109 protein-coding genes, 4 tRNA genes and 1 pseudogene (2 of these 114 cut by a window edge) are annotated in these 111,654 nt (G+C 67.1%); 70 read left to right on the forward strand and 44 right to left on the reverse strand.

Going from position 1 to position 111,654, the window contains the following annotated elements:
* The 3 genes from FHS98_RS05375 to FHS98_RS05385 form a co-directional block, all read right to left on the reverse strand.
* Positions 1-79: the beginning of an MbnB/TglH/ChrH family RiPP precursor modification enzyme gene (locus FHS98_RS05375; protein WP_167101158.1), read on the reverse strand. It extends 821 nt beyond the left edge of the window; only the first 79 of its 900 coding nucleotides appear in the window; its start codon is at positions 77-79; the stop codon falls past the left edge of the window.
* Between the two features lie 14 nt (positions 80-93).
* A complete protein-coding gene (locus tag FHS98_RS05380; protein WP_167101161.1) occupies positions 94-375 on the reverse strand; it encodes a BufA1 family periplasmic bufferin-type metallophore in 282 nt (93 codons plus the stop codon).
* Positions 376-729: 354 nt separating this feature from the next.
* Complete coding sequence (locus FHS98_RS05385) at positions 730-1,026, reverse strand: carboxymuconolactone decarboxylase family protein (RefSeq protein WP_243847867.1); 297 nt, start codon at positions 1,024-1,026, stop codon at positions 730-732.
* 71 nt (positions 1,027-1,097) lie between these two features.
* Between FHS98_RS05385 and FHS98_RS05390 the strand changes: the two genes are divergently transcribed.
* The 3 genes from FHS98_RS05390 (at position 1,098) to FHS98_RS05400 (ending at position 3,106) form a co-directional block, all read left to right on the forward strand.
* A complete protein-coding gene (locus FHS98_RS05390) occupies positions 1,098-1,631 on the forward strand; it encodes a MarR family winged helix-turn-helix transcriptional regulator (RefSeq protein WP_167101167.1) in 534 nt (177 codons plus the stop codon).
* Positions 1,632-1,847: 216 nt separating this feature from the next.
* Positions 1,848-2,462: a cytochrome P460 family protein gene (locus tag FHS98_RS05395; protein WP_243847868.1), complete on the forward strand. Its 615-nt coding sequence runs from the start codon at positions 1,848-1,850 to the stop codon at positions 2,460-2,462.
* Between the two features lie 38 nt (positions 2,463-2,500).
* Entirely contained in the window at positions 2,501-3,106 is a 606-nt protein-coding gene (locus FHS98_RS05400) for a cytochrome P460 family protein (protein ID WP_167101170.1), read from the forward strand.
* A 175-nt stretch (positions 3,107-3,281) separates the two neighbouring features.
* Here FHS98_RS05400 and FHS98_RS05405 read toward each other — a convergent pair whose 3' ends face one another.
* From FHS98_RS05405 to FHS98_RS05415, 3 genes are all read right to left on the reverse strand, one after another.
* A complete protein-coding gene (locus tag FHS98_RS05405; protein WP_481883002.1) occupies positions 3,282-3,824 on the reverse strand; it encodes a YkgB family protein in 543 nt (180 codons plus the stop codon).
* Positions 3,825-3,953: 129 nt separating this feature from the next.
* On the reverse strand, positions 3,954-6,971 hold the full coding sequence (locus tag FHS98_RS05410) for a TonB-dependent receptor (RefSeq protein ID WP_167101173.1): 3,018 nt from the start codon (positions 6,969-6,971) through the stop codon (positions 3,954-3,956).
* A gap of 288 nt (positions 6,972-7,259) precedes the next feature.
* A complete protein-coding gene (locus FHS98_RS05415; protein WP_167101176.1) occupies positions 7,260-7,613 on the reverse strand; it encodes a hypothetical protein in 354 nt (117 codons plus the stop codon).
* A gap of 159 nt (positions 7,614-7,772) precedes the next feature.
* Between FHS98_RS05415 and FHS98_RS05420 the strand changes: the two genes are divergently transcribed.
* The 4 genes from FHS98_RS05420 to FHS98_RS05435 all read left to right on the forward strand — a co-directional run bounded on the left by FHS98_RS05420 (position 7,773) and on the right by FHS98_RS05435 (position 12,753).
* Positions 7,773-8,393 carry a response regulator gene (locus tag FHS98_RS05420; RefSeq protein ID WP_167101179.1) on the forward strand — a complete coding sequence of 207 codons (621 nt, stop codon included), beginning with the start codon at positions 7,773-7,775 and terminating at the stop codon, positions 8,391-8,393.
* Between the two features lie 97 nt (positions 8,394-8,490).
* A complete protein-coding gene (locus FHS98_RS05425; RefSeq protein ID WP_208402025.1) occupies positions 8,491-11,649 on the forward strand; it encodes a sensor histidine kinase in 3,159 nt (1,052 codons plus the stop codon).
* A gap of 58 nt (positions 11,650-11,707) precedes the next feature.
* A complete protein-coding gene (locus FHS98_RS05430) occupies positions 11,708-12,064 on the forward strand; it encodes a hypothetical protein (RefSeq protein ID WP_167101185.1) in 357 nt (118 codons plus the stop codon).
* Complete coding sequence (locus FHS98_RS05435; protein ID WP_167101188.1) at positions 12,061-12,753, forward strand: sensor histidine kinase; 693 nt, start codon at positions 12,061-12,063, stop codon at positions 12,751-12,753. The genes FHS98_RS05430 and FHS98_RS05435 overlap by 4 nt, the downstream gene beginning before the upstream one ends.
* A gap of 239 nt (positions 12,754-12,992) precedes the next feature.
* Here FHS98_RS05435 and FHS98_RS05440 read toward each other — a convergent pair.
* Both FHS98_RS05440 and FHS98_RS05445 read right to left on the reverse strand, forming a co-directional pair.
* Positions 12,993-13,068, reverse strand: a tRNA-Ala gene (locus FHS98_RS05440).
* 127 nt (positions 13,069-13,195) lie between these two features.
* The gene (locus FHS98_RS05445; protein ID WP_167101191.1) at positions 13,196-13,513 is read right to left on the reverse strand and encodes a TIGR02300 family protein; all 318 of its coding nucleotides are present in this window, start codon (positions 13,511-13,513) and stop codon (positions 13,196-13,198) included.
* A gap of 111 nt (positions 13,514-13,624) precedes the next feature.
* On the opposite strand from FHS98_RS05445, the gene aroA reads away from it, so the two are divergent.
* The 5 genes from aroA (at position 13,625) to FHS98_RS05470 (ending at position 18,295) form a co-directional block, all read left to right on the forward strand.
* On the forward strand, positions 13,625-14,980 hold the full coding sequence (aroA, locus tag FHS98_RS05450; protein WP_167101194.1) for a 3-phosphoshikimate 1-carboxyvinyltransferase: 1,356 nt from the start codon (positions 13,625-13,627) through the stop codon (positions 14,978-14,980).
* Positions 14,977-15,609, forward strand: a complete 633-nt coding sequence (locus FHS98_RS05455; protein ID WP_167101197.1) for a (d)CMP kinase — start codon at positions 14,977-14,979, stop codon at positions 15,607-15,609. The genes aroA and FHS98_RS05455 overlap by 4 nt, the downstream gene beginning before the upstream one ends.
* Before the next feature lie 273 nt (positions 15,610-15,882).
* The gene (rpsA, locus tag FHS98_RS05460) at positions 15,883-17,607 is read left to right on the forward strand and encodes a 30S ribosomal protein S1 (protein WP_167101199.1); all 1,725 of its coding nucleotides are present in this window, start codon (positions 15,883-15,885) and stop codon (positions 17,605-17,607) included.
* Positions 17,608-17,878: 271 nt separating this feature from the next.
* Entirely contained in the window at positions 17,879-18,157 is a 279-nt protein-coding gene (locus tag FHS98_RS05465; RefSeq protein WP_019831825.1) for an integration host factor subunit beta, read from the forward strand.
* Between the two features lie 54 nt (positions 18,158-18,211).
* Positions 18,212-18,295, forward strand: a tRNA-Leu gene (locus FHS98_RS05470).
* A gap of 570 nt (positions 18,296-18,865) precedes the next feature.
* Here FHS98_RS05470 and glpD read toward each other — a convergent pair.
* The 4 genes from glpD to FHS98_RS05490 form a co-directional block, all read right to left on the reverse strand.
* Positions 18,866-20,329, reverse strand: coding sequence for a glycerol-3-phosphate dehydrogenase (gene glpD / locus FHS98_RS05475; protein ID WP_167101202.1), 1,464 nt, complete (start codon positions 20,327-20,329; stop codon positions 18,866-18,868).
* On the reverse strand, positions 20,326-21,816 hold the full coding sequence (gene glpK, locus FHS98_RS05480) for a glycerol kinase GlpK (RefSeq protein ID WP_167101205.1): 1,491 nt from the start codon (positions 21,814-21,816) through the stop codon (positions 20,326-20,328). Before glpK ends, glpD begins: the two co-directional genes overlap by 4 nt.
* The gene (locus FHS98_RS05485; protein WP_167101208.1) at positions 21,813-22,625 is read right to left on the reverse strand and encodes an MIP/aquaporin family protein; all 813 of its coding nucleotides are present in this window, start codon (positions 22,623-22,625) and stop codon (positions 21,813-21,815) included. Before FHS98_RS05485 ends, glpK begins: the two co-directional genes overlap by 4 nt.
* 130 nt (positions 22,626-22,755) lie before the next feature.
* Positions 22,756-23,064: a PilZ domain-containing protein gene (locus FHS98_RS05490; protein WP_167101211.1), complete on the reverse strand. Its 309-nt coding sequence runs from the start codon at positions 23,062-23,064 to the stop codon at positions 22,756-22,758.
* 108 nt (positions 23,065-23,172) lie between these two features.
* Here FHS98_RS05490 and FHS98_RS05495 point away from each other — a divergent pair, with 108 nt between their 5' ends.
* Genes FHS98_RS05495 through FHS98_RS05505 form a run of 3 tightly spaced genes read left to right on the forward strand, consistent with a single transcriptional unit; the run spans position 23,173 to position 26,651 of the window.
* Positions 23,173-24,699 (forward strand): ABC transporter substrate-binding protein, encoded by a 1,527-nt coding sequence (locus FHS98_RS05495; RefSeq protein ID WP_167101214.1) that lies wholly within the window; start codon positions 23,173-23,175, stop codon positions 24,697-24,699.
* A complete protein-coding gene (locus tag FHS98_RS05500; protein WP_167101217.1) occupies positions 24,696-26,174 on the forward strand; it encodes an ABC transporter substrate-binding protein in 1,479 nt (492 codons plus the stop codon). Before FHS98_RS05495 ends, FHS98_RS05500 begins: the two co-directional genes overlap by 4 nt.
* 24 nt (positions 26,175-26,198) lie before the next feature.
* A complete protein-coding gene (locus FHS98_RS05505; protein ID WP_167101221.1) occupies positions 26,199-26,651 on the forward strand; it encodes a DUF4112 domain-containing protein in 453 nt (150 codons plus the stop codon).
* Here the strand turns inward: FHS98_RS05505 and FHS98_RS05510 are convergent.
* From FHS98_RS05510 to FHS98_RS05565, 12 genes are all read right to left on the reverse strand, one after another.
* On the reverse strand, positions 26,629-27,312 hold the full coding sequence (locus FHS98_RS05510) for a ribonuclease T2 family protein (protein WP_167101224.1): 684 nt from the start codon (positions 27,310-27,312) through the stop codon (positions 26,629-26,631). The two genes, FHS98_RS05505 and FHS98_RS05510, sit on opposite strands and share 23 nt — an antisense overlap.
* A 23-nt stretch (positions 27,313-27,335) precedes the next feature.
* Entirely contained in the window at positions 27,336-27,746 is a 411-nt protein-coding gene (locus tag FHS98_RS05515) for a hypothetical protein (protein WP_167101226.1), read from the reverse strand.
* Between the two features lie 69 nt (positions 27,747-27,815).
* Positions 27,816-28,661, reverse strand: a complete 846-nt coding sequence (gene nadC / locus FHS98_RS05520; protein WP_167101229.1) for a carboxylating nicotinate-nucleotide diphosphorylase — start codon at positions 28,659-28,661, stop codon at positions 27,816-27,818.
* Positions 28,661-29,650 carry a quinolinate synthase NadA gene (gene nadA, locus FHS98_RS05525; RefSeq protein ID WP_167101233.1) on the reverse strand — a complete coding sequence of 330 codons (990 nt, stop codon included), beginning with the start codon at positions 29,648-29,650 and terminating at the stop codon, positions 28,661-28,663. Before nadA ends, nadC begins: the two co-directional genes overlap by 1 nt.
* 50 nt (positions 29,651-29,700) lie before the next feature.
* Entirely contained in the window at positions 29,701-30,396 is a 696-nt protein-coding gene (locus FHS98_RS05530) for a DUF4230 domain-containing protein (protein WP_167101237.1), read from the reverse strand.
* A complete protein-coding gene (locus tag FHS98_RS05535; RefSeq protein ID WP_167101240.1) occupies positions 30,396-31,259 on the reverse strand; it encodes an MBL fold metallo-hydrolase in 864 nt (287 codons plus the stop codon). The genes FHS98_RS05530 and FHS98_RS05535 overlap by 1 nt, the downstream gene beginning before the upstream one ends.
* Positions 31,260-31,469: 210 nt before the next feature.
* Positions 31,470-31,805, reverse strand: coding sequence for a Grx4 family monothiol glutaredoxin (gene grxD, locus FHS98_RS05540; RefSeq protein ID WP_167101243.1), 336 nt, complete (start codon positions 31,803-31,805; stop codon positions 31,470-31,472).
* A 5-nt stretch (positions 31,806-31,810) separates the two neighbouring features.
* Positions 31,811-32,050, reverse strand: coding sequence for a BolA/IbaG family iron-sulfur metabolism protein (locus FHS98_RS05545; RefSeq protein ID WP_167101246.1), 240 nt, complete (start codon positions 32,048-32,050; stop codon positions 31,811-31,813).
* Position 32,051: 1 nt separating this feature from the next.
* Positions 32,052-32,375: a DUF1476 domain-containing protein gene (locus FHS98_RS05550; RefSeq protein ID WP_167101250.1), complete on the reverse strand. Its 324-nt coding sequence runs from the start codon at positions 32,373-32,375 to the stop codon at positions 32,052-32,054.
* A 120-nt stretch (positions 32,376-32,495) separates the two neighbouring features.
* Positions 32,496-33,140 carry a CoA transferase subunit B gene (locus FHS98_RS05555; protein WP_167101253.1) on the reverse strand — a complete coding sequence of 215 codons (645 nt, stop codon included), beginning with the start codon at positions 33,138-33,140 and terminating at the stop codon, positions 32,496-32,498.
* Positions 33,140-34,030, reverse strand: coding sequence for an HAD family acid phosphatase (locus FHS98_RS05560; protein WP_341786030.1), 891 nt, complete (start codon positions 34,028-34,030; stop codon positions 33,140-33,142). Before FHS98_RS05560 ends, FHS98_RS05555 begins: the two co-directional genes overlap by 1 nt.
* Positions 34,027-34,737 carry a CoA transferase subunit A gene (locus FHS98_RS05565; RefSeq protein ID WP_167101256.1) on the reverse strand — a complete coding sequence of 237 codons (711 nt, stop codon included), beginning with the start codon at positions 34,735-34,737 and terminating at the stop codon, positions 34,027-34,029. The genes FHS98_RS05560 and FHS98_RS05565 overlap by 4 nt, the downstream gene beginning before the upstream one ends.
* A 95-nt stretch (positions 34,738-34,832) precedes the next feature.
* Between FHS98_RS05565 and FHS98_RS05570 the strand changes: the two genes are divergently transcribed.
* Positions 34,833-36,485, forward strand: coding sequence for a thiamine pyrophosphate-binding protein (locus FHS98_RS05570; RefSeq protein WP_167101259.1), 1,653 nt, complete (start codon positions 34,833-34,835; stop codon positions 36,483-36,485).
* An 84-nt stretch (positions 36,486-36,569) separates the two neighbouring features.
* Positions 36,570-36,908: a hypothetical protein gene (locus FHS98_RS05575; protein ID WP_167101262.1), complete on the forward strand. Its 339-nt coding sequence runs from the start codon at positions 36,570-36,572 to the stop codon at positions 36,906-36,908.
* Positions 36,909-36,986: 78 nt separating this feature from the next.
* Here FHS98_RS05575 and FHS98_RS05580 read toward each other — a convergent pair whose 3' ends face one another.
* Positions 36,987-37,178 carry a CsbD family protein gene (locus tag FHS98_RS05580; protein ID WP_167101265.1) on the reverse strand — a complete coding sequence of 64 codons (192 nt, stop codon included), beginning with the start codon at positions 37,176-37,178 and terminating at the stop codon, positions 36,987-36,989.
* A gap of 74 nt (positions 37,179-37,252) precedes the next feature.
* Positions 37,253-38,257: a sulfur carrier protein ThiS gene (thiS, locus tag FHS98_RS05585; RefSeq protein ID WP_167101268.1), complete on the reverse strand. Its 1,005-nt coding sequence runs from the start codon at positions 38,255-38,257 to the stop codon at positions 37,253-37,255.
* A gap of 86 nt (positions 38,258-38,343) precedes the next feature.
* Here thiS and aroQ point away from each other — a divergent pair, with 86 nt between their 5' ends.
* The 6 genes from aroQ to aat all read left to right on the forward strand — a co-directional run bounded on the left by aroQ (position 38,344) and on the right by aat (position 42,446).
* Positions 38,344-38,778 carry a type II 3-dehydroquinate dehydratase gene (aroQ, locus tag FHS98_RS05590; RefSeq protein WP_167101271.1) on the forward strand — a complete coding sequence of 145 codons (435 nt, stop codon included), beginning with the start codon at positions 38,344-38,346 and terminating at the stop codon, positions 38,776-38,778.
* 70 nt (positions 38,779-38,848) lie between these two features.
* Entirely contained in the window at positions 38,849-39,346 is a 498-nt protein-coding gene (gene accB / locus FHS98_RS05595; RefSeq protein WP_167101274.1) for an acetyl-CoA carboxylase biotin carboxyl carrier protein, read from the forward strand.
* A gap of 6 nt (positions 39,347-39,352) precedes the next feature.
* Positions 39,353-40,702: an acetyl-CoA carboxylase biotin carboxylase subunit gene (gene accC, locus FHS98_RS05600; protein WP_167101277.1), complete on the forward strand. Its 1,350-nt coding sequence runs from the start codon at positions 39,353-39,355 to the stop codon at positions 40,700-40,702.
* Positions 40,703-40,722: 20 nt separating this feature from the next.
* A complete protein-coding gene (locus tag FHS98_RS05605) occupies positions 40,723-41,214 on the forward strand; it encodes a hypothetical protein (RefSeq protein ID WP_167101280.1) in 492 nt (163 codons plus the stop codon).
* A complete protein-coding gene (gene arsC, locus FHS98_RS05610; RefSeq protein WP_167101283.1) occupies positions 41,211-41,549 on the forward strand; it encodes an arsenate reductase (glutaredoxin) in 339 nt (112 codons plus the stop codon). The genes FHS98_RS05605 and arsC overlap by 4 nt, the downstream gene beginning before the upstream one ends.
* A gap of 123 nt (positions 41,550-41,672) precedes the next feature.
* Positions 41,673-42,446: a leucyl/phenylalanyl-tRNA--protein transferase gene (gene aat / locus FHS98_RS05615; protein ID WP_167101286.1), complete on the forward strand. Its 774-nt coding sequence runs from the start codon at positions 41,673-41,675 to the stop codon at positions 42,444-42,446.
* Positions 42,447-42,481: 35 nt separating this feature from the next.
* On the opposite strand, the pseudogene FHS98_RS18760 reads toward aat, so the two are convergent.
* The 5 genes and pseudogenes from FHS98_RS18760 to FHS98_RS05640 all read right to left on the reverse strand — a co-directional run.
* Positions 42,482-42,715 (reverse strand): annotated as a pseudogene (locus tag FHS98_RS18760) (DUF2155 domain-containing protein); the annotation flags it as partial.
* 227 nt (positions 42,716-42,942) lie between these two features.
* The gene (gene mlaD / locus FHS98_RS05625) at positions 42,943-43,461 is read right to left on the reverse strand and encodes an outer membrane lipid asymmetry maintenance protein MlaD (RefSeq protein WP_167101289.1); all 519 of its coding nucleotides are present in this window, start codon (positions 43,459-43,461) and stop codon (positions 42,943-42,945) included.
* A 3-nt stretch (positions 43,462-43,464) separates the two neighbouring features.
* Positions 43,465-43,857, reverse strand: coding sequence for an NADH:ubiquinone oxidoreductase subunit NDUFA12 (locus tag FHS98_RS05630; protein WP_167101292.1), 393 nt, complete (start codon positions 43,855-43,857; stop codon positions 43,465-43,467).
* A gap of 184 nt (positions 43,858-44,041) precedes the next feature.
* Positions 44,042-44,593 carry a cold-shock protein gene (locus FHS98_RS05635; protein ID WP_167101295.1) on the reverse strand — a complete coding sequence of 184 codons (552 nt, stop codon included), beginning with the start codon at positions 44,591-44,593 and terminating at the stop codon, positions 44,042-44,044.
* Positions 44,594-44,795: 202 nt separating this feature from the next.
* Positions 44,796-45,341 carry a RecX family transcriptional regulator gene (locus FHS98_RS05640; RefSeq protein ID WP_167101298.1) on the reverse strand — a complete coding sequence of 182 codons (546 nt, stop codon included), beginning with the start codon at positions 45,339-45,341 and terminating at the stop codon, positions 44,796-44,798.
* Positions 45,342-45,514: 173 nt separating this feature from the next.
* On the opposite strand from FHS98_RS05640, the gene FHS98_RS05645 reads away from it, so the two are divergent.
* The 16 genes from FHS98_RS05645 to FHS98_RS05720 all read left to right on the forward strand — a co-directional run bounded on the left by FHS98_RS05645 (position 45,515) and on the right by FHS98_RS05720 (position 69,132).
* Positions 45,515-47,266 carry a fatty acyl-AMP ligase gene (locus FHS98_RS05645; RefSeq protein ID WP_167101754.1) on the forward strand — a complete coding sequence of 584 codons (1,752 nt, stop codon included), beginning with the start codon at positions 45,515-45,517 and terminating at the stop codon, positions 47,264-47,266.
* Positions 47,267-47,378: 112 nt separating this feature from the next.
* Positions 47,379-49,721: an EAL domain-containing protein gene (locus FHS98_RS05650; protein ID WP_167101301.1), complete on the forward strand. Its 2,343-nt coding sequence runs from the start codon at positions 47,379-47,381 to the stop codon at positions 49,719-49,721.
* Positions 49,722-49,775: 54 nt separating this feature from the next.
* Positions 49,776-49,851 (forward strand) — tRNA-Trp (locus FHS98_RS05655).
* A 154-nt stretch (positions 49,852-50,005) separates the two neighbouring features.
* A complete protein-coding gene (gene secE / locus FHS98_RS05660) occupies positions 50,006-50,239 on the forward strand; it encodes a preprotein translocase subunit SecE (protein ID WP_167101304.1) in 234 nt (77 codons plus the stop codon).
* Between the two features lie 12 nt (positions 50,240-50,251).
* Entirely contained in the window at positions 50,252-50,791 is a 540-nt protein-coding gene (gene nusG / locus FHS98_RS05665; protein WP_167101307.1) for a transcription termination/antitermination protein NusG, read from the forward strand.
* Between the two features lie 174 nt (positions 50,792-50,965).
* Complete coding sequence (gene rplK / locus FHS98_RS05670) at positions 50,966-51,397, forward strand: 50S ribosomal protein L11 (protein WP_167101310.1); 432 nt, start codon at positions 50,966-50,968, stop codon at positions 51,395-51,397.
* A 4-nt stretch (positions 51,398-51,401) separates the two neighbouring features.
* A complete protein-coding gene (rplA, locus tag FHS98_RS05675; RefSeq protein ID WP_167101313.1) occupies positions 51,402-52,097 on the forward strand; it encodes a 50S ribosomal protein L1 in 696 nt (231 codons plus the stop codon).
* 532 nt (positions 52,098-52,629) lie between these two features.
* The gene (gene rplJ / locus FHS98_RS05680; protein ID WP_167101316.1) at positions 52,630-53,145 is read left to right on the forward strand and encodes a 50S ribosomal protein L10; all 516 of its coding nucleotides are present in this window, start codon (positions 52,630-52,632) and stop codon (positions 53,143-53,145) included.
* Between the two features lie 78 nt (positions 53,146-53,223).
* Entirely contained in the window at positions 53,224-53,601 is a 378-nt protein-coding gene (rplL, locus tag FHS98_RS05685) for a 50S ribosomal protein L7/L12 (protein ID WP_167101319.1), read from the forward strand.
* Between the two features lie 282 nt (positions 53,602-53,883).
* Positions 53,884-54,624, forward strand: coding sequence for a sulfotransferase family protein (locus FHS98_RS05690; protein ID WP_208402026.1), 741 nt, complete (start codon positions 53,884-53,886; stop codon positions 54,622-54,624).
* A gap of 45 nt (positions 54,625-54,669) precedes the next feature.
* Positions 54,670-56,097, forward strand: coding sequence for a hypothetical protein (locus tag FHS98_RS05695; RefSeq protein WP_167101321.1), 1,428 nt, complete (start codon positions 54,670-54,672; stop codon positions 56,095-56,097).
* Positions 56,098-56,395: 298 nt separating this feature from the next.
* Positions 56,396-60,586 carry a DNA-directed RNA polymerase subunit beta gene (gene rpoB, locus FHS98_RS05700; RefSeq protein ID WP_167101324.1) on the forward strand — a complete coding sequence of 1,397 codons (4,191 nt, stop codon included), beginning with the start codon at positions 56,396-56,398 and terminating at the stop codon, positions 60,584-60,586.
* A gap of 135 nt (positions 60,587-60,721) precedes the next feature.
* Positions 60,722-64,996 carry a DNA-directed RNA polymerase subunit beta' gene (gene rpoC / locus FHS98_RS05705; protein WP_167101327.1) on the forward strand — a complete coding sequence of 1,425 codons (4,275 nt, stop codon included), beginning with the start codon at positions 60,722-60,724 and terminating at the stop codon, positions 64,994-64,996.
* A gap of 152 nt (positions 64,997-65,148) precedes the next feature.
* Positions 65,149-66,480: a chloride channel protein gene (locus FHS98_RS05710; RefSeq protein WP_167101330.1), complete on the forward strand. Its 1,332-nt coding sequence runs from the start codon at positions 65,149-65,151 to the stop codon at positions 66,478-66,480.
* A 68-nt stretch (positions 66,481-66,548) separates the two neighbouring features.
* On the forward strand, positions 66,549-67,880 hold the full coding sequence (locus FHS98_RS05715; protein WP_167101333.1) for an Nramp family divalent metal transporter: 1,332 nt from the start codon (positions 66,549-66,551) through the stop codon (positions 67,878-67,880).
* 40 nt (positions 67,881-67,920) lie between these two features.
* Positions 67,921-69,132: a glycosyltransferase family 4 protein gene (locus tag FHS98_RS05720; protein ID WP_167101336.1), complete on the forward strand. Its 1,212-nt coding sequence runs from the start codon at positions 67,921-67,923 to the stop codon at positions 69,130-69,132.
* A 9-nt stretch (positions 69,133-69,141) separates the two neighbouring features.
* Here the strand turns inward: FHS98_RS05720 and FHS98_RS05725 are convergent, their stop codons facing one another.
* Positions 69,142-69,423 (reverse strand): DUF2218 domain-containing protein, encoded by a 282-nt coding sequence (locus FHS98_RS05725; RefSeq protein WP_208402063.1) that lies wholly within the window; start codon positions 69,421-69,423, stop codon positions 69,142-69,144.
* A 71-nt stretch (positions 69,424-69,494) separates the two neighbouring features.
* Positions 69,495-70,109: a PadR family transcriptional regulator gene (locus tag FHS98_RS05730; protein WP_425057332.1), complete on the reverse strand. Its 615-nt coding sequence runs from the start codon at positions 70,107-70,109 to the stop codon at positions 69,495-69,497.
* A 97-nt stretch (positions 70,110-70,206) separates the two neighbouring features.
* Here FHS98_RS05730 and FHS98_RS05735 point away from each other — a divergent pair, with 97 nt between their 5' ends.
* The 17 genes from FHS98_RS05735 to FHS98_RS05810 all read left to right on the forward strand — a co-directional run bounded on the left by FHS98_RS05735 (position 70,207) and on the right by FHS98_RS05810 (position 83,478).
* Positions 70,207-71,520, forward strand: coding sequence for a replication-associated recombination protein A (locus tag FHS98_RS05735; protein WP_167101342.1), 1,314 nt, complete (start codon positions 70,207-70,209; stop codon positions 71,518-71,520).
* Positions 71,517-71,855 (forward strand): hypothetical protein, encoded by a 339-nt coding sequence (locus FHS98_RS05740; protein WP_167101345.1) that lies wholly within the window; start codon positions 71,517-71,519, stop codon positions 71,853-71,855. Before FHS98_RS05735 ends, FHS98_RS05740 begins: the two co-directional genes overlap by 4 nt.
* Positions 71,852-72,715: a hypothetical protein gene (locus tag FHS98_RS05745; RefSeq protein ID WP_167101348.1), complete on the forward strand. Its 864-nt coding sequence runs from the start codon at positions 71,852-71,854 to the stop codon at positions 72,713-72,715. The genes FHS98_RS05740 and FHS98_RS05745 overlap by 4 nt, the downstream gene beginning before the upstream one ends.
* Positions 72,716-72,750: 35 nt before the next feature.
* Positions 72,751-72,825 (forward strand) — tRNA-Thr (locus FHS98_RS05750).
* A gap of 187 nt (positions 72,826-73,012) precedes the next feature.
* Positions 73,013-74,257 carry a tyrosine-type recombinase/integrase gene (locus tag FHS98_RS05755; protein ID WP_167101351.1) on the forward strand — a complete coding sequence of 415 codons (1,245 nt, stop codon included), beginning with the start codon at positions 73,013-73,015 and terminating at the stop codon, positions 74,255-74,257.
* A gap of 2 nt (positions 74,258-74,259) precedes the next feature.
* Positions 74,260-75,003, forward strand: coding sequence for a hypothetical protein (locus FHS98_RS05760; protein ID WP_167101354.1), 744 nt, complete (start codon positions 74,260-74,262; stop codon positions 75,001-75,003).
* A gap of 114 nt (positions 75,004-75,117) precedes the next feature.
* A complete protein-coding gene (locus tag FHS98_RS05765; RefSeq protein ID WP_167101357.1) occupies positions 75,118-75,291 on the forward strand; it encodes a helix-turn-helix domain-containing protein in 174 nt (57 codons plus the stop codon).
* 6 nt (positions 75,292-75,297) lie between these two features.
* Positions 75,298-75,516 carry a hypothetical protein gene (locus tag FHS98_RS05770; protein ID WP_167101360.1) on the forward strand — a complete coding sequence of 73 codons (219 nt, stop codon included), beginning with the start codon at positions 75,298-75,300 and terminating at the stop codon, positions 75,514-75,516.
* A complete protein-coding gene (locus FHS98_RS05775; protein ID WP_167101363.1) occupies positions 75,509-75,700 on the forward strand; it encodes a hypothetical protein in 192 nt (63 codons plus the stop codon). The genes FHS98_RS05770 and FHS98_RS05775 overlap by 8 nt, the downstream gene beginning before the upstream one ends.
* The gene (locus tag FHS98_RS05780; RefSeq protein WP_167101366.1) at positions 75,700-76,155 is read left to right on the forward strand and encodes a hypothetical protein; all 456 of its coding nucleotides are present in this window, start codon (positions 75,700-75,702) and stop codon (positions 76,153-76,155) included. The genes FHS98_RS05775 and FHS98_RS05780 overlap by 1 nt, the downstream gene beginning before the upstream one ends.
* A gap of 57 nt (positions 76,156-76,212) precedes the next feature.
* A complete protein-coding gene (locus FHS98_RS05785; RefSeq protein WP_167101370.1) occupies positions 76,213-76,986 on the forward strand; it encodes a helix-turn-helix domain-containing protein in 774 nt (257 codons plus the stop codon).
* 7 nt (positions 76,987-76,993) lie between these two features.
* Positions 76,994-77,503, forward strand: a complete 510-nt coding sequence (locus FHS98_RS05790; protein WP_167101373.1) for a hypothetical protein — start codon at positions 76,994-76,996, stop codon at positions 77,501-77,503.
* Positions 77,497-78,300, forward strand: a complete 804-nt coding sequence (locus tag FHS98_RS05795) for a hypothetical protein (protein WP_167101376.1) — start codon at positions 77,497-77,499, stop codon at positions 78,298-78,300. Before FHS98_RS05790 ends, FHS98_RS05795 begins: the two co-directional genes overlap by 7 nt.
* Positions 78,239-78,385, forward strand: coding sequence for a hypothetical protein (locus tag FHS98_RS19130; RefSeq protein WP_425057334.1), 147 nt, complete (start codon positions 78,239-78,241; stop codon positions 78,383-78,385). Before FHS98_RS05795 ends, FHS98_RS19130 begins: the two co-directional genes overlap by 62 nt.
* Before the next feature lie 85 nt (positions 78,386-78,470).
* The gene (locus FHS98_RS05800) at positions 78,471-79,181 is read left to right on the forward strand and encodes a tail fiber domain-containing protein (protein WP_167101379.1); all 711 of its coding nucleotides are present in this window, start codon (positions 78,471-78,473) and stop codon (positions 79,179-79,181) included.
* Positions 79,181-81,205, forward strand: coding sequence for a hypothetical protein (locus FHS98_RS05805; protein ID WP_167101382.1), 2,025 nt, complete (start codon positions 79,181-79,183; stop codon positions 81,203-81,205). The genes FHS98_RS05800 and FHS98_RS05805 overlap by 1 nt, the downstream gene beginning before the upstream one ends.
* Positions 81,206-81,405: 200 nt before the next feature.
* The gene (locus tag FHS98_RS05810) at positions 81,406-83,478 is read left to right on the forward strand and encodes a hypothetical protein (protein WP_167101385.1); all 2,073 of its coding nucleotides are present in this window, start codon (positions 81,406-81,408) and stop codon (positions 83,476-83,478) included.
* A gap of 90 nt (positions 83,479-83,568) precedes the next feature.
* Here FHS98_RS05810 and FHS98_RS05815 read toward each other — a convergent pair whose 3' ends face one another.
* From FHS98_RS05815 to FHS98_RS05825, 3 genes are all read right to left on the reverse strand, one after another.
* Positions 83,569-84,585 carry a COG3904 family protein gene (locus FHS98_RS05815; protein ID WP_167101388.1) on the reverse strand — a complete coding sequence of 339 codons (1,017 nt, stop codon included), beginning with the start codon at positions 84,583-84,585 and terminating at the stop codon, positions 83,569-83,571.
* Between the two features lie 65 nt (positions 84,586-84,650).
* Positions 84,651-85,127, reverse strand: coding sequence for a hypothetical protein (locus FHS98_RS05820; protein WP_243847869.1), 477 nt, complete (start codon positions 85,125-85,127; stop codon positions 84,651-84,653).
* A gap of 356 nt (positions 85,128-85,483) precedes the next feature.
* The gene (locus tag FHS98_RS05825) at positions 85,484-85,849 is read right to left on the reverse strand and encodes a hypothetical protein (RefSeq protein WP_167101391.1); all 366 of its coding nucleotides are present in this window, start codon (positions 85,847-85,849) and stop codon (positions 85,484-85,486) included.
* Between the two features lie 408 nt (positions 85,850-86,257).
* On the opposite strand from FHS98_RS05825, the gene FHS98_RS05830 reads away from it, so the two are divergent.
* From FHS98_RS05830 to FHS98_RS05845, 4 genes are all read left to right on the forward strand, one after another.
* Positions 86,258-87,520, forward strand: coding sequence for a hypothetical protein (locus FHS98_RS05830; protein WP_167101394.1), 1,263 nt, complete (start codon positions 86,258-86,260; stop codon positions 87,518-87,520).
* Between the two features lie 195 nt (positions 87,521-87,715).
* Positions 87,716-88,360 (forward strand): DUF433 domain-containing protein, encoded by a 645-nt coding sequence (locus FHS98_RS05835; RefSeq protein WP_167101397.1) that lies wholly within the window; start codon positions 87,716-87,718, stop codon positions 88,358-88,360.
* Complete coding sequence (locus tag FHS98_RS05840) at positions 88,357-88,758, forward strand: DUF5615 family PIN-like protein (protein WP_167101400.1); 402 nt, start codon at positions 88,357-88,359, stop codon at positions 88,756-88,758. The genes FHS98_RS05835 and FHS98_RS05840 overlap by 4 nt, the downstream gene beginning before the upstream one ends.
* Positions 88,759-88,779: 21 nt before the next feature.
* Complete coding sequence (locus FHS98_RS05845) at positions 88,780-89,592, forward strand: DUF4238 domain-containing protein (protein ID WP_167101403.1); 813 nt, start codon at positions 88,780-88,782, stop codon at positions 89,590-89,592.
* A 293-nt stretch (positions 89,593-89,885) separates the two neighbouring features.
* Here the strand turns inward: FHS98_RS05845 and FHS98_RS05850 are convergent, their stop codons facing one another.
* Entirely contained in the window at positions 89,886-90,026 is a 141-nt protein-coding gene (locus FHS98_RS05850; RefSeq protein WP_167101406.1) for a hypothetical protein, read from the reverse strand.
* Positions 90,027-90,106: 80 nt separating this feature from the next.
* On the reverse strand, positions 90,107-91,537 hold the full coding sequence (locus tag FHS98_RS05855) for a hypothetical protein (protein WP_167101409.1): 1,431 nt from the start codon (positions 91,535-91,537) through the stop codon (positions 90,107-90,109).
* 100 nt (positions 91,538-91,637) lie between these two features.
* Between FHS98_RS05855 and FHS98_RS05860 the strand changes: the two genes are divergently transcribed.
* A complete protein-coding gene (locus FHS98_RS05860) occupies positions 91,638-93,881 on the forward strand; it encodes an FdhF/YdeP family oxidoreductase (protein ID WP_167101412.1) in 2,244 nt (747 codons plus the stop codon).
* A gap of 1 nt (position 93,882) precedes the next feature.
* Here FHS98_RS05860 and FHS98_RS05865 read toward each other — a convergent pair whose 3' ends face one another.
* Positions 93,883-95,655 (reverse strand): SLC13 family permease, encoded by a 1,773-nt coding sequence (locus FHS98_RS05865; protein WP_167101415.1) that lies wholly within the window; start codon positions 95,653-95,655, stop codon positions 93,883-93,885.
* A gap of 173 nt (positions 95,656-95,828) precedes the next feature.
* Here FHS98_RS05865 and FHS98_RS05870 point away from each other — a divergent pair, with 173 nt between their 5' ends.
* Both FHS98_RS05870 and FHS98_RS05875 read left to right on the forward strand, forming a co-directional pair.
* Positions 95,829-96,653: a cytochrome b/b6 domain-containing protein gene (locus FHS98_RS05870; protein ID WP_167101761.1), complete on the forward strand. Its 825-nt coding sequence runs from the start codon at positions 95,829-95,831 to the stop codon at positions 96,651-96,653.
* The gene (locus tag FHS98_RS05875; protein WP_167101418.1) at positions 96,650-97,414 is read left to right on the forward strand and encodes a molybdopterin-dependent oxidoreductase; all 765 of its coding nucleotides are present in this window, start codon (positions 96,650-96,652) and stop codon (positions 97,412-97,414) included. Before FHS98_RS05870 ends, FHS98_RS05875 begins: the two co-directional genes overlap by 4 nt.
* 97 nt (positions 97,415-97,511) lie before the next feature.
* Here the strand turns inward: FHS98_RS05875 and FHS98_RS05880 are convergent, their stop codons facing one another.
* Positions 97,512-98,444: a Gfo/Idh/MocA family protein gene (locus tag FHS98_RS05880; protein WP_167101421.1), complete on the reverse strand. Its 933-nt coding sequence runs from the start codon at positions 98,442-98,444 to the stop codon at positions 97,512-97,514.
* A gap of 90 nt (positions 98,445-98,534) precedes the next feature.
* On the opposite strand from FHS98_RS05880, the gene FHS98_RS05885 reads away from it, so the two are divergent.
* Positions 98,535-99,926, forward strand: coding sequence for an L-serine ammonia-lyase (locus tag FHS98_RS05885; RefSeq protein WP_167101424.1), 1,392 nt, complete (start codon positions 98,535-98,537; stop codon positions 99,924-99,926).
* A 334-nt stretch (positions 99,927-100,260) separates the two neighbouring features.
* Here the strand turns inward: FHS98_RS05885 and FHS98_RS05890 are convergent, their stop codons facing one another.
* The 4 genes from FHS98_RS05890 to pstS all read right to left on the reverse strand — a co-directional run bounded on the left by FHS98_RS05890 (position 100,261) and on the right by pstS (position 104,074).
* Complete coding sequence (locus FHS98_RS05890) at positions 100,261-101,121, reverse strand: phosphate ABC transporter ATP-binding protein (protein ID WP_208402065.1); 861 nt, start codon at positions 101,119-101,121, stop codon at positions 100,261-100,263.
* A gap of 20 nt (positions 101,122-101,141) precedes the next feature.
* Positions 101,142-101,981: a phosphate ABC transporter permease PstA gene (gene pstA, locus FHS98_RS05895; RefSeq protein WP_167101427.1), complete on the reverse strand. Its 840-nt coding sequence runs from the start codon at positions 101,979-101,981 to the stop codon at positions 101,142-101,144.
* 11 nt (positions 101,982-101,992) lie between these two features.
* A complete protein-coding gene (gene pstC / locus FHS98_RS05900; RefSeq protein ID WP_243847870.1) occupies positions 101,993-102,955 on the reverse strand; it encodes a phosphate ABC transporter permease subunit PstC in 963 nt (320 codons plus the stop codon).
* 81 nt (positions 102,956-103,036) lie between these two features.
* Positions 103,037-104,074: a phosphate ABC transporter substrate-binding protein PstS gene (gene pstS, locus FHS98_RS05905; protein WP_167101430.1), complete on the reverse strand. Its 1,038-nt coding sequence runs from the start codon at positions 104,072-104,074 to the stop codon at positions 103,037-103,039.
* A 386-nt stretch (positions 104,075-104,460) separates the two neighbouring features.
* On the opposite strand from pstS, the gene FHS98_RS05910 reads away from it, so the two are divergent.
* The 6 genes from FHS98_RS05910 to FHS98_RS05935 form a co-directional block, all read left to right on the forward strand.
* Complete coding sequence (locus FHS98_RS05910) at positions 104,461-105,543, forward strand: D-alanyl-D-alanine carboxypeptidase family protein (RefSeq protein WP_341786031.1); 1,083 nt, start codon at positions 104,461-104,463, stop codon at positions 105,541-105,543.
* Positions 105,544-105,601: 58 nt separating this feature from the next.
* The gene (locus FHS98_RS05915) at positions 105,602-106,840 is read left to right on the forward strand and encodes a L,D-transpeptidase family protein (protein WP_167101436.1); all 1,239 of its coding nucleotides are present in this window, start codon (positions 105,602-105,604) and stop codon (positions 106,838-106,840) included.
* Positions 106,841-107,052: 212 nt separating this feature from the next.
* Positions 107,053-107,664, forward strand: coding sequence for a murein L,D-transpeptidase catalytic domain-containing protein (locus FHS98_RS05920; protein WP_167101774.1), 612 nt, complete (start codon positions 107,053-107,055; stop codon positions 107,662-107,664).
* A gap of 64 nt (positions 107,665-107,728) precedes the next feature.
* Positions 107,729-109,261 carry an OpgD/OpgG family glucan biosynthesis protein gene (locus tag FHS98_RS05925; protein WP_243847871.1) on the forward strand — a complete coding sequence of 511 codons (1,533 nt, stop codon included), beginning with the start codon at positions 107,729-107,731 and terminating at the stop codon, positions 109,259-109,261.
* Between the two features lie 136 nt (positions 109,262-109,397).
* On the forward strand, positions 109,398-111,317 hold the full coding sequence (gene mdoH / locus FHS98_RS05930; protein ID WP_167101439.1) for a glucans biosynthesis glucosyltransferase MdoH: 1,920 nt from the start codon (positions 109,398-109,400) through the stop codon (positions 111,315-111,317).
* Positions 111,318-111,398: 81 nt separating this feature from the next.
* Positions 111,399-111,654, forward strand: the 5' end (the start) of a protein-coding gene (locus FHS98_RS05935) for an OPT family oligopeptide transporter (protein WP_167101442.1). The gene runs 1,691 nt beyond the window's last position; 256 of the gene's 1,947 nt are visible here — the first part of the coding sequence; the start codon lies at positions 111,399-111,401; its stop codon lies off the right edge, out of view.

A 111,654-nucleotide genomic window follows, 5' to 3' on the forward strand; every position in this document is an offset into this window, starting at 1 on the left:
AGCGCAGGCCCACTCCGACACCCTGCAACGGCCCGGAGGCTGCGGCCGCATGGCCGTCGGCGAAGACCGATCGCGCCATCCGGCCGCGATCCATTACCTGCCCGCCGTCGTGCTGCCGTTGGCGATCTTGGCGCAGGCGCCCTTCGGCAGATAGACGAACGACGCCTTGTCCATCGGCCGGGTCGCCTGCCCGGCACAGCTATGGATGTCGGCGGCGCAGTCGTTCTTGCCGGCGTTCGCGATCCCGTAGCATTTCTCCGAGCCGGCGGGCTGGGCGACCGGGCCCGCGTGAGCGGCGGTCGAAAGGGCGATCGCGCCGAGCAGCGAGGTGGCGAGAATGCCGGTTCCGGCGGCTATCGAGACGGGCTTGTTCATATGCGTTCCTTCCACGGTGAGCGACCGATCCGGTCGCGGCTGGTGGACGATCGACCGGCCGGGGCTTGGGAGGGGGGCGTTGGGCTGATCGACCGTCCAATGCGAAACACGCCGCAATCGGGATTCGGTTACGAACAGGCTGCACAATGGCCTGTGAAAACGGAAGGAAGCGGGATTCGGCGCCGGTTCTTCACCAGAGTCTCACGTCACGGGACGGAGATGCCCGTCATCGGCTCCGGGCCGCGCTTTGGTTCGACCATGCCCTGTTGGCACGGTGGCGGAAATAAGGGCTTCCCGAGGCAGCCCGGCGCGTGTCGGGCCGCCTCGGGCAAGAGTATCAACCGGCTCGGCCGCTCAATCCTCGAACAGGTGCGCGGCGTGCGTGATCGCCCCGCCCGCCCGGATCGCGCCGGCGACCGTCGCGGCTTCGGCCAACTGCGCATTGGTCGCGCCGGCCTTCTTCGCGGCCGTGGTATGGAGCTCGATGCAATAGAGGCACTGCGTCGTCAGCGCGACGGCCACCGCCATCAGTTGCTTGTTGAGCTCGGAGATCGCTCCGTCCTTGAAGACGGCTTTGTCGAAAGCCCAGAAAGCCTTCATCGCCTCGGGCGCGCCCTGGTCGAGATGCTTGAGGTTCTTCAACTTGCTCATATCGTGCATGGGGTGTACCTCATATATATGCATGATGCATACATTCATACGAACATAGATACGGGTTGGCAATGGCGTTGAACGCATCGGATCGATTGGTGAATCTTCTGGGCGCGCTGGCGCTCGGCGTGTCCGACCAGATACGCTCCGCGATCGCCGAGGGTATGCCGCTTGGCGGAGAGACGGCGGCGGCGCTGACCGTGATCGGTCATGCGCCGGCCCTGTCGATCGATCAGCTAAGCCGTGTCCTGCGGCTGTCACACGCCGGCACGGTCCGCCTCGTCGAGCGTCTCGTCGAGCGCAACCTCGTGGAGAAACGGCCCTCGCCCGCGGATCGCAGGGTGATGAGCCTGACGTTGACGCCGGACGGCAGCGAGCAGCGTGACAGGCTGCTTGCGCTTCGGCGCGCCGCGCTCACGCCCCTGCTCGATCGGATCGCACCCGAGGATTGCTCCGCACTCGAACGGGCGGCCGAAGCGATTGTGGCGGCGTTGCCCGAAGACGCGCTGTCCGCGTTGACGACATGCCGTTTCTGTGACGAGCGTCGCTGCGCCGGTTGCCCGATGGAGGTCTTCGGACTGCTGGCGCCCGCGGGCAATCCCTGATGGACGGCCGCCGCCGGGCGCTTCGATAGCCGGGCGGCCCCGCCCCGCCGTTGCGCTTCGGAGCCTGCCACCGCGCCCGGTTCCTCTTCGAGACCGGCCGCAACGGATAATCATCATGCATTTTCCGTAATCGACCGCAGGTGCGGCCGAGGTTGTAACCTTTGCCGCATCTCGTTCGTGAACCCCCTCAACACCGAAGGCGTGGAGGAGGTTGGGATGCAGAAATCCTGGACGATTTTGATGCTCAGCGCGGCTGCCACGGTGACGGTTGCCGGCTATGCTCAATCGCGCACGGGGGCGATGGCTCCGGCCGAAGTGCGAACCGGCCGGTATCTGCCGGAATATGCGCCCGACGGCTCGCTCCTGCTGCCGAAGAACTGGCGCACCTGGGTGTATCTCGGATCGCCGCTCACGCCCAACGCGCTGAACGACGGGAAGGCCAATTTCCCCGAGTTCCATAATGTCTATATCGAGCCCGGATCCTACGCGATCTACAAGAAGACCGGCCAGTTTCCAGAAGGGACGATCTTCTTCAAGGAACTCCAGCTTACCTTGCCGGCGCAGAATCCCGACGGCTCACGGACCGAGCCTTCGGGTCGCGGCTATTTCCCCGGCCCTTACAACGGCGCGGACGTCACCGTGAAGGACAGCAAGCGCTACGCCGCCACCGGCGGCTGGGGATATTATAATTTCAATCACCACGAACCGAAGGCCGCCATGGCCATGCCGAAGTCGAAGGAGGAATGCGCGTCCTGCCACATGGCGAGCGCCAAGAAAGACGATGTCTGGACGCAGTTCTACCCGCTGCTCGACGATCTTTCGCTGAAATGACCGATCCTGTCCGAGGCCAATCCTTCAGGAGGCTCGACATGAACATGAAACGACCGGCGCTTGCCACGAACCACATTTTCCTGATCGGATTGGCTCTGCTCTTCGCGACCGGATGTACCCGGAACCCGGCGACGGGCGCGGAGAAATCCGTCGCCGGCACCGGGGCGGCGGATACGAATGTGGTCGATGCCGGCGCGAATTTGCGCGTCCCCAACGACTATCGGGCAACCTATCAGACGCTCGGCACCTGGGCGATCGCGGCGGACTCCGGCAAGGGCTCGAAGGAGATGCATATCGTCTATGCATCGCCGGGTGCCGCCGAAGCCTACCGAAAGACCAAGCAATTCCCCGACGGAACGGTGCTGGTGAAAGAGGTCTACCAGACCGAGACCAGCGACATGACGACGGGCACCGTCAGCCATCCCGACACGCTCAAGGGCTGGTTCGTCATGGTCAGGGACAGCAGGAACTCCCATCCGGGCAAGCCGCTCTGGGGCGACGGCTGGGGATGGTCCTGGTTCGACGCCGGCAATCCGACGCATACCACGTCGACCGACTACAAGAACGACTGCCAGAGCTGCCACGTCCCGGCGCAGGCGACCGACTGGATCTATGTGAACGGCTATCCGGTGCTGAAGCAATGACCGCATGGGCGATCCGGGCGGGTTGAGGGAGCGGAGATTCCGCTCGGCGACGAATCTTCCCGGTCGGCGACAGGGTCCTGACGCCGATCTTCGAGGGTGGGCGGCTGCACGCCCAGGCCGATGCGACGGCGGCGCGGCCCGAGGCGGATCGATGCCTCGGGCGAGCGCCTTTTCTTCAGCGCTTGTGCGGTTCCGAGCCGCTCGCGAGCGAGTTCAGCAGCAGATTGAGGGACGCCGCCAGGAGCACGATATCCTTCAACAGGAACTGGCCCGGCAGTGCCGAGATCGCGGGAAACCCGCCCGCGGCCGGCTCGAACACGCCCGGCGTGGTCACGAAGAAAGTCAGCGTGATCGCGAAGGTGCAGCACGACATCGCGGCACCGATCGCGGATGCCACGGGCACGAAAGCGCCGAGGAACAGCATCGCGGCGGTCGCGAGTTCGATGACGCCTATCACGTCGCTCGCCCCCTGGATGCCGAAGGCGGTGTTCATCCAGGACATGAACGGACTGTTGGCGATCAGGCCTGAATTACCGGTGGCTTCATAATGGGTGAATTTCATGCACCCAAACCAGAGGAACACGATGACGAGCGCGATCCGAAGAAGGAGCAGGGTATTTCGCGGGCCAACGGTTTGTTCCGCCACTCTGAAGTTTTGAAGCATCGGAATCCTTTCGCTTGAACTTGCCGCGCGACAAGGCCCGAGCCGATCGATCATCGCCTCCTCGGGCGCGCGATCACCTTAGCTCGGTGGAAGCGGAGCATCCGTTACAAGCGGATCGCCGATGTGGCGACATGAGCGGGTTCGTCCACGTCTCCTTCATAAGCGACATCCGCGCCCGCGCCTTCAGAAGGTCCATTGGACACCCCCGTAGAACCGCCTCCCGGTATATTGGGCCGAATAGAAGCGAGCATCGGTGTCGTTGCCCAGATGCGCCTTCTGGGTTTCCTTGGTCAGGTTGATGACGGAGCCGGTGATCGAGATCCGGGGCGTCAGTTGATATTGGGCGTTCAGATCGACTTGCTGATAGGGATCGTTGTACCAGTTCAGGCCCGACACGAGGCCTTCGACCTGGTTGCCCCGGCGATTATAGGATGCGCGCAGCAGCACGCCGTGCTTCTCGTAGAATAGCGACACGTTCCATTGGGTCTTGGCGCTGCCCACCAGCGGGGAGGTTCCGAGGGTGGCACCGCCAAGCTTCACGGCCGCCGCCGAGGTGTGGTTGAAGGTGAAGTTCACCTGAGCGCCCAGGCCCATGTCGAGCGTATGCTGCGCATAAACTTCGACTCCTTCCGATACCGCGCTCGCGCCATTGGCATTGGTCGAATATTGCTGGACCACAACCTCCTGCCCGCCGACCGTCTGGGCGAAATCGGCGACCACCGGCACAACGAAATTCCTGACGTCCTTGCGGAACAGCGAGACGCCGAACACCGAGCCGCGGTCGAAATACCATTCGGCGCCGAGGTCATAGGCCCAGGCCGAAAACGGCTTGAGGTCGAAATTGCCGCCGCTGCCGAACCAGCCGCCACGCTCGCCGAATTGTTGCCGGTCGAAGGTGTAGGGCGCATCGTTGAAGGTCAGCGAACGGGCCGAGGCGAGGTCGTTGAACGACGGCCGGGCGACGACCTTGGAGACGGCGCCGCGCACGATCAGACGGTGCGTGACGTTCCAGGCGACGTTGAGGCTCGGCAGCACGTCCGTGTAGCTCTTCCTCTCGTTGTTGGCGGTGAAGGTGCGGATCTGCCGCTGAGCGAGCGGGATCACCTCGCAATTGCCGTCGCCGGCGAGCGGGACATTCGGGTCGAACGGGCCGCCCGGCCCGTCCACGCAATAGTCCGTGTTGGTATAGACGGTATCGGTCGACACACCGGATTGCGCGGTGTTGACGATGCGGACGCCGACATTGCCGCGCACCGTGCCGCCCACCTTGAAATTGGCCTGTATATATCCGGCCCAGATCCGTTCATCGATGTCGTACCGGTTCTGCGCCTGCGGAACCCTCGTGGCCGGCCCATAGGTGGTGTTCAGATAATCGATTAACTTGCGCATATCGATGGCGGGAAAGACGTTCGTCCTGAAGCCGCCGTCGATGTTGCCGATGGCGTGGAAGATGCCGGGCGGCGCGTAGGAGCCCGCAGGCCCGTCCTGAAAGAGCGTCTGTGTCGCGGGATCGGCATACCAGTCCAGTTCGCCGGTCGTGCGACGAATCGTGCCGTCACGCCATTTGCCGCCGATCTGGACGGACTCGAGGATGCCGCCGAACCGTCGTGTCACGTCGATCTGCGCATATTTCTGGCTGACGACCGAGTTGGTGTAGCCCGATCCGGTCGAGGGAAGCCCCTGATCGATCTGGGCGATGCCGCTCTGGAGATTGGCAAGAAGGTCCGGCGAGAAGCTTTCGACGAGATTGCCGCCGCTGAAATCCCATTGGCTGAGCCCGTTGCCGTTCTGCGTGACGACACCGGTCGATCTTGGCTTGGCGGCGGCGTGGAATTCCTGCGACGGACCGCCGGTCGCGCGGGTGTAGCCGCCGACAACCGCGACCTGGAGCCGATCCTTCGTCCATTCGAGATGGGCGTCGAAGGTGTTTGAAATATCCTTCTCTTTCGAGATGGAATCCTGAATCTGCGGCGTTTCCATGGTGCAGATCGGCGTGTTGGCAAGACAGCCCGTCCCTCCCGCCGGCAGGGCGAAAGTGGCCGATTGCATGATCGTCCCGCTCTTGTCGAACCTGGCGTCGGTGAAGAGACCGTCGCCATAGCCCCATTCAGGAATCTTGATGGTGTTGCTGGTCGTGTCGTGGTCAAGCTGGAAGCGGAAATAATTGGCCGTGATATGCAGATTGCCCGTGGGCTTCAGTTCGAGCGTCGCCTGGATGCCGAGCCGCTTGCGCCGGTCGATCCTGACCACCTCATCGACCGACTGCGGCGCCCAATAGCCGTTATAGTGCGTGCCGCCGACAATGGTCTCGCCCTTGTTCTCGGACCAATATTTGACGGCACCGTCGTTGGCGAAGGTGTTGCCGTTCACGTCCGTCGCCGGCGTGCCCCCGCCGCGACCGCCGTCGGCCCACCACTGCCAGCTCTCGGTGCCGGCATCCATCTCCCGGTCGGTGCGCTTCTGGTAGGTGGCGCCGACAAGAAAGCCGATCGTATCCGCGTCATTGTGCCAGGAGAGCTGGCCGGAGAAGCTCGGCTCGCCTTTGTGGGTCACGTCGGCATAGGTGCCTTCGGCGGACAGGAAACCCGACCAGGGCTTGAGATCGAGGGGCTGGCGGGTGCGCAGGATGATCGTGCCGCCGATGCCGCCTTCGTCCAGCCGCGCCTCCGGCGATTTGTAGACGTCGGCGCTGGCGATCATGTTGGCGGGCAGCAGCAGATAGTTGAACGAGCGCGACGGATCGGCGCTCCCGCTGAACGTGCCGGCGGACGCGATATAGTTGCCGTTGAGTTCGGTCAGCGTCAGGTCGGACGAGAGGCCGCGGATACTGACCCTCGCCCCCTCGCCGCCGTCGCGATCGATCACGACGCCCGCGACGCGCTGCAACGCGTCGGCGATATTCTTGTCCGGGAATTTGCCGACGTCCTCGGCCGTAATGGCATCGAAGAAGGCGTTCGCGCTGCGCTTGCGGTCGAGGCTGGCTTCGATCGATTTTCGATAGCCGGTGACGACGATGGCCCGGTCCTCCGGTGGTGCCTCGCCGGCCACGGATCGCTGCGCCACCATCGGACTTCGCGTTGGCCGCTCGGAAGCGTCCGGGGCGCCCGCGCTGTCCTGCGCGGATGCGGTCCCGGCGAGGATGGCCGACACGCCGACCCCAAGCAGCAACCGCGCAACGCTCCTGCCACGGCGATATGCCATCGCCGCGAATAGGCAATCGGAATTCATTTCAGAAAGACCCTCCCCAGGTGCGAGGGTCTTTGCAGGCCCCGTATGGTATCGCCCGCGTGCAACCGGGCACCCGCAAATCGGCTGTGGGCGGAATGCACGCGCAGCCCTACTCGCCGCCGCCGGTGGAACGGTTACGGACGCGGGCATTTTTCCGACGGGTCATGGGGTCGTGGGCCGACGGTCGCCTTTTGCGGACCCCGGAGGATCGCCCTGGTCAGGCTCCTCGATCGAACACCAGCCGGGCGCCGGGGGGCTATCTCATGCGCGGTTGCTCCATTCCGAGAGGCGCTTGTGGAAGATCAACTCGTCGAGCGAATAGCGGCCCGCACCGACGAGCATGATCGAAGCGGCCTCGGCCACGATCGGCAGAAGCGCGATCGGGTCTTCGTGGGTGGAGGCGGCTATCAAGGCCAGGCTGGCGGCGGCCGCGCCGCGCGTCAGGAAGCCGGAGCCGATCAGGCATCCCAGGATCGCCGAGGCAACCGAAAGCGGCGTCGACACGGTGTCGAACGAGACGGAGAGAATGGCCAGGGTAACCGCCAGGGACACCCTGAGGATCAATGACGCGGTATCGCCTGCATAGGATCGGAATTTACGGAGAGGGCGCGCCATCGATCCACAGTGCCCCGGATTGCACTGCGGCCGTGACACTCTGGCGATGGGCAATCCGCTCACCCAGATGGGTGAGCGGAACCAACGGCGCGACGTCCGCTCGCCTGTAACCGATTGGACCGCCTCTCCGAGAGACCTGCGTTGGATTGGTGGGGACTCATGGCAGCAATACGGATTCTGGTCGTCGACGATCATGCCATGCTGAGGGAGGGCGTCATCGCCCTTCTCGCATCGGAGACCGACATCGAGATCGTCGGCGAAGCGAAGGACGGGATCGAGGCCGTCGAGCGCTATGATCGCCTGCAACCCGACATCATGCTGCTCGACATGCAGATGCCCCGGCAGGATGGCGAAGCGACCATTCGGATCGTTCGCGAGCGTCACCCGAAAGCCAGGATCGTGGTCCTCACGACCTATGACGGGGATGTCCAGGCATCGCGCGCGCTGAAGGCGGGTGCTTCGGGATATCTGCTCAAGAGCAGCCTTCGCCATGAGCTGCTCGATACGATCCGCGAGGTCTACGCCGGGAGACGACGCGTCCTCGCCGAAATCGCGCAGGAGATCGCGCTCCACGCCGGCGAGGAGCCGCTCAGCGATCGCGAGCTTGAGGTGCTGCGATGCGTCGCCGCGGGTTCCGCGAACAAGGCGATCGCCCGCACCCTCTCGATCGCGGAAGACACGGTGAAAACCCACCTCAGGAGCATCTTCTTCAAGCTCGACGTGAAGGATCGCACGGAAGCGGTCGTCCAGGCGGCACGGCGCCGGATCATCGAATTGTGAAGCGCATGAAGGCGGATCGCTGATCTTGAAGCACCGTCGCGCAAGGAGGAACCCTCTCGAGAGGATGCTCTCGGGATGGCCGATCTCGCTCGGCCGATTGTGCATCGCGCTCGCGCGGCTCATCCTGATCGCCATACTCGTCACAGCCGGGCTCGCGGCGCGGCCGGCCGGTGCGCGCGATACCCAGCGATCGATCACCCAATATGCGCACCGGGTCTGGACCGTCGGCCTGAACGGACTGGGCACGGCGCCGCTCTCGATCGCGCAATCGCCGGACGGATATCTGCTGTTCGGCGCCCAGGACGGCATCTACCGGTTCAACGGCGAGCGGTTTCAGCGCTGGCAGCCGTGGGCGGGCGGCCCGCACTCCTACCATTCCGTTTCCAATATGCTGTTCGCCCGCGACGGCACTCTCTACCTTTCGGTCGATGATGGCCTGGCCCGATACAGGAACGGCAGGTTCTTCTTCTTCAAGGAGAGGCTGACGTCGCCATCCTCCGTCTTTGAAGACGCGCACGGCACGATCTGGATCGGCAACCTCGGATGGCGCGGGGCGCACAATGAAATTTGCCATGTCGCGGGCGATCGGGTCGTCTGCCGGGGCGTCGCCGATGGCGCGATGTGCCGCACCGGCATTGCCGCGGCGCCGAATCCTCACGGCGGAATCCTGTCGTTCAACGAGAGGGGAGTCTGCCGCCTGTCCGAAAATGGCCGGGAAAGTCGCCTCGACTATCCCGATCACAAGCCGATGCGGTCCGCGCGGGTCGTGTGGGACGCGGCAGGCCATGTCTATGCGATGCTCCGGGATGCGAGCGATCAATATCACCTCGAGACCGATGGGCTCGGGTGGCAGACGATTCCGACGTCGAAGAAGATCATGGACGGCCAAAGCCTCTTCCGGGATCGGGCGGGCGCCTTGTGGATCGGCACCTTCCGCTCCGGCCTGTGGCGGATCATCAACGGCAAGGCCGAACACTACACGCAGGCGGATGGACTTTCGGGCAACAACGTGACGTCGATCCTCGAGGATCGGGAAGGATCGATCTGGATCACGACGACCGAAGGGATCGATCAGTTCCGCGCGCAACCGGTCGTGCGTTTCGGCTCGCGGGAAGGCTTGTCGGCGGACCGGCCCGGAAATCTCCTGGTCACGCGGACCGGCGACCTCTGGGTGAGCAACGTCAACGGAGTGGACGCGTTCCGGGACGGCCGCCTCCTCACGCCCGCCCCCTATGCGTCGTCGCGCCCCGACGTGCTCTCCATCGCACAGGACAGCGATGGAAGGACGTGGTCGCTCGTCGGCGGGATCGGCATCTTCTACGAGAACGAAAGGCACACGGTTCGCAACGACCTGCACGTTCCCCTGAGCGAGCCGCAGGATCTCGCGGCGACCCCCGACGGAAACGTGTGGACGGGCAACATATACAATGGCGGCGCGACGCCGCGGGGCGCGCTGGTGCAGATGCGGGCTGGCCGGGTGGTGGCGGCCTTTCCCACGCCCGAGGCCGTCGATCACTCGGTGATCTACAAGCTCGCGCCGGACGGCAGAGACGGGCTTTGGGTCGCCGTCGTCAATCACGGCGCGCTGCTTTTCCGAAACGGGCGCTACTATCGCCTGCCGATGCCGACGAACACGAACGTCGTCGGTATTGCTCCGATCAAGCCCGGCTCCGCGTGGATGGTCACCATGGACGGGCTGTACCATGTCGTGGCGAACGGCGCCGCGCGGCGGATCGGGGTGGCGGACGGCTTGCCCTGTGAGACCTTCCCGGCCGTGACCACGACCGCGAAAGGCGATCTTTGGCTGAAATCCGATTGCGGCCTACTCCATATCGCCAAGCGCGAGCTCGACTCCTTCCTGACGAGCGAGGGCAGCAAGCTTCACGCGGACCAGATCGACGCCGGCGACGGTGCGCCGGTCGACGAATATTCCAACCACCCCTACGAAACCCCGGACGGGAGGGTCTGGTTTACCAATTTCAGCGATGTGTTCATGGTCGATCCCAAGGCGGCCGCCACCCCCAGGCAGCCGGTGCCTGTGGTCATCGAGGATGTCCTGGCCGACGGCAAAAGCTTCCTGTCCGCGCTGGGCAGGCGGTCACCCACCCGGCCACGCCGGATAGAGATCGGCTTTGCCGGGCTGGACTTCATTCGGCCGGACCGTGTCGGTTTTCGCTATGAGCTGTCCCGTGGAGCCCGCCAATGGCGCGGAGTGACCACGGAGAGGACGGTCTCCTTCACCGATCTCGGTCCGGGGCAATATAGCTTCTCGGTCGTGGCCTGCGAGAACGATGCCCGATGCAGCCTCAAGCCCGCCACGCTCGCCTTCGAGATTCCGCCGACGTTCGTTCAGACCTGGATGTTCAAGGTCGCGATGGCGTTCCTGGCCGCCTTCGTCGCCTGGGTCGCCTATCGAATCTGGCACCATCAGGTGACGGTGGACATCCAGCGGCGCACCGAAGTCCGGTTGGGCGAGCGCGAGCGTATCGCGCGTGATCTCCACGACACGCTTCTCCAGGGGTTCCAGGGGCTCCTCCTGCGGATTCAGGGAGTCGCGAACAATCTCCCGCGCGAGGACCAGCTCCGCGCCCGGCTGGAAAGCGCGCTCAACAGAGGGGAGCAGATCATCGTCGAGGGGCGCAACCGGGTCCGCGATCTCCGAGTGGACGAGCATGGTCTGCCCGATATGCTGCGCAAGTTCATCGACGATGCGTCGCTTGACTGCGACATCGGGATCTACCTCGAAATCGAAGGGGCCTTGCGCGATCTGCGCCGTGGAATCTCGACGGAGATCGGACAGATAGCGCGCGAGGCTCTGTCGAACGCATGTCGCCATGCCGAGGCATCCCGAATAGCGGTGATCGTCGCATTCGGCCTTCGCGCGTTGCAGGTTCGGATCGTCGACGACGGCAAGGGGCTTCGCGTGCAGCCCGAACAGCACGCCGTCCCGCATTTCGGATTGAGCGGCATGAAGGAGCGCGCCGAGCGGCTGAATGCCTCCTTCAGGATCGACAGCGCGCCTGGGAAGGGCACCGAGGTATCGCTCTCCCTCTCCTCGAGCCTGGCCTATGAGCCCCAATCGAGCGCGGTGGCGGCCCTGCTCGGCCGGATGTGCGATCTGTTTGGCGGCGTCAGGAGAAGCCTGTTCGGGCGCTCCCCCGATATGGACGCCTCAGGACAGGCTGGGGATGAGAGGCATTGGGCGAGCCCCCCGCCCACGCCGGAGGTAGGAGCAATCGCTCACCCGTCTGAGTGATCGCGACTCCCACCAGTCGAACGTCACGCCGCCGGTCGGACGATGTCAGTTTCTGGCCATGGCTCGCTACCTCCGCCGGAACCCAGCTTTCTCCATCGACGCCACCGCTTTTGCGCTGGTGACGTCGATGGAGGGAACCCTGGCGATCATGCCGCCGCGCGTGGACATCATGTCCGCGGCGCCGGCGATCGCGTCTGTCGCGGCGGCGATCCTGATCGCACTCGAACTGCACGACCGTTGCGCCTTCGCTCTGGGGTTCCTCCGCTACCGGGCCAACCTCATATGCCGCAGCATGGGTGCGAGCTTCCCAACCGCGAGCGGCGCGACGGCGCTCGCTTTTATCGGTGCCGAGTCCCGGTCCTTCGATCGGTTGGCCCGGGATCGGCGCACCAACGATCGGAGCGGACGTCCATGACCCAGATTCTCTCGCCCAAGTACATCGCGCCCGACATGTTCGAGGACATTCTCCTGCGCGAGCAGCTTCACCGCTTTTCGAACAGCTTCCAGATCGTCGCCGCGCTTGCCCGCCAGTGCAATCGCAAGTCGGGCGCGCACGATACGGCATCGATGCTCGAAGCGCTCGAGGACAGGCTGCTTTCGCTGACGACGCTGCATCGGCTCCTCGCGACGAATTTCGAGATGCCCGATTTCGCCGGGCGCGTGCATGAGATCGCCCGCAAACTTGTACGTTCATTCGGCCGGACGGACGGCGTCATCCTGCACGTCGATCGTTTCTGGCTCCCCGAACAGCATCGGTTTCGCCTTGGCCTGATCGTCAGCGAACTGGTGACCAACGCGCTCAAGCACAGCCTGTATAGCTGCGCCGAGGGCCTGATCGAGATTTCCGTCCGCACGAGTGGCTGCTCGATCATTCTGACGGTCGTCGACAGCAATCGCAAGGCGCTGAACGGCCGGCGCCTCCTCCCCTCGCCGATCGTTGCCGGCCTGGCCGAGAGCATCGGCGGCGTCGCGGAAGTCGTCGATCAGAACGGCTATGCCGCCAGGGTGACATTGCCCCGTGAGGAGCGTCCGTTCGAGATCATTGAAGGATCTTGGACGCGGCCCGCGATGATGCCTGCGATGACGTCGGCTGCGCTCCATTGAGGGCGGCGACGCGAATTCTGATATCCCGTTGTCCTTCTCCCGCCGCCGGATCGGCCGAGAGGAGAAGGACACTCCGATCGACGCCAGAGCGACCGAACGCGCGGGATCAGCCATGCTCCTCGCGAGCCAGCCAGATCATTCCGCAGATGGCGCAGGGACGTCCGCTCCGAACGGAAAACGCCGCTCGCGGAGGTTCGGATGGGGATCAACCCCCGAAAACCAATGATTTTTTTGGGAAATGGTGGAGCCGAGGGGGATCGAACCCCTGACCTTCGCAATGCCATTGCGACGCTCTCCCAGCTGAGCTACGGCCCCACATTTTCGTCCCGACCGGCTGGTCCAGTGCGTCGGGAGCGCTCCTCTAGGTGAGGGATTTTTCCTTGGCAACACCTTTTTTCGGGGGTTCGCCTTTTTTGCAGAAACCCCCGAAAAAGGGCTGAGCTTACTGCTCGTCCTCTTCCTCGCGCGTCGCCACGCCGAGGTCGTCGTCGCCACCCAGATCGGTGTCGTCGTCGGCCGGCTCTTCGTCGTCGACGCTGATGTCCAGATCCTCGGCGAGATCCGAATCCTCTTCGCCCTTCGCTTCCTTGACGGGCTTGGGCGCATCGAACGGCAGCGGCTGCTTGGACTTGAGCACCGGCTCGGGTTCCCACTGGATCCCGCAGTTGATGCAGGTCACCGGGTCTTCCTTGCCCAGATCATAGAAGCGGGTGCCGCACTTCGGGCAGGTCCGCTTGGTGCCCCATTCAGGCTTCACCATGTCTCGTCCACATCCAATCGCTTGAAGAAGGAAGCCGCCGGGCCAGTTCCGCCGACAGCCGCTAGGCCCGCGCCTTGCCATAGGGGGACGCCGCTGTCAAAAGCCGCGCCGATGAGCCACGCCCCCGCCCTCCCGCTGCGCCTGAGCGCAACCCGCCCGCTCGCCGGCCGCGTCGCCGTTCCGGGCGACAAGTCGATCTCGCACCGCTCGCTGATGCTGTCCGCGCTCGCGGTGGGGACAAGCCGCGTCGAGGGCCTGCTCGAAGGCGAGGACGTGCTCGCCACCGCCGCCGCGATGCGCGCGATGGGCGCGACGATCGAGCGCGGCGACGACGGCGTGTGGACGATTCACGGCGTCGGCGTGGGCGGGCTGCTCCAGCCGGAGGCCGCGCTCGACATGGGCAATTCGGGCACCTCGACGCGGCTGCTGATGGGCCTCGTGTCGAGCCATGCGATCACCACCAGCTTCGTGGGCGACGCCTCGCTCTCCAAGCGGCCGATGGGCCGCGTGACCGAGCCGCTCTCCGCAATGGGCGCCGAGTTCACCACCTCGCCCGGCGGCCGCCTGCCGCTGATGGTGCGGGGCGCCTGCCCGGCGGTGCCGATCGAATATCGCCTACCGGTGGCATCCGCGCAGGTGAAGTCGGCGATCCTGCTCGCCGGGCTCAACACGCCCGGCATCACCCGCGTGATCGAGCCCGTTCCCACCCGCGACCATAGCGAGCGGATGCTGGCCGGCTTCGGCGCGGACCTCACGGTCGAGACGCTGGAGGACGGCACGCGCGTCATCAGCCTGCACGGCGAGGCGGAGCTGAAGCCCCAGCATATCGTCGTGCCGGGCGATCCCTCGTCGGCGGGCTTCCCTGTGGTGGCGGGCCTGATCGTGCCGGGTTCGGACATCGTGGTGGAGAATGTCGGCCTCAACCCGACGCGGGACGGCCTCTACCGGATGCTGCTCGCGATGGGCGCCGACATCGCCTACGAGAACGAACGCATCGTCGGCGGCGAGCCGGTCGCCGACCTCCATGTCCGCGCCTCGAAGCTCAAGGGCATCACCACGCCGCTCGACGTCGTGCCGAGCATGGTGGACGAGTTCCCCGTGCTGTTCGTCGCCTGCGCGCTGGCGGAGGGGCGCTCGGTGCTGCGCGGCCTCGAAGAGCTGCGCGTCAAGGAATCGGATCGCGTCACCGTGATGGCCGAAGGGCTGCGCGCGATCGGCGCGACGGTAGAGGAGGTCGAGGACGGCCTCATCATCGACGGCACCGGCGGCGCGCCGCTGGCCGGCGGCGCGACCGTCGCAACGCACCTGGACCACCGCATCGCGATGAGCTTCGCCGTCGCCTCGCTGGCCTCGGCGCAGCCCGTCACGGTTGACGACCGCGCCCCGATCGCGACAAGCTTCCCCCAGTTCATCCACCTGATGGAGACGCTCGGCGCCGCCCAGCAGGATGCGGAGGCGCTCGCATGATTATCGCCGTCGACGGCCCGGCCGCATCGGGCAAGGGCACCATCGCCAAGGCGCTCGCCCGCCATTACGGGCTGCCGCATCTCGACACCGGCCTGCTCTATCGCGCGGTCGGCATTGCGGTGCTGCGCTCGGGCGGTGATCCGTCCGACGAGGGCGATGCCTTCCGCGCCTGCGATTTCGACAGCGCCCTCCTCTCCGATCCGGGATTGAAGAGCGAGGCCGCCGGCCGCGCCGCCTCGATCGTGTCGGCGCATCCTTCCGTGCGCGCTGCGCTGCTGGAATTGCAACGCGACTTCGTCCGTCAGCCGGGCGGCGCGGTGCTCGACGGGCGCGACATCGGCACGGTGATCGCGCCGGAAGCGCCCGCCAAGCTGTTCGTCACCGCATCGTCCGAAGTCCGCGCCCAGCGCCGCTTCGACGAGTTGAAGGGCATGGGCCTGAACGTGGTCTACGATCATGTCCTCTCGGACATCCGCGCCCGCGACGCCCGCGACTCCGGCCGCGGCATCGCCCCGCTCAAGCAGGCGGACGACGCCGTGCTGCTCGACACCAGCACCCTCGACGTCGCCGCCGCCACCGCCCGCGCGATCGAGATCGTCGAGCAGACCAAGGTCGGCTCCGAGGCCTGAGGCGCGCTACGATGCGCCGCCACCCGCCGAGCTTGCCCCACCCAGCCCCATCGGCTATATCCGGTTGATCCGACGGGCCAGGCCCGCGGTGGCAGGCGCGGAGCGGGGGCCTTGGGCTTCCTCCTCTCGCGCCCTTTTCGCATGGAAAGATATGCCTCCGCGCTCCCGGTCCTGCGGACGCCGCGACGGGTGTTCGGCCCCCGCGGCAGTTCGGCCAAAGACCTCTGGATTCAACCAGATGGCCGGAAACGATTGATAGGAAGCAACCTTTATATGGCGACTTCTGCCACCCCCACCCGCGACGATTTCGCGGCTCTGCTCGACCAGACCCTGGGTCACGCTGACGGCTTCGAAGGCCGCGTCGTCAAGGGCACCGTCACCGCCATCGAGAACGACCTCGTCGTCATCGACGTGGGCCTCAAGTCCGAAGGCCGCGTGCCGCTGCGCGAGTTCGCGCCCGCGCCGGGCCAGAAGGCCGAGCTTTCCGTCGGCGACGAAGTCGAAGTCTATGTCGACCGCGTCGAGAACATGCACGGCGAAGCGATGCTCAGCCGCGACCGCGCCCGCCGCGAAGCCGCTTGGGACAAGCTGGAAGGCGAGTTCGCCAAGACCGCGCGCGTCGAGGGCGTGATCTTCGGCCGCGTCAAGGGCGGCTTCACCGTCGACCTGAACGGCGCCGTGGCGTTCCTTCCGGGCTCGCAGGTGGACATCCGTCCGGTCCGCGACGTCACCCCGCTGATGGACATCCCGCAGCCGTTCCAGATCCTCAAGATGGATCGCCGCCGCGGCAACATCGTCGTGTCGCGCCGCGCCGTCCTCGAAGAGACCCGCGCCGAGCAGCGCACCGGCCTGATCCAGTCGCTGGCCGAGGGCCAGGTGATCGACGGCGTCGTCAAGAACATCACCGATTACGGTGCGTTCGTCGACCTCGGCGGCATCGACGGCCTGCTCCATGTCACCGACATGAGCTACAAGCGCGTCAACCACCCGTCGGAAGTCATCAACATCGGTGACACCGTCAAGGTGCAGATCATCCGCATCAACCGCGAGACGCAGCGCATCAGCCTCGGCATGAAGCAGCTCGAGAGCGATCCGTGGGAAGGCGCCGCCGCCAAGTATCCGGTCGGTGGCAAGTTCTCGGGCCGCGTGACGAACATCACCGAATATGGTGCGTTCGTTGAGCTCGAAGCCGGCATCGAAGGCCTGGTCCACGTCTCGGAGATGAGCTGGACCAAGAAGAACGTGCATCCGGGCAAGATCGTTTCGACCTCGCAGGAAGTCGACGTGGTCATCCTCGAGGTGGACGAGGACAAGCGCCGCATCTCGCTCGGCCTCAAGCAGGCCCAGCAGAACCCGTGGGAAGCGTTCGCCGACAAGCACCCGATCGGCTCGACCGTCGAGGGCGAAGTCAAGAACGCGACCGAGTTCGGCCTGTTCATCGGCCTGGACGGCGACGTGGACGGCATGGTCCACATGTCGGACATCGCCTGGGGCGTGACCGGCGAAGAAGCGCTTGCGATGCACCACAAGGGCGAGACCGTGCAGGCGGTCGTGCTCGACGTGGACGCCGAGAAGGAACGCATCTCGCTCGGCATCAAGCAGCTTGAGCGCGGCGGCGTTGCCGGCGCGGGTGCCGCGACCGGCGGTGCCAACACCTCGGGCGTCAACAAGGGCCAGACCGTCACCGTCACCGTTCTGTCGGTGGGCGATGCGGGCCTCGACGTGCAGATCGGCGACGATGGCGCGACCGGCTTCATCCGCCGTGGCGATCTCGGCCGCGACCGCGACGAGCAGCGCGCCGAGCGCTTCCAGGTCGGCCAGAAGTTCGACGCGATGGTGACCGGCTTCGACCGCTCCAAGAAGCCGACCTTCTCGATCAAGGCGCTTCAGCTCGCCGAAGAGAAGCAGGCCGTCGCGCAGTACGGTTCGTCCGATTCGGGCGCGTCGCTCGGCGACATCCTCGGCGAGGCCTTCAAGGCCCGTCAGGAGAACCAGTAAGGCTTGCCGGCGCCGCTCCTTTCGGGGTGGCGCCGCAACGCCGGCGATGGTTTCGCCAACGAAAAGAAATCCCCTCCCGCCCCTGGCCGGAGGGGATTTTTTTGTGCGCGGCCGAGCGTTCCAGCCGCCTCCGCCTGAATCGCGGCGTGCGCATTGTGATTACACGGAAAAAAGCCGAGCATCTCACATGCTGCACAGGCGTGACATTGATCCAGTTTTATGGAATTGGACGACAGGCGGCTCCCGAGGCCGGTCGACAGGGTAAGACAAGATGATCCGTTCCGAACTCGTTCAACGGGTGGCCGAAGCCAACCCGGACCTGCCTGTGAAGGATGTGGAGCGGCTCGTCGGGGTGATCTTCGAAGCGATCAGCGCGCATCTCGTGGCCGGCGGCCGCGTCGAGCTGCGCGGCTTCGGCGCCTTCTCCACCCGCGCCCGGGAGGCCCGCACCGGCCGCAACCCGCGCACCGGCGAGCCGGTCGACGTGTCGGCCAAGCGCGTGCCCTATTTCAAGCCGGGCAAGGAAATGCGGGAACGCCTCAACGTCTGAGGCTTTCCGCGAGGGCTTGACCTGGCCCCCGCCCAACGCCTTTGTGGCGCCCGTGCGGGCGTGGCGAAACCGGTAGACGCAGGCGACTTAAAATCGCCCTCCCATGGAGTGCGGGTTCGAGTCCCGCCGCCCGCACCAATGGCTCGCCGCCTCCGTGATGCCAGCGCGAAAAGCCCGGCACAAAAAAGCCCCGCCAGCGGGAAGGCCGGCGGGGCAACTCAGGATACCGCCAAGCGAGGGGGGGAGCTCGGCGGGTCGAGAGGGGCAATAGCGCTGGCCAGTTGCAATGTAAAATCGATATTGCACGTCAGCGTCATCGAATTTCATCATCAGGGCCGGGCGATTTTTCGGCATCGACGGACGGTCGGAATCCTCTCCGCAGCTTCCGGCCAAATCGGATGCATTTCCCGATCCCATGCCGAATCCCGCTTTTTCCGGGGCTGGCATCGGGGAAAGGCGGCCGGCTTCCCCCGGCACGGCCCGAGGCAAAAGAACCCAATTTGAACCTGTCCGATTGCATCCGGGGGAAAGCTGGCGGAACATCCGCCTGTCAATCGACCTTTGTCGAGCGATGTCGCCTCGGGCAATCCGCGGGCGCAATCCCGGACGGGATTCAGTTCTGTATCGCGTATCGTCGTGTCCGTTGCTTTGCGTATCCGTCTGCATAAATGGCCTCGACGGACGCCTCGCTCATGGGCGACGGGGTGGTCAGCGCCGGTTCGAGAGATAATCCGAAACCCGGCGACGCGTCTCTTCATCGACATGCAGGCCAAGCTTGGTGCGCCGCCACAATATATCCTCGGCGGTGCGCGCCCATTCCCGCTCCACGAGATAATCCACCTCGCGCGTCGAAAGCCCGCCGCCCAGATCGATGATCGCGGTGGCATCGCCCAGCACCCGCTCGATCCGCGTGCCATAGGCATGGGCCATGCGCCCGGCCGTCAGCGCATCGAGGAACGGCCAGCGCCGCCGCACATCGGCAAGGAAGGCGTCGAAATCGCCATCCGGCAGATCGCCGCCCGGCAGCGGCTCGTCCGCCGTCCAGGCCGGCCCCATATGCGGCAGGAAGGGCTTGAGCTTGTCGAGCGCATGTTCGGCGAGGCGGCGATAGGTGGTGATCTTGCCCCCGAAGGCGGAGAGCACCTGCGGCCCCTCCTCCACCCCCAGCGTCAGCACATAGTCGCGCGTGACGGCCGAGGCGTCTTCCGCGCCGTCGTCGAACAGCGGGCGGACGCCGGAATAGCTGCCCACCATGTCGTCCGGCCCGATCGGCTTCGCGAAATAGCGGTTCACCGCGCGGCAGAGATAGTCGATCTCGTCCGGGTCGATCCGGGGCGCGGAGGGATCGCCCTCATAGGGCTTGTCGGTGGTGCCGATCAGCGTGAAGTCGCGCTCATAGGGGATGGCGAAGACGATCCGCTTGTCGTCGTTCTGGAAGATATAGGCGTGCTCCCCCTCATAGAGCCTGCGGACGAGGATATGGCTGCCCTTCACCAGCCGGGGCGGCCGCTCGGCATGGACGCCGGCCAGTTCGCCCAGCACCTGCCCCACCCATGGCCCCGCCGTGTTGACGATCGCGCGGGCCGCGACGGTCGTGCCGTCGTCCAGCGTGGCGATCCAGCGTCCGCCCTCGCGGCGCGCGCCCGCGAAGCCCGTGTGCGTGCGGATTATGGCGCCCCGCTCGGCCGCTCCCAGCGCGTTCAGCGCGACGAGGCGGGCGTCATCCACCCAGGCGTCCGAATAGACGAAGCCCTTCTCCACGCCCGCCAGCCCGGCGCCCCACGGACCATCGAGGCTCACCCCTTCGGACTTGGGCAGGCGGGTGCGGCCGCCGATGTGATCGTAGAGGAAGAGGCCGGTGCGGATCATCCACGCCGGGCGCATATCCTCGGCCAGCGGCATGACGAAGCGCATCGGCTTGATGAGATGCGGCGCCAGCCCGAGCAGCACCTCGCGCTCCGCCAGCGCCTCGCGCACAAGGCGGAACTCGTAATATTCGAGATAGCGCAGCCCGCCATGGATCAGCTTGGTGCTGGAGGACGAGGTGTGCGCGGCGAGATCGTCCCGCTCGACGAGGAGGACGCCGAGCCCCCGCCCCGCCGCGTCGCGCGCGATGCCGGCGCCGTTCACGCCGCCACCGATGATGAGCAGATCGACCTCGCCGGGGCTCATGCGCGGCACTCCCTGGTGGACCGGCTGCGCGCCAGCGCATCGGCCCAGCCGGCTTTCAGCCCCTCGCGCGCGTCGGCGCCCATTTGCGGCCGGAACAGGCGGTCGCGCTGCCAGGCTGCGGCGATGTCCTCCGGCCCCTTCCACACACCGACGGCCAGCCCCGCGAGGAAGGCGGCGCCGGCGGCGGTCGTCTCGATATTGGCGGGGCGCTCGACATCGGCGTCGAGCATGTCGGCGAGGAACTGGCAGAACCAGTCGTTCGCCGCCATGCCGCCGTCCACCCGGATCGTCCGCGCGCTGGAGGCGCCGTCGCTCACCATCGCGTCGACCAGATCGGCGGTCTGATAGGCCACCGACTCCAGCGCCGCGCGGGCGAGATGCGCGCCGGTCGCATCGAGGGTGAGCCCGGTGATCGTGCCCCGCGCGTTCGGATCCCAATGCGGCGCACCGAGGCCGACGAAGGCCGGAACCATGTAGACGCCATTATTGCCGTCGAGCCTGGTGGCGAGGTCGTTGGTATCCGACGCGCGGTTGATGAGGCCGAGCCCGTCGCGCAGCCACTTCACCGCGGCGCCGGCGACGAAGATCGAGCCCTCCAGCGCATAGGTCGTCCGCCCGCCCAGCCGATAGGCGATGGTGGTGAGCATCCCGTTTTGCGAGGTGACCGCCTCCTCGCCGGTGTTGAGCAGCAGGAAGCAGCCGGTGCCGTAGGTGGATTTCGCGTCGCCCGGCCGGAAGCAGGCCTGCCCGACCACCGCCGCCTGCTGGTCCCCCGCCATGCCGCCGATCGGGATGGCGCGGCCGAGCAGGCTCTTCTCGGTCTCGCCGAAGAGGGTGCTGTTGTCCTTCACCTCGGGCAGGAGCGCGGCGGGGATGTCGAGCATCCGCAGCAGCTCGTCGTCCCACTGGTTGCGGTGAATGTCGTAGAGCAGGGTGCGCGACGCGTTGCTGGCATCGGTCGCGTGGACCTTGCCGCCGGTCAGCCGCCAGAGCAGGAAGCTGTCGATCGTGCCGAACGCCAGCTCGCCCTTCTCGGCGCGCGCACGGGCGCCCTCGACATTGTCCAGCATCCAGGCGAGCTTGGTGCCCGAGAAATAGGGATCGAGCAGCAGCCCGGTCCTGGCGCGCACCATCGGCTCGCAGCCATCGGCTTTGAGCCGCGCGCAAAGCCCGGCGGTGCGCCGGTCCTGCCAGACGATCGCCTTGTGGAGCGCCTCGCCGGTCTTGCGATCCCACAGGACCACCGTCTCGCGCTGGTTGGTGATGCCGATCGCCGCGACATCGCCGCCGCAGTCGGCCGCTTCCTTCAGCGTGTCGACGGTGTCGCGCCAGATATCCTCCGGGTCATGCTCCACCCAGCCGGGGGCGGGATAATATTGCGGAAACTCGCGGCGCGCCGTCCTGCGCGGCAGGCCGTCGGCGCCGAACGCCATGCTGCGCGTGGAGGTGGTGCCCTGATCGATGCTGAGGATGATCTGGTCGGTCATTCGGCGGGCTCCAGAGGCGTCTTCAGGGTACGGGGCAGGAAGGGCCGGATCAGCAGGTGATGCGCGCCGCCGCCCACCACGCCGCCGATCAGCGGGGCTACGATCGGCACCCACCAATAGCCGTCCTTGCCGGGGAAGGCGGAGGCGTCCCACCCGAGCAGCCACGCGAACAGGCGCGGGCCGAAATCGCGGGCCGGATTGAGCGCCCAGGCTTCCAGATAGCCCGCCGACGCGCCGATCACCGCGACGATCAGCCCGATCACGATCGCTCCGAAATTCGCCTGTGGCGCCATGGTGTTATACTCGTCGGTCACCGCGAAGATGCCGAACATCAGGAAGCCAGTGAGGATGATCTCGTCCCAGACGGCCTTGATCGGGGTCACGGCCAGGCCCGGCGCGGTGAAGAATACGCCGGCCGCGCCGCCGCCCGCGCGGGTCAGCCCCTGCGTGGCGTTGAAATGGTCGATCACCGATCCATAGAGCGCATAGGCGATTGCCGCCCCGATGAAGGCACCGATCACCTGCGCCAGCCAGTAAGGCACCACCTTGCGCCACGGGAATCCGCGATAGATGGCGAGCGCCAGCGTCACCGCCGGGTTGGCGTGCGTGCCGGACACCGCGCCCGTGACGTAGATCGCGATCGAGACGGCCATGCCCCAGGTGATGCAGACGCCCCAATAGGCCGTCTTGTAGGGGCTCGGATCGTACAGGATGTACATGCCCGCCACCGAACAGCCGATGCCCATGATGATGATGAGAGCGACGGCTTCGGAGATCAGCTCGCCCAGAAATGCACGCTGTTCCGACATCGGGCCTGCTCTCCCCTCCAGCGGGTCATCGGCCCGCCCCGGAGCGGCCCTTTGCCCATCCATGAGGCCGAAGCCGGGCCGGCTTCAAGCGCAAAGCTGTGACACCTGTTTCGGAAGCGCGCCGGGGCGCTCAAATCTCGCTGAGCTGGGCGACCAGATCGGGGTGCAGCTTGCCCGCGAACTCGCAGCCCGCCGCCTCGCCGTCATGCCAGACGACCCGCGCCATGAAGGGGCCATGGCCGCCGATCTTGAGCCAGATCACGCTGTCCGCCGCGAGCGGCCGGTCGATCAGGATCCGGCAGCCCGAAGGCGAGAGATCGGTGACGGTGGCCGGCAGATTCTTCTCGCCCGCCGCATCGACCTCGCCGCTTCGGTGGGCCGAGCGTCGTGGATCGCGCCGATGATCGGTGGCCCCACCCAACTGGATTTCCGCTTCCATAGACCCGCCTTCCCCCGGAACGTGACGCTGCGGATTTAGAAGGCGTCGGTAAAGCATTGGTCAATCCCCGGCCTTCCCCCCGGCGCGCGACCGTGGCACGCCCTTCGCGTGTCCCGCGTCCTGCCTCTCCTCCTCGCCTCGCTGCTGCTGTCGACCGGCTGCGCGCGCACCGGCGGCGAGCGGCCGCCCGCCGACACCCTCGTCCGCCTCGCCGACGACGAGCCCAAGGGCCTCGATCCGCAGGCGGTGTCGGACCTCGCCTCGATCCGCGTGGCGGAGGATCAATATGAGGGGCTCACCCGCTACAATGCCGACGGCCTGCCCGAACCGGGCCTCGCCAGCGGATGGAGCGTCTCGCCGGACGGGCTGACCTGGCGCTTCCGCCTGCGCGAGGGCCTGCGTTTCTCGGACGGGGCGCCGATCGCCGCCGCGCTCTTCCCGAAGCTGCTCGCGCGGCTGCGCGCGCCGGCCACCGCCTCCCCGGTGAAGCCGCTGTTCGAGGCGATCGCCGCCATCGACGCGCCGGCTCCGAACGAGGTGGTCGTCCGCCTGCGCCATCCCTATCCGGCGCTGCCCGAACTGCTCGCCCAACCGGCGATGGCGGCACTGCCGCTCCACCGCGCGCATTGGGCGAGCGAGCGGCCGCTCGTCACCTCCGGCCCCTATCGCCTCACCGAATGGACGCTGGGCGACCATATCCTGCTGGCCGCCAATCCGCGCTGGCACGACGGCGCGCCGCCCATCGCCAGGGTCGAGTGGCGGCCCACCACCGATCCGCTGACCGCGATGCGGACCCTGCTCTCGGGCGCGGCGGACACCACCAGCGATTTCCCGGCGAGCCGCCTCGGCTGGCTGCGCGCCCATGCGCCGCAGGTGCTGCATGTCGCGCCCTATCGCGGCGCCTATTATCTCGTTTTCAACACCCGCAAGCCGCCCTTCGACGACAAGCGCATCCGCGTCGCGCTCAACCTCGCGACCGACCGGCGCTGGATCGCGGGGCCGCTGCTCGGCGTCGGGACGCCGCCCGCATGGGGCGTGGTGCCGCCCGGCATCGGCGGGCTCGCCGCCTACAGGCCCGCATGGGCAGACTGGCCGGCCGAGCGGCGAATCGCGGCGGCGCGGCTTCTGCTGGCGGAGGCCGGCTATGGCCCGACGCATCCGCTCGTCTTCGACATCCGCTTCAACAGCGACATCGATCATCGCCGCATCGCCATCGCGCTCGCCGCGATGTGGAAGCCGCTGGGCGTCGAGGCGCGGCTGTTCAACAGCGAGGCGTCGCTCCATTTCGCGAGCCTGCGCCGGGGCGATTTCCAGCTCGCCCGCTCGGGCTGGATCGGCGATCTCTCCGCGCCCGAGAACTTCCTCGACGTCTGGCGATCGGACGCGGGCGCGATCAACTATGCGGGCTATGCCAGCCGCCCGTTCGACGCCGCGCTGGACGCCGCCAACGTCCTCGCCGAACCGAAAGCCCGCGCCGAAGCCATGCGCCGCGCCGAGGCCATCGCCGCCACCGACGCGCCGATGCTGCCGATCTACTTCTATGTCAGCAGGAACCTCGTCTCGCCCCGCGTGATCGGATGGCACGACAACCTTGCAGCCATCCACCCGAGCCGTACGCTGCGACTCGCGCCATGACCGCCCGACGCCTCCTTCTCGCCGCCCCGCTGCTGGCGCTCACCCTGCTCGGCGGATGCCATCGCCATCGCCATGCCGGCCCGATCGAGGCCAGCGTCGTCGGGCCGGCGCTCGGTCCGGCCCACCCCGCATTCGATCGCGGCCCCGTCGGGGCGCCCGCCGCGACGCTGATCGAGGCGACCGGCCAGGGCCTCGTCCGCTTCGACGCGAGCGGGCAGATCGTGCCGGGCGTGGCGGCGCGCTGGATCGTCACGGACAATGGCCGCAGCCTGATCTTCCGCCTGCCCGATCTGCCCGCCCCCGGCACGCACCCGATCGACGCCGCCGATGTCGCCCGCCGCATCCGCGCCGCCATCGCCCCGGCCAGCCGCAATCCGCTGAAGCCCGTGCTCGGCGCGATCGACGAGGTGGATGCGGTGACGCCGCAGGTGATCGACATCGAGCTGAAGGCGCCGCGGCCCAACCTGCTCCAGATCTTCGCCCAGCCGGGGCTGGCGATGGGCGGGCAGCATCGCGGCCCCTTCGCGCTCGCCAGCCTGCGCGACGGCGTGGCCGTGCTCGCCCCCCTGCCCGATCCCGATGCCGACCCGGAAGCCGGGCATCTGCACCGCCCGCCCGTCGTCCATCTGCGCGGCGAACGCGCGGCGACGGCGGTGGCGCGCTTCGCGGCGGGACGATCGGACCTGATGCTCGGCGGGACGTTCGACGACCTGCCGCTGGCGCATGTGGCGTCGCTGCCGCGCGACACGCTGCGTTTCGATCCGGTGAAGGGCCTGTTCGGGCTGGCCTTCAGCGACGATGGCGGCGATCTCATCGTCGACAGCGACAATCGGCGCGCGCTGGCGATGGCGGTGGACCGCGATCGCATCGCCCACCTGATCGGTGCGCCGGGGTGGAACCCGTCCGCCGCCATCGTCGCGCCCGGAACGCCCGAGATTCCCACGCCGATCATGCCCGCCTGGGCGTCCCGCCCGCTCGCGGACCGGCGCGCCGAAGCCGCCCGGATCATCGCCAACTGGCAAGCGGGCGGCGGCAAGCCGGCGCCGCTCCGGGTCGCGCTGCCGGCCGGCCCCGGCGCGCGGATGCTGTTCGCGTCGATCGCGGCGGACTGGCGGGCGATCGGCGTGCAGGCGATCCGCGTCGCCCCGGACGCACCGGCGGACCTGCGCCTCGTCGACGAGGTCGCGCCCGCCGACATCGCCAGCTTCTATCTGCGCGCCTTCGCCTGCGCGCGGCAGGTGCCATGCACCCCGGTGTCGGAGAAGGTGCTGCTCGCCGCGCGCCTCGCCCCGACGCTCTATGAACGCTCCGTGCTGCTGACGCAGGCCGACGCGCTCATCACGCAAACCGTGCCGTTCATCGCCTTCGGCCCGCCGGTCCGCTGGTCGCTGGTGGCGCAGCGGCTCGATCTCTATCGCGATTCACCGCGCGCTTTTCATCCGCTGAATGAACTCCGCTCCCCTCCCAAGCGCTGAACCCTTCGAGAGGAGAACAGCCCGATGCCGATCGGCGACCATTTCGACCGCATGACCGACCGGGTGCCCGGCCTTGGCCGCGATCCGGCCTCCGTCCGCCGCCGGATCGAACATGCCGAGCGCCTGCTCGAAGGGCTGTTCGTCGTGCCGGTGCTGAACCGGCCGATGGGGCTGGACGTGATCCTCGACGTCGTGCCCGGCCTCGGCCCGATCACCGCCGCCACGCTCGGCGGATGGATCGTGTGGGAGGCGCGCAACCTCGGCATGTCGAAATGGCAGATGACGCGGATGGCCGGCAATGTCGGCATCGACCTGCTGCTCGGCGCCATTCCGTGGATCGGCGCGATCCCGGATTTCTTCTTCCGGTCCAACACGATGAACCTGAAGATGATTAAGCGCCACCTCAACCGTCACCACCCGGAGCTGGCGACGATCGAGGGCGAGGCCAAACGCGTCAGGCAGGCGCCTGGACCTTGACCGGATCGGTCGGCGCGGCACCACCCTGACCGGCCCGGCAACTCCGCGGACGCTTGTCGAGGCCGAGGCAGAGCCACACCTCCTCCAGCCAGCCGCGCCTGTTGACGTTGAGGCGCATCATGTCGGGCTTCATGCCCGGATTGGCCGCCGCGAACGCCGCCTGGAAATCCCCCGCCGTGAGCCCGCGCCGATGCGCCAGCGTCTGCATGTCGGGGATGCGGATCGAATGATAAATCCGCCCCTCCTCGCCGAAATAGCGGACGGGATCGTCGGTTATGCAGCTCCCGTGCTTCGCCCATTCATGCTGGAGAAGCTGCGGCGACGGCGTGGCGGCGATGCCGGCGCGGATCTGCGCGTCGGTGAGGATATCGACCGGGCGGCAATATTCCGGCCAGCGATTGGGGCCGTCCCCATCCGGCCAGAGGCCATGGAGCGTGAAGCCGCGCCGCACCTTCGGGTCCGCGCATTCCGCCGCCGGCCCGCGCTGGCCACGCCGGGCGTAGCAATGCTCGGGCTGCCAGATCAGCGACAGCGTATAGCCGGTGGTCGGCACGTTACGGACGGGCTGGTCCGCGCTCGGCAGCTCGGCATGGGGGCGCGGGAGTTCGGCCGCCGACAGGGGCGCGGCGGCGAGCGCCGCGCCAAGCAACAGGAAACGCATCGATCACTCCTTCCGATGGGGCGTCAGCGCCGGAACCAGGACCGGGCATCCGGCCGGAACATCAACCACATGCAGACGCCCTGAATGATGACATGGCACAGGGAGAGCAACCGCGGAGCGAGCGGCAGCACCACCACCGAATGGCCGAACCCCCGCAGCACCCCCGCGACGCCCAGCGCGAAGAGGATGACGAATATCCACTTCGCCACCTCGCTGCCCCTGTGCGCGATGAAGAAGAGCAGGCAGAGGTTGATCGCCAGCCCGATGACGATGCCGAAGCCCGCCACCCACGGCAGCATCGCGACGGCCTGCGGCGGCGCACCGGCCGGCAGCAGCTCCGCGCCGTGCCCGAAGGTCCAGACGGATGCCGCGAGGCTGAGCACGATGCCGAGAATATAGAGACGCTCGAACTGCACGATCGACTGCGGACGCATAGGCCCTCCCCTGTTGGGAGGGGAGCTTAGCGGCGCGTTTCGACCATGCAACGGGGATCGCCCCCAGCCTCAGGCGATGGCGAGATCGAGCCCGATATCCGCCGCCGGGGCCGACTGGGTGAGCCGGCCGACCGAGATATAGGTGACACCGGTCTGCGCGATCTCGCGGATCGTCTCCAGATGGACGCCGCCCGAAGCCTCGGTGGGGACGCGCCCGCCGACCAAAGTCACCGCGCCGCGAAGGATCGAAGGCCGCATATTGTCGAGCAGCAGGTGGGTGGCGCCGGCCGCCAGCGCGTCCTCGATCTGGTCGACGCGATCGACCTCGACGATGATGCTGGCGATGCCCGCCTCGCGCGCGCGCCGCGCCGCTTCGCCGACGCCGCCGGCCACCGCGACATGATTGTCCTTTATCATCGCCGCGTCCCACAGGCCCATGCGATGGTTGGTCGCCCCGCCCATGCGGGTGGCGTATTTCTCCAGCCGGCGCAGGCCGGGGATGGTCTTGCGCGTATCGAGCAAGGTCGCGCCGGTCCCCGCGATCGCATCGACATAGGCGCGCGTCATCGTCGCGATGCCGGTCAGGTGCTGGAGCGTGTTGAGCGCGGACCGCTCGGCGGTGAGCATCGCCCGCGCCTTGCCCTCCATCCGCATCAGCGTGGTGCCCTTCGGCACGCGTGCGCCATCCTCGACCAGCATCTCGATCGCCACGTCCGGGTCGAGATGGCGGAAGAAGGCCGCCGCGACCGGCAGCCCCGCCACCGTCACGTCATCCCGGCTGACCAGCGCGCCATGGAAGCGCGCCTCGGCGGGGATCACCGCCGCCGACGTGATGTCGCCGCCCTCGCCCAGATCCTCGGCGAGCGTGGAGCGGAGGAAGGCTTCCAGATCGAAGCCGTCGAGCGCGAACGCCATCAGCCGCGCGGCCCCATGGCGCCCTTGCCGACGGTCGCGCCCGCCATCTCCAGCATCCGGTCGAGCGGGCGCTTGGCGGCGATGCGGGTCTCCTCGTCGATCTCGATGCGCGGCTCCATGTCGCGCAGCGCGAGGTAGAGCTTCTCCATCGTGTTGAGCGCCATATAGGGGCACATGTTGCAGTTGCAGTTCCCGTCCGCGCCCGGCGCGCCGATGAACAGCTTGTGCGGGGCCGCCTTCTGCATCTGGTGGATGATGTGCGGCTCGGTGGCGACGATGATCGTCTCCGCCGGCGACTTCAGCGCGAACTCCAGAATGGCGCGGGTCGAGCCCACCTCGTCGGCATGATCGAGGATGAAGGCCGGGCATTCCGGGTGCGCGGCGATCGGCGCGTCCGGGTATTGCGCCTTGAGCTTCAGAAGCTCCGTCTCCGAGAAAGCCTCGTGGACGATGCAGGCGCCCGGCCACAGCAGCATGTCGCGGCCGGTCTTGCGGTTGAAATAGGCGCCGAGATTCTTGTCCGGCGCGAAGATGATCTTCTGGTCCATCGGGAGCTGAGCGAGAATCTTCTCGGCCGACGACGAGGTGACGATGATGTCCGAATGCGCCTTCACCGCCGCCGAGCAGTTGATGTAGGTGATGGCGATATGATCCGGGTGCGCCGCGCGGAACTTCGCGAACTCCTCCGGCGGGCAGCTATCCTCCAGCGAGCAGCCGGCGGCCATGTCGGGCAGGATCACGGTCTTCTGCGGCGAGAGGATTTTCGCCACCTCGGCCATGAAGCGCACGCCGCAGAAGGCGATCACGTCCGCGTCGGTCGCCGCCGCCTTGGCCGAGAGATCGAGGCTGTCGCCCACGAAATCGGCGATGTCCTGGATATCGGGCGTCTGGTAATAATGGCCGAGGATGACGGCGTTGCGCTCCTTGCGCAGCCGGTTGATCTCGGCCTTCAGATCGAGGCCCTTGAGGCTCTGGACGGGGGCATTCATGGCAAATCCACTCCTTTGCGGCGCTCAGATAGGCGCGCGCGCGCGTCTTGTCAGCGGGAAAGGCCCAGCACCTCGGCAATCGATCGAGAATGATCCATCGGCGTGAACGGTGTCGGTTTCGGGAAATCCGGTTCGTCGGCGAAGCGGACGCGGACATGCGGATCGAGCCCCGCCGCCTTGAGCGGCAGCGCGAAGCCCTGCTCGACCGCGCGGCGGGCGGCGTCGCGGGCGATCCCCATCGGCACCGGCTCACGCGCCTGACGCAGCAGCTCGGCCTGCGCGGCCTTGCGGTTGGTATCGTCGAGCAGTTCGCCGCTGTTGGTGAAATGAAGGAGCAGGCCACCGCCGTCATAGGCGCGCATCCGCGAAGGATCGACGTCCGGCCCCTCCAGCATCAGCGGCGGCAGCACGACGTCGAGGACATGCGCCTGCCCATGCCAGACGAGATCGCCCGGCTTCATCCGCCCGAGATCGACCTCGTAGCGCACCCGCCCCGGCATGATGAGCGTGCGTTGCGCGGAAAGCCCGAAGCGCTGCTGCGTCGAGGTCACCACCGCGACATAATTGGCGACGAGCGCGGTCAGCCGGTTCTCGGCCTTGAGCCCTTCGAGGCTGGCCGAGGCGATCGTCTCGGGATCGGGCGACCAGACGCGATGCGCCAGCCGCGCGCCGAACAGGGCAAGCCCGCCCGCGATCAGCGCGAAGGCGATGAGGACGCCGAGCAGCCCCTTCAACAGCGGACGCATCAGGCGGCGAGCGTCCAGATAGCATCGGCGACCGACACCCGCCCCCGCTCGTCAAGATCGATGAGATGGGCCAGCACGCTCAGGCCCGCCGCCTTGGTCAGCCGGGGATCGAGGCCCGCATACATGGTCGCGACCATCTGCTCGACCGACTGCGGCTTCTCGTCCAGCAGGCGCAATATCTGCGCCTCGCGCTGCTTGCGGTGACCCAGCATCGAGCGCACCAGCCGCTGCGGGCGCGTCACCGGGTCGCCATGGGCGGGGAAATAGATTTCGTCCTCGCGGCCCATCAGCTTGTCGAGGCTGGCGACATAGGCGCCCATCCGGCCGTCCGGCGGGATCACCACGCTGGTCGACCAGCCCATGACATGATCGCCGCTGAACAGCGCCCGTGCCTCGGGCAATGCGAAACAGAGATGGTTGGAGGTGTGGCCGGGCGTCGCGATCGCCTCCAGCGTCCAGCCGGGGCCGGAGACGGTATCGCCCTCCACCATCACGCGATCGGGGGCATAGCTATGGTCGAAGCCGGCTTCGAGGCCGGAGCCGTCCCGCGCCATGATCGGCGCGCAGCCCATCACCGGCGCGCCGGTCGCTGCGGCCAGCGGCCGCGCCGCGGGGCTGTGATCGCGATGGGTGTGGGTGCAGAGGATGGCGACGATGCGCTCGCCGGCGGTCGCCGCGAGGATCGCGTCGACATGATCGGGCAGATCGGGGCCGGGATCGATCACGGCCACCTCGCCATGGCCGACGATGTGGGTCTGCGTGCCGGTATAGGTGAAGGGCGAGGGATTATGCGCCAGCACCCGCCGGACCAGCGGATGGATCGCCTCGACCACGAGCGGCGACGGATGAGCGGACTCTGTCACGACGTCGTCCCTCCGGCGGCCCGCACTGTCGAAATCCTTGACACTCGGATGGAGAGGCGGAACGGCCTTAACCACTCTGTCCGGCCGCGAAGCTGGCTTTCCGGGGTCTGGCACGGCGCCTGCATCGCTTCGTCCGTTCCACGTTTCCCGCGAACACTGGCGGGCCGGCGCGCTCCCACGCCACGGCCCGCCACCCCGCGGGACGCCGCCTCAGGCGGCCTTCTTCGAAACGCCGGCCTTTTCGAGCAGATCGGCCAGCTCGCCGCTCTCGTACATCTCCATCATGATGTCCGAGCCGCCGATGAACTCGCCCTTCACATAGAGCTGCGGGATGGTCGGCCAGTCCGAGAACTGCTTGATGCCCTGGCGGATGCCCTGATCCTGAAGCACGTCGACCGAGCCATATTCCACGCCGAGATGATCGAGGATCGCCACCGCCCGGCTGGAGAAACCGCACTGCGGGAAGAGCGGCGAGCCCTTCATGAACAGCAGCACTTCGTTGGCCTTCACCACGTCCGCGATCCGCGCCTGCACGTCGTCCGTCATCGTCTTTACTCCTTGGAAGGCGCCACGGTGGTGAGCTGGAGCGCGTGCAGCACGCCCCCCATGCGGCCACCCAGCGCCTCATATACGCGTTGATGCTGGCGGACACGGGGAACGCCACGGAAGCTCTCGCTCACGACGCGAGCGGCATAATGATCGCCATCGCCGGCCAGATCGGTGATCTCCACCTCGGCATCGGGGATGCCGGTGCGGATCAGCGCCACGATCTCGTCTGCTGCCATCGGCATGTCAGATCGAGCCCAGAAGCTGACGGCGGGCTTCCACCATCTTCTCGTCCATCTGCGAGCGGATGGTCGCCTCGTCGACCTCGACATTCGCCGACACGAGATCGCCGTAGAGCTTGCGCACCACGTCCTCGTCGCCGGCCTCCTCGAACTCGGCCTGCACGATCGCCTTGGCATAGGCGTCCGATTCCTCGGGCGTCAGGCCCATCAGGCCCGCGGCCCATTCGCCCAGCAGGCGGTTGCGTCGCGCGGTCACCCGAAACGCCATTTCCTGCTCACGAGCGAACTTGCTCTCAAAGGCGCGCTCGCGTTCGTCGAAGGTGGTCATCTGTGGTATTCCGTCCCCAACCATTGTGGCGGACGAGATAGGGAACCGACCCGTCCCACGCAACTGTCCGGCCGAAGATCGGGGCGACTGTCGGAAATTTTGACAGCCGCCCGAATGCCCTCAGGCGAGCGCGACCTCATAGGAAGCGGTGGTCTTGGCCGCGATGTCTTCGGCGGTGACGCCGGGGGCCAGCTCGACCAGCCGGAAGGGGCTCGCATGGTCCGCGCGGCTGAAGACGCAGAGATCGGTGACGATCATGTCGACCACATTCTTGCCGGTGAGCGGCAGGGTGCAGGACGGGATGAACTTCGGATCGCCGTTCTTGGAGGTATGCTCCATCACGACGATGATCTTCTTCACGCCGGCGACGAGGTCCATCGCGCCGCCCATGCCCTTCACCATCTTGCCGGGGATCATCCAGTTGGCGATGTCCCCCTGCTCGGACACCTCCATGGCGCCCAGCACGGCCAGGTCGATATGGCCGCCGCGGATCATCGCGAAGCTGTCGGCCGACGAGAAATAGGCCGTCTGGGGCAGCTCCGAGACCGTCTGCTTGCCGGCATTGATGAGATCGGGATCTTCCTCGCCCTCATAGGGGAACGGCCCGATGCCGAGCATCCCGTTCTCGGACTGGAGCGTCACCTCGACGCCGTCCGGCACATGGTTCGCCACCAGCGTCGGGATGCCGATGCCGAGATTGACGTAGAAACCGTCCTTCAGCTCGCGGGCGGCGCGGGCGGCCATCTCGTCGCGGGTCCAGGGCATCAGCGGGGCTCCTTGGTGGATGTGGGCGCCGGATCGCTCCAGCGTTTGGTCGACGGGAAGATATCGTCCGGCCCGCCCTGAAGCGCGGAACCATAGACCGGGTTGGGCAGCACGAACCAGCCGCGCCCCCAGAGGGGCGCGATGCCGGCAAGCGCGGTGGCGGCGCGGCGCGCGGGAACGCTCACCGCTTCGTTGAACAGATCGGAGAAATCGCCGAGCTGGTCGCCGCCCATCGCGATCACGCAATATTGGCTGGCGATCGTGTGGCGGCGGCCGTCCTTCATCGAGCCCGTGGCGTCGTCTCCGGCGAGGTACAGCGTCTGGCCATGCACTGCGGGGCCGATGCCGGCATCGTCGATCGCCTGCTCGGTGGGGGCGGCGTTGAAGGCGTTGCGGTTGGAGTTGAAGATCACCGTCACGCCCATGCGGCGGATCGCGTCGAGCGCCTCCTTCGCGCCGGGGGTGGGCGAGACGGCGTGGCCGCCGGTCTTCTCCCAGCGCGCCCAGCGATCGTCGAAGTCGCGATGCGGGGCGCCGGTCAGCTCGTCATATTCGAAGCCCTGATTGAGCAGCACCGTCTCGTCGACGTCGAACACGGCGGCCGGCGGCTTGCCCGCGCAGGGGACGAATTTGGGGTTCTCCAGCGTCGCGCCCTCGTCGAGGACGACCGAGCGCCGGTCCTTCCCCTGCATCGCCTCGCCGACATAGAAGGTCAGCGCCTGCCACGCCTGACGGCTGATCGCGGCGGACTCGCCCGAGCCATAGAGATATTGCATCCCCGCCAGCCCCGGCCGGGCGAGCGGGGGCTCGGGCGGGAACGCCGTCTTCGCCGTGCCGCCCGCGCAACCGCCAAGCAGCAGCGCGCCCCCAAGCAGAAGCGCAGTCTTCACGCGGCCTCGCGCGGACGCGTGGTGCGGAACTCGATCCGCTTGTCATAGGGCGCGCCGAGGATCAGGCGCTTCACATAGATGCCGGGCAGGTGGATCGAGTCGGGCTCGAGGCTGCCGACGGGGACGATCTCCTCCACCTCGGCGACGCAGATCCTGCCGGATGTCGCGGCCGGCGCGTTGAAGTTGCGCGCGGTCTTGCGGAAGATCAGGTTGCCCGCCTCGTCCGCCTTCCAGCCCTTGATGATCGCGAGATCGGCGCGGATGCCGCGTTCGAGGATATAGTCCTCGCCGTCGAACCGCTTCACCTCCTTGCCCTCGGCCACCAGCGTGCCGACGCCCGTCTTCGTATAGAAGCCGGGGATGCCCGCGCCCCCGGCCCGCAGCCGCTCGGCCAGCGTGCCCTGCGGCGTGAACTCCACCTCCAGCTCGCCCGCGAGATACTGGCGCTCGAACTCCTTGTTCTCGCCCACATAGGAGGAGATCATCTTGCGGACCTGCTTGGTGCGCAGCAGCTTGCCGATGCCCTCGCCGTCGATGCCGGCATTGTTCGACACGAAGGTCAGCTCCTTCGTCCCCGCGTCGCGGATCGCGTCGAGCAGGCGCTCGGGCAGGCCGCACAGGCCGAACCCGCCGGACGCGATGGTCATGCCGTCGAACAGCAGGCCCTCCAGCGCCGAAGCCGCATCCGCGTAGATCTTGCTCGCCATGCCGTCCTTCTCCTGAACTGTCGCCGCCCGACTATCAGCCCCGGATGACAAGCGGAAGCTGGCATCGCGCGTGCGTTGGGCTTAAGCGATCGTGCATGACCAGCAATCGCACCGGCGGCCGCATTCTCGTCGACCAGCTCGTTGCGCAGGGGTGCGATCGCATCTTCTGCGTGCCCGGAGAATCCTATCTGGCGGTGCTCGACGCGCTGCATGATTCGCCGGAGATCGATCTTGTCGTGTGCCGTCAGGAAGGCGGCGCGGCCTATATGGCGGAGGCCGACGGCAAGCTGACCGGCAAGCCCGGCATCTGCTTCGTGACGCGCGGCCCCGGCGCCACCAACGCCTCGATCGGCGTCCACACCGCGATGCAGGATTCGACCCCGATGATCCTCTTCATCGGCGATGTCGCCCGCGAGGCGAAGGACCGGGAGGGCTTTCAGGAGGTCGACTTCCCGGCGATGTTCGCCCCCCTCGCCAAATGGGCGGCCAAGATCGACGATGCGCGCCGCATCCCCGAATATGTCGCGCGTGCCTATGCCGTGGCGATGTCCGGCCGCCCCGGCCCGGTGGTGCTGGCGCTCCCCGAGGACATGCTGATCAACGAAGTCGAGGCGATCGATCGCCCGATGGTGAAGCGCCCGGTCCAGCCGCCCTGTGTGCAGGGCGCGGGCATCCTCGTCGATCTCATCAGGAATGCGGCCGCCCCGCTCGCCATCGTCGGCGGCGCCGACTGGGACGACCGTGCCGCGCATTATTTCGCCGAGTTCGCGGAAGGGATCGGCCTGCCCGTCGCCACCGCGTTCCGCCGGCAGGATGCGATCGCCTCCTCCTCGCCGGTCTATGCCGGCAATCTCGGCTACGGCCCCAACCCCAGGCTCATCGAACGGGTGAAGGCGGCGGACCTGCTGATCGTCGTCGGCCCGCGCCTCGGCGAGGCGACGACCGACGGCTACACGCTCATCACCCCCGAGCATCCCGACCAGATCCTCGTCCATGTCCACCCGGACCCCAACGAGCTTCAGTCGGTCTACCGCACCGACTTCGCGCTGTGCGCCGACATGCCCGAATTCGCCGAGACGCTGGCGGACTGGGATCATGACATCCTGTCCTTCAAGGACGGCGCCGAGGCCCATGCCGAGTGGCTGGAGTGGAACACCCCCAAGCCGCGTGAAGGCGTGGCGCTCGATCTCGGCCTGTGCGTGGCGGCGATGCGCGGGGCGATGCCGCGCGACACGATCGTCTGCAACGGCGCGGGCAATTATTCGAGCTGGTGGCATCGCTACTGGCGCTACGGCAAGCGCGGCACGCAGCTCGCGCCGACCAACGGCTCGATGGGCTATGGCGTGCCCGCCGGCGTCGCCGCCGCGCTCCGCAGGCCGGAGCAGCGCGTCGTGGCGCTGGCGGGCGACGGCTGCTTCCTGATGAACGGGCAGGAGCTGGCCACCGCCGTGGCGCAGGGCGCGCGGCTGCTGGTGATCGTGGTCGACAACGGCAATTACGGCACCATCCGTATGCATCAGGAGCGCGAATATCCCGGCCGCGTCTCGGGCACCCGCCTCGGCAACCCGGATTTCGCCGCGCTCGCCCGCGCCTATGGCGGCTGGGCCGAGGCCGTGGAGCGGACGGAGGACTTCGCGCCGGCGCTGGCCCGCGCGCTCGAACAGCCGGGCCTTGCGCTCCTGCATCTGCGTACCGACATCGAGCAGATCACCCCGGCCGCGACGCTGAGTGGGATGAACAGGCGATAACAGACGCATTCCGTCGTCATTCAGGACGAATCGCCTAATTCCTCTCCTGCGGTCGCGGATCGCGGAACAGGACGGAGATTTTCGATGCGGAGTGTCATCAAGGGCATCGTCGCGGCGAGCTTGCTCGCCGGCGCCACGGTCGCCGCGGCCGCGCCCGCCGAAGCGCGCTACCATGGCGGTTATTATCATGGCTATCACGGCGGCTGGCATCGTGGCGGTGTGAGCACCGGAACGGCGGTCGCCGCCGGCCTTCTGGGCCTGGGCGTCGGCGCGGCCATCGCCTCGTCGGATCGTGGGCCGGGCTATTATGGTGGCGGCTATTACGCCCCGCCGCCCCCGCCGCCGCCGGCGGTCTATGGCTACGGCTATTATGCCCCGCCGCCGCCTCCCCCGCCGCCCGCCTATGGCTATTACGGCTGGTAAGCCCGGCGGAAACAGGGTCCAAAGGAAAGGGCGTCGTCACCATCGTGACGGCGCCCTTCCTGTATCGACGGACGGCGATCAGAGCTTGTCGATCGCGTCCTTCACCTTGCCCTTGGCGTTGCCGACCGCCTGCTGGATGTGGCCGCGCGCCTCCTGACCGGCGCCTTCGGCCTCCAGCTTCGGATCGTCGCTGCCGCGGCCGACCGCCTGCTTGGCCTTGCCGGTCAGCTCGTTGGCGACGCCTTTGACCTTGTCGGTGAACTCACCCATCCGATCTCTCCTCGAAACGCGGCCATTATCAACCGCTTCGACAGAGAGAACGGACAGGCGGAGGCCGGGGTTCCTCAGATCAGCCCGGCAAGCGGGCTCGACGGATCGGCATAGCGGCGAATGCCCATGCGCCCGGCGCGATAGGAGAGACGGCCGCCTTCCACCGCCGCCTTCATCGCGGCCGCCATCAGCATCGGGTCTTTCGCCTCGGCGATGGCGGTGTTCATCAGCACGCCGTCGCAACCCAGCTCCATCGCGATCGCCGCATCCGACGCGGTGCCCACACCGGCATCGACGATCACCGGCACCTTGGCGCCCTCGACGATCAGGCGGATGGTCACGCGGTTCTGGATGCCGAGGCCCGAGCCGATCGGCGCCCCGAGCGGCATGATCGCGACCGCCCCCGCATCCTCCAGCCGCTTGGCGGCGATGGGATCGTCCACGCAATAGACCATCGGCTTGAAGCCCTCCTTCGCCAGCACCTCGGTCGCGCGGAGCGTCTCGACCATGTCGGGGTAGAGGGTGCGCGCCTCGCCCAGCACTTCGAGCTTCACCAGATCCCAGCCGCCCGCCTCGCGCGCCAGGCGCAGCGTGCGGATCGCTTCCTCGGCGGTGAAGCAGCCGGCCGTGTTGGGCAGATAGGTGATGCGCCTGGGATCGATATAGTCGGTCAGCATCGGCGCCTTGGGATCGCTGACGTTCACGCGCCGCACCGCGACGGTGACGATCTCCGCGCCAGAGGCCTCCAGCGCGGCGGCGTTCTGCTCGAAATCCTTATATTTGCCGGTGCCCACGATCAGGCGCGAGCGGAAGGTCTTGCCCGCCACCGTCCATGTATCGTCCGTCACCGGCGCGGCATGGTCGCCGCCGCCGACGAAGTGGACGATCTCCAGCTCGTCTCCATCCTCGACCTTCACGACGCCCAGGGTCGAGCGCGGCACCACCTCCAGATTGCGCTCCACCGCCACCTTGGTGGGTTCCAGCCCCAGCTCGGCGGCGAGATCGGCGAGCGTCAGCCCGTCGCGGATGCGGCGATGCTCGCCATTGACGCGGATGGTGATGGTGCCGTCAGAGTGCATGAGTGTTGTTTTCCACCGAGAGCGGTTAGGGAAGTGCGGCGCATATAGGGACCGCGCCCACCACGCCGCAACCGAAAGGGAGACAGATGGCCGATACCGTGTTCGTGCTGAACGGCCCCAACCTGAACATGCTGGGCCTGCGCGAGCCGGAAATCTACGGCTCCGACACGCTCGACGACATCTCCAACATGCTCGACGACCGTGCCCGCGAGCTGGGGCTGGAGGTGGATATCCGCCAGTCCAACCATGAAGGCCATCTGATCGACTGGATTCAGGAAGCCAATGCGGTGGGCGCGAAGGCCGTGCTGCTGAACGCGGGCGGCTTCACCCACACGTCCGTCGCCATCCACGATGCGATCAAGGCGGTGAAGGTGCCGGTGATCGAGGTGCATCTCTCCAACCCGCACACGCGCGAAAACTTCCGCCACCAGAGCTTTATCGGACGGGCCGCGAAGGGGACGGTGGCAGGTTTCGGTGCAATGTCCTATCTCCTCGCGCTGGACGCGGCCGCCAAGCTCTGACAGGGAGCGGCCACAGGAACAGAACAAAACACACCTCAAAATATTCGCAGAACAAGAAAGGGTCGATTTCATGACCGATACTCCCGAGGGCGCGAACGGCGCCGCGATGCAGGTCGACGCCGGGCTGGTCCGCCAGCTCGCCGAACTGCTCGACGCCACCCGCCTGACCGAGATCGAGGTGCAGGACGGCGATCGCCGCATCCGCGTGGCGCGCACCGTTTCGATGGCCGCCGCGCCGGCCGTGGCGATGGCGCCGGCCGCTGCGGTCGCCGCCGCGCCGGCCGCAGCCGCTCCGGCGGCCGCTGCTCCCGCCGCAGCTCCGGCCGGCGATCATCCGGGCACCGTGAAGTCGCCGATGGTGGGCACCGCCTATCTCGCCGCAGAGCCGGGCGCCGCGCCGTTCATCGCGACCGGCAAGCAGGTCTCCGCCGGCGAGACGCTGCTCATCGTCGAGGCGATGAAGGTGATGAACCCGATCGTCGCGCCCAAGGCCGGCAAGGTGGTGCAGGTGCTGGTCGAGAACGGCCAGCCGGTCGAGTTCGACCAGCCGCTCGTCATCGTCGAGTAAGCCCCCGTGGCCATCCAGAAAGTCCTGATCGCGAACCGCGGCGAGATCGCGCTCCGCATCCACCGCGCCTGCCATGAGATGGGCATCGAGACGGTGGCCGTCCACTCGACCGCCGATGCGGACGCGATGCATGTGCGGCTGGCGGATCACGCCGTCTGCATCGGGCCGCCGCCGGCGGGCGAGAGCTATCTCAACATCCCGAACATCATCGCGGCGGCGGAGATCTCGGGCGCGGACGCGATCCATCCGGGCTATGGCTTCCTCTCGGAGAACGCCCAGTTCGCCGAGATCGTCGAAGCGCACGACCTGATCTTCATCGGGCCGAAGCCCGAGCATATCCGCGTGATGGGCGACAAGATCGAGGCGAAGACGACCGCCGCGAAGCTCGGCCTGCCGCTGGTGCCCGGCTCGCCCGGCCCGCTCACCTCGGTCGAGGAAGCCAAGCGCATCGCCGCCGAGATCGGCTACCCCGTGCTCATCAAGGCAGCCTCCGGCGGCGGCGGGCGCGGCATGAAGGTGGTGCCCGAGGAAAGCCAGCTCGAAACGCTGATGCAGCAGGCGGGCAGCGAAGCGAAGGCCGCGTTCGGCGACGCCACCGTCTATATGGAGAAATATCTCGCCGATCCGCGCCACATCGAGTTCCAGATCTTCGGTGACGGCAACGGCAACGCGATCCACCTCGGCGAGCGCGACTGCTCGCTCCAGCGCCGCCACCAGAAGGTGCTGGAGGAAGCCCCCTCGCCCGTCATCTCGGCGGCGCAGCGGGCCGGCATGGGCGGCATCGTCGCCAAGGCGATGGCCGACATGGGCTATCGCGGCGCCGGCACGATCGAGTTCCTCTACGAGGATGGCGAGTTCTACTTCATCGAGATGAACACCCGCCTTCAGGTGGAGCATCCGGTGACGGAGGCGATCACCGGCCTCGATCTCGTCCGCGAACAGATCCGCATCGCGGAAGGGCATCCGCTGACGCTGCGTCAGGAGGATGTCGAGTTCCGCGGCCATGCGATCGAATGCCGCATCAACGCCGAGCATCCGCGCACCTTCGCGCCCTCGCCGGGGCTGGTGAAGGGCTATCACGCGCCGGGCGGCATGAACGTCCGCGTCGATAGCGGGCTGTATGCGGGCTATCGCGTGCCGCCTTATTATGACTCGATGATCGCCAAGCTGATCGTCTGGGGCCACACCCGCGAAGGCGCGCTGCGCCGCCTGCGCCGGGCGCTGGAGGAGTTCGTGATCGACGGTGTCACCACCACGATCCCGCTCCACCAGGCGCTTCTCGACGATCCCGAGTTCCAGCAGGGTGACTACACCATCAAATGGCTGGAACAGTGGCTGGCGAAGCAGGACGCCTGATGCGCCGGGCGGCCGCTCTGATGGCAGTTCTCTGCCTCGGCGCGGCCGCCCCCGCTTCCTCGCCGGTCAGCCAGCTTGCCGGCCGCTACAGCGAGCATTTCCTGAACGGCATGGTGGACGGCAGCACTTACTGGGCGGACAATATCGTCGAGGTCGCATCCATCGACGCCCGCCACGCCTTCGTGCGGCTTTCGCTCGAATTCTACAACGGCCACCAGTGCGCGCTCTCCGGCGTCGCCACGGCCGAAGGCAGGGCGCTCGTCTATCATGAGCCGGCGGACGGCGTTGGCGAAGGCAAATGCCATCTCCGCCTCACGCATGACGGCGCCAGGCTCGGCATCGACGACGATGGCGGAAGCTGCTCGATCTACTGCGGCGCGCGCGGCACGCTGAGCAACATCAGCCTGCCGTGGAAGAGCAAGCGCCCCATCTCCTATCTGACGCGCCTCAAGGCCTCGCACGAATATGCCGACGCATTGGCCGCGTGGCGCAAGACGAAAGACGCACAATGAAGGCCACCATCTGGCACAATCCGCGCTGCTCCAAATCGCGCGAGACGCTCGCGCTGCTGGAGGCCGCGGGCGCCGACGTCACGGTCGTGCGCTATCTGGAGACGCCGCCCACCCGCGACGAGCTGGCCCGCCTCTATGCCCGCGCCGGGATGAGCCCGCGCGACGGCCTGCGCACGGCGGAAGATGGTGCCAAGGCCCTCAGGGATGCCACCGACGACGCCATCCTCGACGCGATGGCGGCCAACCCCATCCTGATCGAGCGCCCGCTGGTGGAGACCGAGAAGGGCGTCCGGCTCGGCCGCCCGCCGGAGCGGGTCCGCGAAATTCTGGTGTGAAACGGATTCGTTTTCCGCAATCCCGCTTGCGGCCATCGGGGCAGACGGGGATAAAGAAGGGGCCATGACGATTCAGGCCCCGAATATCCGCCTTCGTCACCGCCTCCGGCGGCGGCCGGGCTGATGCTGGGGCGTGGGCGCAGGGCGGCCGCCGAGCCGATCGACCCCGATCTGCTGTTGCGCGCCTATTCCGTCGGCGTCTTCCCGATGGCGGACAGCCGCGATGCCGCCGACATCTTCTGGGTCGAACCCAAGAAGCGCGGCATCCTGCCACTGGACGGCTTCCACCTCTCCCACTCGCTGCGCAAGACGCTGCGGTCGGATCGTTTCGCCGTGACGGCGGACATGGCGTTCGAGCGCGTCGTCGCCGCCTGCGCGCGGGCGACCGCGGATCGGCCGGAAACCTGGATCAACGGCCAGATCGAGGAGGCCTATGGCCTGCTCCACCGCCACGGCCACGCCCATTCGATCGAGGTCTGGCGCCATGGCGACGTCGGCGGCGATCTCATCGGCGGCCTTTATGGCGTGACGCTCGGCCGCGCCTATTTCGGCGAGAGCATGTTCAGCCGCGCGACCGATGCTTCCAAGGTGGCGCTGGCGCATCTGGTCGCGCGGCTGCGCGTCGGCGGCTATCGCCTGCTCGACTGCCAGTTCATCACCGATCACCTCGCCACGCTGGGCGCGATCGAGATCGGCCGGGCGGATTATCGCGCGCTGTTGGACGCGGCGCTGGGCGCCGGGGTCGCATCGGCGGGGGGCTCGGCCGCACCGCCCGAATCCTCCGGCGACTTCTTCGCGATCGAGCGCGGCGCGCCGCTGCCGACCGACGAGGCCAGCACCGTGTCGGCGCCGATCTCCGGGTGCTTCATCGCGCAGCTCTTGGGCCACACATCGTAGATCGGGTGCTCGACGACGTTGAGCGACGGCGATTCCTTGTAGAGCCAGCCCGAGAAGATCCGCCGCCAGCGCTTGTCATTGCCCTGCGTATCGACCTGCACGAAGGCGCCGGTCAGCGGCTCAGCCTCCCATGGCGCGGTCGTCTCGCAGGCGCGCAGGCGGATCACCACGTCGCCGATACGCAGCGCCTCGCCGGGCTTCATCGTCAGGTCGCGCTCGACGCCGTTGCGCTTGTTGAGCAGGCCGATCACCGCGACGCGCTCCGCCATCGGCGTCTCGTCGCGGCTCAGCGGCTCATTGTCGCCGGCCGGCGCGGCCTTGCGCGCCTTGGCGGCGGGCGCGGCGTCGGCTGCCGGCGTGTCGTCGCTCGTGTCGCTGGCGTTGCCGAGCGGCAGCGCCGGCTTCTGCGATTCGGTTTCCTGGAGCGCCTCCACACCCTGCCAGGCCGCGACCCCGCCGAGCAGCAGGACCGCGACCGCGGTGGCGAAGCGGCGGGTCACGGCTGGGCCGCGGGCGCGGCCATGTTCGACGCGGGCGTGTCGCTCTTGGCGGCGCCGTCGCTGCCCGAGCGGTTGATGAACTGGCCCACCATGCTCATCAGGTCCACCGCGCCCTGCGTGTCGAGGATCGTGTCCCCATTCTTGAGCGGGGTCGAATCGCCGCCGGGGATCATCGAGATGTAATAGGCGCCGAGAAAGCCCTCGGAGGTGATCGCCGCGCTGCTGTCCGCCGGCAGCTTCACGCTGGGATCGAGCGCCAGCGTGGCTTCCGCCTGATAGGTCTTGGGATCGAGATGCAGCGAGGAGACCTGCCCGATCTTGAGGCCGGCGACGCGCACGTCGGTGCCGACGCTGACGCCGCTCGCGCTCGGGAACAGGGCCGTCACCTGCATGGCGTGGGATACCCGCCCGCCGCCGGTGCGCTGCCAGGACGTGTAGGCGAACCACACCGCGACGAGGACCACGAACAGACCGATCAGCGCCTCGGCGCCGTGCTCCTTCATCAGGTTACGCATGGCTCAGTTCGGGCTCCACGCCTCATAGTCGCCGGTCGCGGCGGCGCGCTTGCCGCCCGCTTCCAGCGCGCCGGCGGGGCGATAGGCCTCGCGCGTGCCGGTCAGATTGGCCTGCGGAGCGCCCTGCCACGCACGCGCCGGGGGCAGAGCCTTGTCCGGCGTGTCGGCCAGCGTGCCGTGCAGCCAGCCATGCCATTCCGGCGGCACGCGGCTCGCGTCGTTCGAACCGGAATAGATCACCCAGCGGCGCGGGTTGCCATGCACGTCCGTGCCGCCCTGGTAATAGACGTTACCAAGCGCGTCGGAGCCCATGCGGGCGCCCTTGCGGCGGGTGAACAGATTGGTGCTGACGCCTGCGCCGTCCCACCAGGTGAAGATGCTCTTCAGAAGGCCCATGACGGAGCGCTTAGCGCGGCCTCCCGGCGGCGGCAAGCGGCGGCTTCACGATTCCCGTCCCGATGCCGTTTCAGGGCCTTCCCGCCAGCCGCATTCCACCGGCACGCGCCCTCGCCCCGCCGAATCGACGACGCCATTGGGAACGGGAGGAAAAAGGATAGCGACGACGAAGGCCGCGCCGGGCTCAGTCTTCGGGCGGCAGCAGCAGCACCGCGAGCGGCCCCTTGGCCCCGGCGGCGATACGGGCGCGGAACGGCTGTTCGGGCACCAGATCGGCCAGCCCCGCGCGGCGGACCGTCTCCATATGCACGAAGATATCGGTCTGGTCGCCGTCCCGCATCAGGAAGCCATAGCCCTTGAGCCGGTTGAACCACTTCACGCGCACCGGCTCGGGCAGCCCCGCCGTCTCGATCAGCGGCACCGGATCGACATGCGTCGCCGCGCGCCGCGCCGCCGTCTCGAGATCCGGCCCGGTCGCGGTGGAGAGATCGAAGCTCACCAGCGAACGCGCCTGAAGCCCCCGCTCGCGATGAACGGCCAGGCATACCGCGCGGGCACCTTCGGGCAGGCTGCGGCGGCCGAACGGACGGAGCACGGAAAAATGCACGAGGACATCGCCCTCGCCATTGTCCCCCACCAGGAAACCGAAACCCCGTGTGGCGTCGAACCATTTGATCGCGCCGCTCACCTCGACTTCGGAGGCGTCTTCGTCTGAATCCGTATGAAACGCGGTCATCTCTGCGCTCGTGCAATGCGAAGTGGCGGGGTCGACAGATGACAACGCATGTAACGAACCTCCGCCAGCAACGGTGCCGTCACTTCCCTCATCAAACGCGCGGATGCCCTCTTGCATGACCAACAATCCCCCTACGCGTTACCTTAGCACGATTATTAGCGGAATCGATTGTAAATCTAGAGGGATCGCCTTCCGGGGTGGGTCAGTCGTCCCACGTTGGTACGTCGCCCGGCGCACTTTCCAATATTCGTTTCGTGCAGTCGAACGAGTGCCCCGCGCGCATCATGGCGGCGAAGGCGCGCCGCCGCGCCGCATCGTCCGGCACCGATGGCGCGAAGGGGCCGATATGGCGGCGCTCGGCGAAACGGAGCGCCGCTTCCCACGCCCCGTCTTCCGCCTGTCGCCGGGCGGTTTCGGCATCTTCGCCGGCGATGCCCAGCGCCGTGAGCGCACCGGCCAGCCTGCGCGCGCCATAGCCCTTGCGCGCCAGCGAACGCGCCCGCGCCTCGGCCAGCGTCCGGTCGTCGACATAGCCGAGCCCCGCGAAGCGTTCGACCAATGTCGCGGCCGCCTCCGCGCCGTTTTCGCCTTCTCCGCCCGCCCAGCCCCGCTCATCGAGCTTGCGGCACAGATAATCACGCAACCGCGCGCGGCTTGTCGCAAAGCGGCTGACATAGGCCAGCGCGAGGCGTTCAAGGCCGTCTGAATCGAGCGGCGGACGGGTGCTGGGCGGTCTTCGAAATGTCACTCGCCACGATTGTGCCACAGTCGGGCCGGAATTTGAACGCTGATCGCCTTGTAACGATACGGGATTGGATCATGGGCCGGTTGCGTCTAACAGGCTCGGTTGGAGTATTTGAGGAGATGCCGTCGGTGCGTCGACAGGTTGAGAGCACTGCCAGCACTGCGTATCGCGAGACGATGGCGAACTCGGGACAGGCGACGGACGCCGTTCTTGCGCCGACTGCGACCGGGGACGCATTGCCACGACGCATGGGGGACTTCGCCACGTTGGGCGAGGCGCTGGACTATGCCGCTTCGGGCTCGCGCGGGCTGAACTTCCACGACGCGCGCGGCGCCCTGACCGAGCCTTATCCTTATGCGCGCCTGCGTGAGGAAGCGCTGGCGAACGCGCATCGCCTCGTTGCCGCGGGCATCCGCCCCGGCGAGCGGATCGCGCTGGTGGCGCAGACGGGCGCGCATTTCGCCGCGCTGTTCTTCGGCGCGGTCTATGCCGGCGCCTGGCCGGTGCCGCTGCCGCTGCCGACGAGCTTCGGCGGCCGCGAATCCTATATCGACCAGCTTTCGGTGCAGCTCAAAAGCTCGGACCCGAAGATGCTGTTCTACCCGTCGGAGCTGGCGTCGATGGCGCACGCCGCCGCCGAGGCCGGCGGGGTCGAGGGCCTCACCTACGAAGATTTCATCGCGCGCCGCGCGCCCGCCGGCCCGTTGCCGCAGGCCGCCGCCGACGACATCGCCTATCTGCAATATTCGAGCGGCTCGACCCGCTTCCCGCACGGCGTCGCGATCACGCATCGCCAGCTTCTCGACAATCTGGCCGCCCATGGCCACGGCATGGACCTCCAGGAGAGCGACCGCTGCATCTCGTGGCTGCCCTGGTATCATGACATGGGGCTGGTCGGCTGCTTCCTGTCGCCGATCGCCAACCAGGTGTCGGTCGACTATCTGAAGACCGAGGATTTCGCCCGCCGTCCGCTGGCGTGGCTCGATCTCATCAGCCGCAACGAGGGCACCTCGCTCTCCTATTCGCCGACCTTCGGCTACGACATCTGCGCGCGCCGCATCGGCTCGCAGTCGGACGTGGCGGGCCGGTTCGACCTGTCGCGCTGGCGGCTGGCGGGCAACGGCGCGGACATGATCCGCCCGGACGTGATGCAGTCCTTCGTCGACGCCTTCGCGCCGGCGGGCTTCGACGCGCGCGCCTTCACGCCGAGCTACGGCCTCGCCGAGGCGACGCTCGCCGTGTCGATCATGCCGCCGGGCGAAGGCATCGTCGTCGAGCTGGTCGAGGAGACGCAGCTTTCGGGCGGCGACGTCTCGGCCCACCGGCCGCAGCGCTATCGCGCGATCGTCAACTGCGGCAAGCCGGTGCGCGGCATGAAGATCGAGATCCGCGAGGAAGACGGCACGCTGCTGCCCGAAAAGGCGATCGGCAAGGTGTGGTGCGCGGGCGGCTCGGTGATGGTCGGCTATTTCCGCGACGAGGAAGCGACCGAGGCCTGCATGAAGGACGGTTGGCTGGACACCGGCGACATGGGCTACATGTCGAACGGCTACATCTACATCGTCGGCCGCGCCAAGGACATGATCATCGTCAACGGCCGCAACCACTGGCCGCAGGACATCGAGTGGGCGGTCGAGCAGCTTCCGGGCTTCAAGGCGGGCGACATCGCCGCCTTCGCGATCACCACGCCGGGCGGTGAGGAGACCCCGGCCGTGCTCGTCCAGTGCCGTACTTCGGATCAGGCCGAGCGCGCCCGCCTGCGCGACGAAATTCGCGAGAAGGTGCGCGCGATCACCGGCATGAACTGCGTCGTCGAGCTGGTGCCGCCGCGCACCCTGCCGCGCACCAGCTCGGGCAAGCTCAGCCGCGCCAAGGCGCGTACCCTCTATCTGTCGGGCGAAATCCAGCCCTACGACATCGCGGCCTGATCGATGCCGGCCGGCGGCTCCTTGCGGGGTTGCCGGCCGCACGGCACGGTTTTCCCGGAAAATCGCCGGTCCGCTTACCGCGCAGTAAGATATGCCGCCTAATCCTCTGGCGGTGACAAGTCTGCGCCCCTCTCCGTCAGAGCGGATCAATCCGTCCTGGTCCTACACGCTGGGCCTTTCGGCCGGGCATGGCGACGCCTATGCCGCGCTCGCCGCGTCCCGTGCGGCGGCCATGCAGGTGCGGCGGCCCTTCTGGCTGCTGGTGCAGCTCGGCGCGGCGGCGGCCGTCGCCTCGTTCCGGGCGGAGGCGCTGGGCTGGACGATCCTCGCCCCCTGGCTCGCCGCGATCGTCGGCATCGTGGCGCTGGTCGCGCTGGGCACGCGGCGGAACCGCCCGGCGACCGCGCCGTGGCGCGATCCCGACGTGCTGGGCGGCCTGGCGCTCGGCATCTGCTGGGCGGTGGCGATGGCGCTGTTCACCGGCTCCTCCGGCAGCCTCGCCTCGATCACCCTGCTCGCGACCGGCGGCGCGTTGATGGCGGGGGCGATCACGCTGATGGCCCCGTCGCCGGGGGGCGGGCTCGGCTTCATCCCGGTCGTCGGCGCGGCATCGACCAGCGCGATGATCGCCATCGGCTGGACGGGGCTGGCGATCGTCTGCGGCCTGTTCGCCATCGCCATGACCGCGAGCTTCATCGCCACGACGCGGATGCTGATCGACCGGATCACCGCCGAGCAGGCGCTGGGCGGCAAGGAGGACGTCATCAGCCTGCTGCTCCGCGAATTCGAGGATTCGGGCGCGGACTGGCTGTGGCGCACCGACGCCAACAAATGCCTCGTCGACGTCTCCCCCCGCCTCGCGCGCCTGTTCGGACGGCCGCGCAGCGCGCTGGAGGGACAGGCCCTCCTCGCCCTCCTCGCCGGCGACGGGTGGGACAGCGGCGACATCGCGCCCGGCATCCGCACGCTCGCCGACAAGCTGCGCCTGCGCGAGAGCTTCCGCGATCTGATCGTGCCGATCTCGGTGGGCGGCGATCCCCGCTGGTGGTCGCTCTCGGCCGCCCCCCGGCGCGACGAGCGGGGAACCCTGGTGGGCTTCTGGGGCGTCGGCACCGACGTGACGGAGCGGCATCGCTCGGCCGAGCGGATCGACCGCATGGCCCGCTACGACGCGCTCACCGGCCTCGCCAACCGCGCCCATGTGATCGAGGCGCTCGGCCGCGCGCTGCGCGACGGGCATCATGAGGGCCACCGCTCGACGCTGATGCTGATCGACCTCGATCGCTTCAAGCAGATCAACGACACGCTGGGCCATCCGGTGGGCGACAAGCTGCTGGTCGAGGTGGCCAGGCGCCTCACCGCACTGCTCCGCCCCGAGGAGCGCTGCGGCCGCCTCGGCGGCGACGAGTTCGCGGTGGTGATCGGCGACGCCTCCGATCGCGATCGCGTGGATCGCCTCGCCAAGGCCATCGTCGAGGGGCTGAGCGCGCCGTTCGAGATCGACGACCATGTCCTCCACATCGGCGGCAGCGTCGGCTCGGCGACGGCGCCGCGCGACGGCCGCGCGGTGGAGATGCTGCTGCGCAACGCCGACCTCGCGCTCTATCGCGCCAAGGACGACGGGCGCGGCGTCCACCGCCGCTACGAGCCGCAGCTCCATGCCGAGGCCGAGAAGCGCCGCTGCATCGAGGTGGCGCTGCGCGACGCGCTGGAGCGGGGCGAGCTGCGCCTCGTCTACCAGCCGATCGTCGAGGCGGCACAGGGCAGCCTCGCCGGGTTCGAGGCCTTCCTGCGCTGGAATCACCCGGAGCTGGGCAATGTCTCGCCCGATATCTTCATCCCCATCGCCGAGGAAGCGCGCCTGATCGGCCGCATCGGGGATTGGGTGATGCACTCCGCCTGCCGCGACGCCGCGACCTGGCCCGAGCATGTCCGCGTCAGCGTCAACATGGCGCCGGCCCAGCTCCGCGATCCGCAACTGCCGGCGACGATCGTCTCCGCCCTCTCCCATTCCGGGCTCACCCCCAACCGGCTTGAGCTGGAGATCGCGGAAGAGGTGTTCGTCCACGATGGCGGCATCACCGATGTGGTGGACCGGCTGCTCGCCATCGGCGTCAGGATCGCGCTCGACGATTTCGGCACCGGCCGCTCCTCGCTCGGCTATCTGCGCAAGGGCCGCTTCTCGACCGTGAAGATCGACCGCAGCTTCGTGCGCGGCGCGACCGGCAATGCCGCCGAGAGCATCGCCATCGTCCGCTCGATCGTCGCCATGGCGGATTCGCTCGGCATGGCGACGATCGCGGAAGGGGCGGAAACGCGCGGCGAATATGAACGGATGCGGGCGCTCGGATGCCGGCTGGTGCAGGGCTGGCTGGTCGGCCAGCCGGTCGATCCGCGCGCGGCGGCGGAGCTGGCGCGGGTGGCGCCGGAAGAACGTATCGCGCGTATGCATTGATGCCTTGCGCACCCCGCCGCCCCTCGCTACAGACGCCTTCCGCTCCCGACCCGTAGGAGTGTAGCTCAGCTGGTAGAGCATCGGTCTCCAAAACCGAGGGCCGGGGGTTCGAATCCCTCCACTCCTGCCATTCCTCGGATGGCGGACAGGGTCGGAAGGCAGGTGTTAGAGCGAGGCCAGGGCGCCGCCGCCCCTGTCAGGGGATACGGCGCCTGCGGCCTCTTGTGTCGTTGATGGAAGCCCGTGCATCGCGGGGGCCGCCATCGTTGGGAAGGTTTGATCGCGTGGCGAGGACGACGGAGAATGGCGGCGGGATCGGCGGAATGATCCGTTCCGTGCCCGAGTTCATCCAGCAGGTGCGTACCGAGACCGCGAAGGTCACCTGGCCCACCCGCAAGGAAACGATGATGACCGCCGTGATGGTGCTCGTCATGACGAGCCTGCTCGCGATTTTCTTCCTCGGGGTGGATCAGCTCTTCAACACGCTCGCACAGCTTCTGCTCAAGCTGGTCGCGTAAGGAATTAACGGCATGTCGCGCTGGTACATCATCCACGCCTATTCGGGTTTCGAGAACAAGGTGAAGGAGGCGATCCTCGCCGACGCCACCCGGCTGGGCCTCGAGCAGCTCGTCGAGGCCGTCGAGGTGCCGACCGAGAAGGTCACCGAGGTTCGCCGCGGCAAGAAGGTGACGTCGGATCGCAAGTTCTTCCCCGGCTATGTGCTGGCGAAGCTCAACATGAACGACGACGTCTACCACCTCGTGCGCAACACGCCGAAGGTGACGGGCTTCCTCGGCTCGTCGGGCAAGCCGCAGCCGATCAGCGACGCCGAGGCGAACCGCATCCTCTCCACCAAGGAAGAGGCCGCGACGCAGGCGCCGAAGCAGAAGCTCAAGGTCGATTTCGACATCGGCGATCAGGTGAAGGTGCTGGACGGCCCGTTCGCCTCGTTCAACGGCGTCGTCGAAGAGCTGGATTTCGATCGCGCCCGCGTGAAGGTGTCGGTGTCGATCTTCGGCCGCGCCACCCCGGTCGAGCTGGAGTTCGAGCAGGTCGAGCGCGTCAAGTAAAGTTACAGCGTCACCCCGGATCTGATCCGGGATCCAGAGCCGCAAGCGCCGTCGCATGACGCTCTGGATGCTGACTTCCGTCAGCATGACGGAACAGGTTTCCGGTGCGAGCCGGGAAAGTCCGCGGGAGGCTCCTCGGGGCCGTCAACACCGCTAAGCCATTAGGAGGACACAATGGCGAAGAAGATTACGGGTTATATCAAGTTGCAGGTCGCCGCCGGCGCCGCCAATCCCTCGCCGCCGATCGGCCCGGCGCTGGGCCAGCGCGGCGTGAACATCATGGAGTTCTGCAAGGCGTTCAACGCCGCGACGAACGACCTTGAGAAGGGTATGCCGATCCCGACGATCATCACCGTCTATGCGGATCGCAGCTTCTCGTTCATCACGAAGACGCCGCCGGCCTCGTTCCTCATCAAGAAGGCCGTCGGCCTGAAGTCGGGCTCGAAGAATCCGGGCAAGGAAGTCGCGGGCAAGATCAAGCGCTCGCAGCTCGCCGAGATCGCTCAGGTCAAGATGAAGGATCTGAACGCCGCGGACATCGAAGCCGCGACCAAGACGATCGAAGGCTCGGCCCGCGCGATGGGCCTCGAAGTGGTGGAGGGCTGAGACCATGGCCAAGCTGACCAAGAAGGCGAAGACCCTCGCCACCGCCGTTGACGCCGAGAAGCTGTACGGCGTGAACGACGCGATCGCGCTCGCCAAGGCGAACGCCACCGCGAAGTTCGACGAGACGATCGAAGTCGCCGTCAACCTCGGCGTCGATCCGCGCCATGCCGACCAGATGGTCCGCGGCGTCGTGACGCTGCCGAAGGGCACCGGCAAGACCGTGCGCGTCGGCGTGTTCGCCCGCGGCCCGAAGGCCGAGGAAGCCAAGGCGGCCGGTGCGGACGTCGTGGGCGCCGAAGACCTGCTGGAGCTGGTCCAGGGCGGCACGATCGATTTCGATCGCTGCATCGCCACGCCGGACCTGATGGGTCTGGTCGGCCGTCTCGGCAAGATCCTCGGTCCGAAGGGCATGATGCCGAACCCGAAGCTCGGCACCGTGACCATGAACGTCGGTGAAGCCGTGAAGGCCGCCAAGGGCGGCCAGATCGAATACCGCGTCGAGAAGGCCGGCATCATCCACTCGGGCATCGGCAAGGCGTCGTTCCCGGCGGAAGACCTGCGCGCGAACTTCGACGCGCTGCTGGACGCGCTGGTGAAGGCCAAGCCGGCCGGCGCCAAGGGCAAGTATGTCAAGAAGATCGCTGTCTCGTCCACGATGGGCGCCGGCATCAAGGTCGACACCGCCGAGGTGGCCGCCTGATCCTTCCTCCCCGCGTTCCGCGCGGGGAGACGGATACCGCAAGCGCGCCCCGCGAGACATCTCGCGGGGCGCGTTTTCGTTTGGGCATCTTTCGTCATCCTGACGAAGGTCAGGATCCATTCCCGCTCCGCCAGATCATTGAGCGCTGCGCGAATGGATCCCGGCCTCCGCCGGGATGACGATGAATTATACCTTTCCACACCTTTCAAGCGTGACGCGGTTGCCTTTCCCCGCTATAGGCCACACCCGAATCGGCTCCGCTCCTCGGAACGGGGCCGTTGTACCGTCCGAGACTACAGCTGGGGCCTGCCCCTTAATGCGGCTGTATAGGCGGGGAAGAGTTTTGCCGGGTCGGCCAGCGATGGCTTCCCGGGTCTGCCCAGTGCGACGTCTTTCGGGGCCCCGTGCCTCTCAGGACCGAGCGCGACACAGATGACAATCCCCCCGGACGGGCTGTGAAGCGGCGTATCGGCTTCATGGCTCAACGGCCGGTTTGCACGTTCGCAAGCCGGCATACGATGTGGAGATTGGCATGGATCGCACTCAGAAGTCCGAGCTGGTCGCCGAGCTGAACCGCACTTTCTCCGAGAGCGGCGTGGTGGTTGTCACCCGCAATCTCGGCCTCACCGTCGCGCAGTCCACTGCGCTCCGCGTGAAGATGCGTGAAGCTGGCGCGAGCTACAAGGTTGCCAAGAACCGCCTCGCCCGTATCGCTGCCGAAGGCACGTCGTACACCACCATCAGCAACCTGCTGACGGGTCCGACCGCGCTTTCGACCTCCGCCGATCCGGTGGCGGCCGCCAAGGCCGTCGTCGAATTCGCGAAGACCACCGACAAGCTCGAAATTGTCGGCGGCGCGATGGGGGACACCGTCCTCGACGTGAATGGCGTGAAGGCGCTCGCCGAGCTGCCTTCGCTGGACGCGCTGCGCGCCAAGATCGTGGGCCTCATCCAGGCTCCCGCGACCAAGGTCGTCCAGATCGTTCAGGCGCCCGCTGGCCAGTTGGCCCGCGTGTTCAACGCCTATGCGGAGAAGGACGCGGCCTGATTTCCTCAGGCCGAGGCTTTTCTTTCGACCGAATGAAAACGTTTTGGGGCCGAAGCGCCCCGCACATGGAGAATACACATGGCTGACCTGCAGAAGATCGTCGACGACCTGTCCGCTCTGACCGTTCTCGAGGCCGCTGAGCTCTCGAAGCTGCTCGAAGAGAAGTGGGGCGTCTCGGCCGCCGCCGCCGTTGCGGTTGCCGCTCCGGCCGCTGGTGGCGCCGGCGCCGCCGCCGCTGAAGAGAAGACCGAGTTCGACGTGATCCTCACCGGCGACGGTGGCAAGAAGATCAACGTCATCAAGGAGATCCGCGCGATCACCGGTCTCGGCCTGACCGAAGCCAAGGCGCTCGTCGAGGGTGCCCCGAAGGCGGTCAAGGAAGGCGCGTCGAAGGACGAAGCCGAGAAGATCAAGAAGCAGCTCGAGGAAGCCGGCGCGACCGTCGAGCTCAAGTAATCCGACGCGCTTCGGCGCACAGGATTCGCCCGGCTGCGGCCGGGTTCGAAGCGAAAAGAAGGGCGGCCCGGCAACGGGTCGCCCTTTTTTGCGTCCGGCCTGAAACATGCGCCGTCCGGCGGGATACCGGGCGTTTCGTTCCCGCCTTCCGGCTTTCGTTGCAGCACCGCACGCCGGCCCAACATGGCCGCAACATGACGAAACATTGAGGCAAGGCGGCGCGTTCATCACCGCCTCATGGGTCCGACAACAAGCGAGCCGCGCCTTGGCGCTCGGCGTGGGATGGCCTGTCGCCTTTTCGGCGTCAGGCTGGTCAGCGACATTCACGAGCGCGCCTGCGATCTCGGCCTGCCCCTCCCCGCCGGACGCGGGCGGCGCGACCGGATCGACCGGATCGAGGCGGCCGGGCTGCTCTTCATCCACATCCCCAAGGCGGCCGGCATGTCGATCAGCCAGGCGCTCTACGGCACGCAGGTGAAGCATCTCTCGATCCGGCTCGGCCGGCGGATGGAAGGCGGCCGCCTCGCCCGCCTGCCGAGCTTCGCGGTGCTGCGCGATCCGGCGGCGCGCTTCCTTTCCGCCTATCGCTACGGCCTTGCGGGCGGCAGCGCGATCAACCAGGTGGCGGAGAATTTCCGCGCGCTCTATCGCGGCTTCCGCTCGGTCGACGAGGCGCTGGACCATGTCGAGCAGGCGCGCAGCCCCTATGCGGTCGATCACATCTACCGCCCGCAGAGCTGGTACGTCACCGACGCCAGGGGCCGGATCGCGGTCGACCAGTTGCTGACGCTCGACGATCTGCCCGATCTGCCCCGGCTCGTGCCCGGCTTCCCGAATCGCGTGCTGCCCTGCCTCAACCGCAGCCGGCCGATGGACCTGCCGCTCTCGGCCCGCCAGCTCGCGCGGCTGCGCACGCTCTATGCGGACGATTTCGCCCTGTGGGAGCGGGTGACCCCCGGCACGGCGGAATGGCCGGCCACCCTCCCCCCGATACGCACCGGGGCGACGCTCGTCCCCGGTTAAGGGACGCTTGCGCTCGTCCGGCGCGGCTGCTCTGGAGGGCGCGTCATGATCGACCAGCCGCCCTCCGCCTTCCATCCTCGCGCCGGCCGGCCGTTCGCCGTCGCGGCGGCGTTGCTCGGGCTGGCGCAGCTCGCGCTCTTCTATCCGGGCATCGCGAGCTACGACATCGTCTTCGCTTATGGCGAGTGGATGGCCCATGCGGTCAGCGACTGGCATCCGCCCGTGCTGATCCGGCTGTGGCAGGGGCTGGCGGGCCTCGGCCTGCCCGGATTGGGCTCGCTCTATCTGCTCCAGACGCTGCTGCTGTGGCTCGGCCTCGGCCTGCTCGCGGTGGCGCAGGCGCGCGCGGGGCGGCGCCGGTCGGCGGCGCTGCTGCTGCTTGTCGGCGTGCTGCCGCCGGTATCCGGCTGGATGGCCGAAGTGCTGAAGGACACGCAGCTCACCGCCGCGCTGGTCGCCGCGACGGGCGTGGTCGGCCACTATCGGCTGCGCGGCCGGCCGATGCCGCCGGCCGCCGTGGCCGGTGCGGCGCTGCTGCTGCTCTATGCGACGCTGCTCCGGCAGAACGCGCTGTTCAGCACCCTTCCGCTGGCCGCCGGGCTCGCGATCGGAGAGCGCCGGGGGCGTCAGGCGGCCCGCCCGGCGATGCTGGCCGGCGGACTGGCGCTGCTCGTCGCGCTGCTGGCGCCGGCGATCAACCATCGCCTGTTCGACGCCCGGCCCGCCCATGCCGAGCGCTCGGCCCAGCTCTACGACATGGCGGGCATCGCCCATTTCGCGGGACTTGCGACGATCCCCGGCATCCCGCCGGCGATGTGGGCGGAGGCGGAACGGCGCGGCTGCTACACGCCCTATGCGTGGGACAGCTATGACATGCCCGCCACCTGCCCACCGATCTGGGCCGCGATCCGCGACCGCCCGCTGACCGCCGACTGGCTGGCGCTGATCGCCCGCCACCCGATCGCCTATGCCGAGCATCGCCTCGCCCATTTCAACACCACGCTCCGCTTCCTGACCGCCCGGCAGGAGCCCCGTGCCGCCTCCCAGAAGCGCTCGACGCCCAATCCCTGGGGCCTCGGCCTCGGCGAGAGCCGGGCGGCGGCGATCAGCTTCAAGGTGCAGTCGATCTTCGCGGCGAGCCCGCTCGGCTGGCCCATCGCCTGGGCGGCGCTCGGCCTGTCGCTGCTGTGGATGGGCGCGGCCCTGCCCCGCTCCCCCCGCCGCGACCTCGCGCTGGCGCTTGCGGCCTCCGCCCTCGTGCAGATGGCGAGCTTCCTCGTCGTCAGCGTCGCCGCCGATTTCCGCTATCACCACTGGCCGATCACGGCGATCGCGATGGCGACGGCCTTGCTGGCGGGGGAGCCGCTCCCCATCTCCCGCGTGCGGCGGGCGGGCCTCGCCCTCCTCGCCCTCTGCCTCGTCACCGGCGCGGCGCGTCTGGCGCTCGTGCCGCACTGGCCGGCGGGTTTCTGAGATACCCCCTTCCCTTCCGGCCCCAAGCTTCTATATAGGCTCTATCCGACATCAAAGGCTTGGCGCTCGTCCGTATGACGCGTGCCCGGCCGCCCGCCCCGCCTCCGGGACACGATCCGCCTTGCGCAACGGATCGCGACGAATGGGAGACGAGGGCCGGGTCAGACGAGTGCAGCAGTGCGGTCCCGACAGCCCGGGTCCGCACTTTTTTGCGTGGACTCCACCCGGAGGACCGCAAACGGCTGTGGGAATGCTGGGAGGCATTCCACGACGACATTGATTGCGAGGACGGACCACAATGGCCAGCCAGCCTATCCCACCCCACATGATCGCCGGTGCGAAGAAGCGCATCCGCAAGGTGTTCGGCAACATCCACGAAGTGGTGCAGATGCCGAACCTGATCGAGGTCCAGCGCGAAAGCTACGAGCAGTTCCTGCGCTCCGACCCGTCGATCGGCTATGTGTCCGGGCTGGAGAAGACGCTGCGCAGCGTGTTCCCGATCCGCGATTTCGCCGGCACCGCCGAGCTGGACTTCGTCAACTACGAGCTCGAAGAGCCGAAGTATGACGTCGAGGAATGCCGCCAGCGCGGCATCACCTATGCCGCCCCGATGCGCGTCACGCTGCGCCTGATCGTGTTCGAGGTGGACCCGGATACCGAGACCCGTTCGGTCCTCGATATCAAGGAGCAGGACGTCTACATGGGCGACATGCCGCTCATGACGCAGAACGGCACCTTCTTCGTCAACGGCACCGAGCGCGTCATCGTCTCGCAGATGCACCGTTCGCCGGGCGTGCTGTTCGACCATGATCGCGGCAAGACCCATGCGTCCGGCAAGTATCTCTTCGCCGCCCGCGTGATCCCGTATCGCGGCTCGTGGCTGGATTTCGAGTTCGACGCCAAGGACATCGTCAACGTCCGTATCGACCGCAAGCGCAAGCTGCCGGTGACGACGTTGCTCTATGCGCTCGGCCTGAATGGCGAGGAGATCCTCAACCACTTCTACAAGACGCAGACCTATGTCCGCGGCGAAGGCGGCTGGAAGGTTCCGTTCGTCGTCGAGAACTGGCGCGGCCAGAAGCCGATGTTCGACGTCGTCAACGCCGACACCGGCGAGGTCGTTTTCCCGGCCGGCACCAAGATTTCCCCGCGCGCCGCGAACAAGGCGGGCAAGGACGGTCTCCAGACCCTGCTGATCCCGACCGAGGAAATCTTCGGCCGTTACTCGGCCTATGACCTCATCAACGAGTCCACCGGCGAGATCTACATCGAAGCCGGCGACGAAGTGACCGAGGAGAACCTCGCCAAGCTCGACGCCACCGGCATCGAGGATCTGGTGCTGCTCGACATCGATCACATCTCGACGGGCGCGTGGATTCGCAACACGCTGAAGGCCGACAAGGTCGAGGAGCGCGATCATGCGCTGTCCGAGATCTATCGCGTCATGCGCCCCGGCGAGCCGCCGACGAAGGAAACCGCCGAGGCCCTCTTCGCCGGCCTGTTCTTCGATCCCGAGCGCTATGACCTCTCGGCCGTGGGCCGCGTGAAGCTCAACATGCGCCTCGACCTCGACGTCGAGGACACCGTCACGACGCTCCGCACCGAGGACATTCTCGAGGTCGTCAAGACGCTCGTGAACCTCAAGGACGGCAAGGGCGAGATCGACGACATCGACAATCTCGGCAACCGCCGCGTGCGTTCGGTGGGCGAGCTGCTCGAGAACCAGTATCGCGTCGGCCTGCTCCGCATGGAGCGCGCCGTGAAGGAGCGCATGTCGTCCGTGGACGTGTCCACGGTGATGCCGAACGACCTCATCAACGCGAAGCCCGCCGTGGCCGCGGTGCGCGAGTTCTTCGGCTCCTCGCAGCTCTCGCAGTTCATGGACCAGACCAACCCGCTCTCCGAAGTGACGCACAAGCGTCGCGTCTCGGCGCTCGGGCCGGGCGGCCTCACCCGCGAGCGCGCGGGCTTCGAGGTCCGCGACGTCCACCCGACGCACTATGGCCGCATCTGCCCGATCGAGACGCCGGAAGGCCCGAACATCGGCCTCATCAACTCGCTCGCGTCGTTCAGCCGCGTGAACAAGTATGGCTTCATCGAGACGCCGTACCGCAAGGTGATCGACAACAAGGTGACCAACGAGGTCGTCTATCTGTCGGCGATGGAAGAGGCCAAGCACACGATCGCCCAGGCCAACGCCGAGGTGAACGCGGACGGCACCTTCGCCGAGGATCTGATCTCGGCGCGTGAAGCCGGCGAGTTCCTGATGGCCCCGCGCGATCAGATCACGCTGATGGACGTCAGCCCCAAGCAGCTCGTCTCGGTCGCCGCGTCGCTCATTCCGTTCCTGGAGAACGACGACGCCAACCGCGCGCTGATGGGCTCGAACATGCAGCGTCAGGCGGTTCCGCTCGTCCGCGCCGAGGCCCCCTTCGTGGGCACCGGCATGGAAGAGACGGTGGCGCGTGACTCGGGCGCCGCGATCGGCGCGAAGCGTGCGGGCATCGTCGACCAGGTCGACGCCGGCCGCATCGTGATCCGCGCCACCGACGAGGTGGAGCCGGGCAAGTCGGGCGTGGACATCTACACGCTGATGAAGTTCCAGCGCTCCAACCAGTCGACCTGCATCAACCAGCGCCCGCTGGTGAAGGTGGGCGAGACCGTCCGCAAGGGCGAGATCATCGCCGACGGCCCGTCGACCGAGATGGGCGAGCTGGCGCTCGGCCGGAACACGCTCGTCGCGTTCATGCCGTGGAACGGCTACAACTACGAGGACTCGATCCTCATCTCCGAGCGCATCGTGAAGGACGACGTGTTCACGTCGATCCACATCGAAGAGTTCGAGGTGATGGCCCGCGACACCAAGCTCGGGCCGGAGGACATCACCCGCGACATCCCCAACGTGGGTGAAGAGGCGCTGCGCAACCTCGACGAGGCCGGCATCGTCTATGTCGGTGCCGAGATCGAGCCGGGCGACATCCTCGCCGGCAAGATCACGCCGAAGGGCGAGAGCCCGATGACGCCGGAAGAGAAGCTTCTGCGCGCCATCTTCGGCGAAAAGGCCTCGGACGTCCGCGACACCTCGCTGCGTCTGCCGCCGGGCGTCTCGGGCACCGTCGTCGACGTGCGCGTGTTCAACCGCCACGGCGTCGACAAGGACGAGCGCGCGCTGGCGATCGAACGCGAGGAGATCGACCGTCTCGCCAAGGACCGCGAGGACGAGCGCGCCATCCTGAACCGCGCCACCTTCACGCGCCTCCAGCCGATGCTGGCGGGGCAGATCGCGGCGTCGGGTCCGAAGGGCATCAAGAAGGGCACCGAGATCACCAACGAGATGCTTCTCGAGGTCGAGAAGCGCGAGTGGTGGAAGTTCGCGGTGGCCGACGATGCCGTCCAGGCCGATCTCGAAGCGGTGAAGGCGCAGTATGACGACGCCGTCGGCGTCCTCCAGAAGCGCTATGAGGATCGCGTCGAGAAGCTCCAGCGCGGCGACGAGCTGCCGCCGGGCGTGCTGAAGATGGTCAAGGTCTTCGTCGCCGTGAAGCGCAAGCTTCAGCCGGGCGACAAGATGGCCGGCCGTCACGGCAACAAGGGCGTTATCTCGCGCATCCTGCCGATCGAGGACATGCCGTTCCTAGAGGACGGCACGCATGTCGACATCGTGCTGAACCCGCTGGGCGTGCCGTCGCGCATGAACGTCGGCCAGATCTTCGAGACGCACCTGGGCTGGGCTTCGCGCGGTCTGGGCAAGCAGATCACCGAGGCTCTGGAGCAGTGGCGCGAGAGCGACGAAGGTCGCCTCTACACCGAAGGCAAGCTGAACAATGTCTATGAGAAGCTCGCGGATGCCCCGCAGGCGGTGAAGGACCGCCTGAAGGACGTCTATGGCGAGCAGTATCATGCCGACATCGACAGCCGTTCGGCCGAAGAGATCATCGAGATGGCGGGCCTGCTGAAGAACGGCGTGCCGATGGCCACCCCGGTGTTCGACGGCGCCCGCGAAGCGGACGTGTCGGCGATGCTCACCAAGGCGGGCTACGACACCTCGGGCCAGTCGACGCTGTATGATGGCCGCACCGGCGACGCCTTCGATCGCAAGGTGACGGTGGGCTACATCTACATGCTGAAGCTGCACCACCTCGTGGACGACAAGATCCACGCGCGCTCGATCGGGCCGTACTCGCTCGTCACCCAGCAGCCGCTGGGCGGCAAGGCGCAGTTCGGCGGTCAGCGCTTCGGTGAAATGGAAGTGTGGGCGCTCCAGGCCTATGGCGCCGCCTACACCCTCCAGGAGATGCTGACGGTGAAGTCCGACGACGTGGTCGGCCGCACCAAGGTCTATGAGGCGATCGTCAAGGGCGACGACACCTTCGAGGCCGGCATCCCCGAGAGCTTCAACGTGCTCGTCAAGGAAATGCGCTCGCTGGGCCTCAACGTCGAACTCCTCAACAACGAGGATGGCGACGGTCTGGCCGAGGCCGCGGAGTAAGCAATCCTCCCCTCCCTGCGTGCAGGGAGGGGATCGAGGGGTGGGTGCCTCGCGGCATGCGCGACGCCCGCCCCGGACCGACCCACCCCCGGCCCCTCCCTTGTCAGGGAGGGGAGTTGGATGAGGGACAGATTTATGAACGAGATGACCAATTTCGCCAATCCGCTCGCGAAGCCGGAGACGTTCGATCAGATCAAGATCGGCATCGCCTCGCCCGAGCGCATCCGCTCCTGGTCGTTCGGCGAGATCAAGAAGCCGGAAACCATCAACTACCGCACGTTCAAGCCCGAGCGTGACGGCCTGTTCTGCGCGCGCATCTTCGGCCCGATCAAGGACTATGAGTGCCTGTGCGGCAAGTACAAGCGCATGAAGTACAAGGGCATCGTCTGCGAGAAGTGCGGCGTCGAGGTTACCGTCTCGAAGGTCCGCCGCGAGCGGATGGGCCATATCGAGCTGGCGGCGCCCGTCGCCCACATCTGGTTCCTGAAGTCGCTGCCGTCGCGCATCGGCCTGCTGCTCGACATGCAGCTCAAGCAGCTTGAGCGCATCCTCTACTTCGAGGCCTATGTGGTCATCGAGCCGGGCCTCACCCCGCTCGAGAAGTATCAGCTCCTCACCGAGGACGAGCTGCTGACCGCGCAGGACGAGTATGGCGAGGACGCCTTCTCGGCCGGCATCGGCGCCGAGGCCGTGAAGCAGATGCTGATCGACCTCGACCTCGAGGGCGAGCGTGACGAGCTGCTCAAGGAGCTGGCGGTCACCAAGTCCGAGCTGAAGCCGAAGAAGATCATCAAGCGCCTCAAGGTCGTCGAGAGCTTCATCGAATCCGGCAACCGCCCGGAATGGATGATCCTCGACGTCGTTCCGGTCATCCCGCCGGAACTGCGCCCGCTCGTGCCGCTCGACGGCGGTCGTTTCGCGACGTCGGATCTCAACGATCTGTATCGCCGCGTCATCAACCGTAACAACCGTCTGAAGCGCCTGATGGAACTGCGCGCGCCGGACATCATCGTCCGCAACGAAAAGCGCATGTTGCAGGAGGCCGTCGACGCGCTGTTCGACAATGGCCGCCGCGGCCGCACCATCACGGGCGCCAACAAGAGGCCCCTGAAGTCGCTGTCCGACATGCTCAAGGGCAAGCAGGGCCGCTTCCGTCAGAACCTTCTCGGCAAGCGCGTGGACTATTCGGGCCGTTCGGTGATCGTGACCGGCCCGGAGCTGAAGCTCCACCAGTGCGGCCTGCCGAAGAAGATGGCGCTCGAGCTGTTCAAGCCGTTCATCTACGCCCGCCTCGACGCCAAGGGTCTCTCCATGACCCTGAAGCAGGCCAAGAAGTGGGTCGAGAAGGAGCGCAAGGAAGTCTGGGACATCCTCGACGAAGTTATTCGCGAGCACCCCGTCCTCCTGAACCGCGCGCCGACGCTCCACCGCCTCGGCATCCAGGCGTTCGAGCCCGTGCTGATCGAGGGCAAGGCGATCCAGCTTCACCCGCTGGTCTGCTCGGCCTTCAACGCCGACTTCGACGGCGACCAGATGGCCGTCCACGTCCCGCTTTCGCTGGAAGCCCAGCTCGAAGCGCGCGTGCTGATGATGTCGACCAACAACATCCTGAGCCCTGCGAACGGCAAGCCGATCATCGTGCCGTCGCAGGACATGGTGCTGGGCCTCTATTACCTCTCGCTCTCCAAGGAGAACGAGCCGGGTGAGGGCATGGCGCTCGCCAACATGACCGAGGTCCACCAGGCCCTGTACAACAAGGCGGTGACGCTCCACACCAAGATCGTCTCGCGCATCCCGCAGACGGACGAGGACGGCAACCAGTACCTCAAGCGCTACGAGACGACGCCGGGCCGTATGCTCATCGGCGAATGCCTGCCGAAGAGCCACAAGGTGCCCTTCGAGACCGTGAACCGCGTTCTCACCAAGAAGGACATCGGCGACGTCATCGACGAAGTCTATCGCCACACCGGCCAGAAGGAGACGGTGCTGTTCGCGGACGCGATCATGGCGCTCGGCTTCCGTCACGCGTTCCAGGCCGGCATCTCGTTCGGCAAGGACGACATGGTGATCCCGGCGGCGAAGGATCCGCTGGTCGAGGAGACGCGCCTGCTCGTGAAGGATTACGAGCAGCAGTATCAGGACGGCCTCATCACCCAGCAGGAAAAGTACAACAAGGTGATCGACGCCTGGTCGCGCTGCGGCGACCGTGTGGCGGCCGAGATGATGAAGGAGATCCAGGCGGTCAAGCACGAGGATTCCGGGCGCGAGAAGCCGATGAACGCCATCTACATGATGGCGCATTCGGGCGCCCGTGGTTCGGCCGCCCAGATCAAGCAGCTCGCCGGTATGCGCGGCCTCATGGCCAAGCCGTCGGGCGAGATCATCGAGACGCCGATCATCTCGAACTTCAAGGAAGGCCTGACCGTCCTTGAATATTTCAACTCGACCCACGGTGCTCGTAAGGGTCTCGCGGATACGGCGCTCAAGACGGCGAACTCGGGTTACCTGACCCGCCGTCTGGTCGACGTGTCGCAGGACTGCACGATCGTCGAGATCGATTGCCAGACCGAGCGTTCGCTGGAGATGAAGGCGATCGTCCAGGGCGGCGCCACCATCGCGTCGCTCGGCGAGCGTATCCTGGGCCGCACCACGGCCGAGGACATCATCGATCCGAAGACCGGCGAAGTCGTCATCCCGCAGGGCACCCTGCTGGACGAAGCGATGATCGCGCAGGTCGAGGCGCTGGCGCCGCCGTCGCTCCAGATCCGCTCGCCGCTCGTCTGCGAGTCGATCGGTGGCGTCTGCGCCACCTGCTACGGCCGTGACCTCGCCCGCGGTACGCCGGTGAACATCGGCGAAGCGGTCGGCGTCATCGCGGCGCAGTCGATCGGCGAGCCGGGCACGCAGCTCACCATGCGGACCTTCCACATCGGTGGCGCGGCGCAGCTCAACGAAACGTCGAACCTCGAGGCGGTGGCCGACGGCACGATCGAGTATCGCGACATGCCCACGATCGTCGATCCGCGTGGTCGCCGCGTCGTGATGTCGCGCTCGGGCGAGATCGCGCTCATCAGCATGGACGGTCGCGAACTGGCGACGCACCGCATCCCCTACGGCGCGCATCTGATGCACACCGACGGCGCGGTCGTCACCAAGGGCGAGCGCCTGGCGGAGTGGGATCCGTTCATGATGCCGGTCATCACCGAGAAGGCCGGTACGGTGAAGTATCAGGATCTCATCGAGAACTCGACGCTCACCGAGCAGACCGACGAAGCCACCGGCATCGCCCAGAAGGTCGTCATCGAGTATCGCGCCACCAGCCGGAAGGAAGATCTCCGTCCGCGCCTGACGCTGCTCGACGGCAATTCGGGCGAGGCCGCGCGCTACATGCTGGCGCCGGGCGCGATGCTCTCGGTCGAGGACGGCCAGCAGGTGCAGGCGGGTGAGGTTCTCGCCCGTGTGTCCCGCGAAGCCGCCAAGACCCGCGACATCACCGGCGGTCTGCCGCGCGTCGCCGAGCTGTTCGAGGCGCGCAAGCCGAAGGAGAACGCGATCATCGCGAAGGTCTCCGGCCGCGTCGAGTTCGGCAAGGATTACAAGGCCAAGCGCAAGATCATCATCCGCCCGGACGATGGTCAGGAGCCGGTCGAGTATCTGGTGCCGAAGTCGAAGGTGATCGACGTTCAGGAAGGCGATCACGTCAAGCGTGGCGACAACCTGATCGGCGGCTCGCCCGATCCGCACGACATCCTCGAGGTGCTCGGCATCGAGCCGCTCGCGGCCTATCTCGTGTCGGAAATCCAGGAAGTGTATCGACTTCAGGGCGTGAAGATCAACGACAAGCACATCGAGACGATCGTTCGTCAGATGCTGCTCAAGGTCGAGATCACGGCGGCCGGCGACACCACCTTCCTGCCGGGCGAGCAGGTCGAGAAGGAGGACATGGAAGCGGTCAATCGCAAGATGATCGCGGAAGGCCTCCAGCCGGCCGAGGGCAAGCCGATCCTGCTCGGCATCACCAAGGCGTCGCTCCAGACCCGCTCGTTCATCTCGGCGGCGTCGTTCCAGGAGACGACCCGCGTGCTGACCGAGGCCTCGGTGCAGGGCAAGGTCGACGAGCTGAACGGTCTCAAGGAGAACGTGATCGTCGGTCGCCTGATCCCCGCCGGCACCGGTGCGGGTATGCAGCGCCTGCGCGTGGCGGCCTCGTCGCGCGACGCGGCGCTGCGTGCCCAGCAGCGCGCGTTCGAGGCAGCGATCGCCGCCCCGAACTCGGCCGCCGAGGAGCATGAGGCCGAGCTGAAGCGCAGCCCGCGCGACAGCGTCGGCACCGGCGACGATGCGCTGGCCGAGGTTGTGCCCTCGGGCCACGGCACCGATGCCGATGCGGGCGATTATCTGAACGACTGATCGTTTCGACGATCCCGTTCGGGTCGAGACAGAGCCCCTCCCGTGAGCGATCACGGGAGGGGTTTTGTTTTTTTGGGGAAGGGAAAAGGAAAAGCTGGCATTTGAACAGCATGAGGGGTGCATCCCGCCATCCCAGTGGATAAAGCGGCGCCATGTCCGAATCTGCACCATCCGAAGCCGCCGGTCCTTCGATCGATCGCCCGAAGCAGCGGCAGCGGATGGATCGCATCAAGCTGCTCACACGCCGCCACGGCCCGGCGGCTCCCATATGGCGCAAGCGCGCCGCGATCGTTTCCGGCGCGATCGCGCTCGGCCTGACCGCGCTTCTGTTCGCGCGGCTGGCGGATGAGGCGAATGCCCTGTTCCGGCAATTCGTCCGTGTGTGGTGGTGGGCGCCGCTGATCGCCACGCCGGCCGTGTTCGGCGGGCTGGTGTGGATCACGCGGCGCGTCGCTCCGGCGGCGCGCGGATCGGGCATCCCGCAGATCATGGCGGCGCGCCTCGATCCGAACGGCGCTATGAACTCCCTCGCATCGGCCCGGACGGCGGCCGTGAAGTTTCTGGTGACGCTCGTCGCCCTGCTGGTTGGCGCTTCGGTGGGGCGCGAAGGGCCTACCGTTCAGATCTCGGCGACGATCATGGCCTATGCCCACCGGCTGTTCCGCGTGCCGATCCGGGCCTCGGTGATGGTGGCGGGCGGCGCGGCAGGGGTGGCGGCGGCGTTCAACACCCCGCTCGCCGGGGTGACCTTCGCCATCGAGGAACTCGCCGCCGCCTACGATCAGCGCATGACGTTGCTGGTCATGACGGCGGTGCTGATCTCCGGCATGGTCAGCCTCGGCATCGCGGGCGACTATGTCTATTTCGGCGCGATGGGGGATACGCTGCCGATCGGCCGCGCCATCGTCGTGACGCTGGTGGCGGGCGTGACGGGCGGATTGACGGGCGGGCTGTTCGCGCGGGCGATGCTGGCATTCGCCGGTTCCCGCTGGCGGCCGTTCGCAGCAATGCGCGCCCATCCCGTCGCCCTCGCGATCGGCGCCGGCCTGGTGGTGGCCGCGCTCGGCTGCTCGACGCAGATGACGTGGGGCACCGGCTATCAGCCCGCGCGCATGATTATCCTGGGCCATCATGCGCCGCTGTGGTTCGGGGCCGCCAAATTCCTGGCGACGCTCGCCACCGCCGTATCGGGGATGCCGGGCGGCATTTTCGCGCCGTCGCTCGCAACGGGGGCCGGTCTGGGAGACATGCTCCGCACGCTCTTCCCGGCCTCGGCCGCGGGGCCGGTCATCCTGCTCGGCATGATCGGCTATTTCACCGGGGCCGTGCGGGCTCCCCTGACCGCCGTGGTGATTATCTCGGAAGCGACCGCCAGCCATAGCCTGCTGCTGCCGCTGCTCGCCACCGCCCTGGTGGCGGACGCGACATCCAGCCTCGTTTGCCGGGAACGGCTATATCACGGCCTCTCGCGGAGCTTCACATAAGCCCGCGAGAGGAATCGGGCGTTTCCTGCCCCCTATCCCTCCCCCATCCGAGCCGCCATAACCGCGCCATGGCAACCGTCCTCGGCCTCTCGCTTCCCGATCGCGCCACCGCGCCCTTCTGCCCGTCCGAGGTGGAAGGCAGCATCGCCGTTCCGAAATCCGCCCCGATCGGGCAAAGGATCGCGCGGTTCGCCGGCCCCGGAATGCTCGTCGCGGTCGGCTATATGGACCCCGGCAACTGGGCCACCGACATCGCCGCCGGCTCGGGATACGGCTTCGACCTGCTGTTCGTGCTGGTCGGCGCCAGCCTCGCGGCGATCCTGCTCCAGTCGCTCGCGCTCCGGCTCGGCATGGCCTCGGGGCTCGACCTCGCGCAGGCCTGCCGCCGGCGCTACGGCCGCGTCCCCAATTTCGCGCTGTGGGCGCTGGCGGAGATCGCCATCCTCGCCACCGACGTCGCCGAGGTGCTGGGCGGCGCGCTCGCCATCAAGCTGCTGCTGGGGCTACCGCTGTGGGCGGGCATATTGCTCACCGCGTTCGACATGCTGCTGGTCGTCGGCCTCAAGGGGCGCGGCTTCCGGCAGGTGGAGGCGATCGTCACCGGCCTCGTCGCCACCATCGCGCTCTGCTTCCTGATCGAGCTGTGGATCGTCCCGCCGGATTTCCACGCCGTCGCGCAGGGGCTGATCCCGGATACCGGGCGGCTCGCCCAGCCCGGCGCGCTGACGATCGCCATCGGGATCATCGGCGCGACCGTGATGCCGCACAATCTCTACCTCCACTCCAGCATCGTGCAGACCCGCGAGATTCCCGGCGGCGAGGCCGAAAAGCGCGCCGCGATCCGCATCGCCAACTGGGATTCGGGCATCTCGCTGTTCCTCGCGATGCTGGTGAACGCGGGCATCCTCGCGCTCGCGGCGGGGGCCTTCCACGCGACGGGGCACACCCAGATCGCCGAGATCGACGACGCCTATCATCTGCTCGAACCGATCACCGGCGCCAAGGCGGCCGGCCTGTTCTTCGGCATCGCGCTGCTCGCCTCGGGCCAGAGCAGCACGTTCACCGGCACGATCGCGGGGCAGGTGACCCTCGAAGGCTTCCTGAAGCTCAAGATCCCCTGCTGGCAGCGGCGCGTCATCACGCGGGTCATCGCGATCATCCCGGCGATGCTGGGGGTGATCCTGCTGGGGGATCATGGCGTCGGGCCGATGCTGGTGGTGAGCCAGATCGTCCTGTCGCTCCAGCTCCCCTTCGCGATCTGGCCGCTGATCCGCGCGGCGGGGGACAAAGGGATCATGGGCGGCCTCGCGGCGGGGCCGCTTCCGATCGCCGTCGCGTGGGGATTGTTCGCGATGCTTTCGGCGGCAAATCTGTGGCTTCTCGCCAGCCTTGCCGGCTGACATCTTGGCACCGGACGTCCACGCGCTTATGCACCCCCCGATGGAAGTGACCGACCTCCGCGTGGCGCTGTTCACCGGCAACTACAACTATGTCCGGGATGGCGCGAACCAGGCCCTCAACCGCCTCGTCGAATATCTGCTGCGACAGGGCGCGGCCGTGCGCATCTATTCGCCCAAGGTGAAGAAGCCCGCCTTCGAGGCCGTGGGCGATCTGGTCGGCGTGCCGGCGATCCCGCTGCCGGGCCGTGCTGAATATCGCGCGCCGATCCTGCTGACGCCGGCGGTGAAGAAGGACATCCACGCCTTCCGCCCCAACATGATCCATGTCGCGAGCCCGGAAGTGCTGGGCCACGCCGCCGTCCGCTTCGCGCGCAAGAACCATCTGCCGGTGGTCGCCTCGGTCCATACCCGGTTCGAGACCTATCCGCGCTATTACGGCTTCGCCTTCCTCGAAGGTGCGGTGGAGGCGGTGCTGCGCCGTTTCTATCGCCGCTGCGACGCGATCTTCGCGCCGTCGGACTCGATGGCCCAGCTTCTGCGGGACCAGCGCATGAACTTCGACGTCGGCATCTGGTCGCGCGGGGTCGAGCGCGATCGCTTCTCGCCCGAGCGCCGCGACATGGCATGGCGCCGCTCGCTCGGCATCGCCGATGACGAGGTGGCGGTGGGCTTCATCGGCCGGCTGGTGATGGAAAAGGGGCTCGACGTCTTCTCGGACACGATCGACGAGCTGGTCCGCCGGGGCGTCCGGCATCGCGTGCTGATCGTCGGCGACGGCCCGGCGCGCGACTGGTTCGAGAAGCGCCTGCCGGAAAATGCCGTGTTCGCGGGCTTTCAGGGCGGCGCCGATCTCGGCCGCGCGGCGGCGTCGATGGACGTGCTGTTCAACCCCTCCGTCACCGAGACGTTCGGCAATGTCACCCTTGAGGCCATGGCCGCCGGCATCCCGGTGGTCGCGGCCGATGCCACGGGCAGCCGCAGCCTCGTCGAGCCGCATGTGACGGGCGATCTGGTCCGCCCCGGCGCGACGCATCTCTTCGCGGATGCCCTCGCCCGCTATTGCCGCGACGGCGAGGCGCGCCTCGCGGCGGGTCAGGCCGGGCGCCTCGCCAGCCGCGCCTATGAGTGGGACAATGTGAATCAGGCGCTGGTCGATTCCTATCTCAGGATCGAGCGGCAGCGCCAGCGGGGCAGCCTGCGCACGCCCGGCCTCCAGCGTGCGCCGTGGCCGGGCGGGCAGCAGCCGGGCTGAACCAGACGCTTAGCTCCAGACGAAGGGCAACGGCGCCTCGCGGAAGGCGAAGCGGTCGAGATGCTCGGCCAGCACCGTCTTCATCCGGTCGAGGATCTCGGCGTCGGGCGCCTCGATCCGGCTGGTGAGGCCGCTCTCGTCGGCATCGAGCGTGACCGTCGTCCCGTTGGGGAAGCCGATCGTGCCATGGGCGGGATCGAACGCCACCTCCAGCTTGTGCGCCCAATGCTTGCAGAGCTGCTGGAGGTAGCGGCTGGCGCTGGCGGTCTCCACCCGCGCCGTGCTGGTCATCGTCATCATTCGCTCCTTCTCGGCGCGCAACCGCGCGCGCAACAGGTCGAGCCTCGTCACCGGGCTGAGCCTCAGAGGCGCTCGATCTTGCGGGCCGCCTCGTCGATCAGCGCGACCGCTTCGTGGATCATGTCTTCGGAGGCGTCCGCCTCGCCCAGCTTCATGCGCAGCACATTCTTGAGATTGTGCATCGCACGCCGCACCGAGCTGCCCTCGGTCCGCTCGCGCATCTCGCCGAGCGCATCGAGGCGCGCCATCAGCGCGGCGATCTCCCCGGCCTTCTCCTCCAGCACGCGCCGGCCTTCGGCGGTGGCGGCGAACAGCTTGCGGGCGCCTTCGCTCGGCGCGTCCTCGATCAGGCCCATGTCGCCCAGCATGGTGAGCGTCGGGTAAACGACGCCGGGGCTCGGCGCATAGGCGCCGCCGGTGCGCTCCTCGATCGCGCGGATCAGGTCATAGCCGTGGCGCGGCTGCTCGCCGATCAGGCTGAGCAGCACGAGGCGCAGCTCGCCGCCGTCGAACATCCGGCGCCGGCCGCCGCCGCGCGGGCCTTCCCGCTCCATGCTCCATTCGAACTCGAACGGCCCCCGGCGGAAGCCGCCGCGCATCATGTGCATGGGGTGCTCGTGGCGATCATGGCCATGACCGCGGCCACCGCGACCGTGATGGTGAAATCCAAATCTCATGTATCTCATCCTCCATCTGAGTCGCTCTTAGATATATCTTAGACTGTCTTGATGCAACACCCCTTCGCCGCCACGGCCAAAGGCTTATATGGAGGGCATGGCCGATCTCTTTGCCGACACCACCGCCCCCGCCGCCCTTCCCGCCGAGGCCGCGCCGCTGGCCGATCATCTGCGCCCGCGCACCCTCGCCGATGTCGTCGGGCAGGAGCATCTCACCGGGCCGGACGGCGCGATCGGGCGGATGGTGGCGGTCGGAAGGCTCTCCTCGATGATCCTGTGGGGGCCGCCGGGCACCGGCAAGACCAGCATCGCGCGCCTGCTGGCGGATGCGGTGTCGCTGCGCTTCGTGGCGATCTCGGCGGTGTTCTCAGGCGTGGCGGAGCTGAAGAAGGTGTTCGCCGAAGCGCGCGACCATGCCCGCACCGGCACGCGCACTTTGCTCTTCGTGGACGAGATCCATCGCTTCAACCGCGCCCAGCAGGACGGCTTCCTGCCCTATGTCGAGGACGGCACGGTCATCCTCGTCGGCGCGACCACCGAGAATCCATCGTTCGAACTCAACGCCGCGCTCCTCTCCCGCGCGCAGGTGCTGATCCTGCACCGGCTGGACGCGGCGGCGCTCGGCACGCTGCTCGACCGCGCCGAGGAGATCGAGGGCCGCCCCCTCCCCGTCACGCCCGAGGCGCGCGGCGCGCTGATCGCGTCGGCCGACGGCGACGGCCGCTTCCTGCTCAATCAGGCCGAGACGCTCTTCTCGGTGGAGCTGGAGGAGCCGCTCGACCCCTCCGGCCTCGCGGCGCTCCTGCACCGGCGGATGGCGGTCTACGACAAGGATCGCGAGGGGCATTACAACCTGATCTCGGCGCTCCATAAGGCGGTGCGCGGATCGGACCCGCAGGCCGCGCTCTATTATCTCGCGCGGATGCTGGTGGCGGGCGAGCAGCCCCTCTTCCTGCTGCGCCGGCTGGTCCGCATGGCGATCGAGGATATCGGGCTCGCCGATCCGAACGCGCTGGTCCAGTGCATCGCCGCCAAGGAGACCTATGATTTCCTCGGCTCTCCCGAGGGCGAGCTGGCGCTGGCGCAGGCCTGCCTCTACCTCGCCACCGCGCCCAAATCGAACGCGGGCTACAAGGCGCTCAAGGCCGCCCAGCGCGCGGCGAAGGAAACCGGCTCGCTGATGCCGCCCAAGAACATCCTCAACGCCCCCACGAAGCTGATGAAGCAGGCCGGCTACGGCAAGGATTATGCCTACGATCATGACGCGCCGGACGCCTTCTCGGGCGACGATTACTGGCCCGAGGAGATGGCGCCCCAGACCTTCTACACCCCCACCCCGCGCGGCTTCGAGGCGAAGATCGCCGAGCGGCTCGCTTACTGGGATCGCCTGCGAAAGGAGCGCCGGGGATGAATTGGGACGAAGCCGTCGCCTATGCGCTGACGCTGGAGGGGGCGGAGCTTTCCACCAGCTACGGCCAGCCCTCGGTGAAGGCGAACGGCAACGCCTTCCTCAACATCGGCCATGAGCCGGATAGCAGCTTCGTCCTCCATCTCGATCATGGCGTGATCGACTGGCTGATGGCCGAGCATCCCGAAAGCTTCTGGAAGACCCCGCATTATGAGGGCTATCCGGCGGTGCTGGTCCGCTACGACACGCCGCGCGACGATGTGGTGCGCGCGATGATCGAGAGCGCCTGCGCCCGCGCGCTGGCCAAAAAGCCGCCCCGCCCGCGCAAGGCCCGATGATCCGCCGGTTCGCGCGCTTCGCCTGCATCGACTGGTCTGGCGCGGCGGGAGCATTCCAGCCGGGCATCGCGGTCGCCGTCTGCGAACCCGGCGGCGCGCCCGTGCTGGTCGAGCCCGAGGGGCGGCACTGGTCGCGCGAGGCGGTGCTGCGCTGGCTCGGGCGGCAGGACGACATGCTGGTGGGGATCGACTTCTCCGCATCCTTCCCCTTCGCGGATGCGGGCGCCTATTTCCCCGGCTGGGCGGAGAGCCCGCGCGATGCCCGCACGCTCTGGGCGCTGGTCGATCGCATGACGGCCAACGAACCGCATCTCGGCGCCTCCACGCTGGTCGATCATGGTGAGCTGTCGCGCCACTTCCGCCGCCATGGCGGGCGCACCGGGGATCTGTTCGGCGGCGGGATCGGCCGGATGCGCGTCACCGAGCGGGCGGCGCGGGCGGCGGGGCTCGCGCCTTCGTCCAGCTTCAACCTGGTCGGCGCGGCGCAGGTCGGCAAGGCGAGCCTCGCGGGGATGCGCCTGCTCCACCGGCTGGCGGGGCGCGCGGCCGCGTGGCCGTTCGACCCGGTGCCCGCCTCCGGGCCGCTGATCGTGGAGATCTACACCAGCCTCGCCGCCCGCGCCGCCGGCCTCGCCAAAGGGCGGAGCAAGATGCGCTCGGCCGAGGCGCTGGATGCGGCGCTGGCCGCGCTCGGCCACCCGCCGCACGCCCCGCTCGGCCATTATGACGACCACCGCACCGACGCTCTGCTCGGCGCGGCATGGCTCGCGGATGCGGCGCGGGACGAGGCGCTGTGGCATCCGGCAAGCCTGACGGCGACGCTCGCCGAAACCGAAGGCTGGACCTTCGGCCTGCATTGACCACCCCCGGCCGGGACGCTACCGAACGCCCCGGAGCCGGATTAGCACAGCGGTAGTGCAGCGGTTTTGTAAACCGAAGGTCGGGGGTTCGATCCCCTCATCCGGCACCATTCTCTCTTTCGCCACCATTCGCTGGCGGTTGAAAATTCCCCGAAAACCGGTGATATCCCTCGTCTAGGCGTTCGCCAGCACTCGCTGACCTTCGCTATCATACCGTCGTTTTTGACGGTGCATCGGACGGTACGGCGCGATACCGATAAGGCCGATACCGTCAAATGCTTGATGGAGCGTGGCGGTATGGCGCTGACAGAGATCGTGATCCGGCAGGCCAAAGCGGGCGAGAAGGCCCGCAAGTTGGCCGACGGCAAAGGGCTGTACCTCCTGCTGACGACAGCCGGCGGCAAGCTCTGGCGCTTCGATTACCGCCAGAACGGCAAGCGCGGAACACTGTCGCTAGGGCAATGGCCCGAGATCTCCTTGGCCGAAGCGCGAGCCAAGCGCGACGACGCGCGCAAGATGCTGTCCGATGGCAGCGACCCGGCGCTTGAGAAGCGGCGCGCCAAGGCCCGAGCGAAAGGTGATGTCGGCAACACCTTCAAGGCCATCGCTGACGAGTACATCGCCATGCGCAAGGCAGATGGCGCTCGCCCTTATTCCGCATCGACTGCGGCCAAGGCCGAATGGCACGCCGCGCTGCTGGCCCCTTCCATCGGGCACATGCCGGTGGCCTCGATCGAGCCGAGCGACATTCTCGCGGCGCTGAGGAAAATCGAGGCCAAGGGCACCCTCGAAACGGCCAATCGCTGCCTTCAATTCGCCGGGCGAGTGATGCGCTACGCCGTGGCCACCGCCAGACTCGCGAGCGATCCGAGCCGTGACCTGAAGGGCGCCCTCCCCGCGCCGCGGGTGACGCACTATGCGGCGATCCTCGATCCGGTGAAGCTCGGTGGCCTGCTGCGCGCGATCGACAGCTACGACGGTGACGGCGTGACACGGCTGGCGCTGCAACTGGCGCCGCATGTCTTTGTCCGCCCTGGCGAGTTGCGGAATGTCCGATGGGAGGATCTGGACCTTGCCGCGGCGATCTGGACCATCCCGGCCGAGAAGACGAAGATGCGCAAGCCCCATTCGGCCCCGCTCTCACGACAAGCGCTCGCCATCTTAGGTGAGTTGGAGGGCCTGACCGGTGGCCGCGAAGGCTATCAAGGCTTCGTCTTTCCCTCGATCCGCACTCGCCTGCGGCCGATGAGCGAGAACACGCTGAACGCCGCGCTCCGCCGGCTCGGCTATTCCAGCGACGAGATGACCGCCCACGGCTTCCGCGCCACCGCATCGACCCTGCTCAACGAGAGCGGCAAGTGGAGCATGGATGCGATCGAGCGCGCCCTTGCCCACGGCCACAGCGACGCGGTGCGCGGCGCTTACGCGCGCGGACAGCACTGGGATGAGCGCGTCAGGATGGCACAGTGGTGGAGCGATCATCTCGACACGCTCAGGATCGGGGCCAAGGTACTGCCTCTAACTAAGTTCGCGAGAGAGTGACGATGACGCAAAACGGCTTTCTCGAATGGGCAGCGAAGGGAAAAAAATCTCCCTCAAGTCTTTTAGAACTGTCTCACCTTGCACCAGATAGGCAGGTTCCCTTTCCCAACCTGACGGAGCAAGCGGTCATTGAAGCGCTTGCGGGATTTGAGCTGCCCCTCGCAGAGGGGTGGAACATGCATCGGTTGACTTATATGATTCGGGATGTCCTGATTAGAACCTTAGGGTTCACGCCATCACTGCGGAGTGCCGCTGATCAGATCGCTGAGCTGAAGAAGGCGACCGAGGCCGTCGAGGCCGCTCATGAGGCACTGGCCTCTCTCTCTTTACCCGCCAGAGCTGAGCTATTTTTCGACGTGCCCCAAACCCCTTCGGGCGTGCCGGAGAATTGGCCACAATTCGCAGCGGCGGCAGATGGGATCGAATGGCTGGCGGTCTTCTTGCGGGCAAGATGGGGGGCAACGACGCTCCCTTCCCAACCAAAAGGGCGGTGGAAAACAGCAGAAGAGAGACAGCATCGTGACGGAAGAGCTTGGTATCTATCGGCTGTTTTTGAGTCTGCTTTCGGACGCGAGGCGACTTGGAACGACTGGCCCAGCTCGCAGGGCGGCCCGTGGGCTGATTTCTATCGACGCATCGTGAAGCTCGCATTCGGCCCCGGTGAGACAACCGATCTTCGTGGTACATTGAAACGCGCGCGTGCGCTTAGCCTTCAAAATCCGGGAATCCTTCACAGCATAATCTGAGAGGGGCGTTTCATAACGCAAATCCAGATCATTTTACCCCTTTAGCGAAGCGCCATTATTTCATGGATTTTCCCTGTCGCCCGCTGGCGTTCGCCGGCTTTGAGGAGGCGACAAATGGAACCCTTTACTGTCACTATTGATGGCGCCAAGAAGGCGCTCGGTATCGGCACCACCAAGCTCTACGAGCTGATCGGTGCCGGTAAGCTTCGCACCGTGAAGCTCGGCCGGCGTACCCTTGTGCGCACGGATAGCATTCGTGAACTCGTGGACACGCTGGAAGCGGCGTGATCATCCATGGCGACGGCTTTTCGGGTCGCGCTTCGGCCTAAAAACGAAGCGCCCCGCCGGTCTTTTGGGGAGACCGTGCGGGGCACCGCGGATTTCATCAGCAGCAACAACGTCGGAGATAGCACCACCGCTCACCGTATTCAATTCTTGGTCGCGCGTTACGGCCTGATCGGCAGTCACGCCGCGGTGCTCGCCTCCATTGCTTGGGGCGCGCATCATGGCTGAGCCCCAGATCATCATCCGCCGCGAGCCATTCGGCATCGGCTTCGATATTACGGTCGAGCCCAAGCCCGCCTGGACTTCGTTCAATTGCGAACGTCCGACGCTTCATGCGGCGCGGCGCTACGCCGAAGGCCTGCACACGGTCCATGGCTGGCGGATCCGCGACGAGACCGGGGAGGCAGTTTGATGTCCTCCTTCCCCGACCACCGTCTGCCGGCGAAGGCGCTGCTGACGTCCGGAGTTGATCTACGGCCGAAAGAGGCTCAGTTTCTCGGAGGCATCGCGTTCGACCCCCACCCACTAACTGAATGGCAGGTGACGTGGTTGCGCGCGCTCCTGCAGCGTCATGGCCTCAGCGATACGGCGGAAAGTTCGCCCGCCGCAGATTCGACTCCGGTTTACAGGGTCCTCGACAGAATGCGCGCCTTGGCTGAGGCCGATCCCGCGGATCAGCTTTGGGCTGTCGCGCTCATGAAGCTGGCCCAGCTCGTCGCCGAACTGGGTCCCCATCTTCTGGACAATCAGGCTGGCATGCTGATCGCTGTAGGCGCCCTCATTATGCCGCTCGCGAACGCAGAAGCTCAGGCCAACGTCGAGGCGCAAAACCTCCTCCAGCGCGTTCAGGGGACGCCCCGTGGGTGACCATCGCCATCGGCCCGACTTCGGCATCGAGGCGATCGGCGCTCCGGACAGCATCTCATGAGCATCGCGCTAATGAGAGCGGCTTGGCAGGCGCATTTGCCGAACGGCAGCGACAAGCTCGTGCTCGTCGCGATGGCCGATTTCGCCAACGAATCCGGCGAAGCATGGCCCTCAATTCCGACGCTCGCGAAGATGTGCTCGCGGGGCGAAACCGCTGTCCGCGAAGCTTTGCAGCGACTGGTGACCGGCGGCCATCTCACCCGTCGAGTTCGGCAGGGGCAGTCGAGCCGCTTCGAGGTGCATCCTCGCGCAAACCCCTCCCGATTTCCGGACCCCCTCGGAATCCGAACCCCCTCGGAAATCGATACCCCCACCCCTCCCGATTTCCGGACCCCACCCCTCCCCATTTCCGAGGGGGACCCCTCCCGATTTCCGGACCCGAACCACCAAGAACCACCATTGAACCACCATAATGAACCCCCAAAGGGAACGGGGGCGGCCAAGACGGTCATTCCAGATTGGATACCGGATGAAGCTTGGAAGGGCTTCGTCGATATGCGCCGGCGGCAGAAAGCTCCATTGGCCGGCCGCGCCCTCTCGCTCACCATCTCCAAGCTGAGTGCCTTGCGTGCCGCTGGTTATGAGCCGGGCGCGATCCTCGACCAATCCACATCGAATGGCTGGAAGGGCCTTTTCCCGCTCAAGGAGAACATCAATGGGCAGCAACGCTATCCGGCTCCAGCAAACGAACACGGGACTGGCAGCCGCAACGCCTCTGGAAATCCCATGCTGCGAGCAGTCCTTGCGCGACGCGCGGGACCGGTCACGTGACGCACGTATGGCCGTATTCTGTGGCACGGGCCGGCCGTTGGGAGGCTCTTGGCCCGAACGCCGGTTTACCGCGGAGGAAGTCGAGGACGCGCGTCGCGAGGTGCAGCCAGTGCTGGAAATGCATGATCGCGCCCTCCAATCAGCAGGCCGGCAATTCGTGGAAACGCTTGTCGGTCTGCTGTCTGCGGCTTTCCCGCCCAGCAAGGGCACTGATGCCGATGCGGCGCTGAAGCTGGAGCTGTATGTGATCGCGCTTCAGGATCTGCCACCGGATTTGCTTGCGCAAGCCGCGCGCACAGCCCTTCGCCGGTGTCGGTTTTTCCCAACGGTGGCGGAGTTGCTCGGCGCGGGGGATGCCGATGGCGTTGAGCGCATCCATGCCGATCGCATCAAGTGGCGGAACAACATTGCCCGCGATTTGGGGCAGGCTGTTGTTCCGGTGCCGAAGCTACCATCAGCACCGATTGCGAACGCGATGGACCGAGGCGCCATGCCGGAGGAGCCGTGGCCATGCTGAACGAGAAGCGGCAAGCCGTTACAGACGAGATTGCCAAGAACGGCAACGCGCGGACAACGGCCAAGCGCGGCCCAACAGGGGCGGAGCGGGGGGCAATCGCGCGAGCCGACAAGGAGGTCTCGGCTAAGCGGTGGCGGTTCCAAGTGGATTATGACCCGGAGCGTTCCACTGTCTTGTCACAGCATGAAGACGAAACGGGTTGGGCTATGGCGAGCGCCGCAGCATTCGGCACGACCTCGGGAGCATTTGTCGACGGCTCGATGGGCGATCTGGCCAGCGTAGTTAAAGGGCGCAAGGATCAGCCCACCGAGGTGGAATTCAACGCCGCCCTTGCCCTTGTGGACGGCGCCGAGCCTGCGAACGAGGTGGAAGCCGCCCTCCTTATTCAGATGGCCTCGACCCACTCGCTTACAATGCGTTGCATGGCGATGGCCGCTGCGAGTCCGGGTGTCGCCATTGATGGCGGCATGGGCAATCTCTCGGTCAAACTGCTGCGGACCTTCACCGCGCAAATCGAGGCTCTCACCAAGCTGCGCCGTGGCGGTGAGCAGGTGGTCCGACACATCCATGTCGACAATCGAGGCGGCCAGGCTGTCATCGCGGAGACCGTCCACACCGGGGCATGTCAAAATGCAAAAATCGCCGATCAATCCCAAGGACAATATGCCGGCGGCCCATTCGGCTCCGCGATGCCTCGCGAAGACGCGACGTGGCACGGCGTGCCAGTGCCCAGCCCTGAAAGGGAAGAAGAGGTGCAGATTGCACGGCGGCCGGGCCGGCGCACCAAAAGGCAATAGGAATGCATGGAAGCATGGAGGCCGATCGGCCGAAGCAAAATCTATCAGGGAGATGTTAAAATCAATCCGAGGAGGATGCCTCTGACTCCAATAAATGGATGACCATCTATCCGCTTTATGGCATAGTTATTTGAACACCACCGTCGGATGACAGGAGGTTAAAAAGTATCATGGGATTTCTCACGGGCGGTAGTAAAACTACCCAAAACAGCAACAATCAGGCCTATCCGTATCTTCAGGGCGCGCTCAGCCCAACGGTCGCGGCTGGCACCAACGCCACGAACGCTCTTGCGGGGAGCCTGCTCGGCACGACAAGTCCCGGAAGCGATCCCGCGTTCCAGAACTATCAGGACAACTCCGGCTACCAATGGCAGGTCGGCCAAGGCACGCAGGCGATCACCAACAGCGCCGCGGCGAAGGGGCTGCTCAACAGTGGGGCGACGCTGAAGGCCGTGGACCAGTTCGGTCAGAATGCCGGATTGCAGAATTACCAAAACTACCTTGGCAACCTGCAAAGCCTTGCTGGCATCGGCCTCCAGGGCGCTGGCATCATCGGTCAGGCGGGCCAGCAGAGCCATCAGACCAGCAACAGCCAAGGTGGCCTGTTCAATGCGCTGGGCTCGCTTGGTCAAGGCCTCGGCACGCTCTCATCGAGCCCGCTCGGCGGATTCCTGCCTTCCGATCGCCGGCTCAAGATGAACATCGAGAAGCTGGACGAGATGCCCGACGGGCTCGGGATCTACGCCTATCATTACGTTTGGGGCGGCCCTGAACAGGTGGGCGTGATGGCAGATGAAGTTGCTCAGCTTCGGCCTTGGGCGCTCGGCCCTGAAATCGGCGGCTACCGAACCGTCTGCTACGATATGCTGGAGGCCGCGTAATGGCGACGAACCCGAACTATCTCGCGTCCGCCCCGATCGCGACAGTTGATCCGAACGGCCCCTATGCGCAGGGCCTCGCTCTCGCGCAGGCTCAGCAGCAGGCGGTTCCTCCCGCTCCATCTGTGTCGCCCCCGCCGATGTATAACGCGCTCGCTACGCCGCCGGCTGCCGCCGCTGGCCTGCCAGTACCGACGCCCCATCGGTCGTTCAGGGATGTCATCGGCAGCATCGGTGACGTGCTCGGGGTGCTCGGTGGCCATGCTCCAGTCTATAAGCCGTATCTCCAGCAGCAGGCTTTCGCCAACTGGCAGGCCAATCCCGAGGATCCGCAGGCACAGGCGAATTTCCTGCATCTCGATCCAGCGGATGCCTTCAAGTTCATGCAGGAACGGCAGACCAACCGCCTGTCGGCTATGCAGACGATCGCCAATATCGAGCAGACCCAGCGCGCGAATGCTCAGGCGGCTGTCGGCCGGGCCGCCACGATCCTGAAGGGCGTACGCGATGCAGCCATCGAGAAGGGGCAAGATCCTTCGGCGGCTCTCGGCGCTGCATACGATAATTTGCGCGCAAGCGGTGAACTCGACCCCATCGGAATGCAGCCCGGCGAACACGACTATCACCGCGATCTTATCGTCTCCACGCCGGGCGTGCTTGATCAGTTGGCCGCGGTGCCCATCACCGTGACCGCAGCCGGTGGCGCAAATTCGCCGTCCACCGTTTTGGACGCACGCACCGGCAGGCCGATCGGCACGGGCATCGCCGGCGTTGTTCCTCTGGGCTCCGATCAGCTTCCCTACGCCACGGCTGGAGTCGATCCCAGCACCGCGTCGAACGGAGGCAGCATTCCCGCGTCCGGGGGATCGTCGTCCAGCGTCGATCCGTCGCTCGGCATTGTAAAAGGCAACAACCCCGGCGCGATCAAGGATGGGGCGTTCGCGCGATCACAGCCCGGCTATGCTGGCGCTGATGCCAATGGCTTCGCGACCTTCAAGAGTCCGGGTCAGGGCATCGCGGCGCAGGAGCGGCTTTTGATGGGCCGATCCTATTTCGGTGGCGGCAACAACACGATCAGCGGCATCGTGGACACCTATCTTGGCCCCGACAACAAGGAAAACAGCCCGCAAAGCCGCGCCAACTACAAAGCTTACGTCTCCTCGCAACTCGGTATCGCACCCGATCAGCCGCTTTCCGGGCAGCAGCTCCGGTCCCTCGCCACCGCCATGCGGAACTTTGAGACGGGCCAGACCGGCAGTGCGCCAGTGACGGCGCCGGGAAGCATTGCGCGCGGCGCGTCGGCTCCGACCGCAGGTGTCCAGGGAGCCCATTGGCTCGAATCCGAAAAGGCCGGACAACTTGATCCGGCCGCACTCGATCAGGCTGCCCAGACTTACATCCTCACGGGCGAATTGCCGACTTCGCTGGGCCGCAATGGCATCGTCCAGCGGCAGGTGCTCAACGCCGTGGCGGCGAAGGGCTTCAGCGGTCCTCAGTTGAAGGCCATTCAGGCGCGCAACGCCTCGGACATCGCGTCGCTGAAAAGCCTAACCGGCCAGGCGACCGCGATCCAAGCCCAAGAAGAGGCGGCCCAGGCCAATGCCGATCTCGTGCTTCAGAAGGCCACAGCCGTAACCCGCAGCAAAGTGCCCGCCTTCAATGCGTGGAAGAACGCGGCGGACCGGCACACCGGTGATCCAGCCATTTCCTCTCTCGATGCTGCCATCGGTACGTTGATTAGCCAGTTTGCGACGGTGATGGGTGGCGGCCAGCCCACCGATCATCTTCAGAAGGAATGGGAGGGAAAGATCAGCGCCGCCCAGAGTCCGCAGCAGCTTCAGGAGGTGATTGCCACAATGAAGCAAGACATGGCCAACCGTTCTGGCGGGTACACCAGGACCATCAGGCAAACTTCCGACCGGATCGGGAATAGCCTCCCTGTCCCGGTGAAGGACGCTCAGCAGGCCCGCGCGCTCCCGCCCGGCACTCTCTTCATTACCCCTGACGGGAGGTTCAAGACACGATGAACGCGACCGCTGCTGACCCCTTCGCCGAATTCGCAGACGCTCCCGCCCCGGGCGCCGCGGCTTCACCCCCTTTCACCTCGCCCTCGGCCGCGCCCCATGGAGCAACTCCGCCGCCGGCCAATGACGAATTTGCGGAATTTTCTGACGCGCCAGCGCCGGGGGCACCTGCCCCGGCCAGCGCCCCGACGAACTACCTGCCGGTGATCAAAGCGCCGGCGGACGTCCCCCAATATGATGAGGACGGCGCGCCGCTGGTCGGCCTCTCCACCAACGATGAGGGCCGCCTCATTCCCCAATATGGCGTCGCAGGCCAGCCGGGATCGCGCGACGATCATGCTGCCCAACCGGCCACCACCGACAGCGGCACCGGCGGCTCTCTCTGGCACGGCATTGAGGAGGCTGTGCCCGGCATGGACCGGCTGATCGCTGCAAGCGGTGCTGCCGGCAACAAGCTCGGCACCGCAATCGGCCTCAACCATTCGACCGAAAGCTTCGGCCAGATCTATGACGATGTGCTGCGCGAACGGCAGGCGCAGAATGCGGCAGACGCCGACGCGCATCCCTATGCCTATTACGGCGGCGAGTTGGCGGGTGGCCTTGGGCTTGGCGGCGCTGTGACGAAGGCCGCCGCCGCGCTGCCGCTGGTTGGCGGCGCGTTCGAGGCCGCGCCAGCCGGAGCGAGCCTCGCCGCGCGGGCGGGTTCAGCCATCAAGCAGGGCACGGCGATCGGCGCGCTCTACGGCGCGGGCGATGCTGCGCCGGGTCAGGTGGGAGAAGGTGCGGCGCTCGGCGCATTGGGCGGCGGCGCGCTCGGCGCAGCGGCGTTCCCCGTTGCAGCAGCCGGCGGCGCAGTCATCCGCAAGCTCACACAGGGCGCTGACCCGGAACTGATCGACGCCTTCGATCGGCAGAATGTGACGCCCATGGCCGCTCAGGTCGGTGGAACGGCCTCGCGCGCGGCGACGGCGATCTCCCGCGCGACGATCGGCGGCGTGCCGCTGGCTGATGCTGCACGCCGCTCGGTGGCAACGGCACAGGCCGCCCAGGACAGGATCGCCGCCGCCATTGGCCGCGTCACCGACGACACCGGCGCCGGGCAGGCTGCGCAGCGCGGCGTGGAATCGTTCATCGGCTCAACGCTGGCGAAGTCCAAACGCCTCTACAATGCAATCCCCATCGCGGGTCAGCGCCCGGCCGTGCTGACGAATACCAAGCAGGCGCTGGCCGATCTGAACGCTGGGCTGGCGAGCAATCCTCAACTCTCCGGCCAGATCGCAGATCCGCGGTTGCAGGCCTATGAGGAGGCCATTGCGGGGCGCACGCAGAATGTCCCCACGGGATTGGTCAGCGAGGGCGGCGCTCCCATCACCCGCCAGGTGCAGAAGGGCGGCAACCTGTCATGGCAGGATCTGCAAGCCTTCCGCTCCCACATCGGTGAAAGGCTCGGACAGCCGACGCTGACCAGCGACACGTCCACGCAGGCGCTGCGCAAGCTCTATGGCGCTCTCAGCGAGGACATGAAGGCGACGGCTGCCAAGGAAGGGCCGGAGGCGCTGCGGGCGTTCAATCGCGCCAACGCCTATTACCGGGCGCGACAGGCGCGGATCGAGAATGTGCTGAAGATGCTGACCGGCAACGATCTCAACAAGTCGCCCGAGGCCGCCTTTAAGCAGGTGTCGTCATGGGCGAAGGAAGGCGGCGACTCCGCGCGGCTGGCTCAGGCCATGCGGTCGTTGCCCAAGGACGAGGCCAACACCGTACGGGCCTCGGTATTCGCGCGCCTCGGCGATCGGAATGGCGACTTCTCGCCGGCCGTCTTTGCGAGCCAGTGGGAAAAGCTCGATCCTCGCGCGAAGACCGCGCTGTTCCCGGATGCGCATTACCAGCAGGATCTGAAGGACATCGCCAAGATCGCCGCCGCGATCAAGCGCGCACCGGAGTTCACCAACCACTCGGGCACCGCGCACGCCATCAACGGGATGCAACTGGCGGAGGAGGCCCTCGACGGCCATCCCCTCAAGGCCGCCGGGCTGGGCATTGCGCAATATGGCGTCGGCCGGCTACTCGCCAGCCCGCGCTTTGCCCGCTGGGTCGCTCAGTCCCCCCGGCAGGCGGCGGGAGCGCCCGCGTTGGCCCACGTCAATCGCCTGACCGCCATTGCTCGTGCCGAGCCCGCCATCGCGAATGAAGTGCTGCATCTTCAGCAGCGGTTGGCGAGCGCGTTCTTTGAGGCGCCCACGCGGGCTGCTGCTGACAAGCAGGACAAACGATAAAGGCCACGACCATCTGGCCGGGATCTACGGGGACGATCCACATCGCGCCGAATGCGGCGGAACGGATCAGGAGAGATCGTCCCCTCGGATTCATCTCCGGGCGATTACCTTTCCACTCTCCGCCACGATGATCGGCGCTGCGCCCCGCATGTCGAGCGCCATCTCGAACGACGCCAATCCCGCGGCATGGGCGTCGCGGGCGTAGCTTTGGCATTCATACTGGATGGCTCCCGAGACATCGCAGATCGAACCGCCGGTCGGGCAACTCACGGTCAGCGTCTTGTCGACGGGAATATAGAGACGCTCCGGCCAGCGCTGGATGTAGGCCCGCTTCTCCGTCAGGAGCGCCCTGAAGGGTGTCGCTCGCCCATAATAGGTGACGGTGGCGGCATAATGGGAATTGATCCATGCCAACGCAGTCGCCGTGTCGCTCGATCCGGCGCTGAAATAGGCCTGCACGAACGCAGCCGCTCTTTGCATGGGTGTCGTGGGAGGCGTTACGGCCCCCTTCGGGGTAAACGGGGCCTCGATGCCGCCGAAGGTCTGCGTTCGGATGCCGAGCTGGTTGGCCGTCGGAACGTCGAGCCACAACATGTCGCTCGGTGCTGCCTGTGTGAGGGCGACGATCGCGTCATCGGGCAGACCAAGGCGATCGAGATAGGCGCCAACCAAGGCATTACCGGCCCCCGACACCGCAGGGGCGTCCCCCTCGCTGGAATATGCAGCATGGAAGCCGAGGCGCGCAGTGGGAGCCAGATAGCGCCGTCCGCCACCGAGCCAAGCGATGGCGCAAGCGGATGCGCAAAGACCGTTGTCGAGCACGACCGTCGAGAAATTTCGGTTCCGCGCGATCTCCCCGATCCGGAGGCCCGCCAACAGGCTACCGCCATGGCTGTTCAGGATGATGACCGCACCTCGCAGCGGGCGAACCATGGTTGCGAACTTCTCGCCATCCTCAAGCACCAGATTTCCGTCGACGCGGACAATTGCGCCGGTGCCGATGCGCTTGACGATCTCGACGGTGGCCGCGCTGGCCGGCGACGTCGTCATGAGCATCAGCGCGGCAAACGGAAAGAGATGCCGGCGGACAGTCTTCTGGCGCCTCATGGCGATTATCCCCAAGCTGTTCAGCATGAGGCATAGCGCCACATCCCTAAGATCGGGTTCTGACGTCATGAGACGCCGATCATCATGGCGTCGGCGATCGCCCACATCAGCACTGCGCGCGGCACCGGAACGCAGACCGAGACGTAACCCGGGTTTTGGGCACGGCGCTGGCCATACTCCCTGATCCACTGCCGGCCGTGCTGCCTCCAGGCGCGCTGGAGAGCAGCAACGGGCATCAGGTAGCAGGTTCCCGAGGGCGCATAAGCATAAGCGATGAAATCGCACGCCAGCGGCTTCTGAACCCAGCCGGGAATGTGCCGCGCCTCATCGCTCCACTGCTCCAGGAGGATATCGCCCCAATCTTCCGAGCGGATCTTCTCGTCCACGGTATAGACGCGCCCGCTCGCCAGCGTGATTACGCGGTCCACGCCGGCCCGCTGTGCCCAGCCGTCTCCACGAACGGGCACGGCCGAACGCAGGCTCGGAAATGCACGCCGGTAAGCGGCCAGCCACCAGTCGGATTCCGCATATCGCTCGGACATGGCGAGGCTGTCGCGGAAGCGATGAATTCGGCGCGGTGGCACGCGAGCGGCGCCCCGACCGCGAGATCGGGACGCCGCGCTGCGCGGATGAGAATGGCCGCTCAGCGCGATACCCCTCCTTCACGCTGCCGGAGCAGATGCTCCGCGATCGCCGGCCCTGCGCCAGCGCGGAGCATCTCTGCTCGTAGCTGATCGAGATGTTCCGAACGCGCCGGATCCAGTGCTTCGATCCGACGGAGGTGAAGTTGGCCGCCGGCGAGGACGTAAATGCCGCCATATGAGGTCCATTCGGACAGCCAGCGTGCGACGTCGAAGCCACCGCTGGGCGGCGAGCCTGCGGGTATGGAGGCCATCGTTCACGCCCGCCCCTGAGCGGTTAAGCGCCGCAGATCTTCGAGCAATTGGGCCGCCAAGCGCTCGGCACCGGGTATGCCGGCCATCTCGTCATCGACGCAGATACGGAGCTTCTCGGTGAATGCGGCCAGATCAGGCGATGGCGTCCGGAGCACCAATTCGAACGCTTCCGCCTCTTTCGTCACCAGATCGCTAAAACGATCCTCCGTTGCGGTGTCGGCATTCTTGCCTTTCAGGTGATCCCGCTCGAACAGCGACACCCGAGCATCGACCTCTCGATATGCTGCGAGGTTTCGATCCCATTGGCTGGCTGGGTCGGGGATGGGGTTGGCCGGACGCATGTCCGCCGGTAGGGTATCCATAGCCAATCACCTCTCATCAGGTGTTGCGGTTAGGACCGGAGCGAGGTTGCCTCCTTGCTCCGGTTCGCATTTGTCGGTATCAAAAAATTGTGACTGACGCAATATCCGATACCAAAAAAAGAAGCAGGGGCAGACCTTCCACCGGGATCGGGCCGAATGTGGGCCTCCGGCTGCACGATGATCTTGCGTCTGAACTCGATGCTTGGATCGAGCGACAGCCGGAGCCGCGGCCGTCCCGACCAGAGGCGATCCGCCAGCTAATGCGGAAGGCATTCAGGCTCGAACCCTGATGACTAAGATCGGCCTGGGAAAGCGGCTGGCGACGGTGAGCTTCGGCATGGTAGCCGGACGACGCTGGGAAGATAGCGGCCGAGTGACAACGATCCTTCCGGGTGTCACGACCGAGCAGATGCGATGACGCGGACAATCGCAAACAAGGCGCGATCTGCGACAGAGCTGTTGCTCAAGTCAATGTTCTGGGGATCACGGGCGGATGACTCGGGTCTCACCAGCGCGTCTGCCTTCCACGTCGTGCGTCCGCATATCGGCGCCGGATTCTATTATGCGGCCGAAGCACTGCTGGACGCGGTCCTGTTCATCCGTCGCCATGCATCTTCACACCTGCGTTCCCTACCGATCGAAGATCTGCAGTCCATGCTGCTAGCCTTCATCGACGAGCAGTTCGACGGCCTGCGGTTCGCATGGTGGCAGATACCTGAGGACAGGCCCTTCCTGGGTCATCTGCCGGCCAAAGAGATTGAACGGCTCGCCGCCGCGATGATGGAATCGCCCATCTTCGTCGCACCGAGGATGCTGTTTTTATTCCCATTGGCGATCGCGGAGACGGCGGCGCCATTCAGATCCGAGTCCTTCTTCCTTCTGCCACCCGAGGAACTCGGGGCGGAGCTAACCGAATGGTACGAGACCGACGAACTGAAGCCGTATCATCACCCGCCCGTGCCGATGCATAGCACCATGCCATTGGTAAAGACGTCGTGTTGGCTCGGCGTCCGAGCGCCGGTGTCGACCACCGCCTTGCGAATGCGGAATGTCATTATGGGCGCGCTTAGCCTGCTGCCGCACCCGCTGGAACGGTATCTCTTTTCGATGCGGACCGTGCCTACGGGATATTCTAGCTTTGAGCGGCGCGCGACCTATCATAGCGGGGATGCCAGTTCGCCTTCGCTGAGCGAGGATCTGGTAATTGCCAATGGCGATCACGGCTGGCTGAGAACCCTCGCCGCCAAGCTCGGGTCGAACGAGACCAACGATCGCAAAGCGCTCCTAGCTCTCCAGTATTTCTTCCGGGCATGGGTCAAGGATCCGGCCGCCCGTGTCGCGCCGCTGTGCGGTGCGATCGAGGCTTTGCGCAAAGGGCAGGACAAGTCTGGCGAGCAATTCATCGAAGCGATGGCTTCTCTGGGGCCGGCGTTCGAAAAGAGGCGGGTCACCGATCTTCTCGAGATCAGAGGAGCCGTCATTCACGGGGGCGCGCCGAACGTCTATGAGGTCTCGGCCTACCAGGATTACTGGGCGGCTTATCGATGCGATCCCATCCGGGATCTTGAGCTTGTTGCCGCCCGGTATCTCCAGCGTGCCATCTTCGGCCCCGCCTTTGCTCAGCGCCCGCACACCTATGCTGACCTGATCCGGCAGCACACCGGCGCGAATGTTTAACAGCGATATGGCGCACTCCACTCGCTCCAGCCGCGATCAAGCCCCCGAGACGGTGCGTCGGACGTCGATGAGAGCAAGCCGCGCAGCATGACTTGCGACTGCTTGCCGCCGCACCAGGCGCGTGGGTCCGCCAAGCGTTATGCCTTGGAGTGATATTTTCATCATGTTAAGCCGCCGACGCTTAAGGGATAGCTGGTGGACGCGAAGACAAATATCATCGGGGCATTCAGCGAGGATCAGGTCAGCCGCCTGACCGGCCTGACCCATGCCCAGCTTCGACGTTGGAACCGGAGCGGCTTCATCCGCCCGGAGTACCTGAGCGATGGCAACGCCCGCTCTCCGTTCACCTTCATCTATTCGTTCAAGGATCTGCTGAAGTTGCGCGTGTTGAACCAGCTTCGCAACGTCTACAGCGTTCCGATGAGCGAACTGCGCCGCGTCGAGGCGACGCTTGAGCACCTCGGCGATGCTAAGTGGACATCGCAGAAACTGTGGGTCCACAACCGCAAGGTGGTGTTCGAAGAACCAGAATCGCTGCGCAAGCGCGAGGTTTCAACCCGCCAATTTGTTGCCGAGATCCCGCTTGCCGTGGTCACCACCGATGCCCGTGACGACATCCGCCGGATGAACGAGCGCGAGAAGGATCAGATCGGCACGATCGAAAAGCGACGGCACGTCCATTCGTCCGACCCCGTCTTCGCTGGCACCCGGATTCCGGTATCGGCGATCGTCGATTACATCGACGCAAAATACACCGATGATCAAATCTTGGCCGAGTTTCCGGACCTGACCAAGAAAGACATTGCGGCGGCCCGTCGGCACATGAAAGAGGCTGCTTGAGCCGCGCGAGAAAGACGATCAACTTCTTCACCGACAACGACGTTTCAGACGCGGTCGGTGCCTTCCTTTCGGATTCCGGCCATCACGTCACCCGGCTGCGTGACGTGATGGTCAACACCTCGGCCGACGAGGTCATTGCCGCCGCCTGCCGCAAGAGCGGCCAGATGCTGATCACTCACAACGTGAAGCACTTCAAGCGGATCGCAAAAGACTATCAGGTCAGCCACGGTGAGGTCGACAGCCTCTGCCGGATCGAGCTCGACTGTAAGCAGTTCATCGCCAAGGATCGCATGGCCGAGGCGCTGTCGCTGATCGAGTGGGAATGGGAGCGGCTGGGCAACGAAAAAAAGGGATTTCGCATCTCGATTGGCGACAATCTCATCCGCATCCATCGGTAAATCGAGCCGATCTGGTCAGCTATGACGGGAAGAAGCGTACCCCCTAAAGCCAGCCGTACCGAGAAGGTCCAGCCAGGCAATCCTCATCAGTTGGTCATTCGCCAGCATATCTATCCCAAGGCGAGTATCGTCAGGTTCGCCACCGCCGGCGGCGTTGAACTTGTCGACTTCAAGCGTAATCGCATTCGGCGCGCTAAACCGGACGATGTCATGTTCTGTGCGGATCGGGCGTGGAGCCATGGCGCCGAAACCGGATGGATGAAGCGCATGGAGGATGACTTTCAAGCGTTGGCTCAGCTCGTGATATTGAATCTTGCGGTCATCTTCGAGTCGCCAGAAGAGAACGCCATTCGGGACTTCTACACCCTTTGGCATGCCCGAGCTGAGAGACGAAATTTGCCAGTCCAGTATGTGAAGCCCAATGGCGTTCTAGGACCAGCCACACCGCTCACCGCTGACGAGATCGAGACCCTCGAAAAGAACGGGTACATGACGACCCACGCCGATGGCTCCTTCGCTTATCGCGACTTAAATACTGCGAGCATCTCAATTCGTATGTGGCAATTGCACGAGGCGCTGGAGAGCGAGCGTTGGGGCGTGATCGTTACATCCGATGCCGAGTTCTGCGTGCCAGATACGCCAGCTCACGGGATCATCCCGATCAGCCCTTCGATCGCTCTGGTGCGCAATACCTCGTCCGGACGAGTAACCCGCGCCAACGTTGGGGAGATCAACCGCGCTATGTTTGCAGAAGCGACGAGCTACGTCTTCGCGCGGTCGCTGGCAGCCTGTCCGGGCATCGAGGCGGAGATTCAATCGATGGAATGGTCATGATGAACGCCGCATCTGCATCTTAGCCCGGCCGTCGTCCGTGTTCACCGGAGTTCTGACAATCTGCTCGCAGAGCGGAGTAGCCGCCTGACCTCAATTCAGATCGCGGCAATTCGCCACCGTGCGTCCCCAGACGACAACTTTTGACGGTACAATTGACGGTATCTGTCATCGGCGAAGAATTATTGCAACAATATTTCATGCACTTAGATTCGAGTTTTCGATCCCCTCATCCGCACCATTCTCGGCGGGCAAAGGGCGGCGCACACCCTTCGGCGCGCGCCGCCCCCGGTCGCTTAGCGCCAGTGGCAGCTCTTCACCTTGTGGTGATGAACCGTCTTCCAGGTGCAGACCTGATGGCGATGGTGCGGCGCCGCCTGCACCGCCGTGCCGGCGACCCCCATCATCGCGGCCGCCAGAATCGCGAACTTCATCATCTTCATGAGCCAATACTCCCGTCTTCCCCCGGGAAGCCCCTGTTTAACGCCCCTTTCCGACTCCTCGATGAACGGCCGCGTCAAATCGCCATCGGCCCGGCCAGCGCCCGCAGCGCCACCGACGCGACGCAGGCCGCCACCCCCAGCACCAGCCCGATCCGCAGCCTCGCGCGCGGGATATCCCGGCAGGCGGCGAGCATCACCCCCGCCAGCCCCGTCCCCGTCATCGGCCACAGATGATAGCGCAGGTCCGACGCGATGCTGACCACGGCGAAGCTCGCCGTCATCAGGCAGGCCGCGAGCGAGAAGGCGAGGCCCATCTCCCGCGCCGGCTGGGCGGGCGTTCCCAGCAGCATCCAGCCGATCGCCATCGCCAGCACCAGCCACACCGCCGGCGAACCGGCCGGCGTCTCCGCAAGGAAGGCCGCCAGCCGCTGGACCACCCTCGACGCGGCGGACTGGCGCGCGCCGAGGCCATAGGGATTGGGCTCCGATCCGCTGGGCGCGGCGGCGCTCGGCTCGTCTGGCGGGGTCGCCACGCGCAATGTCGCGTTGAGATGCGCCAGCCGATGCTCGGCATAAGCGAGCGGATGCGCCGCGATCGTCTCCGCCCAGTCGCGGATCAGGTGCGAGGGGCCGTCGGGCGAGACCAGCGCATCCCCCTGATCGCCGCAGCGCTTCGGATTGCCGAACGGATCCCAGTAGAAGGGCGTGTAGCAATGCCTGCGCTCGGCATCGGCCCATTCCTCGCGGGACAGGCCCGGCGGGGCCGCGAGCGGCGCGAAATGCGCGATGCCGGCGAGATCGAACAGCGGCAGCGTCCGCTCGACATGCGAGCGCTCGGCCCGCAACAGCGCATGGTTGACGACATCGGAGGCGCCGAGCGCCAGCAGCGTCACCACCAGCATCAGGGCCGCCCGCCACCACCAGCGCCGCACCCCGCCCCAGCGCAGGAAGCAGCAGGCCAGCGGCACCACCGCGAACACCGAATTGGCCCGCGCCAGCACCGCATAGCCGAGCAGCAGGCCCGCCAGCACGCCCATCGCGACGGGCACCGCGCGCGCCTGCAAGCGATACCAGCCGACGATCCCCGCCGCCGCCACCATCGCGGCAACCATCTGCGCATCCTTGACGACGACGAGCATCCAGTCCGCCACCAGCGGCGACAGCCCGGTCAGCAGCGCGCCCCACGCCGCCCATCGCGCGCCGCTCCGCGCCAGCCCAACGCCGAGAAGGCCCAGCCCCGCCCAGAACAGCGCCAGTTGCAGCGCCAGCATCGGCCCCGTGTCACCGAGATGCGCCGCGAGCAGCAGCGACCAGAGTCGCGCCATCACCGGCGGGTGCCAGTCGTCATAGACGCCCGCCAGCGCCTGCTCATATTGCTTCACCGTGTCATAGGCGGCGATGCCCGGCCACAGCAGCGCGAGCGAGGTGAGCCCCAGCGCGGCCGCCGCTAGCGCGACGGGCCATCCCCTTGGCCCGGCGCCGAAATCGCCCCCTTGCGCGGCCACTCTCGTCCCCTCTTTCTGTTCTTGCCCCCGCGCGTGCTTGCGACGTCCCGCCCGGAGGAGCAAGATCGCAACCGCTCCGTCCATCCCGATCGAGGCCATCATGACCGAAGAAACCACCCCCGGCGTCGAACCCTATGACGGCCCGGCCGGAGGATGGGGGGCGCTCGGCGCGGTGGCGCGTGCGGTGCGGGATCAGATGGGCACCAGCACGGACACCCGCGCGCTGCTCCAGATGAACCAGCCCGACGGCTTCGACTGCCCCGGCTGTGCCTGGCCGGACCCGAAGCACACCAGCTCCTTCGAGTTCTGCGAGAACGGCGCCAAGGCCGTGACGTGGGAGGCGACCACCAAGCGCGTCGCGCCGGAGTTCTTCGCCCAGCACAGCGTCTCGGAGCTGTGGAACTGGACCGACCACGCGCTCGAGGATGCCGGCCGCCTCACCCATCCGCTACGCTACGATCCCGCGACGGACCGTTATGTGTCGATCGCATGGGACGAGGCCTTCCAGCGCATCGGCGCCCGGATGCAGGCGCTCGACCATGCCGATCAATGCGAGTTCTACACGTCGGGCCGTGCGTCGAACGAGGCGGCGTTCCTCTATCAGCTCCTCGCCCGCGAGTTCGGCACCAACAATTTCCCCGACTGCTCGAACATGTGCCACGAGGCGACCAGCGTCGGCCTCCCCCAGTCGATCGGGGTCGGCAAGGGCACGGTGACGCTCGACGATTTCGACGAGTGCGACGCGATCTTCTGCATCGGGCACAATCCCGGCACCAACCATCCGCGCATGTTGACGACGTTGCGCGCCGCCGCGCGCCGGGGTGTGCCGATCGTGGTCGCCAACCCGCTGCGGGAGCGCGGGCTCGAACGCTTCAAGTCGCCGCAGCACGCGGTCGAGATGCTGATCCCCGGCGACGCGACGCCGCTCGCGTCGGAATATCATCTCGTGAAGGTCGGCGGCGATGCCGCGATGCTGAAGGGGATGATGAAGGTCGTGCTCGCCGCCGGCGCCGAGGACAAGGCCTTCATCGCCGGGCACACCACCGGCTTCGAGGCGCTGCGCGCCGATATCGAGGCGACCGGTTGGGACGAGATCGAGCGCCGCTCCGGCCTCGCCCGCGCCGCGATCGAGCGCATGGCGGCGGTCTATATCAAGGCGGAGCGCGTGATCCTCTGCTACGGCATGGGCATCACCCAGCATCGCCACGGCACCGAGAATGTGCAGCAGATCGCCAACCTGCTGCTGATGCGCGGCAATATCGGCAAACCCGGAGCGGGCATCTGCCCCCTGCGCGGCCACAGCAACGTGCAGGGGGACCGCACGGTCGGCATCACCGAGATCCCCAATGATGCGCTGCTCGACGGCATCGAGAAGGCCTTCGGCTTCGCACCGCCGCGCAAGCATGGCCATAACGCGGTGGAATCGATCGCGGCGATGCTGGACGGCAGCTCGCGCGCCTTCATCGGGCTCGGCGGCAATCTCGCGGTGGCGATGCCGGACCCGGAGGCCTGCTTCCAGGCGATCCGCAATTGCGACCTGTCGGTGAACATCGTCACCAAGCTCAACCGCACCTGCCTGCTGACCGCGAAGGGGGATACGATCATCCTCCCCTGCCTCGGCCGCACCGAGCAGGACATGCAGGCCAGCGGCCCGCAATGGGTGACCGTCGAGGATTCGATGTCGATGGTCCACGCCTCGCGCGGCAAGCTGAAGCCGGTCTCGCCCGATCTCCGCTCGGAGCCCGCGATCGTCGCCGGCATCGCCAGGGCGGCCTTGCCCGCCACGCGCGTCGACTGGGACGGGCTGATCGCCAACTACGATCATATCCGCGACAAGATCGAACAGGTCTTCCCCGATTTCCGCGATTTCAACGCCCGCATCCGCGTGCCGGGCGGCTTCCGCCTGACCGTCGGCGCCTCGACCCGGACATGGAACACGCCGGACGGCAAGGCGCATTTCATCCCCTTCCCCGGCATCGACGAGGATGACGGGCGCGACGACGGCCCCCTCACCCTCACCACAATCCGCAGCCACGATCAGTACAACACCACCATCTACGGCCTCGACGATCGCTACCGGGGCATCACCGGCCGGCGCGACGTGCTGTTCGCCCATGCGGACGATCTCGCCGCGATCGGCCTCGCCCATGGCGACAAGGTGGACGTGATCGCCGGCGACCGCGTGCTCGCCGGACAGACGGCGGTGGCGCACCCGATCGCGCGCGGATCGGTCGCGGCCTATTACCCGGAGGCCAACCTGCTGCTCGCCATCGACGATTATGACGGGAAGAGCGGCACGCCCTCCTACAAGTCGATCGCGGTGCGGCTCCGCCCGGCCGCCTGACTCAGGTCAGCGGCCACACCCAGGCGATCAGGGGCACGCCCACCGCGATCACCATGATCGAGAGCGGCAGCCCCAGCCGCCCATAATCCCAGAAGCGATAGCCGCCCGGCCCCATCACCAGCGTGTTGCACTGGTGGCCGATGGGGGTGAGGAAATCGCAGCCCGCACCCGTCGCCACCGCCATCAGGAAGGCGTCCGGGCTCAGATGCAGCCGCTGCGCCACGGAGACCGCGATCGGCCCCAGCACCAGCACGGTCGGCGCGTTGTGGAGGAAGGGCGAGCAGGCCATCGCCGTCACCATCAGCACGCCCAGCACGAGGATCGGCGCGGCGCCGGCCAGCAGATGCGCCAGCCCCGCCGCGATCAGCCCGGTGCCGCCGGTATGCTGCACCGCCTCGCTGATCGGCGTCAGCGCGCCGATCAGCACCAGCACCTCGGGCTCCAGCGCGTCATAGGCCTCGCGCATCGGCAGCGCGCCGATCACCACGATCGCCACCGCCGCGCCGAAGAAGGCGACCGCGACGGGGGCGACGTTCAGCGCCACCAGCAGGATCGCCGCCGCGAGGATCAGCACCGGGCCGAAGCGCTGGCGCCGGTTGCCCAGCCGCACCGCGCGCTCCGCCAGAGGCAGCAGCATCTGGCTCGCCAGGAAGGGCGGCAACGCCTTCTCGCCAGCCTGCACCAGCAGCACGTCGCCGGCGCGCAGCGTCACCTCGCGCAGCCGCTTGGTGATGCGCTGGCTGGAGCGGCCGACGGCGAGCAGCTTGATGCCATGCTCCTCCTGAAGCCGCGCGCGCTGGGCGGACAGGCCGATCAGCGGCGAGTCGGGCTGGATCACCGCCTCGACCGTGCGGACCTCCTCCTTCTCCCTCGTCTCCAGCTTCTCCTCGGAACGCGCCTGCTTGAGCGGCAGCCGCCCGAAAAGCTGGCCGAGCTCCTCGTCGGAGCCTTCCAGCACCAGCACTTCGCCCGGCGTCAGCGTGCGGTCGGGCAGCGCCGAAACCCGCTGGCCGTCGGCCCGCTCGATGGCGATCAGCGTCACGCCGCCTTTCTCCAGATCGAGATCGGCGATGGTCCTCAGTCCCTCGGGCAGATCGTCGGGGATGGTCGCCTCGGTGGTATAGATGGCGGCCGCCGCCACCTCCTCCAGCCCGGCATTCCCCGTCCGGTCGCGCGGGAGCAGCCGCCAGCAGATGCTCACCACCACCAGCCCGACCAGCGTCAGCCCCAGCCCCACCGGCGCGAAGTCGAACATCTCGAAGGGCTTGCCGATCGTCTCCTCGCGCACCTGGCTGACGATGATGTTGGTCGACGTGCCGACCAGCGTCACCAGCCCGCCGAGCAGCGACATGAAGCTCATCGGCATCAGCAGCGCCGACACCGAGCTGCCCTCCGACCGGCCGAGCTTGAGCGCGGTCGGCATCAGGATGGCGAGCGCGCCGACATTCTTGGTCAGCATCGACAGGATCGCGGTGACGCCCGCCAGCACCGGCACCTGCACGCTGAGCGACTTCAGGCGCGACAGCAGCGGGCGGATCGCCGTCTCGATCACGCCGGAACGCGCGATGCCCGCGCTCACCACCAGCGCCGAGGCGATCACCACGATCACGTCGCTGGTGAAGCCGGTGAAGGCCTGCTTGGCCGGCACCACGCCGATCGCCACGCCGACCAGCAGCGCGACCAGCGAGATCACATCGTAACGGAACCGCCCCCACGCGAACGCGGCCACGGCGCCGCCGATCAGCGCGAATGACAATATCTGGATCAGCGTCAAATGCGACTCGATAAAGCAGAGGGAGAGGGTGACGTCACGGTAGGAAAATGACGCTCCTTGATACTGAATATTGCGCCAGCCACCGGCGGGGCTAACCTTTGTAACCAAAACCACTCCATGGCCGAAATGGATGGGGAAGAGAAGCCGGAGGGTGAATGAAGGAGCGGCCCATGATGGCGAACGATGCCCCGTCGGAGGCGCCGCCCCCCGCGCGGGGCGGCGACATCGTCTATCGCCACCGCATCGCGACGCGCGTGTGGCACTGGATCAACGCGCTCAGCCTGTTCGTCATGCTGATGAGCGGGCTGATGATCTTCAACGCCCATCCCCATCTCTACTGGGGGAAATATGGCGCGAATTTCGATCATAGCTGGCTGGATATCACGCCCGGCCATCTCCGCGTCGGCCCGCTCCATATCCCCACCCCCGGCCTGCTGGGCGTGACGCCGCATGGCGGGCGCTTCGTCGCCTTCCCGCCCTGGGCGACGATCCCCGCGCATTACAACCTCGCCGGCGCGCGCCAGTGGCACTTCGCCTTCGCGTGGCTGCTGGTGGTGCCGGGGCTGCTCTACTGGGCGTGGGGTTTCGCGAGCCGCCATTTCCAGCGCGATCTCGCGCCGCGCGCGGCGGAGCTGAAGCCCTCGCACCTGCTCCATGACATCGGCCAGCACGTGCGCCTCCGCTTCCCTACCGGCGAGGCGGCACGGCGCTACAACATCCTCCAGAAGATCGCTTATCTGTCGGTGCTGTTCGTGCTGCTGCCGGGCGTGGTGCTGACCGGGCTCACCATGTCGCCCGCGATGGACGCGGCGTGGCCGTGGCTGCCGGCGCTGTTCGGCGGGCGGCCGTCGGCGCGCTCGATCCATTTCCTCTGCGCGATGGGCTTCGTGCTGTTCATCGCGGTGCATCTGCTGATGGTGGTGCTGGCCGGGCCGTTCAACGAGGTGCGTTCGATGCTGACCGGCCGCTATCGCCTGCCCAGGGAGAAAGGCGAATGACGCTGCACCTCACCCGCCGCCGGCTGATCGGCTCGCTCGGCGTGGGCGCGGGCGGCCTGATGCTGTCCGGCTGCGACAAGGTCGCGTCGTCCTCCACCGGGCAGGCGCTGCTCGGCCTCGGCGAAAAGGCCACCTATTCGGCGCAGCGCCTGATCTCCAACCGCGCGGCGCTGGCGCAGGAATTCTCCGCCGCGGACATGTCGCCGGTGTTCCGCACCAACGGCAACACCCAGCCCGCCTCCGCCGACTATGCCGCCCACGCCGCCAACAACTTCGCGGACTGGCGGCTGGCGGTGGACGGCCTCGTCGCCAACCCGATGAGCCTCTCGCTCGCCCAGATCAGGGGCCTTCCCCGCCGCACCCAGATCACCCGCCACGATTGCGTCGAGGGATGGAGCGCGATCGGCCAGTGGACGGGCCTGCCGCTGGGCATGTTGCTCAAGCAGGCGAAGCTGCGCCGCGACGCGCGTTACATCGTCTTCCACTGCGCGGATACGTTCGGCGATCACCCTTATTACGAGTCGATCGACCTGATCGACGCCTTCCATCCGCAGACCATCCTCGCCTGGGGGATGAACGGGCAGACGCTCTCGGTCGGCCACGGTGCGCCGCTCAGGCTCCGGGTGGAGCGGCAGCTCGGCTACAAGCAGGCCAAATATGTGATGCGCGTCGAGGCGGTCGCCACCCTCGCCGGCCTCTATGGCGGCAAGGGCGGCTATTGGGAGGATAATGTCGGCTACCAGTGGTATGCGGGTATCTGAAGCCCTCCCCCGTCATGCCGGACCTGATCCGGCATCCAGAGCGGCGAACCACTTCGCCTGAAGCTCTGGACCCCGGATCAAGTCCGGGGTGACGAGCCTAAAACTCGAACGCCTCCACCCGCTCATGCCGGCCGAGCAGGAAGGCGTCCGCCACCAATTCCAGCGGGCGCAGATCGACATCGCTCTCGCCCTTGCGGATCAGCTTGGCGAAATGGGCGTAGAGGCGCGCATATTCCTGCTCCGGCTCCAGCGCGATCGCCTCGCCCGCGATCTCCAGTTCGCTGCCGCCCTTGCGCAGGATCAGCGTTCCGGCATCCGTCTCGATCGCGATGTCCCAGGTCTGCGGGCCGGTCTGGAGGAAATCCAGCTCGACGCGGACCGGGGCCTCCCCGCCATGGCGCATATCGAGTTCCGCCGCGATCGGCGCGGCGCGGTTGGCGGGGACGTGCAGCACCGCCTGCTCCAGCACCAGCGCGCCGGGCAGCACCTTCGTCACGATCGACAGCGCGTTGATCGCGGGATCGAACACGCCGAGCCCGCCGGCCTCGAAGATCCACTCCTGCCCCGGATGCCAGTGGCGGACATCCTCCTTCCACGCGATGCGGACCGAGCGGACCGCCTTGTCGGAAAGCCACGCCCGCGCCGCCTCGACGCCCGGGGCCTCGCGCGAATGCCAGCTTGCGAACAGCGTCACGCCCTGCGCGGCGGCGAAGCGGGCGAGGTCGCGCACTTCGGAGACGGTCGCCCCCGGCGGCTTCTCCAGCATCAGGTGGCGCTTGGCGGCGAGCGCGGCGGTGGCGATGGCGTGGCGGCCCTGCGGCGGCGTCGCCAGCGAGACGGCATCCAGCTCCACGCCTTCCAGCATCCCCTCAATGTCGCGGAAATTGGCGATGCCGTCGACCGTCGCGTTGCGGCTCGCCGCCGCGACCAGATCGAAATCGCCGCCCTTCGCGATCGCCGGAAGATGCTGATCGCGGGCGATCTTCCCGATCCCCACCAGACCCAGCCTGAACCCCGCTTGCGCCATCATCGTCTCTCCTTCGGCGGCCAGCCCTAGCGTTATTTATCTGACAATATCAAGCGCGTGCCTTTGTCACAGGGAAAGCGCATAGCGCGCGCCATGGAGAGAAGCCTGAATACCCCGCCCGAGTCCGTGCCCGGCCCGGCCATCAGCGTGATGGACCTGTTCACCATCGGCATCGGCCCATCCAGTTCCCACACTGTCGGCCCGATGCGCGCGGCCTATGCCTTCGCGCGCCACCTGATCGACGACGGCCTGCTGCCCGTGCGCGTGAAGTGCGATCTGTACGGGTCGCTCTCGCTCACCGGACGCGGCCATGGCACCGACGGCGCCGTGCTGCTCGGCCTCGCCGGCCAGACGCCCGAGGGAGTCGATCCCGACAGCGTGCCCGCGCTGGTCGCCCGCATCCGCGAGGAGCGCACGCTGCCGCTCGGCGGCGGCCCCGACATCCCCTTCTGCGAGGCGAAAGACCTCGTCTTCCACAAGAGCTTCCTGCCCGGCCACCCCAACGGCATGGCCTTCACCGCCGTGCTGGCGGACGGCAGCCGCATCACGCGGCGCTATTACTCGATCGGCGGCGGCGCGATCCGCATGGAGGGCGAGCAGCCCGCATTGGTCAACGTCGCCGTGCCCCACCCCTTCAACTCGGCCGCCGAGCTGCTGGCGGCGGGCGACGCGACCGGGCTCGGCATCGCCGACATCGTGCGCGCCAACGAGGCGGCGTGGCGGGATGCATCCGAGACGGACGCCTTCCTCGATCGCGTCCGCGCGGCGATGTTCGGGGCGATCGATCGCGGCTGCAAGGGCGAGGGCGAACTGCCCGGCGGCCTCCGGGTCCAGCGCCGCGCCCGTGCGATCCGCGAGAAGCTGCTGGAGCGCGGCCCCCGCGCGGACCCGAGCCTCGTGTTCGAATGGGTGAGCCTCTACGCGCTCGCCGTGAACGAGGAGAATGCCGCCGGCGGCCGCGTCGTGACGGCCCCCACCAACGGCGCGGCGGGCGTGATCCCGGCCGTGCTCAAATATTACGAGGCCTTCGTCCACGGCGCGAACCACACCGGTTCACGGACCTTCCTCTACACCGCGTCGGCGATCGGCTTCCTCTACAAGAAGCGCGCCTCGATCTCGGCCGCCGAGATGGGGTGCCAGGGCGAGGTCGGCGTCGCCTGCTCGATGGCGGCGGCAGGGCTCGCGGCGGCGATCGGCGGCAGCAACCGGCAGATCGAGAACGCCGCCGAGATCGGCATGGAGCATAATCTCGGCCTCACCTGCGATCCGATCGGCGGGCTCGTGCAGATTCCCTGCATCGAGCGCAACACGATGGGCGCGATCAAGGCGATCAACGCCGCCTATCTCGCGCTCCATGGCGACGGCCGGCACATCGTGTCGCTGGATCAGGTGATCGAGACGATGCGCCAGACCGGCGAGGACATGAAGAGCAAGTATAAGGAAACCAGCCTCGGCGGCCTCGCGGTCAACGTCGTCGAGTGCTGATCTTGACATCGATAACCAATTAGGTTATAAGCTCACCCGCCACGGCGCCGATCACGCCGTGGCACGGCCGGCGCGTATCTTCCCGCCACCGGGCCACTGCACCGGCGCCTTTCGCATCACGCCGAAAGTCCCCCGGTGCAGCCGCCAAACCCTTCAGGGCCAGCCACCGGCTCGCAAGAGCCCCGGCACCGCCCGCCCCGCCGTCAGGCTGATGACGGCCGCGCCGGCCACCCCTTTTCGCCGGGAAAGCCGCGCCCGCAAATCCAACATGCATGGAAAAGGGGCGGCCCCGCCATCGCGGAGCCGCCCCTTTCCCTTGAACCGCCGGGAGGGATCAGCCGAAGCGGCCGGTCACATAATCGCGGGTGCGCGTGCTCTGCGGGCGCTCGAACAGTTCGGCCGTGGGGCGGAACTCGATCATCTTGCCGAGGAACATGAAGCCCGTGTGATCGGAGATGCGCGCCGCCTGCTGAAGGTTGTGCGTGACGATCACGATCGAGAAATCGTTGCGCAGCTCCATCAGCGTCTCTTCGAGCTTCGCCGTCGACACCGGATCGAGCGCCGAGGCCGGCTCGTCGAGCAGCAGCACTTCGGGCTCCACCGCGATGCCGCGCGCGACGCACAGGCGCTGCTGCTGCCCGCCCGACAGGCCGAGGCCCGAGGAGGAGAGCTTGTCCTTCACCTCGTCCCACAGAGCGGCGCGGCGCAGCGAGCGCTCGACGATCTGGTCCATCTCGGCCTTGGACTTCTTGTGATAGAGCCGCACGCCGAACGCGACATTGTCGTAGATCGACATCGGGAAGGGCGTCGGCTTCTGGAACACCATGCCGATCCGCGCGCGCAGCGCCGACACGTCCAGATTGGCCGGATCGATCTGCACATCACCATCCCGCGCGCGCAGACGGGCGACGCTGCCGCGATCGGACAGGATGTCCTTGCCGTCGAGCAGGATGCGCCCGGTCGCCTGCTGGCCCGGATAGAGATCGTAGATCTTGTTGAGCGCGCGCAGCAGCGTCGACTTGCCGCAGCCCGAAGGCCCGATCAGCGCGGTGATCTTGTTGCGCTCGATCGGCAGGTCCACCCCGAAGAGCGACTGGTTCTTGCCATAGAAGAAATCGAGCTTGCGGGCTTCGAGCACCAGCGTGTCGGCCGGCGGCACATGCATGATCGGCGCGTCGGTCGAGGCCGAGATCATCGAGGCGGGGGCTACGTCGTTCATGGGCGATGCGTCTCCCGGGCGAGCATCCGCCCGATGGTGTTGACGGCGAGCACGGCCACGGCGATCAGCAGCGCGCCCACCCAGGCAAGGCGCCGCCAGTCGTCATAGGCCGAAAGGGCGAACTGGAAAATCGTGGTCGGCAGGCTGGCCATCGGCTGCGTCAGGTTCGCGCTGAAGAACTGGTTGCCGAGCGAGGTGAAGAGCAGCGGCGCCGTCTCGCCCGAGATGCGGGCGAAGCCGAGCAGCGCGCCGGTGAGGAGGCCCGCGCCGGCCGCCTTCCAGATGACCGAGCGGATCACGAAGCCGCGCCCCGCGCCCAGCGCCATGCCCGCCTCGCGCAGCGTGTTGGGCTGGAGGGTGAGCATGTCCTCGGTGGTGCGCGTCACGATCGGGGCCGCGAGCAGCGCCAGCGCCACGGCGCCGGCATAGCCCGAGAAGCCGTGGAACGGCCGCACCAGGATTTCGTAGACGAACAGGCCGACGAGGATCGACGGGGCCGAGAGCAGCACGTCGTTCAGGAAGCGGACGGCGTGGCCATAAGGCGTCTGCCCGCCATATTCGGCCAGCCATGTGCCGGCGAGGATGCCGACCACGATCGCCAGCACCATGCCGATCGCGCACATGAAGATCGAGCCGGTGATGGCGTTGGCGAGGCCGCCGACCGAGCCCGGCGCCGGCTGCGTCATGGTGAAGATGTTGAGGTCGAGGCCGCCGATGCCGTTCACGACCAGCGACCAGAGGATGAACACCAGCGCGCCGAGCGCGATCAGCGTCGCGGCCCCGCACAGGCCGACGAAAATGCTGTTGGTGATCTTGCGGCGAAGCGCGCGGTCCATGCGATCCGTCCTCAGTGCTTGTCGCTGGCGAGCAGCGCGCGGGCGGTGGCCAGCACCGCGAAGGTCAGCAGGAACAGCACCAGCCCGAGCGCGACGAGCGCGGAGGTGTGCATGTCGCTGGTGGCTTCGGCGAACTCGTTGGCGATCGTCGAGGCGATCGTCGATCCGCTGTCGAACAGCGAATGGGGGAAGCCGTGCGAGTTGCCGATGATGAAGGTGACGGCCATCGTCTCGCCCAGCGCGCGGCCGAGGCCGAGCATGATGACGCCGACGGTGCCGCGGCGGACATAGGGCAGCATCACCTGCGCCACCACCTCGAAGCTGGTCGAGCCGAGGCCATAGGCCGCCTCGCGCACCTGGCTCGGGATGGTGAGCAGCAGCTCGCGGAACACCGCCGACATATAGGGTAGGATCATGATCGCGAGGATCATCGACGCGGTGAAGATGTTGGCGCCGTTGGGGATGCCCGCGAAGAGCTGGCCCAGCAGGCCGTTGGGATCGAGGTCCATCAACAGCGGCATCTGGATGTGCAGCGCGAACCAGGGCGCCAGCACGAACAGGCCCCACATGCCATAGACGATGGAGGGGATGCCGGCGAGCAGCTCGACCGCGATGGCGATCGGGCGCGAAATCCGGCGCGGGCAGAATTCGACGAGGAACACCGATACGCCCAGCGCCAGCGGCAGCGCGATGACGAGCGCGAGGATCGAGGTGACGATCGTGCCCACGATCGGGCCGGCCGCGCCATAGACCTCGGTGACCGGGTTCCACTCGCTGGAGAAGAGGAAGCCGATGCCGAACTGGCGGAAGGCGGGCCATCCGCCGATCGCAAGGCTGACGACGACCCCCGCGAGCGCCGCCATCAACAGGGTGGCGGCCGAGAAGCACAATGTGCGGAAGATCATCTCCCCCGCCGCACCCTGCCCTCGGGCTGGCTGGGACGCCGTCTCGATGTCCATCGTCGTGGCTGTCATTCACCCCGCCTATGCGTTGGCGGGGGCGCATCAGCACCCCCGCCGTTCACGACCTGATATCCCGGCCGAAGCCCAGGGATATTACTTGCTGACGTAGACCGGCTTGCCGCCGGCCTTGACGTTCGCGACCCACTGCTTGCGGATCAGCGCCTTCACCGTCGCCGGCAGCGGCACATAATCGAGAGCCGAGGCGGCCGCATCACCATTCTTGTAGGCCCAGTCGTAGAACTTCAGAACCTGCTCGCCCGACTGCGGGTTGGCCTGATCCTTGTAGACGAGGATGAAGGTCGCGCCGGTGATCGGCCACGAGTTCACGCCCGGCTGGTCGAGCAGGAGCAGATAGTTGCCCGGCGCCTTCGCCCACTGCGCGCCGGCAGCGGCGGCCGCGAAGTTCTGCGCGGTCGGCTGCGGGAACTTGCCGCCCTTGTTCTGCACCAGAACATAGGCCGCGTGGTTCTGCTTGGCGTAGGCATATTCGACATAGCCGATCGAGCCCGGCGTCTGCTTCACGAAGGCGGCGACGCCGTCATTGCCCTTGCCGCCGAGGCCGGTCGGCCAGTTGATCGAGTCGGACGCGCCGACCTTGTCGGCCCACGCCTTGCTCTTCATCGAGAGATAGGAGGTGAAGAGGAAGGTGGTGCCCGAACCGTCCGAACGGTGGACGACGGTGATCGGCAGCGCCGGCAGCTTCACGCCCGGATTGGCCTTGGCGATGACCGGATCGTTCCAGGTCTTGATCTGGCCGTAGAAGATCGCGGCGAGCATCGGGCCGGTCAGCTTGATCTGGCCGGCCGAGATGCCGGGGATGTTCACGACGGGGACGACGCCGCCCACCACGGTCGGGAACTGGAAGAGGCCGGCCGCATTCAGGTCTTCCGGCTTCAGCGGCTTGTCGGACGCGCCGAAATCGACGGTCTTCGCCTTGATCTGCTTGATGCCGCCGCCCGAGCCGATCGCCTGATAGTTCAGGCCGATGCCGGTCTGCGCCTTATAGGCCTCGGCCCACTTCGCATAGACGGGGGCCGGGAAGGTCGCACCGGCGCCGGAGATGTCGGCGGCGGGCGCAGCGGATGCGAACAGCGCGGCAACGCCGGCGGCCGCGACGAAAGTCTTGAACATGGTGCGTGTCTCCGAACGCCGGCACTCCCCTCCGGCTGGCCCGTCCCTAGGTAGCCCCTGTTACGACACTGTGACAGCGCCGGAGAGGGCGTCACAATTCGGGGCGAAGACAAGGAAATCCGCCGTCGAGGGTGGGGCGATGGACACGCCGCCGGAATGGATTCGCCCGCGAATCGACTCGCCCGGCGGTGCATCGGGGGCGGCGATCGGGCGGCGGACCGCGCGGGCGCTGCGGCCACCCGTTAACGGGAAACGCTCGCCCGTGACATCAGCGGTTGGCGATCGGGGTTGCGCGGCCTATCTTTCCCTTGAGGCGCTCCGCCTCGTTTTTCAGGGCTGGAAGCTTGCGGATTCCTCATTTCACGCCGCGCACGGGCAGGCGCGCGGTGCTTTTGCCGACACATCCCGCGCGCCGTTCCGTTTCGGGCGCACTGGCGATCTGGATAGCCACGACGCTGGCCATATTGCTGGGGGTCATCGCGCCCGCGCAGGCGGTCAAGCCGCGCTACGCGGCGTTCCTCGTCGATGCGAACACGCGCGAGACGCTCTACACCAACGCGCCGGACGAGCCGCGCCATCCCGCCTCGCTCACCAAGATGATGACGCTGTACCTGACCTTCGACGCGATCGAATCCGGGCGCCTCAAGCTCAGCGATCCGGTCTTCGTCTCGCGCCACGCGGCGGCGCAGCAGCCCTCGCGCCTCGGCCTCGCCGTGGGGCAGAGCATCAGCGTGGACAATGCGATCTCCGTCGTCGCGGTGAAGTCGGCCAACGACATCGCCGTGGCGCTGGCCGAGAAGCTCGGCGGCTCCGAGCCCGCCTTCGTCGACATGATGAACGCCAAGGCGCGGATGCTGGGGATGCGCAACACCCATTATGCCAACGCATCGGGCCTCACCGATTCCACCAACGTCACCACGGCGCGCGATCTCGCCATCCTCTCGGTGGCGCTGATCCACGACCATCCGCGCTTCTACCGCTATTTCGGCGAGCGCGATTTCGTGTGGCAGCGCTCGACGCTCATCAATCACAACCATCTGCTCGGCAAGATGGTCGGGCTCGACGGGATCAAGACCGGCTACACCGTCGATTCCGGCTTCACGCTGGCCGCCTCGGCACAGCGCGGCGACCGGCGGCTGATCGCGGTGGTGCTGGGCGAGCCGAGCATCGTGGTGCGCAACCGGGATGCGGCGGCGCTGCTGGAGGCGGGCTTCTCCGTGCTCGATCGCCGGGCGCTGGGCCAGACGGCGACGGTCGCCGCGATGCTGCCGACGCTCAACCATCCCGCGCTCCGCATCGAGCCGCCCGTCGAGCAGGGCGCGGCCGACGACGGCGACCGGCGCGTATCCCACCGTCGCCACCATGCCGCCCCGGCGCGCCATGCCCGCGCCACGAAGGCCAGGAGCAAGGCCAAGGCGAAGCACGAATCTGCGACGCACCGAAAAGCAACGCATCGACATCATCGCTGAGTTGGGCCTAGGGTGAGCGCCCGCGCCGGACATCCCCGGCGCGCCCGAAGGGGTCCGCATGTCGACGCCGCGCGCCGCCGCTGTGACCTTGCCGCTGGCCGCGGCCGCGACGCTCATGGCCGGCTGGGCGGCGTATCACCACGACTGGTCGGGGAAGTCCTCCCCGTCCGTCGCGCAGCCCGCGCCACCGCCGCCGCCTCCGAAGCCGCATTGGTCGCCGGCGACCGTGAACCAGTTGCTCGCCGCCGTCGAGGCATCCCGCGACGAGGGGTTGCGCCCGGCCGATTACCAGAAGGCCGCGCTCGCCGATGCGGTGAAGTCCGGCCTGTCCGGCCCGGCGCTCGAAGCGCTCGCCACCCGGTCCGCGGTCGCGCTGGCGCATGACTATGCCTATGGCCGCATCGTCCATCGCGAGAAGTTCAACTGGCATATCGGCAATCCCGTGCCGCCCGTCGCGGCGCGCGAGGCCGATCTCGCCAACGCCGTCAACGAAGGCCGCCTCGCCGGCTATCTGACAGGCCTGCTGCCCCGCGATCCCCGCTATGTCGCGCTGCGCCGGGCGCTCGCCGACACGCCCGCCAGCGAGCTTCAGCGCATCGCCCATATCCGCGCCTCGATGGAGCGCTGGCGCTGGATGCCGCGCGCGCTGGGCGACGACTATATCTGGGTGAACGTGCCGACCTACCGGCTGGCGCTCTACGAAGGGGATGCGCCGGTCGCGATGCACGATGTCGTGGTGGGCGCGCGCAAGACGCCGACGCCGCTCATCTCGGCGAATGTCGGCTCGGTCATCGTCAATCCGTGGTGGACGCTGCCGCCGACGGTGCTGGCCGAGGGGCATGTCCGTGCGGGCAGCAAGGGCTATGTCGTCGGGCGCGCCGGCAACGGGCAGATCCGCATCCGCCAGCGCCCCGGCCCGAAGAACGCGCTCGGCCGCGTGAAGATCGACATGCCCAACGCCTATGCGATCTACCTGCACGACACGCCCGCCAAGACCCTGTTCGACAAGCCGGACCGCGCGCTCAGCCATGGCTGCATCCGCGTGAAGGACATCGCCCGCCTCGCCGGCCAGCTCGCCAGCCCGGACCGGGTGGACGATGCCATGTCCACCTATGCGACGCGCACGCTGCATGTGCAGAAGACGATGCCCGTCTACGTCGTGTATTTCACCGCCGCCCCGGACGAGAATGGAGAGGTGGAGACCTATTCCGATCCCTACGATCAGGACGGCGCAATGATCGCCGCGCTCGATCATGACCGGATGCCGACGACGACACCGATCCGTCACACTTCTTAAGCGATGAACGCCCCGGAGCGACGAGCGGTGTGTTAACCACGCCGAATCACGCATAATGTCCCGGAACGATCCCCACTTGTTATCGAAGGCTACTATCCGCCTCTGTTATAAGGGGCATCGGGATAGTTGGGCGAACAGCAAGGAATTTGTGGGTGAGTCTTAATCGTACGGCGGCTTTGTCGCGCCGTGACATTCTCCGCACCGGAACGATTGTGACGGCGGGGCTGATCGCCGGTCCGGCGATGGCCCAGATCAACAGCGGCCTGCCCGGCCTCGCCCGCCCGACGGCGACGGCGATGCCCGCCAGCCCCATGACGATCCGCCCCGATCTGTTCCGCCGCGCGCTCCAGGCCCTGCAAAAGCATGGCGACCGCATCCAGAAGCGGGACCGGATCGCCCTCGTCGATTTCGACCTTCCCTCCTCCCAGCCGCGCTTCCACATCGTCGATCTCGATTCCGGGCGCAGCCGCAGCCTGCTCGTCGCCCACGGCCGCGGCTCCGATCCCGAGCATACCGGCTGGCTGACGCGCTTCTCGAACGTGGTCGGATCGGCCGCCTCGTCGGACGGCGCCTATCTCACCGGCGACATCTATGTCGGCCAGCACGGGCGCTCGCGCCGGCTCTACGGCCTCGATCGCTCCAACAGCAACGTGCAGGAGCGCGCGATCGTGGTGCATTCGGCCTGGTATGTCGGCGCGGACATGATCGCCCAGCACGGCAAGCTCGGCCGCTCGGAAGGCTGCTTCGCCCTCTCCGCTTCGGACCTCGAGGACACGCTGGCGACGCTCGGCCAGGGACGGATGATCTACGCCGACAAGGTGTGATCGAAGGGCATGTCGTTGAACCCGGCCTTGAAAAGCGGGGGCCGGCACCCGTATCTCTCCCGTTATGACCAACACGACGCGACGTGACCTCCTCGCCGCGCTGGGTGCTGTCGCCGCCCTGCCATCCGGCCGTCTCTGGGCCGCCGCCACCCGGGGAGAGGCGCATCCCTTCTCCTGGGAGAGACTGAAGGCGGACGCCGCGGCGCTCGCCCGCCGGCCCTGGACGCCGCCCCCGCCCCCACCGGTGGGCGTCGGCCGGATCGACTATGACGCGCTGAACTCCGTCCAGTACAAGGCCGCCGCGACGCAGCTTCGCGGGCCGACGGGCGGCGGCGTGCGCTTCTTCCCGATCAACCATTTCCAGCCCACCCCGGTCGAGATCTTCCTCGTCGAGGGCAATATGGCGCGGCCCTTCCACTACAGCCCCGCCTTGTTCGACATGCCGGCGGACAGCCCGCTCGCGGCGCTGGGCAGCCATGGCGGCTTCTCGGGCTTCCGTGCGATGAACGCGGCGGGGACGAGCGACTGGCTGGCCTTCGCGGGCGCCTCCTATTTCCGCTCGGCCGGCGCGCTCGACCAGTACGGGCTCTCCGCGCGCGGCATCTCGATCAACAGCGGCGGGCCGGAGACGGAGGAGTTCCCCGCCTTCACCCGCTTCTGGCTGGGGCGCGGGGCGGACGGATCGCTGCTGGTCGACGCGCTGCTCGAAGGGCCGAGCGTGGTCGGCGCCTATCGCTTCACCAACCGCAAGACCGACGCGGGCGTGATCCAGGATGTCGAGCTGACCCTCCACCTGCGCCGCGACATCGCGCGGCTGGGCCTCGCGCCGCTGACCAGCATGTTCTGGTACGATCAGGCCGAGCGCGCCCGCGCGACCGACTGGCGGCCCGAGATCCACGATTCCGACGGGCTGCTGATCCTGAACGGCAGCGGCGAGCGCCTGTGGCGCCCGCTCTCCAACCCCAACGGGCCGACCGCCAACAGCTTCGCGGACCATGATCCGCGCGGCTTCGGCCTGCTCCAGCGCGACCACAAGCACGATCATTATCAGGACGACGGCGTCTTCTACGAGAAGCGACCCTCGCTCTGGGTCGAGCCCAGGGGCGATTGGGGCGCGGGCTCGGTGATGCTGGTGGAGCTTCCCACCAGCGACGAGACCAACGACAATATCGTGGCGTTCTGGACCCCGGCCGAGCCCGCCAAGGCCGGCCAGCGGATCGACCTTTCCTATCGCCTGCGCTGGATCGCCGGCGAGCCGCTGCCCGAAGGCCCGGCGCGCGTGGTGGACGACTGGCGCGGCGCGGCGGGGCGGCCCGGCCAGCCCGTCGTCGCCGGCGCCACCAAGATCGTGATCGATTTCGAGGGCAGCGCGCTCCGCGGCCTCGGCCGGTCGAGCGGGGTGCGCGCGGACCTCAGCGTCGGGCGCGGCAAGGCCGAGGGCGTCGTCGCCTATCCGGTCGTCGGCCAGCCCGATCGCTGGCGCCTGATGGCCGACATCACGCCCGAAGGCCGCGAGCCGGTCGACATCCGTGCCGCCCTTCGCCAGGGCAGCACGCCGCTCACCGAAGTCTGCCTGGCGCAGATTCCCGGTCAATGACGCACCGCACGCCCATCGCGGCGGGGAACCGCCCTGACGCGGCCGGGTTGTCGCACCGGCATCGCCGCGGCACAGCGGCGCGGATCGACGGATGGCTGCGGGCACCGGCCGTTCCTTGCACGACGAGGATGGACGCTTGAACGACAACCGAAGCGGATCGGGCGGTCCCGCCGCCGCCCGCCCCTGGGGGCCGAGCCACGCCGCGCCCGACATGCCCGGCGAGACGCCGATCGCCATGCCGATCCAGTCGCTCGACACCGCGCCCGATCCGGTCGCCCCGCCGCGCACCTCGCCGCACGGGATGCTGGAGCGCCGCCTGCTGCTGGTGCTCGGCACGCTGGTGATCGGCACCTTCGGCGCGGGCGAGATCACGCGCAGCCTGTCGAGCGACGGCATCTCCGGCATCGACGTGGTGCTGATGCTGCTGTTCTTCGCGCTGTTCGGCTGGATCGCCTTCGGCTTCCTCAACGCCTTCGCGGGCTTCCTGCTGCTGATGTCGGGGCGATCGGTGCCGACGCCGGCGGCGGCCCCCTCCGCGCTCCCGACGGGGCGCACCGCCATCCTGCTCCCGATCCACAACGAGGAGGTGGAGCCCGTCTTCGCGCGGCTGCGCGCCATGACCCGCTCGATCGCGGCGGCGGGCGGCACGGACCTGTTCGAGATCTTCGTGCTGAGCGACAGCCGCCCCGAACGCGAAGTGGCCGAGCATCGCGCCGTCCGCCGCCTGCGCGCGCTGAGCCCGCTGCCGATCTGGTATCGGCGTCGCCTCGTCAACGAAGGCCGCAAACCCGGCAACATCGCCGACTGGGTGCATCGCCACGGCGGCGGCTACGACTATATGCTGATCCTCGACGCGGACAGCCTGATGAGCGGCGCCGCCGTGATGCGCCTCGCCGCCGCCATGGACCGCCACCCGCGCGTCGGCCTGCTCCAGACCATCCCGATGGTGATCGGCGGCGACACGCTGTTCGCCCGCTGGCAGCAGTTCGCGGCGCGGCTCTACGGGCCGGTCTTCTCGGCGGGGCTGCTCTGGTGGTCGGGCGCGGAGGCGAGCTTCTGGGGGCATAACGCGATCATCCGCGTCACCGCCTTCGCCGAGGCCTGCGGCCTGCCCAAGCTGCCGGGGCCGGAGCCGTTCGGCGGCCACATCATGAGCCACGACATGTACGAGGCGGCGCTGCTCCGGCGGCGCGGCTGGGCGTGCCACATGGTCGCGATGCAGGACGGCACCTACGAGGAATATCCGCCCACCTTCGTCGAACATGCCCAGCGCGATCGCCGCTGGTGCCAGGGCAATCTCCAGCATCTGCGCGTGCTCGACACGGCCGGGCTGCACTGGGTGAGCCGGCTCCAGCTCCTGATGGGCGCGTCCGCCTATCTCACCTCGCCGCTGTGGCTGATGCTGCTCGGCGTGAGCGCGATCGTGGCGGCGCATTCGGAGGGCGAGATCCAGATCATCGCGCCGTCCGGCTGGCTGCTGGCGCTGACCGTCGTGCTGCTGTTCGGGCCGAAGCTGATGGCGGTGTGGTGGATGCTGCTCCAGCCCCAGCGGCGCGGCGGCTTCGGCGGCGGCAAGGCGCTGGTGAAGAGCGTGGCGCTCGACATCCCGCTCTCCGTCCTCGTCGCGCCGATGATGATGATGACGCAAACGCTCGCCGTCATCGACATCCTGCGCGGCCGCAAGAGCGGCTGGGAGGCGCAGAACCGCGTCTCCGACGGCATCTCCCTGTCGGATGCGGCGCGGCACAACCGCTGGCACCTCGCGGTCGGCGGGGTGATGGCGGTGGCGGCGGTGCTGGGCGTGCAGTCCGCGATCTGGATGGCGCCGATCTTCGCCGGGCTGCTGGCCGCGCCGCTGCTGGTGGCGTGGACGTCGCGCGCCTCGCTCGGGGCACGCACGCTCCGGCACCGGCTGTTCCTGATCCCCGAGGAACTGCGCCCCACCGCGCTGATCCGCGACGCCCGCCCCTCGGCCGAGGATCGCGGCGAGCCGCCCGCGATCACCGAGGAACGCCGCTGGCGCGCGCTGGGCAAGCTCAGCCATCAGCCCTCCTGAGCCGCCCGCCTTCGGAAAAAGCGTTGCCGCGACGCCCGCGCTCGCCGACAAGGGCCGCAAGAACGGTCCACAGGAGCAGGCATGACGCGGGCGGGTACGGATAAGGAACTGACGATCGGCGCGCTGTTGCTGGGCGTGCTGCTGACGCTGATCTTCACCGCCGCCAACGTCTTCCTCGGCCTGCGCGTCGGCCTCACCTTCGCGACGTCGATCCCGGCCGCCGTCATCTCGATGGCGGTGCTGAAGGCGCTGCGCCAGTCGGGCATCCTCCAGAACAACATCGTCCAGACGGTCGCCTCAGCGGCGGGGACGCTGGGCTCGATCATCTTCGTGCTGC

The organism is Sphingomonas oligoaromativorans (assembly GCF_011762195.1).
GTDB lineage: Bacteria > Pseudomonadota > Alphaproteobacteria > Sphingomonadales > Sphingomonadaceae > Solisphingomonas > Solisphingomonas oligoaromativorans.

What these genes read in the sequence shown, in the direction of transcription:
- FHS98_RS05380 (WP_167101161.1), bottom strand. Translation starts at nt 375, where the DNA reads ATGAACAAGCCCGTCTCGATAGCCGCCGGAACCGGCATTCTCGCCACC.
- FHS98_RS05385 (WP_243847867.1), bottom strand. Translation starts at nt 1,026, where the DNA reads ATGAGCAAGTTGAAGAACCTCAAGCATCTCGACCAGGGCGCGCCCGAG.
- FHS98_RS05390 (WP_167101167.1), top strand. Translation starts at nt 1,098, where the DNA reads ATGGCGTTGAACGCATCGGATCGATTGGTGAATCTTCTGGGCGCGCTG.
- FHS98_RS05395 (WP_243847868.1), top strand. Translation starts at nt 1,848, where the DNA reads ATGCAGAAATCCTGGACGATTTTGATGCTCAGCGCGGCTGCCACGGTG.
- FHS98_RS05400 (WP_167101170.1), top strand. Translation starts at nt 2,501, where the DNA reads ATGAACATGAAACGACCGGCGCTTGCCACGAACCACATTTTCCTGATC.
- FHS98_RS05405 (WP_481883002.1), bottom strand. Translation starts at nt 3,824, where the DNA reads ATGATCGATCGGCTCGGGCCTTGTCGCGCGGCAAGTTCAAGCGAAAGG.
- FHS98_RS05410 (WP_167101173.1), bottom strand. Translation starts at nt 6,971, where the DNA reads ATGGCATATCGCCGTGGCAGGAGCGTTGCGCGGTTGCTGCTTGGGGTC.
- FHS98_RS05415 (WP_167101176.1), bottom strand. Translation starts at nt 7,613, where the DNA reads ATGGCGCGCCCTCTCCGTAAATTCCGATCCTATGCAGGCGATACCGCG.
- FHS98_RS05420 (WP_167101179.1), top strand. Translation starts at nt 7,773, where the DNA reads ATGGCAGCAATACGGATTCTGGTCGTCGACGATCATGCCATGCTGAGG.
- FHS98_RS05430 (WP_167101185.1), top strand. Translation starts at nt 11,708, where the DNA reads ATGGCTCGCTACCTCCGCCGGAACCCAGCTTTCTCCATCGACGCCACC.
- FHS98_RS05435 (WP_167101188.1), top strand. Translation starts at nt 12,061, where the DNA reads ATGACCCAGATTCTCTCGCCCAAGTACATCGCGCCCGACATGTTCGAG.
- FHS98_RS05445 (WP_167101191.1), bottom strand. Translation starts at nt 13,513, where the DNA reads ATGGTGAAGCCTGAATGGGGCACCAAGCGGACCTGCCCGAAGTGCGGC.
- aroA (WP_167101194.1), top strand. Translation starts at nt 13,625, where the DNA reads ATGAGCCACGCCCCCGCCCTCCCGCTGCGCCTGAGCGCAACCCGCCCG.
- FHS98_RS05455 (WP_167101197.1), top strand. Translation starts at nt 14,977, where the DNA reads ATGATTATCGCCGTCGACGGCCCGGCCGCATCGGGCAAGGGCACCATC.
- rpsA (WP_167101199.1), top strand. Translation starts at nt 15,883, where the DNA reads ATGGCGACTTCTGCCACCCCCACCCGCGACGATTTCGCGGCTCTGCTC.
- FHS98_RS05465 (WP_019831825.1), top strand. Translation starts at nt 17,879, where the DNA reads ATGATCCGTTCCGAACTCGTTCAACGGGTGGCCGAAGCCAACCCGGAC.
- glpD (WP_167101202.1), bottom strand. Translation starts at nt 20,329, where the DNA reads ATGAGCCCCGGCGAGGTCGATCTGCTCATCATCGGTGGCGGCGTGAAC.
- glpK (WP_167101205.1), bottom strand. Translation starts at nt 21,816, where the DNA reads ATGACCGACCAGATCATCCTCAGCATCGATCAGGGCACCACCTCCACG.
- FHS98_RS05485 (WP_167101208.1), bottom strand. Translation starts at nt 22,625, where the DNA reads ATGTCGGAACAGCGTGCATTTCTGGGCGAGCTGATCTCCGAAGCCGTC.
- FHS98_RS05490 (WP_167101211.1), bottom strand. Translation starts at nt 23,064, where the DNA reads ATGGAAGCGGAAATCCAGTTGGGTGGGGCCACCGATCATCGGCGCGAT.
- FHS98_RS05500 (WP_167101217.1), top strand. Translation starts at nt 24,696, where the DNA reads ATGACCGCCCGACGCCTCCTTCTCGCCGCCCCGCTGCTGGCGCTCACC.
- FHS98_RS05505 (WP_167101221.1), top strand. Translation starts at nt 26,199, where the DNA reads ATGCCGATCGGCGACCATTTCGACCGCATGACCGACCGGGTGCCCGGC.
- FHS98_RS05510 (WP_167101224.1), bottom strand. Translation starts at nt 27,312, where the DNA reads ATGCGTTTCCTGTTGCTTGGCGCGGCGCTCGCCGCCGCGCCCCTGTCG.
- FHS98_RS05515 (WP_167101226.1), bottom strand. Translation starts at nt 27,746, where the DNA reads ATGCGTCCGCAGTCGATCGTGCAGTTCGAGCGTCTCTATATTCTCGGC.
- nadC (WP_167101229.1), bottom strand. Translation starts at nt 28,661, where the DNA reads ATGGCGTTCGCGCTCGACGGCTTCGATCTGGAAGCCTTCCTCCGCTCC.
- nadA (WP_167101233.1), bottom strand. Translation starts at nt 29,650, where the DNA reads ATGAATGCCCCCGTCCAGAGCCTCAAGGGCCTCGATCTGAAGGCCGAG.
- FHS98_RS05530 (WP_167101237.1), bottom strand. Translation starts at nt 30,396, where the DNA reads ATGCGTCCGCTGTTGAAGGGGCTGCTCGGCGTCCTCATCGCCTTCGCG.
- grxD (WP_167101243.1), bottom strand. Translation starts at nt 31,805, where the DNA reads ATGACGGACGACGTGCAGGCGCGGATCGCGGACGTGGTGAAGGCCAAC.
- FHS98_RS05545 (WP_167101246.1), bottom strand. Translation starts at nt 32,050, where the DNA reads ATGCCGATGGCAGCAGACGAGATCGTGGCGCTGATCCGCACCGGCATC.
- FHS98_RS05550 (WP_167101250.1), bottom strand. Translation starts at nt 32,375, where the DNA reads ATGACCACCTTCGACGAACGCGAGCGCGCCTTTGAGAGCAAGTTCGCT.
- FHS98_RS05555 (WP_167101253.1), bottom strand. Translation starts at nt 33,140, where the DNA reads ATGCCCTGGACCCGCGACGAGATGGCCGCCCGCGCCGCCCGCGAGCTG.
- FHS98_RS05565 (WP_167101256.1), bottom strand. Translation starts at nt 34,737, where the DNA reads ATGGCGAGCAAGATCTACGCGGATGCGGCTTCGGCGCTGGAGGGCCTG.
- FHS98_RS05570 (WP_167101259.1), top strand. Translation starts at nt 34,833, where the DNA reads ATGACCAGCAATCGCACCGGCGGCCGCATTCTCGTCGACCAGCTCGTT.
- FHS98_RS05575 (WP_167101262.1), top strand. Translation starts at nt 36,570, where the DNA reads ATGCGGAGTGTCATCAAGGGCATCGTCGCGGCGAGCTTGCTCGCCGGC.
- FHS98_RS05580 (WP_167101265.1), bottom strand. Translation starts at nt 37,178, where the DNA reads ATGGGTGAGTTCACCGACAAGGTCAAAGGCGTCGCCAACGAGCTGACC.
- thiS (WP_167101268.1), bottom strand. Translation starts at nt 38,257, where the DNA reads ATGCACTCTGACGGCACCATCACCATCCGCGTCAATGGCGAGCATCGC.
- aroQ (WP_167101271.1), top strand. Translation starts at nt 38,344, where the DNA reads ATGGCCGATACCGTGTTCGTGCTGAACGGCCCCAACCTGAACATGCTG.
- accB (WP_167101274.1), top strand. Translation starts at nt 38,849, where the DNA reads ATGACCGATACTCCCGAGGGCGCGAACGGCGCCGCGATGCAGGTCGAC.
- FHS98_RS05605 (WP_167101280.1), top strand. Translation starts at nt 40,723, where the DNA reads ATGGCAGTTCTCTGCCTCGGCGCGGCCGCCCCCGCTTCCTCGCCGGTC.
- arsC (WP_167101283.1), top strand. Translation starts at nt 41,211, where the DNA reads ATGAAGGCCACCATCTGGCACAATCCGCGCTGCTCCAAATCGCGCGAG.
- aat (WP_167101286.1), top strand. Translation starts at nt 41,673, where the DNA reads ATGCTGGGGCGTGGGCGCAGGGCGGCCGCCGAGCCGATCGACCCCGAT.
- mlaD (WP_167101289.1), bottom strand. Translation starts at nt 43,461, where the DNA reads ATGCGTAACCTGATGAAGGAGCACGGCGCCGAGGCGCTGATCGGTCTG.
- FHS98_RS05630 (WP_167101292.1), bottom strand. Translation starts at nt 43,857, where the DNA reads ATGGGCCTTCTGAAGAGCATCTTCACCTGGTGGGACGGCGCAGGCGTC.
- FHS98_RS05635 (WP_167101295.1), bottom strand. Translation starts at nt 44,593, where the DNA reads ATGACCGCGTTTCATACGGATTCAGACGAAGACGCCTCCGAAGTCGAG.
- FHS98_RS05645 (WP_167101754.1), top strand. Translation starts at nt 45,515, where the DNA reads ATGGCGAACTCGGGACAGGCGACGGACGCCGTTCTTGCGCCGACTGCG.
- nusG (WP_167101307.1), top strand. Translation starts at nt 50,252, where the DNA reads ATGTCGCGCTGGTACATCATCCACGCCTATTCGGGTTTCGAGAACAAG.
- rplK (WP_167101310.1), top strand. Translation starts at nt 50,966, where the DNA reads ATGGCGAAGAAGATTACGGGTTATATCAAGTTGCAGGTCGCCGCCGGC.
- rplA (WP_167101313.1), top strand. Translation starts at nt 51,402, where the DNA reads ATGGCCAAGCTGACCAAGAAGGCGAAGACCCTCGCCACCGCCGTTGAC.
- rplJ (WP_167101316.1), top strand. Translation starts at nt 52,630, where the DNA reads ATGGATCGCACTCAGAAGTCCGAGCTGGTCGCCGAGCTGAACCGCACT.
- rplL (WP_167101319.1), top strand. Translation starts at nt 53,224, where the DNA reads ATGGCTGACCTGCAGAAGATCGTCGACGACCTGTCCGCTCTGACCGTT.
- FHS98_RS05690 (WP_208402026.1), top strand. Translation starts at nt 53,884, where the DNA reads ATGGCCTGTCGCCTTTTCGGCGTCAGGCTGGTCAGCGACATTCACGAG.
- FHS98_RS05695 (WP_167101321.1), top strand. Translation starts at nt 54,670, where the DNA reads ATGATCGACCAGCCGCCCTCCGCCTTCCATCCTCGCGCCGGCCGGCCG.
- rpoB (WP_167101324.1), top strand. Translation starts at nt 56,396, where the DNA reads ATGGCCAGCCAGCCTATCCCACCCCACATGATCGCCGGTGCGAAGAAG.
- rpoC (WP_167101327.1), top strand. Translation starts at nt 60,722, where the DNA reads ATGAACGAGATGACCAATTTCGCCAATCCGCTCGCGAAGCCGGAGACG.
- FHS98_RS05710 (WP_167101330.1), top strand. Translation starts at nt 65,149, where the DNA reads ATGTCCGAATCTGCACCATCCGAAGCCGCCGGTCCTTCGATCGATCGC.
- FHS98_RS05715 (WP_167101333.1), top strand. Translation starts at nt 66,549, where the DNA reads ATGGCAACCGTCCTCGGCCTCTCGCTTCCCGATCGCGCCACCGCGCCC.
- FHS98_RS05720 (WP_167101336.1), top strand. Translation starts at nt 67,921, where the DNA reads ATGGAAGTGACCGACCTCCGCGTGGCGCTGTTCACCGGCAACTACAAC.
- FHS98_RS05725 (WP_208402063.1), bottom strand. Translation starts at nt 69,423, where the DNA reads ATGACCAGCACGGCGCGGGTGGAGACCGCCAGCGCCAGCCGCTACCTC.
- FHS98_RS05730 (WP_425057332.1), bottom strand. Translation starts at nt 70,109, where the DNA reads ATGAGATTTGGATTTCACCATCACGGTCGCGGTGGCCGCGGTCATGGC.
- FHS98_RS05735 (WP_167101342.1), top strand. Translation starts at nt 70,207, where the DNA reads ATGGCCGATCTCTTTGCCGACACCACCGCCCCCGCCGCCCTTCCCGCC.
- FHS98_RS05740 (WP_167101345.1), top strand. Translation starts at nt 71,517, where the DNA reads ATGAATTGGGACGAAGCCGTCGCCTATGCGCTGACGCTGGAGGGGGCG.
- FHS98_RS05745 (WP_167101348.1), top strand. Translation starts at nt 71,852, where the DNA reads ATGATCCGCCGGTTCGCGCGCTTCGCCTGCATCGACTGGTCTGGCGCG.
- FHS98_RS05755 (WP_167101351.1), top strand. Translation starts at nt 73,013, where the DNA reads ATGGCGCTGACAGAGATCGTGATCCGGCAGGCCAAAGCGGGCGAGAAG.
- FHS98_RS05760 (WP_167101354.1), top strand. Translation starts at nt 74,260, where the DNA reads ATGACGCAAAACGGCTTTCTCGAATGGGCAGCGAAGGGAAAAAAATCT.
- FHS98_RS05765 (WP_167101357.1), top strand. Translation starts at nt 75,118, where the DNA reads ATGGAACCCTTTACTGTCACTATTGATGGCGCCAAGAAGGCGCTCGGT.
- FHS98_RS05770 (WP_167101360.1), top strand. Translation starts at nt 75,298, where the DNA reads ATGGCGACGGCTTTTCGGGTCGCGCTTCGGCCTAAAAACGAAGCGCCC.
- FHS98_RS05775 (WP_167101363.1), top strand. Translation starts at nt 75,509, where the DNA reads ATGGCTGAGCCCCAGATCATCATCCGCCGCGAGCCATTCGGCATCGGC.
- FHS98_RS05780 (WP_167101366.1), top strand. Translation starts at nt 75,700, where the DNA reads ATGTCCTCCTTCCCCGACCACCGTCTGCCGGCGAAGGCGCTGCTGACG.
- FHS98_RS05785 (WP_167101370.1), top strand. Translation starts at nt 76,213, where the DNA reads ATGAGCATCGCGCTAATGAGAGCGGCTTGGCAGGCGCATTTGCCGAAC.
- FHS98_RS05790 (WP_167101373.1), top strand. Translation starts at nt 76,994, where the DNA reads ATGGCCGTATTCTGTGGCACGGGCCGGCCGTTGGGAGGCTCTTGGCCC.
- FHS98_RS05795 (WP_167101376.1), top strand. Translation starts at nt 77,497, where the DNA reads ATGCTGAACGAGAAGCGGCAAGCCGTTACAGACGAGATTGCCAAGAAC.
- FHS98_RS05800 (WP_167101379.1), top strand. Translation starts at nt 78,471, where the DNA reads ATGGGATTTCTCACGGGCGGTAGTAAAACTACCCAAAACAGCAACAAT.
- FHS98_RS05805 (WP_167101382.1), top strand. Translation starts at nt 79,181, where the DNA reads ATGGCGACGAACCCGAACTATCTCGCGTCCGCCCCGATCGCGACAGTT.
- FHS98_RS05815 (WP_167101388.1), bottom strand. Translation starts at nt 84,585, where the DNA reads ATGAGGCGCCAGAAGACTGTCCGCCGGCATCTCTTTCCGTTTGCCGCG.
- FHS98_RS05820 (WP_243847869.1), bottom strand. Translation starts at nt 85,127, where the DNA reads ATGTCCGAGCGATATGCGGAATCCGACTGGTGGCTGGCCGCTTACCGG.
- FHS98_RS05830 (WP_167101394.1), top strand. Translation starts at nt 86,258, where the DNA reads ATGACGCGGACAATCGCAAACAAGGCGCGATCTGCGACAGAGCTGTTG.
- FHS98_RS05845 (WP_167101403.1), top strand. Translation starts at nt 88,780, where the DNA reads ATGACGGGAAGAAGCGTACCCCCTAAAGCCAGCCGTACCGAGAAGGTC.
- FHS98_RS05850 (WP_167101406.1), bottom strand. Translation starts at nt 90,026, where the DNA reads ATGATGAAGTTCGCGATTCTGGCGGCCGCGATGATGGGGGTCGCCGGC.
- FHS98_RS05860 (WP_167101412.1), top strand. Translation starts at nt 91,638, where the DNA reads ATGACCGAAGAAACCACCCCCGGCGTCGAACCCTATGACGGCCCGGCC.
- FHS98_RS05870 (WP_167101761.1), top strand. Translation starts at nt 95,829, where the DNA reads ATGGCGAACGATGCCCCGTCGGAGGCGCCGCCCCCCGCGCGGGGCGGC.
- FHS98_RS05875 (WP_167101418.1), top strand. Translation starts at nt 96,650, where the DNA reads ATGACGCTGCACCTCACCCGCCGCCGGCTGATCGGCTCGCTCGGCGTG.
- FHS98_RS05880 (WP_167101421.1), bottom strand. Translation starts at nt 98,444, where the DNA reads ATGATGGCGCAAGCGGGGTTCAGGCTGGGTCTGGTGGGGATCGGGAAG.
- FHS98_RS05885 (WP_167101424.1), top strand. Translation starts at nt 98,535, where the DNA reads ATGGAGAGAAGCCTGAATACCCCGCCCGAGTCCGTGCCCGGCCCGGCC.
- FHS98_RS05890 (WP_208402065.1), bottom strand. Translation starts at nt 101,121, where the DNA reads ATGATCTCGGCCTCGACCGACGCGCCGATCATGCATGTGCCGCCGGCC.
- pstA (WP_167101427.1), bottom strand. Translation starts at nt 101,981, where the DNA reads ATGGACCGCGCGCTTCGCCGCAAGATCACCAACAGCATTTTCGTCGGC.
- pstC (WP_243847870.1), bottom strand. Translation starts at nt 102,955, where the DNA reads ATGACAGCCACGACGATGGACATCGAGACGGCGTCCCAGCCAGCCCGA.
- pstS (WP_167101430.1), bottom strand. Translation starts at nt 104,074, where the DNA reads ATGTTCAAGACTTTCGTCGCGGCCGCCGGCGTTGCCGCGCTGTTCGCA.
- FHS98_RS05915 (WP_167101436.1), top strand. Translation starts at nt 105,602, where the DNA reads ATGTCGACGCCGCGCGCCGCCGCTGTGACCTTGCCGCTGGCCGCGGCC.
- FHS98_RS05925 (WP_243847871.1), top strand. Translation starts at nt 107,729, where the DNA reads ATGACCAACACGACGCGACGTGACCTCCTCGCCGCGCTGGGTGCTGTC.